Consider the following 115,343-nt stretch of genomic DNA (forward strand, 5'->3'; position numbering starts at 1 on the left):
CGTCGTCCTCGGCGGTAAGCAGCAGTTCCACCGGCGCGAACAGCCCGGCGGTCACGTCGTGGCGCAGCAGGGTGATCGCGATCAGCGGGTTGCCGATCACCACCCGCAGCACCTGCCGGTCGATGCCGGCCTTGCGGATCCAGCCGCCGTGATTGAACACCGCGAACAGCATGAATCCGCTTGGGCCAACATGGGATTGAATCTCACGCTCGTAGGAGTCCCAGTCGCCGAATCGGACCGCGATGTCGTCGATCGGCACCGGAGCCGAGCCGACCGCGTCATACAACGCCGCGACCAGCGCGTCGAAACCCTGTGTGCTGCCGTACCGCAACCGCAGTCCTTCAAACGGGATCTCGCGCCGCTCAGCCATGGTGCACCACATTCGCGGCGGGCGTGCGGTCGATGACCAGGCTGAGCAGCTCTGGGCGGCTGTAGTGGCCGCGCGCATCCATCTTTGCTTTGCGTTGGTCGATCAGCGCGAAGTCCAGGTCGGCGATCACCTCGCCCTCGCCGGAACGCACCGGCTCGCCGAGCAATTCGCCCTGCGGTGAGACGATCGTGGTGAACGAGCCCGCCGTCAGGGGCCCGATCGGCCCGCCGGTGTCGGCGCCGATCTGCGCGCGCTGATCGGCGTCGAGCCAGCCGGTGGCATTCACCACGAAGCTGCCCGATTCCAGCGCGTGATTGCGGATGCTGAGTTCGGTCTGCTCGGCGAACAGCGGCCCGCCGAACGAGCCGGGGAACATCGCCGAGTGGATCTGCTCGCCGTCGGCGATCAGCGCGTACCGGAACAGCGGATGGTAGTGCTCCCAACACGCCAGCTGCCCGATCCGCCCGACCGCGCTGTCTACGGCGCGCAGCCCGGAGGCGTCGCCCTGACCCCAGATGATCCGTTCGTGGTAGGTCGGGGTGAGCTTGCGCCGCCGCTGCAGCAGCGTGCCGTCGGCGTCGAACAGCAGTTGTGTGTTGAACAGGCTGCCGCCGTCGCGCTCGTTGACCCCGATCGATACCACCACGCCGGCCTCGCGGGCGGCGTCGGCCAGGGCGCGCGTCGCCGCCGACGGGATGGTCACCGCCTGCTCCATCAGGCGCAGTTGCTCGGCGGCCATCTCAGCCGGTCGCTGCAGGAAGGAAAAGTAGGGGTAGTAGGGAACGATGGTCTCCGGGAAGGTGGCGAATTGCACGCCGCGGCGGCCGAGTTCGGTGATCTTGGCGACCACTTTGTCCACAGTGCCGTCCCGGCTGTAGAGGACCGGACTGATCTGTACGGCTGCGGCTTTCACGGTGGTCATGAGCGGCGTCCCTTCACTCGGTGATGTGTTCAGCAGAGCGGCAAGGCCCCCCGACTTATTCCTAAGTATCGATCGCTGAACTCAGCTAAGGGGCGCGGCGTGCCGGCATCGATGCAGGTCGAGGGAGGCGGCACGGGCTCCGGGGCGAGAATTGGCCCATAAAAGTGGCCCTGAATTGACCATAAATCTAGGCCACTGCGGGCGTAGCGTCGATCGCATGACCACCACCACGAACCCCCGTCGCATCTTCTTCGCGGGCGCCTCCGGGGTCATCGGCAGCCGAGTGCTCCCGCTGCTGATCGGCGCCGGTCACACCGTCGGCGCGCTGACCCGCTCGCCCGGCAAGGCCGACCATTTGGCTGCCGTGGGTGCCAAACCGCTTGTCTGCGATGTCTTCGATCGCCCCGCGCTGACCGCGGCGGTGCACGCCTTCGACCCCGACGTGCTGCTGCACGAACTCACCGACCTGCCCGACGCGCTGGCGGACCTGCCGGCCGACTCGTTGTTGAATGCGCGGATCCGCCGAGAGGGCACCCGCAATCTGCTCGACGCGATCGAGGACCTGAGTCGGACGAAGGTGGTCGCGCAGAGTGTCGCCTGGACCATGGCGCCCGGCGCGGAGGCCGAGGCGGTCGCCGCGCTCGAAGCGGCGGTCCTGGGCGCCCACGGCGTGGTGCTGCGCTACGGCTTCCTGTACGGGACCGGCACCTACTTCGAGAACGAGTCGGCGCCGAGGCCGCGGGTGCACATCGACGCCGCCGCCGCCCAGACGGTGGCGGCTCTGGATGCCCCGTCGGGAATCCTGACGGTGGTCGATCCGGCGTGAAAGACGCTGCGCCGATGAACATCTCCGTGTTTTTGTCGGCGGCCGACCTCGACGAGCGCTACACCGGCCCAGCCCGCGAGTTCGCCGAGCTGCTGGGCAAGGCCGGCCATACCCTGGTCTGGGGCGGATCGGACACCGGGCTGATGAAGGTCGTCGCCGACGGCGTGCGGGAATCCGGCGGCCGGCTGGTGGGGGTCTCGGTCGCCCTGCTGCGGAGCCTGGCCCGCGCCGACGCCGACGAGATGGTGTTCGCCGAGGATCTCGCTGAGCGAAAGGCGTTGCTGCTGGCGCGATCCGATGCGGTGGTGATCATGGCCGGCGGGCTGGGGACCCTCGACGAGGCGACCGACATCCTGGAGTTGCGCAAGCACCGCATCCACGACAAGCCGGTGGTGCTGCTGAATACCGCCGGCTTCTACGACGGGTTGATGATCCAGCTGCGCCGGATGGACGACGAGGGGTTTCTTCCGGTGCCGCTGGACACGCTGGTCTACGTCGCCGACGAGGGCGCCGACGCACTGGCCTACCTGGAGAACCTTAGCTCTCCGCGGCCACCAGGCTCCGCAGCTTGATGTCGGGGTTGTCCCGCTGAAACCCTTGCAGCCGCCACGGCGTGGAGAACAACACCAGCATCACGCCGTCGGAGCGGGTCATGACCTCCGCGGACACCTGCCGGTTCATGAACTCGGCGTCCTCGGGTTCCACGATCCGCGCCACCTGATACGGCAGCGACTCCAGCGCGATCGGCGCGCTCATCTCGGTGGCCATCCGGTGCGCGGCCACCTCGAACTGCATCGGCCCGACCGCGGCGAACACCGGGGCCTGATCGCCGCGGCGATCCGAGCGCAGCACCTGCACCACGCCCTCCTGGTCGAGCTGCTCGATGCCGCGGCGGAACTGCTTGTGCTTGCTGGGATCGGTGCCGCGGGCCACAGCGAAGTGTTCGGGGGAGAAGCTCGGAATCGGCGGATACTGCACGGGCACATCGCGATACAGTGTGTCGCCCGGACGCAGCACCGCCGCGTTCGCCAGCCCGATCACGTCACCCGGCCACGCGGTGTCCAACGTGGAGCGCTGCTGACCGAACACCGATTGCGCGTACTTGGTGACGAACGGCTTGCCGGTGCTGGCGTGGGTGAGCACCTCGCCGCGCTCGAAGGTCCCCGAATACACCCGCGCATAGGCGATGCGGTCGCGGTGCGACGAATCCATCCCGGCCTGCACCTTGAACACGAACGCGCTGAACGGGGAGTCGGGGGCGCGGTGGCCGCCGTCGATCCCCTGGGCGGCACTGGGGGCCGGCGCGAGGCCGACGAGCACGTCGAGCAGCTGGTTCACGCCGAAGTTCAGCGCCGCGGAGGTGAACAGCACCGGGGTCGACTCGCCGCCGAGGTAGGTCTCGCGGTCGAAGTCGGAGCCGTCGGCGGACAGCAGCTCGGATTCCTCGACGGCGGTCTCCCAGTCGACGCCGGCGGTGGCGGCGGCGTCGGCCGCGGCGATGTGTTCCTCGGGGGCGGCGGTGGCACCGCCCGCGGTGCGGGTGAACCGAATGAAGTTGCCGGAGCGGCGATCCAGCACCCCCTTGAACTCGCCGGCGATGCCCACCGGCCAGGTCAAGGGGGTGGGGCGCAGCCCGATCCGGGAGTGGATCTCGTCCATCAACTCCAGGGCGTAGCGGCCGGGGCGGTCCCACTTGTTGATCACGGTGATGATCGGGATGCCGCGGTGCTTGCACACCTGGAACAGCTTCAAGGTCTGCGGCTCAAGGCCCTTGGCGGCATCGATGAGCATGACCGCGGAGTCGACGGCCGTGAGCACCCGGTAGGTGTCCTCGGAGAAGTCGGCGTGGCCGGGGGTGTCGAGCAGGTTGATGACGCAGTCGCGGTACGGGAACTGCAGCGCGGTCGAGGTGATCGAGATGCCGCGGGCCTTCTCCATCTCCATCCAGTCCGACACGGTGGCGCGCCGACCTGACTTGCCGTGGACCGCCCCGGCCTCGGTGATCGCCCGGGCGTGCAGGGCCAGCGCCTCGGTGAGCGTCGACTTGCCGGCGTCGGGGTGGCTGATGACCGCGAAGGTCCGGCGGCGCTGTGCTTGGGCGGAGATACGGGAGTCGGCGGCGGGGGCCGCCAAGGCATTGTCGGTCATTTCGTTGTCCATGGTATGGCGCGACCGGGCACATCGATAAATCGGCCGCCGGGCACCGGCACCGGCGGGGGGTTTGCCAACGGCGAGTTTTGTCAGACCAGAGGACTAAAATGGAGTTGCTAGCGCACTCCGAGGGGGGACTTTGGGGCTATTGATTCCGGACTGGCCGGTCTGTGGCAACTGCCGCGAGGTGGCGTACTTCCGATGGATGGGCGGCGCGCACGCCTGCGACGGACCCAACACCACGCAGGTCCTGACGGTGGGACTGGAGGAACAACCGCGCCGCCTGGGCTGCGGGACGAGCTATCGCGTCCGGACCGTCAAGAACATCGTCATCGAGGGTGCCGAACTGCGGCACCTGGTGCGCTACATGGAACGAATCCACGACGACGACGAGGTCGACGAAGTAACGGTGCGGATCTGCGCCGACGGCACCCTGCAGTTCTTCGCCGCCGGCTTCATCCTCAGCGCGGTCATCGGCGCCGACGATCCCGACGGGTGCGAGCCGTGGTGAGGTCGGCCGGTGTTGGATCGGCTCACCAGGGTCCGTACTCGGCGCTGTTGGCACGCCGTAGCGCGTTGACATAATCAGTTCGCTCGTGGGCGACCTCGTCGGTGCCGAACGGTACCGCGAGCAGGCCGCGAAACTCGTTTATCGAGGCAAATCCCTTGGCGATCATCCACTCCCGCAGCCCGTCCAGCAGGACGGTGGTGTAGGCGGGGCCGTGGCGCAGCAGTGCGGAGGCGGTCATCACCACATCTGCACCGGCCAGCAGGAACTTGATGACCTCCGTCGCGTCCTCGACGCCCGTCGTCGCCGCCAGCGATGCCGCAATCCGACCGCGGAGGACCGTGATCCAGGTCAGCGGCAGCCGGGCCTCGTCCGCCCGCGACAGCGCGGTCCCTGGCGCTACTGCCAGCGTCTCGATGTCGACGTCGGGCTGCAGGAATCGGTTGAACAGCACCAGGCCATCCGCGCCGCCCAGGTCGAGGCTGCGGGCCATGTCGGCAGTCGCGCTGAAGTACGGGTTGAGTTTCACGGCCACCGGCACAGTCACCGCAGCCTTGACCCCCGCCAGGATGTCCAGATGCCGCTGTTCGACGTCGCGGCCCGAGACGTGCGAATCACCCGGCAGCACATTGATGTTCAGTTCGATCGCGGCCGCCCCGCTATCCTGCATCGACCGCGCGTATCCGGCCCAACTGCCGGGCGCGGTGGCGTTGAGGCTGCCGATCACCGGCACCGGGACGGCCTCGGCCGCGCGTTCGAGCAGGCTCAGATACTGACTCGGCCCGCCATCCTGTTCATCCTGGCGCAGCTCTTCTTCGAACAGCGAATACAGCACCACCGCACCGACTCCGGCGTCGACCAGCTGCCGGACACCGTCGACGGTTCTCGACAGCGGCGACGCGGAGGCCACCACCGGAGTCGGTAACTCCAGACCCAGGTAGCGAGTTTTCAATTCCATCAGCGGTCCCTGCCAACGTCGGGGTGGATGCCGTGGGCGACGCTCGCCTTCCACCGGATCGGTCGCAGCCAGCCTACGGTGCGCATACGTTCGAATCGGGAGACGTACGGTGAGGGTCAAACTAGCGTCGTCAGAGACGAAGGGGTCTGCCATGTCCGTCTCGGCCGAGCACGCTGTTCTCGTGGGTGTCGACGGTTCGCCGTCATCGAACGCGGCGGTCGATTGGGCCGCCCGGACCGCCGCGTTGCGGGGCCTTCCATTGGTCGTGGTCCACGTGACACCGGAGCCCAGGGCCGCGCTGGGGGTGAGCGTGATCCGGTCTCCGGAGGTGTGGCAGTCGCTGGAGAAGGAGACCAAGCGGGTGCTGGCGGACAGTCGCGCGCTCGCCGAGCAGGTCACCGCCGAGTCCGGTGCGCTCCACATCGAGGTCGCCGCGATCTCCGACGCAGTGGTGCCGGCATTGGTGAACCTGTCCAAGGACGCCGAGCTGGTGGTGGTCGGCTGCCGCGGCCTCGGCCGGATACCGCGGCGGTTGTTGGGCTCGGTGAGCACCGGTCTTGCCCACCACTCCGAATGCCCGGTGGCGATCGTCCACGACGAGAAACGGGGATCGCCGGCGGACCTGGCGAGATTGCCGGTGGTGGTGGGTATCGACGGATCACCCGCCTCGGAGGCGGCCACAGCCGTCGCGTTCGACGAGGCGTCGCGGCGCGGCCTCGAACTGATCGCGCTGCATGCGTGGTCCGACAACCTGAGCATCGAAGTACCCGGCAAGGAGTGGGAGTCGTCGCACCCCAAGGCGGCCGAAGCGTTGGCCGAGCGGCTCGCGGGGTGGCAGGAGCGTTATCCGGATGTGTCGGTGCGCCGAGTGGTGGTCCCGGACCGGCCGGCCCGCCGCCTCATCAAGCATTCCCAGGACGCGCAACTGGTGGTGGTGGGCAGTCGCGGTCGCGGCGGCTTCAGCGGGCTGCTGCTGGGGTCGGTCAGCGCCGCCGTTGCCGAAGCCGCGCACTCTCCGGTGATCGTGGCGCGGCCGTCCTGACTGCCGCGGCTAGCGCCCCAAGCGTCCGAGCACCCGGCGCACCAGTCCGTCGTCGGAACCCGTCGGCGGCTGCCGCTCGACATAGGGCCAGGGCCGATTGCGTTCCGGCACCGACGCGGCGCGAACCTGCTTGAGCTGCATCCGCAGCTGTTGGCGCAGCTCGTGCAGATCAGGGTCGGGCCACCGGTTGTCGGCCTCGATGGGGTCGGCGGTCAGGTCGTAGAGCTCCCACTGGTCATCGAGCGGATCGCTGCGATAGACCTCGCCGCCGATGCCGTCGCCGGCCAGGTGACGCACGCCGGGCTCGGTCCAGGTGCTCGGATCGTCGAACGTGCGTACCAGCTTCCACAGATGCCCCGCACCACCGCGGGCCTCGGCGTCCTCGACGCGGACCACCAGGCCTTCGAAGTTGGCCGCGACGTGCGCGGGCACCTTGATGCGTAGCGGCGCAGGCGGTTTCACGGTGGTGCCCAGTGAGCGTGCCGCACCGGATGCCCCGGTGTCGCCCTCGAGCACATTGTCGCGGGTCATCAGATAGATCGGCCGACCCTCGTCGGCGGGTGCCCCGGCCACCACCGGCATCAGATCGCGGCCGGGCAGCGGATGCACCTCGCTGAACGACTCGGCAAGGTCCTCGGCTGTCGCCTCGACATCGATTCCGGCGGCCCCCAACAGCGTGGGAACCAGATCGACGTGCGACGTCGGCGCCTCGACCGTGCGCGGCGTCGTCGCCTCGGTACCGATCCGGGCAACCACGAACGGCACCCGGGTGGCCTCGTCGTAGAGGTTGAACCACTTCTGATGCAGGCCGCCGTGCGCGCCGAGCAGGTCGCCGTGATCGGATGTGCGTACCAGCACCGCATTTTCGGATCCGCCGTCGGTGACCGCGCGCCGCACCCGGTCCAGCGGCTCGTCGACCTCGGCGTGCAGCCGGTAGTACAGGTCGCGGTACTGCTGCGCCTTGCGTCGGTAGGTCCGGGCGACCGCCGCCGTCGGGCCATAACCGGAGAAGTACGTCTCGCGGTAGGCGATCTGGGCGGCCGGCTTGCTGCGCAGGTCCTCCTCGGCGGTCGGCGCCGCCGGGACCTGCGGCGGATCCAGCACGGGGGAGGGGGCCAGCGGCATGCGGCGCGCCCACGCCGGAAACAGCACGATGTCATGGGGATTGACGAAGCTGGCCACCAGCAGGAACGGCCGCAGCGCCGCTTCATCACCGGCCCGCCGCCGCGCGTAACGGTCGTTGAGCCAGGCGACCACGCGGTCGGCGAACAGCGGATCCCGCCGAAACCCGCTGTTGGACATCGCGGCACCGTGCGGCTCCGGACCCACCCAGCCGGAGAAGCCGAACGGCCCCAGTGGATCGGCATCCAGGTAGGCCCGCACCGCGGCCGGATCGACGACGCCGTCGTCGTCGTTGGTGGCCAGGATCTCGCCGGTCTCCGGATCCTCGAGGTCGGCGTGCGAGATGTGCCACTTGCCGTCGTAATGGGTGTCGTAGCCGGCGGCGCGGAACCAGTTGCCCAGCGTCGGCACCTCGCCGCGGCGCAGCCACCGCAACCGGGAATCGTCATAGCGCTTGCCCAGCCCGTCGGTCTGGGTGACACCGTGCAGATCCGGGTACTGACCGGTGAACAGCGTCGGGCGGCTCGGCACGCACGCCAGCGATCCGGTGTAGTGCCGGGCGAAGCGGACGCCGTGCTCGTCGAACCAGCGTCGCCCGCCCAGCGTCCGGTGCCGCCACGCGAGCACCTCTTTCGACTCATACGGCGGGATCGCCCGTTCCTCATCGGTCATGAGGATGACGATGTCCGGTCGATCAGTCATGGGTGTCCTCCACTCGACGAGCCAGACCCGCGAGCATGGCATCGGATTGTTTGGCCAGCACGCGGGCGATGACACCGTCTGTCAGCCTCGCCGGCGGGCCGGAACCCCGCACGTTGCTCGTGATCGTCACCTCGGTGCCGGGGCCGGCGGGCCGCAGCGACCACCGGTTGCTGAGCGCACCCATGCGGCGTGGCAGGCCGACGATGTCGTAGGCCAGGGCGGCGTGCGGATCGAACTCGATGATGCGTTCGACCAGCGTGTTGCGGCCCACCTGCACGCGTCGGGTGGTGCCCAGCACCTCGGGTTGCGCGTTCAAAATGCAGGAATGATCCGCGCCGTCGAGCCAACTGCTGATTGCTCCAAAGTCCGCCAGAACGTCCCAGATTGCCTGCGGCGGGGCGGATATCACCCGGCTACGGCTCGCATGTGCCACACCGCCATCCAACACGATCGGCGAGGAATTTGCGCCGGATCGGCGCGGTGTGGGCGAGGTTTTGCGGTGCTGCCCCCTAGTCCAGCGCGACGATCGTCATGATCGTCACGCTGCCGCTGGCTGCGTCGGTGAGGGCCAGTCGTCCACCGGACAGGGCCGAGATGTGTCCGGGGCCGGTGTGGATGGTTTCGATGACGTCCATCCCGTAGTAATACTCCTGGATTTCGATGATCGACACGGTGCCGGCCGCGCTGTCCGCGACGTAGGCGTAGCGCCCGTCCTCGCTGATCGCCAAGCCGCTCACGGTCCCGGTGAGTTCGACCGAGCTTTGTTCCTCGAACCCGTAGTAATTGACGTCGTATTTGATCAGGCGGGTGATGTCGCCTTCGGTGACCGTCACATAGACCGACTCGCCGCGGGTCGCGAGCTTGCCAACGACGCCGTCGCCGAACTCGACGGTCCCGACCACCTCAGCGGTGAGGTTCGATTGCGCGGCGTCGCCACTCATCGCTCGTGCGCCGAGGTTGAAGCCGACCATCAGCAAGGACATGGCATGCGGACTTGTCGCGGCCACAGTCGTGGTGTTTGTTACGACCGCAACCTCTTTGAAGGTGGTGTCTGTCCCGAACGCCTCCATGCCGGTGACCGTGAGCGGTTCTTGTCCGGCGCCGTACAGGCCCAGGGAGGAGCCGGAATTGATGACCAATCCTCCGCCTAGCGACAGCCCTCCGCCCACCACCGTCACGCTGATCGGCGTGTCCGGGAGAACGATCCCGGTGTCGCTGATCACGAGTCCCGAGTCGCCGATGGTCGCCGTTTTGATCGCGTGGTCCGAGTTGGCCAGGATCCACGCATCGGAGTCCCGGTCGAAGCCGACGACGTTGGTGTCCTGCTCCCACTCCAACGTCTCGGTGATGGTGCCCTGCTCGTCGGCGATCACGAGGACGTGCGGCGCGAGTATCACCACATTGTTCCCCGGCCAGTCGACGACGGTGTAGGTCGCGGTCTCTGAGGGCTCGGCGGGAGTCCCGATGTAGACGGTGCTGGATTCCACGATGAAGGCAGTCGGCACCTGGATGTTCACCTCGACCGGCAGCACGGTGGTGCGTGCACCATCGCTGGCGGTGAGGGTGAACGCTGCCGTCGTCACGGCTGGCGGGCGCGCCGGATCGGGGGAGAATGTCCACTGCCAGGTGTGGGTGTCGGTTTGCGTGACGTGGACGTTGCCCAAGCCCGCCGCCGGTTGCGTCCACGTCAGGTGCACGGGGTCGGCGCTGTCGTCGGTGACTCGGATGGTGCCGGTGACCACCCCCCAGCTGTTGGTCACGGTGGTGACCCGCTCGATGACCGGCGCGGCATTGGTCGCGGCGAGGTTCACCGCGACGTCGACGACGGCGCCGTGTCCGCGGCCCGGCTTGAGGAAACCGAGCAGGCCGTGGAAGTGGAAGCCCTTGTCGACGACGGAGATTCGGAAGGTGTCGGTGACCCCGGCCGCGACTGCGGCCGCCGTCGCGTGGTAGGTGAAGGTCCCGTCCGCGTTCAGCTGCACTGCTCCGTGGGTGGGCTGCTCAACCAACCGGTACTCCAGCGGGTCGCCGTCGGGGTCGTATCCGACCACCCGTCCGGTGATGACGCTGGAACTCGTCGTTGGGTCGAGCGTGACCGTGGCGGTGGGGGTGGAGTTGAAGAAGAAGCTGTTGACCCGGCGCAGCGCCACCCAGGCCAGTTCGAGCAGCTTGGTCACCGGCGCGACGGGCGCGCCGGGCACCGTGGCCCCCGGGGCCAGCCCCACCAACCCCAACAGACCCGTCACGATCCGTAGCGGCACCGCCAACAGCTCGACGATCGGGTGGAACGACGGCGTGCCGGTGAGCGTCACCGGATCCGTCTGCGATGACACCTGCACGGCCAGCAGCGGATTGCTAACCGCCTCAGGCGCAACGACATCCAGCGATATGGTGGTCCCCGTCGGCTCCGCTGTCGCGTCGCCGGGGTCGGAGCCGGTGTCGAGCCCCAGCGCCGCCTCGTCGCGGTGGGTGGCGCTTCGGGACCCGTCGACGGCGGGGTCCTCGGCGGGCGGGTCCTCGGGTGCCGAGCCGGTTTCGGGTTCGGGCGCCGCTGCGGGGAGCTCCTCCGACGGTGCCGGGGGCACCGCCGGGTCGACGGGTTCGACCGGTTCGAGGGCCTCGGTTACCTCGACGAGTTCGACCTCGGCAACGGTTTCCTCGGCCACCGGTGCGGTCACACCGACCGTCGCAGACAGATCGGCCTCGGACAGATCGGCCACGGAATCCACGGCGGCGGTGGGTTTGTCGGCGGCGACGCTGCTGAGGGAGTCCTCGGCGACCGCACGCTCCGTTGCCGCGTCCGAGAGCTTGCCGACAGTTTCACCGGTGCTTGATTCCGCGGCCTCGTCCGCCGAGCGCAGCGCCTCGCGGATCTTCAGGCGGCGCGGCGACAGCTCACGTCGCGGCGCGTCACCGGCGGCGGCGGACTCGGCGTCGCGGCCAGGGGAGCGGATCGTGCCGCGCCGGGTCGGCTGCACGCGCTGTTCGGAGTCCGACGGTGCCGCCGAATCGGTGTCGGAGGAACCGGCGGACACCGACGATCCCGCGGAGCCCGAATCGGAGGAGTCGGTGTCGGCATAGGCCACGCCCTGCCCGCTCGAGACCGCGATGCCCAACCCGACCGCCACCGTCAAGCCACCCAGCCGGGACGCGTTCTTCGAACCATCCATGAGCTCATCTCCAGGTGGAGTAGGGGGACACTCCGCAGTCCGGGGCGGTCGGGGCCTTGCGCCGGAATATGTCATATCCGTCAATTAAAAGTGATGCGTTTGCTGGAAAAGGTGGACACTTTTTCACCGGTGTTGAGCGAAGCGAATAGTTCAGGTAACTAACGACTTGGCCCGTGGCGCGGTGATGAAACGTTTCGCACAGGAACAATCGTCAGTACAGGGCCGTAACGGCGACGGCGTAGAAGATAGCTGAACCCGGAGTCCTGAACGGCTGCTGCTAGACGGTGGGCGGCGCAACAGTTTGCCGACTTAACCGTGCCGGCCGCTCGGCCGACTAGATAGGCGGCGGCGGAGGCGGCGGCGGCATCGGCGCCGGGGGTGGCGGCGGTGGTGCCGGAGCCGGCGGGGGCGGGGGCGGTGGCGGTGGTGCCAAGGTGATCGGCGGCAGCCCCGGGATGTTGATGATGTTCGGCGGCGGAACCGGGGCCGGCGCCTCGGGCGGCGGTGGCGGATCCGACGGCCGGTCGTAGCGGGGCTGATACACCGGCGCGGGCGCGACCCCGGTGCTGGTGTTGATCGTGATGATCGACCCCGGGATGGTCTTACCCTTCGGCGTCGTCCCGACCACGGTGCCGCGGGCGGCCGAACTATTGATCGGCGTGGGCTGATCGGCGACCCGGAAACCCGCGTCGATCAACCGCTTCCGTGCGGCATCGAGCTTCAACCCGGTCACCGACGGCACCTCGCTGCCGGGACCGCCGTCGACGTAGCGGGGATCGGTGGGTGGCAGTTGCAGTGGGCCGAGGTCCTCGGCGATCGGCTTCATCGCCGTGTACCAGGTGCGCGCGGGCTCGTTGCCGCCATACAGGCTGCCGCTGCTGCACTTTCGCAGCGGATATGAGCAGATCCCCGACGGGTTGGGGGTGTCGTCGAAAATGTAGGTCGCGGCGGCGTACTGGTTGGTGAAACCCAGGAAGCCCGACGACCGGTGCGACTCGGTGGTGCCGGTCTTGCCCGACATCGGCAGGGTCCACCCCACCGAACCCGCTGCGGCGGTGGCGGTACCAATGGTGTGGTCCTCGCTCAAAGCGACCGCCAACGTGTTTGCCAGGCCCTCGGGGACCGCCTGCTCGCACGCCGGGGTCTCCAGTGCCACCTCGCGGCCGTTGCGGTCGAAGATCTTGTCGATGGGCGTCGGGGGACACCACACCCCACCCGAGGCCAGCGTCGCCCCCACATTCGACAGTTCCAGGGCGTTGACCTCGACCGGGCCCAGCGTGAACGAGCCCAGGTTCTGCCGCTTGAGGTAGTCCGCGAGGCTCTCGTTGCTGTCGGGGTTGTAGGCGCGGGCGGTGCCGGGCTCGGCGTAGGACCGCAACCCCAGCCGCACGGCCATGTCCACGGCCGGTGAAACCCCCACCTGCGCAATCAACTTGGCGAAGGCGGTGTTCGGGGACTTGGCCAGCGCGTCGGTGAGGTTCATCGGGCTTTGGAAGCTCGCACCGCCGGCGTTGCGGACACACCAGGTCATCGGCGGGCAGCCCGGCGACTCGCTGCTGCCCAGCCCCTTGCCCTGAAAGTTCTGCGGCACATCGAGCGGCGCGTTGATCCCCATCCCCAGGTCCATGGCCGCCGCCGCGGTGAACACCTTGAAAATGGATCCGGCGCCGTCGCCGAGCAACGAGTACGGCTGCGGTTGCATGGTCTCGCCGGCCTTGAGATCCAGCCCGAAGGTGCGGTTGTCGGCCATGGCCAGCACCCGATGGGAATCCTTGCCGGGCTTGATCACGCTCATCACGCTCGCGACGCCCTTGAGGTTGGGCGAGGCCACCGCGTCGACGCCGCGCTTCACGCTGTCCTGCACCTTGGGGTCCAGCGTGGTGCGGATCAGATAGCCGTTGCGCGCCACATCCTCCTTGCGCAGTCCGGCCCGCGCCAGGTACTGCAGCGCATACTCGCAGAAGAACGCGCGGTCGCCGGCGGCGATGCAACCCTGCGGCAGCGGCCGCGGATTGGGCAGCACCCCCAGCGGTTGCTCCTTGGCGGCGCGCAACTCCGCGGCCCGCTGCGGCAGGTTCTCGATCAACGTGTCGAGCACGACGTTGCGCCGGGCCAACGCGCCGTCGGGGTTGGAGTAGGGATCCAGCGCACTCGTCGACTGCACCATCCCGGCCAGCAGCGCCGCCTGCTGCCAATTCAGATCCGCGGCGTTGACCCCGAAATAGGTGCGGGCGGCTTCCTGCACGCCGTAGGCGCCCTGACCGAACGACACCAGGTTCAGGTACCGCGTCAGGATCTCGGCCTTGGGCAGCACCCGGTTCAGCGCCATCGCCATGCGCATCTCGCGCAGCTTGCGTGCCGGGGTGACCTCCACCGCGGCGCGTCGCTCGGCGTCGGTCTGCGCGGCGACCAGCAGGTTGTAGTTCTTGACGTACTGCTGCTCGATGGTCGAGCCGCCGCGGGTGTCGTCGTCGGCGCGCAGGTAACCGATCAACCCCGTCAGCGTGCCCGGCACGTCGACGCCATTGTGGTCGGCGAAACGCCGGTCCTCGATCGAGACGATCGCCAACTTCATGGTGTCGGCGATCCGCGCCGTCGGCACCGGCCAGCGGCGCTGGGCATACAGCCAGGCGATCGGTTTGCCGGTGACGTCGACCATGGTCGTGATCACCGGCACCTCGCCGGCGGCCATCTGGGTGGAGTCCGTGCGCACCGAGTCCGAGACCCGCATGGCGACCAGCCCGGCGCCACCGGCGAGCGGAAACACCAACGCGGTCACCAGCACCGCCGCCAGCACACAGTGCAGCGCCAATCTGGCGATGATCGCTCGCCTCGCTGACGGCTGGTCGGACATGGCGCTCAGCCTAGTCTCGCCGGGGATGGCCCGACCCACGCGAACGGCCAAGGTGCGGCGCCGAAGCGGTACCGCGTGCCACCCTGGGTTCATGCCGGGCAAGCGTTCGACCACGCGCCGGCCGCTGCGCGCCGATCTGGTCCTTTCCGGGGGCGGGGTCAAGGGCATCGCTCTGGTGGGGGCGGCGGTCGGGTTGAAGGACGCCGGCTACGCGATCCAGCGGGTGTCGGGCACCTCGGCGGGGTCGCTGGTGGGCGCCATCCTGGCCGCCGCGTCGCAGGGCGATCAACTGAGCAGCGCCCAGTTGCGTGACCTTGCGCTGAGCGTGCCGTACCGGAAGTTCCGCGACGCCGGTCCCATCGAACGGCTCCCGGTCCTCGGCCCGGCGTGGGGACTGGCGCGCGGCACCGGCGCCTACCGCGGCGACTTCGCGCACGACTGGGTGCGTGGTGAGCTGACGAACCTCGGCGTGCAGACCTTCGGCGACCTCGCCGTCGACGACCACGAGTTGCTCCCGGAGCGTCGTTACCGATTGGTGGTCACCGTCGCCGACCTGACGACCGGGCAACTGGTGCGGCTGCCGTGGGACTACCGGCGGGTCTACGGGCTGGACCCCGATGAACAGTCGGTGGCCGACGCGGTCCGGGCCTCGATGGCCATCCCGTTCTTCTACCGTCCGGTGACGCTGACCAGTGCTGCCGGCCAAGAGTCCACGCTGGTCGACGGCGGCGTGCTGTCGAACTTCCCGATCGACTCCTTCGACCGCCCCGACGGTGCGGCCCCGCGGTGGCCCACCTTCGGCGTCGCGGTGGTTCCGTATCTGCCCGCCCCGCGGATCGACGAGCTCATCCCCGGACTGCGGCTGCCGCTGGGCTGCACCGGACCGACCATGCTGGAAAGCCTGATCACCACCATGCTGGTCGGCCACGACCAGGCCCACCTGTCCTTGCCGTGGGTCAGGGTGCGGGCGATCCAGGTCGATTCCACCGACGTCGGCGTGTTGGATTTCGGCATCTCACCCGCTGAGACGAGAGTCTTGTACGACAAGGGGTACGCGGCCGTGACGCAGTTCCTGTCCACCTGGGACTGGCCGGCATATCTGCGGCGCTTCCGGCAGGCCCACGATGTAGACGCCGCGCGTTAGCGGCTCCGAAGTGCGGTCGGCAACAATGAGTGCGGTCGGGCCACCGCGCCTGCCAACACATGAGGAGGTGTTTGCACAGTGAGCAGCGCCGCATCGGGTCGCCCGCCGGGTAGACACACCGTGCTGGCGGACATCGACAGCAGCGCGTATCACTCCCTGCGGCAGCGGCCGGTCACCCGCGCCGAGCGGTACGCACTCGGCAAGAGCCTGCGCGACCGGGTGCATCGCGGCGAGCTGGCCGGCTGGGATCCGCCGCCCGACCGGCCGGACCCGATCCGCCTCATCGAGATCAACCACCATGGCCGCCAACCACATCTGATTCCGGTTCGGGTGGGGCGAATGGCCCACTCGCCGTACGGCTTTCTGCGCGGCAGCGCCGTGGTCATGGCCGAGGACGTGGCGCGGCTGCCCTCGACCGGCATCACGCCGGTGGTCTGCGGCGACTCGCACCTGGGCAACTTCGGGTTCTTCGCGTCCCCCGAACGCGATCTGGTGATCGACCTGAACGACTTCGACGAGGCCCATCCCGGTGGCTGGGAATGGGACCTGCGCCGCCTGGTGGCCAGCATCTGGGTGGCGGGGCGGCAGAACGGTGCCTCCGAGCAAGAATGCGGCGAAGCGGTCCGCTCCTGCGTCACCTCCTACCGGCTGGAGTTGCGCCGCCTGGCCGACGAGCCGCTGTTCTCCCGCTCCTTCACCCGCCTCGACGTCGACCGACTCGCCGGCGAGACCGCCCAACCGTTGGCCGATGAGGTGCGCCGCTCGGCGCGCCGGGCCCGCAACCGCACCAGTGACCGCGCCCTGCCCCGGTTCACCCAGGAGGTCGACGGCGTCCGTCGCATCGTCGAGGAGCCACCGCTGATCACCCGGGTGCCCGACCGGGAGGCCGAAGCGGTGGCCGTGGCGCTCGACGAGTACCTGTTGACGTTGTCCACGCACTGGCGTCGCGTGCTGGGCGGCTACACCCTGCTCGACGTCGCGCACAAGGTGGTCGGGGTGGGCAGCGTCGGGCTGCGTGCCTACGTGGCGTTGCTGGAGGGGTCGTCGCCGGAGGACGTGGTGTTCCTCCAGCTCAAGCAGGCCCGCCGCTCGGTGCTGGCGCGGTACGTGCACGGCGAGTCGGCCTGGCACGCCCATCAGGGCCAACGCGTCGTCGAATACCAGCAGGCGCTGCAAACCGTCAGCGACCCGCTGCTGGGCTGGACGACCGTGGACGGGTTGCAGTACTACGTGCGGCAGTTCCGCAACATGAAGGGCAGCATCGCGCTGGACGCGATGGATCCCCGGGCGCTCATCGACTACGCCGGCGTCGTCGGGCAGCTACTCGCCAAGGGGCACGCCCGCACCAGCGGCGCGTCGATGATCGCCGGTTACATGGGTCGCTCGGAGAAGGTGGACGACGCGTTGTGCGAATTCGCGCGCCGCTACGCCGACCAGACCGAGGCCGACCACGCGGCGCTGTTGGCCGCCGTCGACTCCGGTCGACTACCGATCGAGCGCGGGGTATAGCGCCGTCGGGTCAGCGTCGACCGACCTTGTCCAACAGCAGGTCGGCCATGCTGCGCGCACCCGAGACCGGGTGAAACGCCCGCGCCGCGTTGGTCAACGCCGTCTGGGCCTCGGCGCTGAGCTCGATTTCGGCTGCGGCGACGTTGAATTCGAGTTGTTCGACGCTGGACGCGCCCGGGATGGCGACCACATTCGGCAGGCTCAGCAGCCAGGCCAGCGCCACCTGCGCCGGCTTGGCGTCCACGTCGGCGGCGACCTGACGCAACACGTCGAGCAGCGGTTCGACGCGGCTGAGGTTCTCGGTGCCGAACAGCGGGTTGATCGCCCGCACCCCGCCGGGCCGATTGTGCAGACCGTACTTGCCGCCGAGCAGGCCCTGCGCCAGCGGACTGTAGGCGATCACCATCCGGTTCTCCCGTTCGGCGAACGGCACCAGGTCGTCCAGCGGCTGGGGGTTGGCCAGCGAGAAGTGCACCTGATTGCTGATCACCGGCCGGCCCAGCGCGGCGTCGGCCTTGCGCCACCGCTGCAGCGAGTAGGTCGACACCCCGGCCGCCCCGATCTCGCCGCGGTCCAACAACTCCCGCAGGCCGGGCATGATCACCGAATCCGGCACCACCGGATTGGGTTTGTGAATCTGATAGAGCGGAATCGTCGTCAGCTGTAACCGGCGGGCGCTGGCGCGGGCGCGCTGTTTGACCACGGCCGGGAACGGCGCGACGGGAAACACCTTGCTGGCGACCACGACTTCGGCGCGCTCGTCGCCGAGCGCCTCGCCCAGGATCCGTTCACTCTTGCCCATGCCGTAGACCTCGGCGGTGTCGAACAGCGTCACGCCGAGGGCGCGGGCCCGGCTGACGATCTCGCGGGCCGCCCCGGCGGCGTAGCTGTCGCCGTAGCCCCACTCGCGGGAACCGAACTGCCAGGTCCCGAGCCCGATCCGGCTGACCGGGCCCAGGCCGTCCACGTCAAGGTATTTCATCTGTCCCACCGTACTGATCTGCGCGGTCAGCGCGGCGGTGCAGCCTGGGTCAGTTGGAGTCCGTGGTCACCAATCGGGTCAGCGCACCCTGCGACGGGCGCTGCCGCACCCGCTGCGGCCACCAGAACCACTTGCCCATCAATGCCGCGATGGCTGGCGTCATGAACGCCCGGATCACCAGGGTGTCGAACATCAGGCCCATCCCGATGGTGGTGCCGATCTGGGCCACCACGATCATCTCGGAGGCCATCATCGACATCATCGTGAACGCGAACACCAGTCCGGCCGCGGTCACCACCGAACCGGTTCCGCCCATCGCGCGGATGATCCCGGTGTTGATGCCGGCGTGGACCTCCTCCTTCAACCGGGCCACCAACAACAGGTTGTAGTCCGCGCCGACGGCCAACAGGATGATCACCGCCATGGCCATCACCATGAAGTGCAGTTCGATGCCAATGAGGTGCTGCCACACCAACACTGATACGCCGAACGAAGCGCCCAGCGACACCAGCACGGTGCCCACGATGACCCCGGCTGCCACCAGGCTCTTGGTGATCAACAGCATGATGATGAAGATCAAACAGATCGCGGAGATGCCGGCGATCAGCAGGTCGTAGTTGTTGCCCTCTTGCATGTCCTTGAACGCCGCCGCGGTGCCGGCCACCTGGATCTTCGAGCCCTCTAGCGGAGTGCCCTTGATGGCCTCCTTGGCGGCCAGCTTGATGCCGTCGATGATCTTGATACCGTCGGGCGTCAGCGGGTCACCATCGTGAGAGATGATGAACCGCACGGACTTTCCGTCGGGGGAGATGAAGCTCTCCATCCCGCGCTTGAAGTCCTTGTTGTCGAAGATGTCCGGCGGCAGGTAGAACGTGTCGTCGTTCTTGGCGTCGTTGAACGCCTTGGTCATGGCCGTCTGATTCTCCTGCGAGGCGGCCATCTGATCCTGCAGACCCTTCTGGGTCTGGTACATCGTCAGCATCGTGTTGCGCATCTTGCGCATGGTCTCGATCTGCGTCGGCAGCAGCCGGACCATCTCCGGCATCAACGCACTGAGCCGGTCCATGTCGGGCAGCATGGCGACCATCTGCTGGGTCATGGTGTCGGTGCCGTCGAGCGCATCCATCATCGAGCGCATGGTGTGACACACCGGAATGTTGAAGCAGTGCGGTTCCCAATACAGGTAGTTGCGCAGCGGGCGGATGAAGTCGTCGAAATCGGCGAGGTGATCCCGTAGCTCGACCAGGTTGTCGGCCATGACGTGGGTCTTGCCGACCATGCTCTGGGTGGTCGCGGCCATCTGCGTCATCAACTCGACCATGCGGTCCATGGTGTGGATGGTGTTCTGCATGTCGTCGGCCTGCACCAGCATGTCGTCGATGCGGTCCATCTGGTACTTGCGGTTCATGTCCATCAACAGACCGCTCTGCCCCATCTGCGCGGGGATCGTGCTGTACTCCAGCGGTTCGCCCTCGGGGCGGGTGATCGACTGCACCTCGCCGATGCCCGGCACCCGGAACACCTCCTTGGCGATCTTCTCGATCACCAGGAAGTCGGCGGGGTTGCGCAAATCGCGGTCGGTCTCGATCAGCAGCAACTCCGGGTTCATCCGGGCCGCCGAGAAGTGCCGTTCGGCCGCGGCGAAGCCCTCCTGCGCGGGCAGGTCCGTCGGCAGGTAATTGCGGTCGTTGTAGTTGGTCTGATAGCCGGGCAGGGTCAGCAGCCCGACCAGCGACAGCGCGATCGTCGCCAGCAGCACCGGGCCGGGCCACCGCACCACGACCGTGCCGATCCGCCGCCACATCCGGATGCGCATGGCGCGGCGGGGCTCGAGGATCTTGCCGAACCGGGTGGCCACGGCGACCATGGCCGGCCCCAGCGTCAACGCGGTGGCCACGACCATGACCATGCCGACGAACATCGGGATGCCCAGGGTCTGGAAATAGGGGAGCCGGGTGAAACTCAGGCACAGCATGGCCCCGGCGATGGTCATACCGGAGGCCAGCACCACGTGTGCGGTGCCGTGGAACATGTCGTAATAGGCCGCCTCGCGGTCCATGCCGACGGTGCGGGCCTCCTGATATCGCCCAAACAGGAAGATCGCGTAGTCGGTGGCGGCCGCGACCGCCAGCGTCACCAACAGCTGGGTCGCGAACGTCGATAGGCCGATCAGGTCGTGATAGCCCAGGAACGCCACCACGCCCCGGGCCGAGGACAGGCTCAGCACCACCACGACCAGGGCCAGCACCGTCGTGATGATCGACCGGTACACCAGCATCAACATCGTGATGATGACGACGAAGATGACCGCCTCGATGACCCGCACGGAGCGGTCCCCGGAGACCTGCTGATCGTTGGCCAGCGCCGAGCCGCCGGTGACGTAGACCGTGAGGCCCGGCGGCGGCTCGAGACCCTCGACGAGTTCGGTGACCGCCTGCACCGACTCGTTGGCCAGCGCCTCGCCCATGTTGCCGGCCAGATACACCTGGACGTAGGTGGCCTTGCCGTCGGGGCTCTGCGCGCCGGCCTCGGTCAGGGGGTCGCCCCAGAAGTCCTGGACGTGCTCGACGTGCTCGGTGTCGGCCTCGAGCTTGTCGATCATGTCGTTGTAGAAGTGGTGCGACGCGTCGTCGAGCTGATCGTCGTGCTCGAGCACGATCATCGCCGAGCTGTCGGACTTGAACTCCTCGAAAACCTCGCCGACCCGCTTCATCGCGACCACCGACGGCGCGTCGTCCGGGCTCATCGACACCGAGCGCATCTGCCCGACGACCTCGAGCTGGGGCACCGTCATGTTCAGCAGCGCGACGAAGCCGATCCAGCCGATGATGACCGGGACGGCGAAGACGCGGAGCCACTTGGCGAGCCCGCGGCGCTTTTCGTGCTCGGGCGGGGGCGGGGCGCCCGGGGGCCGCTGGCCGAGCCGGGGATCAGTGTGCTCATGCGGGCATCACTGCGTCACAAAGCTCGCGCTAGTGCCGGTATCGGCCATCAGAAAAAACCACCCGTGGTCGGTCGGGGAATCGCATACGCGAGTCCGGCACTTCCGGATCTGTTAGTGCGACTAGTAAACCAGACGGCAGCCCGGTTTGGTCACCTCGGTATGCCGAGGGTCGGCAGGTCCGGCGCGGCGGGCATCCACCGGATTGCCGTCGGCAGCGGGGTCAGCTTACTCGTGACCCGCGGTCAATCGGCTTCGACGTCGGCGTCCGGTGGGGCGTCGCGACCCCGCCGCCAGGAGCGGTAGCCGCTGCGGGCCGCGAAGACTCCGACGACGGCCATCACGCACCACACCGCGATGGCCGTGTACGCCAGCGGTGCGGACAGGTCGCCGATGGAGGCGCCCAGGGCGGTGTAGACGAATGCCCGCGGCGCCGATCCGATGAACGCCCCGACCGCCATCTGCCACACCGGCACGCCGAAGGCGCCGAACCCGTAGGAGGCCAGCGCATCGGAGACGCCGGGAATGAAGCGCTGCCCGACCACCGCCCACAGGCCGCGCCGCTCGATCTGGGCGTCGAGCCGGTCGGCGCGCTCGTCGCCCAGCAGCACTCGGGCGCTGTCCCGGCCGGCCCGGCGCCCGCCGAGGCTGGCGGCGATCGCGGTGCCCACCGTCGCGCCCAGCGTGACGAACGTGCCCAGCACCGGCCCGAAGAGGAAGCCGCTGCCGGCGGCCAGGATGGGTCCCGGCACGAGGATCGCCCCGAGCAACGCGGAGATCACGACGTAGACCAGGGGCGCGGCCGGCCCGGTGGCGGCGATGAACCCGCGCACCGCCTCGACGTCGATCACCCGCTGTACCGCGACCAGATAGAACAGGGTCAGCAGGAAGGCCGCGAACGCCAGCAGGCGCAGCGCGTGGCGGCGGCGTGCGCCAGGGTGTGGTTCGGCGGGGTCGGCGATCATTGCGCCGACGGGCGTGCCGTCGCGTTGAACTCGATCGTCACTTCGTCGGCGACCTTCATCGCGCCCAGGGCCATCGAGTAGGGGCGGATACCGAAGTTCTTGTGCGACACCGTGGTTACGGAGCTCAGTTGTGATTGTCCGGTCACTTCGAGTGCGACGTCGGTGGGGCGGGAGACACCGTGCAGGGTGAGCGGACCGCTCAATAGGTAACCGGTGTCGGTGCCGGTGATGGTGGCGGCGTCGAACTCGATCGTGGGAAAGCGGTTGGCATTCAACGTCTTCAGTGCGTTGCCGCGCACGATGGCCTTTTCCGGCGCGGTGAGTGGGGTGAGGCCACCCGAACCGTCGACCACTCGCAACGAGTCGACATCGATGGTCAGGTGCGCGGCGGTCGGGATCTTTCCGGCCCAATCGATCGTGATGCGCCACGAGTCCATCGCGATGCTCAGGCGGTGCCCGATCCGCGCCGCGCGACCGGTGACGCCGGTGCTCAGGGTAAGGGTGCCGTCGTTCTGGCCGAGGCTGCGGGTTGGCGTGGTCACCGGATCAACATAGGGCAGGACGGGATTGGCGACCGCCTGAGGAGGTGCCGGTTCTTGTTGTCCCACCTCACAGCGACAAACAGCGACAATTCCGGGGGAGCGGGCCCGGCGGCTGGGTCAGGGCTGGGCGACCGGGGTTCCGACGGCCAGCGTCAGCGCGCGCAGTGCCGGGATGGCGGCTTGCAGTGTCGCGACCTGGGCCGCCGGGATTTCGGCGAGCGCGGTGGACACCGTGGTCGCGACGGCATCCTCGATGGCCTCTCGGTCTGCCAGTGCGCGCGCGGTGGGGCGCAGCAGTGACACCCGCCGGTCGTGGTCGTCGGTGCGCTTGTCGACCAGGCCGCGCGCCGTCAGTGACCGCACGGCGGCGCTGACATTGCTGGTCTGCATCGACAGCGTCGCGGCGATATCGGACACGCTGCGCCCGGGCTGGTCCATCACGGTGCGCAGCACTGCCAACTCGGATGCCGGCAGTGGTTCCAGCCCAACCTGAGCGGGGCCGAACCGGCCGATCCGCCAGGACAGGTCGTGCAGCGCCACCGCGAGTTCCCGGGTCGCAGCCAGCGACGCCGTCGAGGGCCCGTCGAGAGTGTCAGCCATCTCACGATCATATAGTTATGAATCGATAGGTATGATGAGATAACTAAATCCGATGAGAAGAGACTGCATGAATTTGCGCGGGGCGACCCCGGCGACATCCTCGCCGGCCGTTTCGTTGATTTTGGTATTGGCCCTGCTCAGCGCGGTGACGCCGTTCTCGATCGACATGTACCTGTCGGCCTTTCCGCGGATGGCCGTCGATCTCGAGACGTCGGCCTCGATGGTGCAGCTGACCCTGACGACATTCCTGATCGGCCTCGCGCTCGGTCAGCTCTTCGTCGGCCAACTCTCCGATCGCCTGGGCCGGCGGCGCCCGCTGCTGGTGGGCATCGTGGTCTGCCTGGTGGCCAGCGTGCTGTGCGCCTTCAGTCCGTCCATCGAGATCCTGATCGCATTGCGCTTCGTGCAGGGCTTCGCGGGCGCCGCCGGCGTCGTCATCGCGCGGGCCGTCATCGCCGACCGCTCTCACGGCAGCCAGGCGGCCCGGCTGCTGACCGTGATGATGGTGATCGGGATTCTGGCTCCCGTCATCGCGCCGATCCTCGGCGGTCAGGTGGTCGCCGAGTTCGGCTGGCGGGCGGTCTTCCTCGCGTTGGCGGGACTCAACCTGCTGATGCTCATCGGCGCAGTGTGGCTGGTCGGCGAATCGCTGCCGCCGGAGCTGCGTCGCCCGGCCGGCGTGAAAGCCTTTGCCCGCAGCGCCGTCTCGGTGTTGAGCAACCGGTTCTTCCTCGGCTACGCGCTGTGCCTGGGCTTCGCCTCGGCGGCGGTGTTCTCCTACATTTCCGGCTCGCCCTTTGTGCTGCAGAACATCCTGGGTTTCTCGCCGCGCGCCTATTCGCTGACCTTCGGCGCCTGCGCGCTGGCCGTGGCGTTCTCCGGTGTGCTCTCGGCACGGCTGGCCACGAGCATCTCGCCGCGTCGGCTGCTGCAGTGCGGGGTCTCGGCCATGGTGGTGGTGGGGGCGCTGATGCTGCTGAACGTGACCGTCGGCGGCGTGCTGCCGTGGGCCACCATCGCGCTGATGGCCGGCTTCATGGCGACCATCGGTTTCACCTTTGCCAACGCCACCGCGCTGGCGCTCAGCGAGGTCCGCTATGCCGCCGGAACGGGTTCGGCGGTCCTGGGCTTCGTCCAGTACAGCCTCGGCGCCACGGTCTCACCGCTGATCGGCCTGGCCGGCGACGCCAACGCGCTACCGATGGGTGCGATGATGCTGACCGCGGCGGCGCTGTCGGCGACGGCCCTGTTCGTGCTCACCCGCGGACATCGGCCATTCCGTGAAACCTCCTCGGCCGCAGCCGAAACCCCTACTCCTGCAGCAGCAGCGCTTGCCACGAGTCGGTGAGCGTCGCCAGGCTGATGCCGCGGTCGGCCTCCCAGCCGCGCTCGAGCCAGCGCTAGGGCGGGCTAGCGGATGGACAGCCCGGTCACCGCACGCGCGATCACCAGGCGTTGAATCTCGCTGGTGCCCTCGAAGATCGTGAAGATCTTGGCGTCGCGGTGCATCCGCTCCACCGGGTAGTCCCGGGTGTAGCCGTTGCCGCCGAGGATCTGGATCGCCTCGTCGGTGACGTACACCGCGGTCTCGCTCGCCACCAGCTTGGCCATCGAACCCTCGGCGGCCTCGAACGCCACGTTGTTGCGGGCCATCCAGCCGGCCCGCCAGACCAGCAGTCGTGCGGCGTCGACCCGGGTCTTCATGTCGGCCAGCTTGAAGGCCACCGCCTGGAATTCACCGATCTTGCGGCCGAACTGTTCACGTTGGCACGCATAGTCCAGCGCGTACTCGTAGGCGGCGCGCGCGACACCGACCGCCATGGCGCCGACCGAGGGCCGGGTGCGTTCGAACGTCTGCATCGCCGCCTGCCCGCGGGTCGAGGCGCCCGATCGGACCCGGGCGATGCGCTCTTCGAACTTCTCCCGGCCGCCGAGGATCATCTCCTCGGGCAGCCGCACGTTGTCGAGGACCACCTCGGCGGTGTGCGACGCGCGGATGCCGTGCTTCTTGAACTTCTGCCCCTGGGAAAAGCCGTGGGTGTCGGGACCGATGACGAAGGTCGCCTGCCCGCGGGTCCCGAGTTCGGGGTAGACGGAGGCCACCACGATGTGCACATTGGCGATGCCGCCGTTGGTGGCCCAGGTCTTGGTGCCGTTGAGCACCCACTCGCGGGTGGCCTCGTCGAATCGGGCCCGGGTCCGGATGCTGCCGACGTCGGAGCCGGCGTCGGGTTCTGACGAGCAGAACGCGCCCAGCTTCGGGTCACCCGGAGTGCCGAACATCTCCGGCAGCCACTGGCCGATCTGTTCGGGAGTTCCGCTGCCGGCCAGCGCCGCGGCGGCCAAACCGGTGCCCAGGATCGACAACGCAATGCCGGCGTCACCCCAGAACAGCTCCTCGAACACCGTCAGCATGCCCAGCCCGCTGGGTTCGACGGACTGCTGGGCGAACAATTCGGGGGAGTACAAGCCGATCTTGGCGGCCTCCTGGATGATCGGCCACGGAGTTTCCTCCCGCTCGTCCCACTCCGCGGCCGCGGGCCGCACCACCTCGGCCGCGAACTGGTGCACCCAGTCGCGCACCTCTATCACGTCGTCGCTCAGCTGCAATGAGAAGGTCATCTGGTTCTCCTGGACCCTGGTGCGGTGCTTGGCAGTCGCATGGCAATGTTCGGCAAAGTGGAGCAGCCCAGCATGGCATGCCCGCCCAACGAGCGACCGCCGGCATGCGGTGCGAACCTACTGACTCACCGCGGACCGGAGCAAGGCGGCCTCCGGCGAGTCGACCCAATCCGGCTTGCGCCCACAGCTTCGACTCCGGCCCCGTGGTCGGCGGGCAAACGCGGTCCCGATCGGCGGGCGGGCCCGGCGACCACGATCGACGGTGGTTGCTGCACGGGAGAGTCCGGCCGACGCGGGTTTTGGCCGATTGCCGACGGCGCCAGTCGTGGCTGCGACGGCCGCACCCGTCCCGGCACTCATCGGTTTTCCGCGCGGCTGGGGCAGATCTTTAGCGGCGATATGTTATCGGGGATTCGGGACGGCCGCAGCGGGACGGGGCGCGCCACCACGGGACTGCGCGCACGCCCGTCAGGTTCGATGGGCTTCGCTGGGGCCGGTGCGCACCCGAAGCCCGGTCGGATACCACGGCCGTCCCGCGCCGAGTCGAAAGACCCTGTGAAAGACGATGTTTCGGTAGTATCCGCCAATGTTACTGCGGCGGTGAATAACTGGGTGAACGCCCGGTTCCGATAGCCACCGTTCGACCCCGGCGGCATAGGTCGACGGCGGTACGGCGGCGTCCCGCCCCCGGCGGGCGAGCGGGTCAGCTGATGGTGAATCCGCATCGTCGACGCCGCGCGGCGTACTTGCAGCGTCGGCGGCAGCTGGACCTGCGGTGGGCGGCGCGGCATTGCTGAGAGCCGGTGTGCGGCGGGGGGGCCGGGAGGCCAAACCCGGTGAACTGGGCGATAACTGACTTCTTTGCCACGGATGCGCTATCGGCGCCGTTGCTCGGCGGGTGGTGACCCCATCCAGCGAATGATTCAAATCGCAATCAATCGGCGTGCCGGCGCTTTCCTGGGCGACCGCATGCGGAATTCGGCGACACCATTCCGGTGCTGCGAAATGGCAGGCAGGGCGGGCCCTGCTCAGGTCAAACCCCGAGGTGACGGCTGGTCCAGGCGACGGTGCAGCGTGACGGATTGAATGGCCAGGTCCGTGACGGATGGGCGCACAACCCGAGTTTTCGGATCGGGTCCACCGAAATTTTGCTAACCCGACTAATAGTCGCTGGTAATGCATTACGATCCGAAATCGCATGGGGAACGTGCCGATTCAGGCCAAGCCAGTGTGCGACGTCGGTCGCGTTCTCCGAAGCGCCGCATGTTTGCGGTGATCGCCGCGGGCTAATCCGCGGCGCGCACCGATGTGGGGCGGCACGGGTCGGGCGTGTCGAGGTCGGGCGTTGTCGCATGTGTGGCGACGCCGGCGAGGCACCCATGGGGCATCAGAGGAAGAGGGGCTCTGAGATTTTCAGGATTCTCAAGCAGGTGTGGATTCCACTGGTCATCGGGGTGGTGATAACTGCAGGAGGCTTTACCGTTTCGCGGTTGCACGGGGTCTTCGGCACCGATAACCGCCCCAGCTATACCGGCACCGAACGCGAGGAACGACGACCCCACGACCCTAAACACTTGGTGTACGAGGTGTTCGGCCCACCGGGGGCGGTCGCGGACATCAGCTACTTCGATGCCGATGCCGATCCGCAACACATCAAGGACGCGGCCCTGCCGTGGACGCTGGACTTTCCGATCACGGAGGCGACCGCCATGGGGAACGTCACCGCGCAGGGCGACAGTGACACGATCGGATGCCGTATCAGCGTGGGCGACGAAATCAGGGACGAAAAGGTCCGGCACGGGGTAAGCGCGTTCACCTTTTGCGTGCTGAAGGCCGCATGAGTCAGGTCAGCGAACCCGTCACAGAGCCGTTGCCAGTCACCCACCGTCCGTCCTGGATGGCGCGGCTGATCCGGCGGCTGGCCGTGCCGATCATCCTGGGCTGGTTGGCGATCGCCGTGATCTTGAGTGTCAGCGTTCCCTCGCTCGAACAGGTCGAGAAAGAGAATGCGGTCGCGATGGACCTCTCTGCCGCACCGTCGTTCCGGGCCATGCAACGCATGGGTGAGCTGTTCGCCGAAACCAACTCGAACGCGGTGGCGATGATCGTGTTGGAGGGCGACCAGCCCCTCGGCGACGAAGCACACGCCTATTACGACGAGATCGTTCGGCAGCTGCAAACCGATGAACACGTGCAACACGTCCAGGACTTCTGGGGCGATCCGATTACCCAGGCCGCCGCCCAGAGCGTCGACGGCAAGGCCGCGTATGTGCAGCTGACCCTGACCGGAAACGACGAGATCTCGGCGATCGAATCCGTGCGTGCGGTACGCGAACTCGTCGACGCGACGCCGCCGATACCGGGAGTCCAGGCCCACGTCACCGGCCCCGCCGCGTTCGCCGCGGATCTGGGACCCGCCGGCAACAGGACGGTCATGCTCGTCACGTCGCTGAGCTTCACGGTGATATTCGTGATGCTCCTGCTGGTCTACCGATCGGTCATCGCGGTCGTTCTGATGCTGGTGATCGTCGCGATCGAACTGATCGTGGCCCGCGGATTCGTCGCGTTACTCGGCGATCTGGGATTCATCGGGGTCACCACGTTCGTCGTCAATCTGCTGGTGGCGCTGGCCATCGCGGCCGGAACGGATTACGGAATATTCTTCACCGGGCGCTATCAGGAGGCGCGTCAGGCCGGCGAAGACAAGCAGACGGCGTTCTACACCAGCTTCCGCAGCGTCGCGAAGGTGGTGGTGGGTTCCGGTTTGACCATCGCCGGGGCGGTGCTCTGTCTGCACTTCACCCGGCTTCCGGTCTATCAAACGCTGGGTGTTGCGACGGCGATCGGCATGGTCGTCGCGGTGGTGGTGGCGGTGACGCTGGTGCCGGCGGTGATCGCCGTCGGCAGTCGCATGGGGTTGTTCGAGCCCAAGCGGAAGATCATGGCCCGGCGGTGGCGGCGAGTGGGCACTGCCGTGGTGCGTTGGCCCGCGCCCATTCTCGCCGCGACTTGCGCGGTCACCTTGGTCGGACTCTTGGCGCTGCCGGCATACCAGGCCAGTTACAACGATCAGAAGTTCATTCCGCAGGACATCCCGGCCAACGTGGGTTATGCCGCCGCGGCGCGCCACTTTCCGCAGTCGCTGATGATGGCACCGGACATTCTGCTGATCGAAGCCGATCACGACATGCGGAACCCGGCGGACTTCCTGGTGCTGAACAAACTGGCCAAGGCCGTACAGGCGGTTCCGGGAGTCTCTCGGGTGCAGGCCGTCACGCGTCCCGGCGGGGAACCGCTGAAGCACACCACGATTCCGTTCATTCTGAGTATGAGCAACGCCTCCCAGTCCGTGCTGATGCCGTTCCAGAAGAATCGAATGGACGACCTGCTGGTGCAAGCCGACGACATCACCAAGACCATCGAAACCATGAAGCGCATGCAGTCGGTGACCGAGCAGATGGTCAGCACCACTTCCGAGATGGTCGACAGAACGCACGAACTGCAAGACATCACCAACGATCTCCGAGACCATGTTTCGCATTTTGACGACTTCATTCGGCCCATCCGCAATTACCTGTACTGGGAGCCGCACTGCTACAACATTCCGGTCTGCTTCGCGATCAGGTCGGTGTTCGACACCCTCGACGGAGTGGACGAGATCACGGTGAAAATGCGCGGTCTCATCGAGAACCTGGATCGCCTGGACGCGATCATGCCGCAGATGCTCGAACAGTTTCCGGTGATGATCGAGACCATGTACTCGACCCGGGCGATGCTGCTGACCATGCACAGCACCATGGCCGGAATCATGGACCAGATGGACGAGGCGACCAATAACGCCAGCGCGATGGGCCGGGCGTTCAACGCTGCCCAGAACGACGATTCCTTCTATCTGCCACCGGAGGTCTTCGAGAACGAGGACTTCAAACGGGTCATGGACATCTTCCTGTCGCCGGACGGGAAGGCCGCGCGGATGCTCATCGCGCAGCGCGGTGATCCCGCGACGCCCGAGGGAATGGCGTTGGTTGACCCGATAGAGACCGCGGCGGAGGAGGCGTTGAAGGGAACTCCGCTGCAGAACGCCCAGATCTACCTCACCGGAACCGCGGCATCGGTGAAAGACATCGTGGACGGATCCACCTACGACTTGTTGATCGCCGCCACCGCGGCGCTGTGTCTCATCTTCTGCATCATGCTGATTGTCACCCGGAGTTTCATTGCCGCCCTGGTGATCGTGGGCACGGTGGCACTGTCGCTGGGCGCGGCTTTCGGTCTGTCCGTGCTCATTTGGCAACACATTCTCGGCATCCCCTTGAACTGGGTGGTCCTGGCGATGTCCGTCATCGTCCTGTTGGCCGTGGGTTCTGACTACAACCTGTTGTTGGTGTCCCGGATGAAAGAGGAGATCGGCGCCGGCATCAACACCGGCATCATCCGGGCCATGGGGGGCAGCGGCAAGGTCGTGACGGCCGCGGGCCTGGTGTTCGCGTTCACCATGCTGGCGATGGTGGTCAGCGACCTCGTCACCATCGGACAACTGGGCGCGACGATCGGTGTGGGCCTGCTGTTCGACACCCTGGTGGTGCGGGCATTCATGACGCCGTCGATCGCCGCCCTGCTGGGGCGGTGGTTCTGGTGGCCGCAACGGGTCCATCCCCGCCCCGTCAGTGCGGCCCGACGGACCGGCGCCCGCCCGCTGGTGCGCTCCCTCCTGCAGAAGGAAGAGCGCTGATCATATTGAACGCGTTGACCTTCCGCACGTTGACGGCCACATGAGCAATCGGCCGTCCTACATAGCTCGGACAATCCACCGGCTGGCGGTGCCGATCATCCTCGGCTGGCTGGTGGTCGTCGCCATTGCGACCTTCGCCGTACCGTCGTTGGAACGCGTCGGTGCGGAGAACTCGGTCTCGCTGAGTCCCCAAGGCGCACCGGCGTTCCAGGCGATGAAGCGCATGGGTGAGGTGTTCGAGGAGTCCGACTCCGACAGCGTGGCGATGATCGTGCTCGAAGGTGAGCAACCCCTGGGCGACGAGGCGCACCGCTATTACGACGATCTGATTCGTCAGTTGCGTGCCGACACCGTCCACGTCCAGCACGTCCAGGATTACTGGGGGGATCTGCTCACGGCGTCGGGGGTGGCCAGCGCCGACGGGTTGGGCGCCTATGTGCAGCTGAATCTCGCCGGCAACCAAGGCGAGGCGCTGGCCAACAAGTCTGTGGCGGCCGTCCGAGGCATCGTGGACCGGACGCCGCCGCCACCGGGTGTCAGCGTCTATGTCACCGGTCCGGCGCCGTTGGTGACGGACATGAACCACGCCGGCGACAACTCGATCATCAAGATCACCGCCGTCACCCTGGTCGTGATCTTCGCGATGCTGTTCTTCTTCTACCGCTCGATCGTCACGGTCGTTCTCCTGCTCGCCATGATGGGGATCCAGGTACAGGCCGCCCGGGGTGTGGTGGCATTCCTCGGTGATGAAGGCCTCATCGGACTTTCGACATTTGCGGTGAACCTGCTGGTTTCGTTGACCATCGCGGTCGGCACCGACTACTGCATATTCTTCACCGGGCGCTATCAGGAGGCCCGTCAGGCCGGTGCGGATCCGGAGACGGCCTACCACACCACCTACCGCAGTGTTGCGAAGGTGGTTGTCGGTTCCGGTCTGACGATCGCCGGGGCGATCTTCTGCCTGAGCTTCGCCCGGTTGCCCTACTTCCAGACCATGGGTGTGCCCACCGCGGTGGGGATGGTCGTGGCGATCGTGGTGGCCGTCACGCTGATCCCGGCGGCCCTTGCCGTGGGCGGTCGGTTCGGGCTCTTCGAACCCAAGCGGACGCTGATGTTCCGCCGGTGGCGGCGAATAGGAACGGTGGTCACTCGGTGGCCCGTGCCAGTTCTGGTCGCGGCGTGCGCCATTGCGTTCATCGGGATATTGGCGCTGCCCGGATATCAGACCAGCTACGACGACCGGCTGTATGTGCCACAGGACATCCCGGCCAACGTGGGGTACGCGGCGTCGGAGCGGCACTTTCCGGAGTCTCGAATGATGCCGGACATTCTGATGATCGAAGCCGACCACGACATGCGCAACCCGACTGATTTCCTGGTGCTCCACAAACTGGCCAGGAATGTCTTCGCGGTTCCGGGCATCGCCACCGTGCAGAGCATCACCCGACCCGAGGGCACCCCCATCGAACGCACGTCGATACCCTTTCAGATCAGCCTGCAAAGCGCCGGCCTGATGCAAGTGCTCCCGTTCGGCAAGGAGCGCATCAACGACATGCTCAAGCAGGCCGAAGGCCTGTCAACGATGATCGGCCAGATGGAGCGCACCTATCGGCTGATGAGTCAGATGTCCGAGATCACCGCCGAGACTGTCGTCATCAACCGGGAGATCGCAGAGGTCACCGACACCCTGCGGGACCACATCGCGGATTTCGACGACTTCTTCCGGCCCATTCGCAATTACTTGTACTGGGAGTCGCACTGCGAGAACATTCCGATCTGCCACGGCGTCCGGTCCATCTTTCATGCGCTCGACGTGGCCGATGAGATCAGCGATTCGATGCGCGAGATTCTCTGGCGGGTGGAGCGGATGTCGGCCTACCAGCAGCAGTTGGTGACCCTCTTCCCGCCGATGATCGAGACCATGAAGTCGATGCGCTTCATGATGCTGACCATGTACAGCACGATGTCGGGAATGTTCGCGATCATCGACGACTCGACCGCGAACGCCAGCGCGATGGGTCAGGTTTATGACGACGCCCAAAACGACGACTCCTTTTATCTGCCACCGGAGGTCTTCGACAACGAGGACTTCAAACGCGCCATGGGCCTGTTCTTCTCGCCGGACGGTAAGGCGGTGCGGCTGATCCTCACGCACCGAGGAGATCCCGGGACTCCGGAGGGCATCTCGCGCGTCGATGCCGTGCGGACCGCGGCCGAGGAGGCGTTGAAGGTGACACCGCTGGAGAACGCCACGATCTACCTCGCCGGCACCGCAGCGACTTTCAAGGATCTGCAGGAGGGCTCCACCTACGATCTGTTGATCGCCGGGGTGGCCGCGCTGTGCCTCATCTTGAGCATCATGTTGATCATGACGCGCAGTTTCATTGCCGCCCTGGTGATCGTGGGCACGGTGGCACTGTCGCTGGGCGCGGCTTTCGGTCTGTCCGTGCTCATTTGGCAGCACATTCTCGGCATCGAACTGCACTGGCTGGTGCTGGCGATGTCGTTGATCGTGCTGTTGGCGGTGGGTGCTGATTACAACCTGTTGTTGGTGTCCCGGATGAAGGAGGAGATCGGCGCCGGGTTGAACACGGGCATCATCCGGGCCATGGGGGGCAGCGGCAAGGTCGTGACGGCCGCGGGCCTGGTGTTCGCGTTCACCATGTTGTCAATGGTGGCCAGCGATTTGCGCATCATTGGACAGGTGGGTTCCACGATCGGGTTGGGGCTGTTGTTCGACACGTTGGTGGTGCGCGCGTTCATGACCCCCTCGATTGCCGCGCTGCTGGGGCGGTGGTTCTGGTGGCCGCTGCGAGTGCACCCGCGGCCTGCCAGCGTGCGCCCGGCCGACCGACGCCCGTTGGTCACCCAAGGAGGGTGAGTAGTGCTTCGCCGGTTGCAGATTCAGCAAAGCCCAGGTGCGATCGGAAACGCCCGTTTAGAGTCGCTACGTCGGGATCGGTTGTTAGGGAGGAGTCTGTCCATGATCCAACTGTCATTGACCCGAGTGGCCGCCGCCGTCGGCGGACTCGTGTTGTCGTTGGCCGCCGGCGCCGGGGTCGCGTCCGCAGCGCCGGATTTGGGCCCCGCGATCGACACCACCTGTAGCTACCCGCAGCTGGTTTCGGCGCTCAATGCGCAGGACCCGCAAGTGGGCAAGGCATTCAGTCAAATGCCGATGCTGCAGAACGGTTTGCGCAACTTCATCGCGGCGGGACCGCAGAAGCGCGCGGAGGTGGCCCAGCACGTGGCGGCGGCCCCCGCATTTCAGCCCTACCTGGGCACGATCGAGCAGGCCTTCGTCACCTGCCACAACTTCTGAGCGGGCCGTCCTCTCGCCGCCGGGACGAGGATTAGTCGACCACGCCGGTCAGGCCGAAATCGTCCAGGGTGTGCGCGGCCACCGCACGCAACGCGGCCTTGGTGTTCGTCGCGCCCGGTTGGTAGGCGCCGACGCTGAGGAAGATCTTGCCGTTGATGCGCCCCGACAGCACCATCATCCGGCCGCCGATCCGGTCGAGGAGCTGTCGCGACTCGCGTTGCCCTGTCCCCCTTGCATTGCCGTACTCGACGATGGTCCCGTCGGGGCAGCCGATCGCCGTGTGGAGATCGCCGAGGTAAGAACAAAACACGGACTGATCGGGATCGGCGGGCATCTTGGCGACCATCCGTTTCATCGCGCGCTCCGGCATGAATGACGACAGCCACAGGAGTTGCTTGGACTCGTCGGGCGTCTCCTTCATGGTCCGCAACGTTTTCTTGATGGCTGCCCGGATGTCGGCGAGCTCCTTGGTCAGCGGCGCCGGGTCGACGCTGACCCGGGTATACGACAGGGCCATCGCACGGGTGTCGTCCTCGGTACGGTCGCTGATGGGGATCTGTAGGGTTACGGCGCCGTCCTCGGCCCGTAGCCGCCCGATGCGCTCGCCGAGTTTCGCGGCGAAGGCCGCGGCCAGCGTGTGACTGCCGCCGCCAAGGGCTTCCGCGCGGGCGTCCCACTGATCCAGGTAGACGTAAATCGTGATCATCGGCACGAGGACGGTGTCGTCGCCGCCCACCGTGGCGACCGGTGCGGCGCTGCGTGACGCCGGTGCACGGCCCTTCGTCCGCTGCTCCCGGGCCTGTTTCCGGGCCAGCTTCGCCGCCGTGGCCACCGCCCGGATCGCCTCGGGCACGTCCCGGACCGTCTGCCGGGCATCCGCACCGAGGGCGCGCAGCTTGGTGCGCGACAACGGCGGCGGGTAGCCGAGATCGCGCGACTTGCCCAGGGCCGCTTCGGCAATCACCAGGGCGAGGCCGAGTCCGTCGATCAGGTTGTGCGAAAGTACCAGGCTGATTGCGGTCGACCCGTCGTCCAGCGGTTGGAGGCCGAGGTGCCACCCCGGTCCCGCTTGCGGGTCGATCGGTAGTTGCGAGCGTTCATCGACCCAGTCGCTGAACTCGGCCCGCGGACGGGGCCCCGCAGCGATGTCGAATTCCGTCGGCCGTCGATCGGCGACCCAGCGATGGCGGGCGATCGGCAACGCCGGGCGCTCGATGCGTCGGCCCAACAAGCCCTGACTGAGGTGTTGGTGAAAGCGGTGCACCCCATCGAGATCCACGCGATGCTCATAGCGCCACGTCACCTGGATGACCACCGCCATGCCCGCGGCGCGATGCTCGGCCAACAGGGCTTCATCGGCCGGCGCGAGATAGTTGTCCAGTCGCGCAACTGGTTCGGAACCGCGACGCCTACTCAGGGATTCGCGCGCACGACTCATCCGCCCAGGCACCACTAGCCTCCTTCATCGCCGAACAGTTCGATAGCCTAATCACTGCATCGCGAGGTTTTGGCGAAATCTGGGTCCTTTGCCTGGATCTGCCGAATCCGATCCGTCGCTCGATGCCAACCAGGGCCGGGCCCAACCGCTTTGACTTTGCGACTTTCGACCGGATCACCGTGGGGATGCTCCATGATGTCTACGTGGACAGCAGCACCGGCGACATTGCGAACATGCCCCGCGGCGGGCCGGACGCGTCCTGGCTGGACCGGCGGTTGCAAACCAACCGGCTGGAGTACCTGGACCGCGACGACGTCGACGTGCTGAAGCGCAAGGTCATGGCTGCGCTCGACCGCGCTGGGCGGCGACGGTGGATCGGAATTCATGAGAAGTGTGCCCGGATGGTGCTCCGCGAGGTCGCCGAGGTACCCGCGCCGAAGATCCTCGAACTCGGTGCGGGTCTCGGTGGGCTGTCACACAAGCTGCTGCAGATGCACCCTACGGCGCAGGTGACGGTCACCGACATCGACCCCACGTTTGTCGCCGGAATGGCCGACGGTGACCTCGGCCGTCATCCGCGAGCGACCGTGCGAGAGCTGGACGCGACCGAGATCGATTTCCCGGCGGGCCATTTCGATCTTGCGGTGTTTGCCCTGTCGCTGCACCACCTGCCGCCGGGACTTGCCGCCCGCGTGTTCGACGCGGGAACCCGGGCCGCCGAGAAGCTGCTGATCGTCGATCTCCCTAGGCCACCGGCGCCGATCCACCTGGGGTTGTTGGCGGTGGTGCTGCCGCTGACCAAGCTCTCGCCGCTGCAACACGACGGCTTCATCAGCTCGCTGCGCGCCTACAGCCCGTCGGCGCTGCGCGCGCTCGCGCGGCATGCCGACCCGGCCATCACCGTCGAGTTCCGCAGCCGACGAGGCTTGGGGCCGACGGTGGCGGTGGCCACCCGCGGCGCACCCGCATCCTGATCAGGCGATGTGAAAGATGGTTTCGACCGCCACCGCGATGCCGCCGGCCGCGGTGACGATCGCGAGGGTCACCCAGTCGGCGAGTTTCGGGCGCGCCGGCGCCGCGGACAGCTGACCGGTGCCGCCGCGGGCGGTGATGGCGTCACCGATCTCATCGGCGCGCCGCAGGGTCATGGCCAGGGCCGCGGCGACCAAGTCGATCAGATCTTGGGCCTGGGCTCGGCGCGCCGTTCGCTCCGGCGGTATCGACTTGGACCGCAGTCGATACGCCGCGTAGAGCACCTGGAATTCCTCGATCAACATGGGGAATGCGCGCAGCCCGAGCGCCAGCGCCACCGCCCACTCGTCGACCGGCATCCGCACCAGCCTGAGCGGTCGGGCCAAGGTCGTCAACGCGGGAACGACCTCGGCGACATTGGTGGTCCAGGACACCAGCGCCGCGAGCCCGAACAGCGCGAAAACCAGTGCGATGGCCTGCACAAAGCGCAGCGCACCACCGAATCCGACACTGACGGCGCCGAACTCGATCACCGGCTGGCCGCCGGCCAGCGCCGTGAACACGAACGCCACGGCGAACAACATCCACACCCGAGGGGGCCGGGACGGCACGGCGCCGCGCGGAATGTGGGCGATGCGGACCGCCACCAGCACCAGGGCCCAGCCCAGCGCGATGGTCACCCACCCGGGGTAGAACCACAGCAGCACCGAAAAACCGAAGACCACCAGGAGTTTGGTGCCCGCCCACAGCTCGTGGATGGGCGAGCTGCCCGGCACCGGGACCAGTAACAGTCCCCGACGGGGAGCGCGGCGGGCGGGCGCGGGGGCGGGCGTCGGCGCGGTGGTCATGGTGTGCTCTCCGCCGGGGTCGAAATCGGTTCCAGCAGTCCATCGCGCAGCCGCACGGTCCGCGGACAAACGTCCCGGAGCCCGGCGGCGTCCTGCGACAGCGCCACCACCGTCAGAGCCCGGTCGCGGCGCAGCGCGGCCAGCAACTGCACCAGGTCGCGTTGGGCGCCGCTGTCCAGGTTCGCCAGCGGTTCGTCGAGGATCAGCGCACGCGGCGAACGCGCCAGCAATCCGGCCAACACCACGCGCCGCATCTGACCCCCGCTGAGCTCGTCGATGCGCCGATCCGCCAGCTCGGGGTCCAGTCCGACCGACTCCAACGCCGCGGCCACCCGGGCCTCGTCGTGCTGCGAGAAGCGCGCTGCGGAGGCCACTTCAAGGCCGACGTGGCTGCGCATCAGCTGCAACCGCGCGGCCTGGAAGGACAGGCCCACGGCGCCGACGTTCTGGTCGGCGGGCTTGCCGTCGATGAGGCAGACACCGCTGGTGGGGCTCGTCAGGCCGGCCATGATCCACGCCAGGGTGGACTTACCCGAGCCGTTGCCGCCGTGGATCAGGACCCCGTCGCCGTGTGCCACGACGAAGTCGATGCCGCGCAGGACGGTCTTGGCCCACGGGGTGCGACTGCTGTACTCGTGGCCCACACCCGCGAGTTCGAGCACCGGAGTGCGACTGCTGTCAACGGGCGTGCGAGGCGAATTCGGCGCCGGCGCTCGGACCGGGTAGTCGGAGTCGATGGTCCTCGGCGCAGCGCCGAGGTCGATCGTGCGGTCCGCGGAGGCCGCGGCCTCGGCGTCGTGGGTGATGTGCACGAGCGCGGTGCGGTACCGCTTGGTCACCCCGGCGAGCACGCGCAGCAGGGCATCGCGACCCGATTGGTCGACCATCGCGGTGACTTCGTCCGCGATCAGCAGGGCCGGTTTCCGAGCCAGTGCCGCGGCCAGCGCCAGGCGCTGCAGTTCCGAGCCGGACAGGCTGTTGGTCTCGTGTTCCGCGAGGTCCGCCAGGCCGACATCGCCGAGCAACCGGCCGATGTCGACATCGGCTCCCGGCGGTAGCCCCCACACGACATCGTCGATGACCCGGGTGCCCAGCACCTGACTCTTCGCATGCTGCAGCACAACTGCGGTGCCGCCCAACTGGCCCAGGCCGACCGCGCCGGGGCGGCGCACCGCTCCCGAGGTCGGCTCTCTGCCGGCCAGAATCAACATCAACGTCGACTTGCCGGAACCGTTGGCGCCGGTGATGGCGACATGTTCGCCGGCCTCGATGCCCAAGCTGATCTCGTCGAGGGCGTCGCTTTCGGCACCCGGATACCGAAAACTCACCTTGTCGAACCGCACCGGTACCGGCGCGATTACAGATTCGCGGGCCCCGGTGGCGGCGGCAGTCAGCTTGTGCACCGCGGGGGTGCCGTCGCGCACGCGCTCCAACACCCGGGACAGCACCGACCAAGCGACGACGCACGCGAACACGAACGACACGGTGAGATAGCCGAGAAACAGCAGTGCCCAGTGCTGCAGTCCCTCGGCGACGTAGAGCTGCAACGCGGCGGCGGGGCCCGGCAGGTGCACCCATGTCAGCACGGTGGCGATCCCGTTCGCCGTCGCGGTCACCACGCCGAACATCAAGTGCCGCAACTGAGTCGACACCGCGAAGATCCCCACCCAGCACGCGGCGACGACGACCCCGGTGAGTAGGGACAGCACAAGCAGCGTGGGTATGCCCCGGCCCTGGCGTTTGACGTACCCGGTCAATCCGCCGACGCAGGCACAGTTCACAATCGCCAGCAAACCCCCGACGCCGGCGATCAGAAAGGTGATCACCCCGGCGGCAACCGTCGCGGCGACCACCGCGCGCAGGCGGTACCGGCTGGCGAGAAGCGCGGGCAGCGCCACACCCAGAATCCCCAACGACTGGGTGAGCGGGATTATCACGGCGATGATCACGATGACCGCGGAGAGTGCTCCGATGACCGCAGCATGTGCCAGTTCGTTCGGTCGAAGCGGGCCTCCCTCGTGAAGTCGATGGGAGGCAGCAGTCATTTCGGCAATTCTGCCAGACCACCCACCGTATGTTCATGGAACGGTTCGCACCGAATCCCGCCTGAGATGTGCGTGAATGGTGTGACGAGAAGCTGTGTTGCAGAAGATGATGAAGGGCGACGCGATGTCATCAACTCCCGAACCGCCGGGGCCGGTCGGCGTCCGGATCGGCGTGCGATGACCGGGGGTACGCAGCTATACGAACAGTCCGAGTTCCCGATCTTCCAGAACCGGATGTACGAGTCGGCTCTCGCGGCGCGCGCGTGTCCCCGTGGCGATATTCGTCTGGTCCAGGACGGCACCAGCGGCCTCGTGCGCAACACGGCGTTCCGCCCCGAATTGATGACGTATGACGCGACATATCAGAACGAACAGGCTCATAGCTCGGTGTTCAAGACGCACCTCGACCGCGTCGCCACCATCGTCATGCGGTACCTGGGTACCGACCGGCTGGTCGAAGTCGGTTGCGGTAAGGCGTATTTCCTCGAGCTGCTGCAGTCGCACGGGTGCTCCGTCACGGGCTTCGACCCGACCTATGAGGGTGCCAATCCCGCTGTCCATCGGCACCATTTCGGCGCCGGCGCGACCGTCGCGGCCGACGGGATCGTCCTGCGGCACGTGCTCGAGCACATCGAGGACCCGTTTGGTTTCCTCCAGAGTTTGCGGGACGCCAACGGGGGTGGACTGATCTACATCGAGGTCCCGTGCTTCGACTGGATCCTGCGTGCCAGAGCGTGGTTCGACATCTTCTATGAGCATGTCAACTATTTCCGGCTCCGGGACTTCGCGAGGATGTTCGGCCGGGTGGTGGACGGTGGACGTCTGTTCGCGGATCAATACCTATACGTCGTCGCCGACCTCGCCACCTTGCGAGCGCCGGTCGCCGATCCCGGGGACCGGGTGGACTTTCCGGCGGACTTCCTTGCTACCGCAACCAGTTCGCCCGCGGCCGCGCTGAACGGTTCGACAACGGTGTGGGGCGCGGCCTCCAAGGGTGTCATCTATTCGCTGCTGCGGGAACGCAGCGGCCATCCGGTGCATGGCCTCGTCGACATCAATCCCGCCAAACACGGCAAGTTTGTGTCCGCCACCGGCCTGCGCGTGATGTCTCCCGGGGAGGCGATGGCGACGCTCGCGCCGGGGTCGGACATCTGCGTGATGAACTCCAATTACCTGGCGGAGGTTCGCACCATCACGCGCGATCGGTTCAATTTGATCGGAGTGGACCATGAGTGACTTCGACGACGAAGTCCAGCACCGCATCGACGCGATGGCGCACGACGACCGGCTGCACGCCGATGCCGCTGAATTCATGCGGAGCTCGCTGTTGGCGAAGTATTCCTACAATTTCTCCTGGCTGTCGCGGCCGATCATCCAGTACCCCCAGGACATGGTCGCCATGCAGGAGTTGATTTGGCGCGTGCGGCCCGACCTGATCATCGAGACCGGCATCGCCCACGGCGGGTCACTGATCTTCAGCGCCTCCATGCTGGCCCTGCTGGACCTGGCCGACGCCGTCGAGGCGGGCGCGATGCTCGACCCAGCCCAGTCCCAGCGCACTGTGTTGGGAATTGACATCGATATCCGCGCGCACAATCGGGCGGCCATCGAGGCGCACCCGTTGGCGTCGCGCATTCAGATGATCGAGGGCTCGAGCCTCTCGCCCGCGGTGGTGACGGAGGTCCACGCCATCGCGGCCCGCCACGAACGGGTGCTGGTGTGTTTGGACAGCAACCACACCCACGGACACGTGCTGGCGGAGCTGCAGGCGTACGCGCCGCTGACCTCGATCGGCAGCTATTGCGTGGTGTTCGACACCATCGTCGAGGACATGCCGGCCGACATGTTTGCCGACCGTCCGTGGGCCCCCGGCGACAACCCGAAGACCGCGGTGTGCGAGTTCCTCGCGGGCCATGCCGAATTCGCCATCGACCGGAGTGTCGAGGACAAGCTGCAGATCACGGTAGCGCCGGCCGGTTATCTGAGAAGGGTCGAGTGAGCGCGAGACTGCTTCCGGCGCTGCATCTCACGACTCGAGTCCGGCGAAGTCGGCACCCAGCAACGGGTGGGTCAGATCGCGAGGCGAAACGTTCTGTGGCGGCAACGGCCAGGGCAGGGCCAGCCGTGGGTCGTCGTGACGGAGCCCGCCCTCGGCGGACGGGTGATAGCAGGCGGTGACGAGGTAAAGCAGTTCGCTTTCCGGCTCCAAGGCCTGGAATCCGTGCGCGAAACCCTCCGGGACGACCAGCATCTGCCCGTCGTCCGGCGACAATTCCTGGGCGTGCCACCGTAGGAAAGTGGGGGACCCCGCCCGCAGGTCCACCGCGACGTCCCAGATCCGGCCGCGCACACACCGGACCATCTTGGTTTCGGCGTGCGGTGCCCGTTGGAAGTGCAGGCCGCGCACCGTGCCGGCCTGTCCGGTCCGGGAATGGTTGATCTGCACGATCTCGCGACGTCCCAGCACGGGCTGTAGTTCCCGCGCGCAGAACAGGCGGGCAAAAGCGCCGCGGGCATCCCGATGCGGCACGGACTGCACGATCTTCACGTCGGCGATGGACGTATCGAGGATGTTCATCCGGTCGCCCACGCCAAACCCGAGTGGGCGGCATCGGCGACGTAAGCGCTCAGTTGATCGGCGCTCGGCACTTCACCGACTTCGATGAACCGGCGGTACCACTGGGCCGTGTGCTGGAGCGTGTGTTCAAAGCCCCAGACCGGGTGCCAACCCAGCCGCATCTTGGCGCGGGCAATGTCGAGCTGCAACAATCCCGCCTCGTGCGGTTCCGGGCCGGTTGCCAGCTGCCAGCGAAGCTGCGGCCACGTCAGCGCCAGCTCCCGCAGCACCTCCTCGACCGTATGGTTGCCCTCCCCATCGGGGCCGAAGTTCCAGGCATCCGCGCAGGCGGCGTCGCCGTCGAGCAACCGCCGGCCCAACAGCAGGTACCCGCTGAGGCAATCCAGCACGTGTTGCCAGGGACGGGTGGCCCGCGGGGCGCGAATGACCAGTGGCCGGCCGGCAAGAATCGACCGGGCCAGGTCGGGAATCAGTCGGTCCTCGGACCAGTCGCCACCGCCGACCACGTTGCCGGCCCGAGCTGTGGCGAGCAGCGGAGCCGACGGGTGCTGTAGAAACGCTGCTCGATAGCTCGCGGCCACGAACTCGACGCCGGCCTTGGAGGCACTGTAGGGATCGTGTCCGCCCAAGGGGTCACGTTCTCGGTAGGGCCACCACCATTCGCGATTCTCATAACACTTGTCGCTCGTCACGACCACCACGGCACGCACCTGTGGGGTATGGCGAACGGACTCGATCACATGCGCCGCCCCCATCACATTGGTGGCCCACGTGGTCACCGGCTCCCGATAGGACCGGCGAACCAAAGGCTGGGCGGCCAAATGAAATACCACCTCCGGCTGTTCGGTGGTGACGAGGTCGCGAACCGCCGCCTCATCGCGAACGTCGATGCGATGATCCCTGATGGGCAGCTGCAACTGTGTCCAGTGGCTCGACTCCGACGGCGGGTCCAAACCCAGCCCGATGACGTCGGCGCCGAGCATGTGCAGCCACAGGCACAACCAGCTACCTTTGAAGCCGGTGTGGCCGGTGACCAAGACCCGGCGGCCACGATAAGCGCCCCCGAATGCGTTCAACACCAGCACTTCCAGGGTGCGTCGCCGCTGTTCCACAGATCTTCGAGCAGGTTCTTGTCTCGAAGCGTGTCCATGGCTTGCCAGAATCCGGAGTGTTGGAAGGCCATCATCTCGCCGTCGGCGGCGAGCTGATTCAGGGGCCGGCCCTCCCACGGGGTGTGGTCGCCGTCGATGTAATCGAGTACCGCCGGGGACAGGACGAAGAACCCGCCGTTGATGAATCCACCGTCGCCGGGCGGCTTCTCGACGAAACGGGTCACCCGGTTGGCCGCGCATTCCATGGCCCCGTACCGTCCCGGCGGAAGTACCGCGGTGACCGTGGCATGTCGCCCGTGCCGACGGTGGAATTCGATGCTGGCGCCGATGTCCACGTCGCTGAGTCCATCACCGTAGGTGAAGCAGAAGGCGTCATCGTCCTGGATGTAGCCGGCCACGCGTTTGAGACGCCCACCGGTCAGGGTCTCGTCGCCGGTGTCCACGAGCGTGACCCGCCACGGTTCCGCATGGTGTCGATGCACTTCCATCTTGTTGTTGGACATGTCGAAGGTGACGTCCGACATGTGCAGAAAATAGTTGGCGAAATATTCTTTGATGGCGTAACCCTTATATCCACAGCACACGACGAAGTCATCGATGCCGTGATGCGAATACAGTTTCATGATGTGCCAGAGGATCGGCCGTCCGCCGATCTCCACCATGGGCTTGGGGCGGATCGTCGTCTCCTCCCGGAGGCGGCTACCCAGACCACCCGCCAGTAAGACGGCTTTCATTCGACCCGCCCCGACCGGGATCCGGGTGACCCCGACCTACCCTTGGGCCGATCCGCCAGGCCGGCGGTGTATTTCGAATCGCCACCGACCATGACGGTCGCATGCCCGAAAACCTCGACCGGAATATTGCGGGAGAACGTCTGGTCGAGGTGGCGCAGCAGCAGGAATGAACCGAGCCGTTCGCCCAGGAAACCCACCGCCCGGATCTGGAATCTGTTGTATTTCTCGAGGCGCCGGCCGAACCGGGTCAGAAAATGCCGGCCGACGATCTCGACCTTGGACAAATTCTCCACCAGCCAGGATTTCGGATAGATCCCGAGCTCGATACCGCCCGGGATGAAATGCTTGGCGGCCAGGAAATCGGCCGCGGACCGCGAGTTCAACACACCGATCTCGGCGGCAAGCGACGCGTAGTCGAGAATGTCTTGGCGGTGATGAACGGTCGCGTAGTTACCGAGGATGGTGTTTCTGATGTAAAGCGGTTGCGCAAGCAAGAATTCGAGGCCGGGTGCGGGGGCAACCTGTGCGAGTTCGCCCACCTTGTCGAAGTCCTCGAGGCACAACTCCCGCATGGTCGGATAGACGTGGGACTCCCGTCCCTCCGGTGCGGGCAGGGTCCTTTTCCGGTACGAGGATATTTCGACGAGTTCGACGTCGCCGGCCAACCGCTGGATCGCGAGGGGCACGACGTACGACCCCGCGGCGCCATACGCCAGCGGGCGGGCCTGGTGCCAGAACTGATCCAGTTGTCTCACATGAAGTGCGGAATCAGGCCGATAGTCGCCGAGTGCGATGCAGTCGTCATACCAATGCTCGGGCAGCAAGGGCTTCGTGTGACTGATGCAGAATCGGTGAATCATCGGTCGTGGGCAATGGTGGATATTCGGAGATGTTGGGATCTCCGGCCGGCTGTCCTACCGGCGTTAGCGGGTGCCACGACGATGATTTCTCCCCGAGTCGTCCAGCTGCGTCAGAAGTCGAGCGTATCAAGGCAATTCGCGAACGAGCCCGAATCGCGGGGAATTGAATGGGTCGTGAAACCACCAGTGCCCCTGCGGCACCATGAATCACTTGGGCAACATCGTTGGTGCCGAACAGGACTCGAATTCGGGGGCCGGCCTCGGCCGGTCAAACCTGAGCTTCTCGACGCACCACCACAATGTGGCCAGAGTGAAAATTAGCCACACTGGTGGCGACGCGGTAGTGGCCGTGCAATAAATCGACCAGGCCGCTGCCGAGGTCTGCCGGAGAAAAGCTGCTGTACAGCGTCCACCGATCGAAGTACACGTCTTGGATGAGGTAGGCACCGTGGTCGTTCAATGCGCCGTCGAAGAGCCGGCGGAAGGAGTTCACGATGTGTGAACTCGCGTGGCTGCGAGCATCGACGATGACGTCGAACGGCCCGAACTCAGCGGCCACGTCACTCAGCAGGGAATCGCCCTGCTCGCCGCAGATGCGGACATGCCGGCGCCGGGAATCGGCGATCGACACGAACTTCGAGTCGATGTCGATGCCGACGACCAGCGAGTCCGGGTGGAGGAAATCCCGCCACCTCGTCACCGAGTCGCCATAGAAACTTCCCATCTCGAGCATCCGCACCGGGCGGGTCCGATCGATCACGGACTCGTAGATCGCCGAGCAGGACGGCAACGGGTGCACTCGCGGAGTGCGGTCGGCGACCTCGGGTGGCTGCGCGTCGAGTTCGGTGTTCACGACCGACCACGTCATATTCGAAGCGGGACCCGGTCCCAAGGCCTTCGCGATGCCGCCTCGGACACGACGACGATGCCGCCGAGCGACGGGGGAGAACTTGAGGACGATGTTCACAGTGAGCAGGATGTGGTCTGCGTGAGCCGCGGCGGAGTGCAGCGGCGGGTCATACCTTGGATTGTCCCGAGCATCGCGTCAGTATGAACCGAGACCGGCGTCGGCGGGCGCACTTTCATCGATGGGCACCAGGCCGCGAGCGCGGAATGGGAGCCGTGTCGACTCAGAGCAAACCGTTTGCCAACTGGATGACCCCCACCACGCCGAAGATCGCTATCAAAATCCGTCGACGATAAGCGGACGCCCAGTTGTGCAGAGGTTGCAGTACGGCAAGGGTTTTCGCGGGCGCCAGCAGATAGCTGACGAGGGTGAGTTCGACCACCGCGAACATCGCGATGACGAAAACGATGATCGCGAGGATCTGCGTGCCGATCGGGGCCCCCGACGCCACGATGGGAGTAACTACGAACAGCACCAGCACGGGCGGTGGAAGGCCGCCTAGTCCGAATACGAACGAGACCCACAGGGCCCCGTCCTCCCATGCGGTTTGGAGGCGATGCAGCATTCTGCGGAATATCGACCCGCCGTCGGCGCCCGGTTCTTTCGGGTTGCCGAACGGCGATGTGATGGGGGGCTCGGGCTCTTGCACCAGGACCGAGCCATCGCCGGCCGCCACCGACAGGCGCACCCGTTGGCGTACCGCTCGATAGGTCATCAGGGCAGCGACGGAGACCATGAGCGCGCCCATGACGAGTTGAACGATGCGACCGGTGGTGCTGTTGCCCGGCGCCGCAATACTTTGCGCAACATCGCGAAAGCCCGGTGTCACGTGCAGCAGCATCAGCGGAATCAGCAGGCCCGCCAGGCTGATGATCGTGCTGCCGAGCCAGTAGGCCGCCAGGTTTTGCACCGGGCGCGGGCGCGAGATCATCAGGACGATGATGGCGAGTAGTACCGGATTGACCGCGAACATGAACGCCAGCCCCAGCACGACACCCCACACGGGCCCGAACACTACCTCCGTTGCTGCTCGCGCGTTGGCAGTTTCGGCGCCTGGCTGGGGGAGTCCGAGCGTCCAGGGCCGCACGGCAGGCCCGAAATCGGTGACAAGAAGGTGATTACCGCGCGGCGCCGGCACGCCTATGCCGGAGCTCGGGTTCGCTTGCGGCCGTGCAGCAACGGGCCGCAGACGGTTGCGGGAATGGGGACCGCGGCGCGGCGATGTGGGCTGATGGCGGTTGGCGGGATAGCTAGGCCCAGGTCCCGCGGCGCCGGTTAACCATAGCCAGGACTTCATAGTTCAGCTTGATGAGAGACGGTGGAAAGAACCGGTTGAGCTTGCGAATGCGTCGGAAGTCCTCGAACACCGGTTGGAATCCCTGCGTGCTGGTCCGGTATGCCTCGAACACCTGATCCAGCGCATCCTGGTCCCACGGTTCATCCCGGGCGGCGGCACACAGGATTTCGTAGACCACCGTCATCCAGTCGGTGCCGAACGGCTCCGTCACCGGACCGCTGTGGCGCTGGCGGCGCAGATCCGGGGTGAGGAAGTCGTCGACCGCCGCGGCACCGCGGGTGTCGAGATCGATCTCGAGCGCTCCCGTTATCCGTCCCACTTCTCGGCGCCAGTCGGTGAGCAGTTGGGTGTAATCGACGAAGACGCGGGGGATGGCGCGGGTGTTGACCTCGGCCAGCAGATTGGCTTTGAGCCACAACGCGCTGGTGAGTTCGGCCGAGGCGGGACTGTTCTGCGCCACCGACGCGATGACCTCCTGGGGGTGCCGCACGGTGATCGCGGTCCTGATGTCGAAGCCCGCCAGGCGCGCGGCCTCAAACCACAGGCCGGACAGCACCGTGATCCGCGGGTCCTTGATGACCACGACCGGTGCGGCCGGCAACGTGCGCAGAAACGATTGGATCTCGGCGATCCAATCGGCCTTCTCGTCGGCCGCGAACGCTCCCTCTTCCTGTAGGCGCAGGGTCGGATCGAAGGTGGTGCTGCGGTGGCGCTGCAGGATCGCTTCGTTGATGTAGTTCGCTGCGCGCGGTTCCCAATGCCCGAGCGGGTTGGCCGTCATGGCGCCCACCAGCCCGGTCGGGAGGGCGGCACCGCACAGTGCGAGGACCCGGGTGAGCGCCGATGTCCCAGACCGGTTGAAGCCCAATACGAACAGCGCGATGGGCCGAGTTGCGGTGCCGGGCTGCCCGTCCGGGCGCGATCCCTCGGCGGACCTCGCGACCGTGTGGCGACTCCGGATCATGTCGGCAGAATAGGCGGTAACCGGTCGCCGTCGTCGAGAATCGCGTATTGCCGCCGCGCCGGCCACGATTGCGCGGACCCGCAACACCGATGCGAGCCGCCCCGTCGTGGGTTGCACGGTGCGCGCAACTCGCAGTACTGCGCCGCGTCGTAGGTTAGCCTTTGTCTCGTTCTAGACCAGAGGGTTTGTGCTGCGGCGTGGTCGCCGCAGACCGGGGAGGGCATGTTCGTGCCGAGGGATCCGCGATGAGAGTGGTGCTGGCCAGCTATGGAACGCGTGGCGACGTAGAGCCTTGCGTCGCTACGGCCCTGGAGCTGCGGCGCCGCGGACATGAAGTGCGGGTGGCTGTTTCACCCGATCTGGTTGGCTTCGCCGAGTCCGCGGGCCTCGCGGCTGTGCCCTTCGGCCCCGAAACCCAGGCGTGGTCGGGGGCGCATCGGGACTTCTGGACGCGCGTGTTCGGCAACTTCTGGAAACCCCGAGAACTGATCGAGCTACGGCGTGAGATGCGCGAAGTGGGCGAGTCGATCATCGGGTTCTGGGATGAGATCACCAACACCCTGATGGCACTGGCCGAGGACGCCGATCTGCTGGTCACCTTCTTGAACTTCGAGCAGCCGGCCGCCAATGTCGCCGAGCACTACGACATTCCGTTGGCCACGCTGCATGTCTCACCGGTTCGCCCCAACGGTCACACGGTGCCGTTCCTGTCGCCGTCGTTGGGTCGGGTGGCGCTGGCGCTGTTCGAGTGGGCGAACTGGCGTGGGGTGAAGAGGTTCGACACCGCACAACGCCGTCGGCTCGGACTGCCGAAGGCCGATCGCTCGGCGCCCCGGCGAATCACCGAACGCGGATCATTGGAAGTTCAGGCCTATGACGAGGTCTGCTTTCCGGGGCTGGCGGCGGAATGGGCGGATTGCGCGGCGCAACGCCCGTTGGTCGGCGCGTTGGCGATGGAGTTGGCCACCGACACCGACGACGAGGTCGCCTCGTGGATCGCCGCGGGAACGCCGCCGATCTTCTTCGGGTTCGGCAGTACGCCAATCAAATCGGCCGACGAGACCCTGGCCATGATCAGTACGGCGTGCGCGCGGGTGGGCGCACGGGCCTTGGTTTGCTCGGCGTGGAGCGAATTCGACCACCTACGCGCCGACGACCACGTGAAGGTGATGCCGACGATGAACTTCGCGGCGGTCTTCCCGGCGTGCCGCGCCCTGGTGCACCATGGCGGAATCGGGACCATATCCGCCGGTCTGCGCGCCGGGATTCCGATGCTGGTCTACTGGACGGCGCTCGATCAGGGGATCTGGGCGTCGCGGGTCAAACGACTGAAAGTCGGCTTTGGTCGCCGCATCTCGGCAGTGACCGAGGGTTCGCTGGTCGCCGACCTACGCCGGATCCTTGAACCGCAGTATCTTGCGAGCGCTCGCGAGATCGCCACCGCGGTAACCGGACCCGCCGACAACATCGCCCGCACCGTCGATCTGCTGGAGGACTTTGCTGGGGTGGTCCACGTCGATTGACGGCCTCGATGACTGCTGCGATATCCGCTGGATGCGCCGAAAAATCATGATTCAATCGCACCGGCAGAGCTCTGACCACTCTCCCTAGGAGCAATCGTGACCACGCTCGATCGTGACCTCCGCTCGCGGTACTTGGACCTGATGCGGCGCAATCTCACCAGGGCAGGACTGCAGCAACGACTGCCCGAATCGTGGTCGTTGCGACGCCGGATGCTGTTCAGACTCATCATGAAAACCACCCCCGCACGCTGGCCGCCCGAGGCCGAGACGATGATCGGAATGGAGCGGCTCCGCAGTCTGCAGGACTGTGTCGAGACGGTGCTGGCCGAAGAAGTCCCCGGGGACCTGATCGAATGCGGTGTGTGGCGCGGCGGTGCCTGCATCATGATGCGCGCGGTGTTGGCCGCCTATGGGGACGACACGCGATCGGTCTGGTTGGCCGACTCGTTCGCTGGTCTGCCCCGACCGGATCCCGAGAAGTACAAGGCGGACAAGGGACTCAGGCTGGACCTCTTCACGCCGATACTGGGCGTGTCGGAGGAGGAGGTCAGGGCGAACTTTCAGCGTTACGACCTGCTCGACGACCGAGTCCGATTTCTTCCCGGCTGGTTCAAGGACACCTTGGAGCACGCGCCCATCGATCAGATCGCGGTCTTGCGGCTCGACGGCGACCTGTACGAGTCGACCATTCAGGCGCTCGACGCGCTGTACCCGCGGCTGTCACCCGGCGGGTTCTGCGTGGTTGACGACTACTACGCGATCGAGGCTTGTCGGCAAGCCGTCACCGACTATCGCGCGAAAAACGGAATATCCGAGGACATCGTGGACATCGACTGGAGCGGTGTGCTGTGGCGCAAACAGAGCTGAGGACGGTCGGCACGGTCTGTCGACTGTGCGCATCCGCCGGACCCCATCGGACGTTGAATGTTCGCGAAATGATGTTCGGGGTCCGAGAGCATTTCGAGTATTTCGTGTGCGCCGGCTGCGATACGTTACAGATCCTGGATGCGCTCGAGGGCGACGAGCTCCTGCGGCATTACCCGGAAAACTACTACTCCTATACCGCGGCGGATCAACCCCGGGTGTCCCGCTGGCTGGTGACCCAGCACGACAGTTTCAAATTACGTTCCGGCGGACGGCTATTCGGGCGCCTGCTGGCGACGCCGTTGCTGGACGGAGTTGTCCGGGCCCTGCTGGGCGGTGACGTGCCCGCCATGCTGGCTCGACTCGCGATCGACCGCGACGCGCGAATCCTGGATGTGGGTTGTGGCGGCGGGGAACTGCTGGACCGGTTGCGTCGGGTCGGGTTCACCCAGTTGACCGGGGCCGATCCGTACCTCCCGGCCGATGGCGCGACGCCGGGCGGCACCCCGCTGCTGAAGCGGGAGTTGGCCGAGGTCACCGGTGAATTCGACGTCATCATGTTCAACCATTCGCTCGAGCACATGCTCGACCCCATCGCGGCGCTCCAACTGGCGCGCGAACGGCTGGCCGCCGGTGGCCGCTGCTTGGCGCGGGTCCCGACCACCTCGTCCGAAGCCTGGGAGGTCTATGGCGCGGATTGGGTACAGATCGACGCGCCCCGGCACGTCTTCGTACCGTCGCGGCACGGGATGTCCGTGGCCGCGGAGCAGGCCGGGTTGCGGGTCGAGACGACGTTGGACGACTCGAGTCTGGGCCAGTTCCTCGGAAGCGAGGCTTATCGTCGCGATGTGCCGGTGACCGACCCCAAGATTCTGCGGCTGTTCGGCCCACGACAACTCTGGCAATGGGAGCAGCGTGCGGTGGACCTGAATCGAGCCGGTCGAGGCGACCAGACCGGCTTTGTACTGCGCGCCAACTAAGAAGTGACGACCTGCGGCAGGTGGCACCGGGTGCCCTTGCGAAGGGCGTCCCGGTGGCTTCTTTCGGAAACCGGCTCTACGTCCCGCTTTTCGGGGATATGCTGCCCAGCGGCTGGGCGGGGGTCAAGCTCCCGCTGTGATCCGCGTCTGCACGGGGAAGCGAAGGGCTGAGATCCGCGATGAAATTCGTCCTGTCATTCTATGGAACGCGCGGCGACGTCGAGCCGGGTATCGCTGTCGGTCGTGAGTTGCTGCGCCGCGGCCACGAGGTGCGGATGGCCGTCCCGCCCGATCTCGTCGGATTCGCCGAGGCGACTGGGCTTTCCGCGGTCGCATGCGGTCCCGACGTGCGGGTCTGGCAGGACGTGCACCGCGACTTTTGGGCCCGTTTCCTGCGGAACTTCTGGAAGAACTTCTGGCGGATCAGGGATCTGAAGGAGTTGCTGAGCGAGGATTGGCAGCTGTTCAGCCAATGCTGGGAGGACGTCAGCAACACGCTCAAGTCGATGGTTGAGGATGCCGACCTGTTGTTCACCGGGGTGCTCGGTGAGGAATCCGCCGGCAACGTCGCGGAGTATTACGGCCTGCCGTTGGCGACCCTGCACGTGTTTCCGATCCGTGCCAACGGCCAGCTGTTTCCGGGCATGCCGGCCCGGTTTGCGCGCACCATGATGCGGGTCTCGGAATACCTGGGTTGGCCCATGATGAAACGACTCGAGGACCGTCAGCGATCCGAACTGGGTCTGCCGAAGGCCACCGGTCCCTCGCCGTGGCGGATCGCCGAGCGTGGAGCGCTGGAAATCCAAGCGTACGACGAGGTTTCCTTCCCCGGGCTGGCCGAGGAATGGGCAAAGTGGGATGGCCGGCGCCCGTTCGTCGGTGCCCTCACGTTGGAGTTGCCGACCGATTCCGATGGCGAGGTCGCAGCCTGGATTGCCGCCGGCGCACCGCCGATCTGCTTCGGGTTCGGCAGCATGCCGGTGGACTCGGCTGGCGACACCCTCACGATGATCAGCGCCGCGTGCGAGCAGTTGGGTGAGCGGGCTCTGGTATGCGCCGGGGCGAGTGACTTCAGTGGCGTACCCCATTTCGAACACGTCAAGGTGGTCGAAGCGATGAACTACACCGCCGCGTTCCCGGCCTGCCGCGCGGTGGTGCATCACGGCGGCGCCGGCACCACCGCCGCGAGCCTGCGGGCCGGGATCCCCACACTCGTGCTGTCGACGGATCTCGACCAGACGATGTGGGGCGCCCGGGTGAAACGCCTGAAAGTGGGCACCGCCCGCCGATTCTCGGCCACCACCGAACAATCGCTGGTCACAGACCTGCGGACGATCCTCGAACCGGCTTGCGTCGCGCGCGCCCGCGAGGTGGCGAGCCGGATGACCCCGCCCGCCCAAAGTGTGGCAGCCGCCGCCGATCTGCTGGAGAACTTCGTCCGCGTCCGGCGTGTTGCCTGAGCGGCCACGGTGGGCGCCGCGATGAAGATCGTGTTGGCGAGCTACGGAACGCGCGGCGACATCGAACCGTGTGTCGCAATCGGTCGGGAACTACAGCGCCGCGGGCATGACGTGCGGATGGCGGTGCCGCCCGACCTCATCGACTTCACGGCGGCCGCCGGTCTTTCGGCGGTTGCCTACGGCCCGGACCTGCAGGGCGTCCTGGACGCGCACCGCAACTTCTGGACGCACTTCTTCCGCAACTTCTGGAAGGTCCGGGAACTGATCAGGCTGCGGCGCGAAGTCGTGGGGCCGTTCCTGCAGTGTTGGAAGGAGATCATCGCGACGCTGACCGAATTGGCCGAGGGCGCCGACGTGCTGTTCACCGGGGTCAACTTCGAGGATGCGGCCGGTAACGTCGCCGAGTACTACGACATCCCGTTGGCGACGCTGCACCTGTTTCCGTTGCGTGCCAACGGCCAGTTCATCGCGTTTCTCCCGGCCCGGTTGGGGCGAGTGGTGATGACGGTGTCGGAGTGGACCGCGTGGCGTTACGCGAGGCGGGTGGAGGGCGTCCAGCGCGGGGAGTTGGGCCTGCCGAAGGCCACCCGACCGTCGCCGTGGCGGATCACCGAGCGGGGCTGGCTGGAACTCCAGGGCTACGACCACGTGTGCTTCGCGGGGCTGGCAGACGAATGGTCCGAGTGGGCCGACCAAAGACCGTTCGTCGGGGCGTTGACGATGAATTTGGCGGCGGCAGCCGATGACGAGGTGGCGGCCTGGATCGCGGCCGGCCCGCCGCCGATCTTCTTCGGCTTCGGCAGTCTGCCGGTGGGGGCGGCCGCCGATACGTTCACGATGATCGTCTCCGCCTGCGCACAATTGGGGCAACGGGCGTTGATCTGCTCGGCCGGAACCGATGTGCAGGTGCGGGAGTCCGACCAGGTCAAGGTCGTCAGCGCAATGAACTACGCGGCGGCCTTTCCGGCGTGCCGCGCGGTGGTGCACCACGGTGGCACGGGCACCACCGCGGCCGGCCTGCGCGCCGGGGTGCCGGCGTTGATCCTGTCCACGGACATCGACCAAACGCTCTGGGGTGCCCGGATCAAGCGGTTGAAAGTGGGGACCGCCCGCCGACTTTCGGCCACCACCGAGCAATCGTTGCTTGCGGACCTGCGCACCATTCTCGAGCCCCACTATGCGGTGCGGGCCAGAGAGCTTGCCGCCCACATGACCACACCGGCCGAAAGCGTCACGACGGCCGCCGATCTCGTGGAGCAACTCGGCGGCCGACGCCGGTGATCAGGCAGGCGCGCCCGACACGGTTACCGCGGAGCCGAATCGTTCGACTCGGCGGCGCCGTGGGTACCGGCGGGGCACCCCGAGGCCGGCGCTGCCGGTGCCACCTCCCGGAACGCCCGGACTTCGAGACGCGCACCGAGGTGCGGGACGAAAGTGAGATGCTTCAACTTCCGCTTCTCATCGGGGGCCGACGTGGTGCACAACTCGACCCGCCGCAGGATTTCCCGTAACACCACGTGCATCTCGCTCATGGCAAAGGTGGCGCCCAGGCAACGGCGATTGCCGCCGCCGAACGGAATGTAGGTGTTGGGGGCCAAGGTGGTGCCGATCATCCGCTCCGGGTCGAACCGACCTGGCTCCGGAAACAGGGCGCCGTCGTGGTGTACCAATCCAATTGCCAGGTTTACTGTGACGCCGGCCGGCAGTCGGTAGCCCCCCACCTCGACGGGCTCGGTCAGGAACCGGGCCGCACTGAAGATCACCGGCCGGACCCGCAGCGTCTCCCTGGCCACCGCGTCGAGGTACTCATCACCGGCGGAGTCACCCTGTGCGCTGGCGTTCGCGGCGCGCACGGCCTTGGCCAGTACTTCCGGATGCCGGATCAGCCGCTCCAGCGCCCAGGACAGCGACGACGCGGTGGTCTCGTGGCCCGCCGCAATCAGCGTCATGAGCTGATCGCGCAATTCGCGGTCGTTCATCGTGCGTCCGTCGTCGTGGGCGGCGCGAATCAACATCGCCAATGCGTCGGTGCGGTCGGCGAGTTCAGGATCGGCGCGGCGCTCGGCGATCTCCGCGTTGAGCACGGCATCGGCTTCGGCGAAGCGGCGGTCCAGCGCCCGCCACGGTCGGTGGCGCCGCAGGTCGGGTTTGGCGATCGCGGGCGTCTCCCACGGCTTCAGGTACAGCAGCCGGGGTATGACATCGCGCAGCGCGGCCAGCCGCGCTGGATCGGTGGCGCCGATGACGGTCCGCAGGATCACCTCGAGGGTGATCTCGGTCATCTTGGCCTCTGCCGGGAAGCTCTGGCCCACCGGCCAACCGGCGATGTTCGCGGCGACGATCTCGGTCATCTGATCGATCTTGCGTGCCACGGCGTCGCGATGAAACGCCGGTACCATCAGCCGACGTCGATCGCGGTGTTCGTCCTCGTCGAGGACAAACAACGAGTTGCTGCCGAGGAGTCCGCCCAACATCGAATTCGCCTCGCCGGCATGGAAGACGCGCGGATCGCCGGCGAACACCGTCTTGATGTCGGCGGGCGCTGCGACGTACACGACGGTGCCCTTCAGCGGTTCACGGACCGTGAACACGTTGCCGTAGCGTCGCTGGCATCCCGTCAAAAAGCCCAAGCCGTAGCGCAACATCAAAGCCGACTGCGCAATCAGGGGCAAGGGAGGCCCGGGTGGCAGTGCGGAAGGCGCGGTATCGCTCACGGTGCGGAGTTCCTAGCTACTAGACGGTGTGCAAACTTCCCGACGTCCTCGGGCTGCGTCTGAAGCGGGTGTGCGCCGGTCGCGGGTCGACACTCGCCTCAGCGGCCTCCGGTGAATCCAACCGTACGAGGGTCGGCCTGGACGTGCACGCACTTTCGGCGGTTGCGCGTGCTCAGGTGCGAAGACCGCGGGATGCGGGTATGCCGCGGCCGCGGTGTAGTCAGCGGCCGCCCGCCAGAATCGCCAGTATCCCAGCGTCTTTGGGCCTCCGCACGGGTACCGCGCCGGAGCGAACGGCGGGGCGGCAGAGAGCAAAGTCAACGACGCGGCGGGTGGCACGGTGTGGGCTCGTCCGGTTCGATCTCGACGCGGCCATGAATAACCAAGTGGTACAAGGCAGCTCGAATGGCCTGGGCGCTGCGCGGCGGCGGGATCGGCCGCGTCGCCTATCGCATTGCCTGCTAACCCGCACGCGCCGCGGCGCAAAGTCGGGGCTGCGGCGCCGAGATCGCGCGCCCCGCAGTCGTTACTGGGCGCATCGTGGTTAACATTTGGGAATTCTCTGAAATCACGGGGCGGCGCGGCTAGCCTTTGGTGAGATTAGAACGTGTTCCACTTTTTCTGACCAGGTGATCGGTAATAATGTCGGCCAGCCATCCCCGGCGACGAGACGGGCAGCTATTGGTGCAGGTAGAAGGTGAAGGCGGGTGTGCTGTGCGGCCGCCTTCGGCAATGCTCCAACGTGTTACGAGTGTTATCGAACGAACACATCTGCCGCGTGGGAGCTGTTACTGACCGCATGACAGCTAACAATGATGGAGTTTCTGGAATCGCCGAACGACGCGGCTGGGTTCGGTTAAGTTAGAACGTGTTCCAATTTCGCCAACGAGATGGTCTGGAGATGCGTTGAGTATCAATCCCTTCGATGACGACAAGGGCAACTTCCTGGTTTTGGTGAACGAAGAGGAGCAGCACAGCCTGTGGCCTGCCTTCTCCGATGTCCCAGCCGGCTGGCGGGTGGTTTACGGCGAGGCCGACCGCGCCGCTTGTTTGGAATTCATAGAACAGAATTGGCCCGATATCCGACCAAAGAGTCTGCGCGAGAAGTTGGCACAGCCTCGGACTTGACAAGTCAACGGCTCGGGGGAGTCCGATGGACAGTAGTGACAGGATGTTCCCGCTGACGCGGGGCCAATTGGATATATGGCTTTCTGAGGAAACCGGTCAGTGCGGTGCCAAATGGAACAATGGCATGCTGGCACGGATCGACGGGCCGCTCGACGTCGGCTTGCTCGAGCAAGCCATCAGGCATGGAGTGGACGAGGCCGAACCGCTCAGGGCCGTCTTTTTCGAAGTCGACGGTCAGGTCTTTCAAAAGGTGGTCGAGCACCCTGAGATAGCGCTGACGATTTACGACCTGACCGGCACGCAAGACCCGGTGCAGGACGTTTACCGCCGTATCTCGGCGATCCACAGCGTGCCGATGCCGCTCGATGGTCCGCTGTTCAAATTTGTGCTGCTGCGGACGCGGCCGGACGAGCTGTATTGGTTTGTCTGCTGCCATCACATTGCGATAGACGGCATCGGCATGGCCACCCTGTGCCATCGGATCGCCGGCATCTATTCGGCGATCGCCACCGGTGCCGAGATTCCCCCGCCCATTTTCGGATCGTTGCGTAGCCTGATCGACTGCGAGTTGGAATACGAGGCGTCCGACGAATATCTCGACGATCAAGCCTATTGGGCTGAGAACGTGCCCCTCGACACCGACAGCCGCTATGGATTCCCGTCGGGAATTGCGGGTCGGCAGCGCGAGTACGTGCCGTCCCCGCCCGTTGAATTGGATCAGTCAATCGTCGCCAAGGCACGCGAGTTGTCGCACGAGTTGGGGGTGCGGCGAGCCGCGGTGATCACAGCGGCGTGCGCGCTATTGGTGCGCGGACAAGACGCCGGTGCCGGCGAGATTGTGTTCGATTTTCCGGTGAATAGGCGGGTGAGTCCACAGGCGGCGATGGTGCCCGGGATGGTCTCCGGGGTAGTGCCATTAGTGTTGAAAGCATCGCCGCGGGCGACGGTGGCCGCCTTCTGCGAGCAGGTGGACCGGCGGATCCAAGAAGCGCTGCGTCATCAACGTTTCCCGGCGCGCGCTATTGAGAACCGGGCGCGTGTCCAGGATTCCGGGCGGCCGTCCAAGCGGGCGGTCATCAATTTCATTCCGACCGCACGCCTGGCCGATTTCGCCGGTGCGTCCGGCTCGGGGACCGTGACCCATACCGGCATGTTGGATCAATTCGGTGTGGCCATCATCAGAAACGACGAACAGCTCTTCCTCAGCACCACCGGGGTGGGGCAAATGTTTGCCGGCTGCGATGCCCGCGACATCGCACACCGGCTGGAACGGGTGCTCGAGGCGATGACCGCCGATCCGGCGCGCTTGCTCTCGGAGATCGATGTACTCGACGGGAGCGCGCATACCCAACTGGCTGGTTGGGGTAATCGGGAAGCATTGACCCGGCGCGCGACCGCGGACTCGATCCCAAGTGTGTTCGCCGAGCAGGTGTCTCATTTCTCGGGGGCCGTCGCGGTCAGCTGTGCCGGTGCGCACGTGTCGTACCGGCAGCTGGACGAGGATTCGGATCGGTTGGCGCACAGGCTGGTCGAGCTGGGTGTGGGCCCGGGCGACCGGGTGGCTTTGCTGCTGCCTCGATCCGTCGGGGCGATCGTCGCGATACTGGGCGTGCTGAAATCGGGCGCGGCGTACGTGCCGATCGACCCGGCCGTGCCCGATGCACGGGTGGAGTTCGTGCTCGGTGATGCCCGACCGGTAGCGGCGGTGAGCACCGCGGCCCTGGCCGACCGGTTGAGCGCGCACGGGTTTGCGGTCCTCGATATCGATGATCCGGCGCCCGCGGTCGACACCGGTCCCGATTCGGTATTGCCGGATCCGGAACCCGATGACGTGGCGTATCTGATCTACACCTCGGGGACCACCGGCGCGCCGAAAGGGGTGGCGATTCCGCATCGCAACGTCACCAGGTTGCTGGAGGCGATAGACACCCGCCTGGACATGTCGGCGAATCAGGTGTGGACGCAGAGCCATTCGTTGGCGTTCGACTTCTCGGTGTGGGAGATCTTCGGCGCGCTGCTGCACGGCGGGCGGTTGGTGGTGGTGCCGGAGGCGGTGGTGCGCTCGCCCGAGGAATTCCACGATTTGCTGGTCGCCGAACGGGTCAGCGTCCTGAGCCAGACCCCATCGGCGTTCGATGCGCTGCAGGCCATCGACGAAGCCCAGTTCGAAAGGGGGCGCCAACTCGCCCTTGAGGTGGTGGTGTTCGGTGGGGAGGCGCTGGAACCGGTTCGGCTGCGAGGGTGGCTGGACCGGCACCCGCATTCGCCGCGCCTGATCAACATGTACGGGATCACCGAGACCACGGTGCATGCCTCGTTCCGTGAGATCGGCGCGGCCGACGTCGGGGACATCACCAGCCCGATCGGGGTGCCGCTGGCCGATCTGGCGTTCTTCGTGCTCGATGACTGGTTGCGGCCGGTGTCGCCCGGGGTGGTCGGCGAGTTGTATGTCGCCGGCCCGGGTCTGGGCGCCGGATATGTGGACCGCGGGGGGTTGACCGCCTCGCGCTTTGTGGCGTGCCCGTTCGTCGTTGGGGGAGCAGCCGGGCAACGGATGTATCGCACCGGGGATCTGGCGTGGTGGGACCCGGACGGTCAGCTCCGGTATCTGGGCCGGGCTGACGAGCAGGTCAAGATCCGCGGGTACCGCATCGAGCTCGGCGAGATCCAGTCGGTGCTGGCCGATTTGGCCGGCGTCGAGCAGGCGGTGGTGATCGTGCGGGAGGACCGTGCCGGCGACAAGCGTCTGGTCGGTTACATCACCGGTGCCGCGGACCCGGCCCAGCTGCGCGCCGCCCTGGCCCAGCGCTTGCCCTCATACATGGTCCCCGTCGCCGTGGTGGTAATGGAGGCGTTGCCGTTGACGGTCAACGGCAAGCTCGACACGCGTGCGCTGCCGGCTCCGGAATACCGTGACACCCAGCGCTATCGGGCGCCGGGCAACGCGGTCGAGGAGATCCTGGCCGGTATCTACGCCCACGTGCTGGGCGTGGAACGGGTCGGCATCGACGACTCGTTCTTCAACCTCGGCGGCGACAGCATTCTGGCCATGCAGGTGGCGTCGCGGGCCCGGGCAGCGGGCCTGGTCTGCCGACCTCGCGACATCTTCGTGCAGCAGACGGTCGCCCGCCTGGCCGATGTGGTCGGGGTGGCCGGCGACGCCACCGTCGTGATCGACGAGGGCGTGGGTCCGGTCGTGGCGACCCCGATCATGCGGTGGCTGAGGGGGTTTGAACGTCCCGACTGCGGCGTCGACGAGTACAACCAGACCGTGTTGCTGCAGGCTCCCACGGGGGTGACCGAGACAGACGTGCACGTGCTTGTGCAGGCCCTGCTGGATCGGCACGGGATGCTGCGCCTGCGCGCCGTGGCCGACGGCCCCGACGGCTGGGCCCTGACCGTGCCCGAACCGGGGGCGGCGGATGCGTTGGGCTGTGTGCGCACCGCGCCCGTGCTCACCGCGGAGGCGTTGGCGGCGGCGCGATCCCGGTTGGACCCGGCCAATGGGGTGATGGTGAGTGCGCTGTGGGTGGTCGGCGCCGGCCAGCTGGTGTTGATGATCCACCATCTGGCCATTGACGGAGTGTCGTGGCGGATCCTGTTGGAGGACCTCAACACCGGGTGGACCCAACTTCGCCGGGGCGAGCCCGTGGCCCTGCCGGCCGGCGGGACGTCGTTCGCGCGCTGGTCCGGATTGCTGGCCGAACACGCCCGTCAACCCGACGTCCTGCGCCTGGCGCAGGCATGGACGACGGTGTCGGCGACCCCGGCCGCCCTGCCGCCGACCCGGCCCGACCTGGACACCTATGCCAACGCCGGACGATTCAGCGCGGACCTCGACGCCGAGACGACGCGGCTGGTGCTCGGCGAAGTCCCCGCGGCGTTCCACCTCGGTGTGCACGACATCCTGTTGATCGCGTTCGCACTGGCGGTGGGGGAGTTGTCCGATGACCCCACCGCGCCGATCGGTATCGACGTCGAGGGCCACGGCCGGCACGAGGAACTTGCCGAGGTGGATCTGTCCCGCACCGTGGGCTGGTTCACCGCCAAGTACCCGGTCGCGCTGCGGATCGGCGGGGTGCGCTGGTCCCAGGTGCTGACCGGTGACTCGGCACTCGGTGCCGTGGTCAAGGACGCCAAGGAACAACTTCGAGGGTTACCCGACGGCCTCACCTACGGCCTGCTGCGCTATCTGAATCCCGACGTGGACCTGGCCGGAGCCGACCCGTCGATCGGTTTCAACTATCTGGGCCGCTGGGGTGGGCCACCGGCCGAGCACTCCGAGGATGCGTGGCGGCTACCCGCAGATGGCCTGTCGGTGAGCGGTATCGGGGCGGCGGTGCCGATACCGTTGGCGCACGCGGTCGAACTCAACGCGGCCACGGTCGATACGGACACCGGCCCCCGGCTGCGCGCCGACTGGACTTGGGCGCCGTCGGTACTCGACGCCGCGCGCATCGACCGGCTCGCTCGGTTGTGGTTCGAGGCGCTGGCCGGGATCTGCGCGCACGTGCAGGGCGGCGGAGGCGGATTGACACCCTCCGATATCGCACCGGCCCGGCTGCGTCAACGGCAACTCGACGAGGTGCAGGCCCAGTTTTCGGTCGCCGATGTGCTGCCGCTGACCCCGCTGCAGCAGGGCCTGTTGTATCACGCCGGCACCGCCCAGGGGCCCGCCGACGATGTGTACGCGATGCAATTGGACATCGCGTTGCGGGGTCCGCTCGACCGCGGCCGACTGCGTGACGCCGTGGGGGCCGTCCTTCGCCGCCATCCCCAGCTCGCGGCCCGCTTCTGCACACAGTTCGATGAGCCGGTCCAGGTGATCCTCACCGATCCCGTTGCGGCGTGGCGCGATATCACCGTTGGTGCCGAGGGGTCGGAGGCTCGCCTTCAGCAGGTGAGCGCCGCCGAACGCGCCGCGGTCTGCGCTCTCAGCGACCACGCGCCGTTCCGGGTCGCGCTGCTGCGCACCGGACCGGACCAGCACCGCTTCCTGCTCACCGCTCATCACATCGTGCTCGATGGCTGGTCGATGCCGATCCTGGTGCACGAGATCTTCGCCCACTATGCCGGGCGGCGACTGCCCGCCGCCGGGTCGTACCGCAGCTTCGTCAGCTGGCTTGCCGAGCGTGACCGGACCGCCGCCGAGGATGCCTGGCGTGCGATGCTGGCCGGATTCGACACGCCCACCCTGGTGGGCCCCGCGGACCGGACCACGCCGGGACGACGCGGCGTGGAATCCTTCCGGCTTCCCACCGAAATCACGCAATCCCTCGGCGAATTGGCGCGCGCTCGTCGCACCACCGTCAACATCGTGCTGCAGGCCGCCTTCGCGCGGCTGTTGTGTTGGCTTACCGGTCAGCACGACGTCGCGTTCGGCACCACGGTCTCCGGCCGACCGGCCGAACTGATCGGCGCGGACGCCATGGTCGGGCTGCTGATCAACACGGTGCCGGTGCGGGCCGCCCTGACGCCGACGACCACCACCGCGGACCTGTTGGACCAGTTGCAAGGTGCCCACAACGAGACGCTGGAACATCAGCACCTGGCGCTCAGCGACATTCACCGCATCACCGGTCAACAACGGTTGTTCGACACCCTGCTCGTGTTCGAGAACTACCCGATCGACACCACCGCACCGCTCGGCGTCGACGGTCTGCGAATCGCCGAGTTCGCCTTCCGCGAATCCAACCACTATCCGCTCGCCGTCCAGGTGCTGCCCGAGGATCAACTGGGCCTGCGCGTCGAATACGACAGTGCGATCTTCGATCAGGCCGGGGTGGCGGCGCTCATCGAGCGACTCAAGCGGCTGCTGGTGGTCATGACCTCCGACCCCGAGCGACCGCTGTCGGAGGTGGACCTGCTCGACGCCGGGGAACGCGTACGCCTGGATGGGTGGGCCAACCGGGCGGCGCTGGCATCGCCGGAGTCCGTCCCGGCACCGATCCCGGAATTGTTCACCGCGCAGGTGGCCCGCACGCCCGACGCCGTGGCGCTGACCTTCGAGGGACGGTCGATGACGTTCCGCGAACTCGATGCGGCCGCGAATCGGGTCGCACACCGGTTGGTCGGTGCGGGCGTGGGCCCCGGACAGGTGGCGGCCCTGATGTTCTCCCGGTCCGCCGACGCGATCGTGGCCATGCTCGCGGTGTTGAAGACCGGGGCCGCGTACCTGCCGATCGACCCGGCGCTGCCGCTCGCGCGCATCGAGTTCATGGTCGCCGACGCCGCGCCCGTCGTCGCGATCGTCCAGCCCGGCGCGGCCGGGCGCTTCGACGGAATGGCGGTGCGGGTCGTCGAGTTCGACGAGATCGCGACCGACGGCGGCGATTTCGCGCCCGGGACGGCCCTGCCGGGGCCGACGCCCGACGACATCGCTTACATCATCTACACCTCGGGCACCACCGGTGTGCCGAAAGGTGTTGCCATCCCGCATCGCAACGTGCCCGGGTTGTTCGGTGCGCTCGGCGCCGGGCTGCCGGCGGGACCGGGGCAGGTATGGACCCAGTGGCATTCCTATAGCTTCGACGTCTCGGTGTGGGAGATCTTCGGGGCGCTGTTGCACGGGGCGCGGCTGCTGGTGGTCCCCGAGGAGGTGGCGGCCTCGCCCGCGGATTTCCACGCGCTGCTGGTGGCCGAACAGGTCAGCGTGCTGAGCCAGACCCCGTCGGCGCTAGCGCTGCTGTCCCCGGACGGACTGGAGTCGACGGCATTGGTGGTGGCCGGCGAAGCCTGCCCCGCCGAACTGGTGCAGCGGTGGGCGCCCGGACGGGTGCTGATCAATGCGTATGGACCCACCGAAGCCACGGTGTACGCCTCGATCACCGCACCGCTGACGCCGGCGTCGGCGGTGCCGATCGGCGCTCCGGTCACCGGGAACGCGTTGTTCGTCTTGGACGCCTGGCTGCGGCCGGTGCCGCCGGGGGTGGTCGGCGAATTGTACGTGGCCGGACGCGGTGTGGGGTACGGGTATTGGCGCCGGTCGGGTCTGACCTCGGCACGATTCGTCGCCTGCCCATTCGGTGCACCCGGGACCCGCATGTACCGCACCGGCGATCTGGTGCGGTGGGATGCCGATGGGCAGCTGCAGTATCTGGGCCGCGCCGACGAGCAGGTCAAGATCCGTGGTTACCGCATCGAGTTGGGCGAGATCCAGTCGGCGCTGGCCGATTTGGAGGGCATCGAGCGGGCCGTGGTGATCGCGCGCGACGACGGTCCCGGCGGCACTCAGCTGATTGGCTACTTCACCGGCGACGCTGATCCGGCCCGGATCCGCGCTCAGCTGGCCGAGCGGCTCCCGGCCTATATGGTGCCGGCCGCGGTGCTGGCGATCGACGCGGTGCCGTTGACGGTCAACGGCAAACTCGACGCCCGTGCCCTGCCGGCACCGGACTTCGCCGCCACCGATCGGTACCGGGCCCCGTCGAGCCCGGTCGAGGAGATCCTCGCGGCCGGCTTCGCCGCGGTGTTGGGCCTGGAGCGGGTCGGCGTCGATGATTCGTTCTTCGACCTGGGTGGGGATTCGCTGTCGGCGATGCGGTTGGTCGCGGCCGTCAACGCGGGGCTGGATGCCGCTCTGGTGGTGCGCACGTTGTTCGAGGCGCCCACGGTGGCGCAGCTGGCACCGCGGCTCGGCGGACAACGCGCGGCGCGAACGCCGTTGGTGGCCGGCGAGCGGCCGGCGGTGGTGCCGTTGTCGTTCGCGCAGTCCCGGTTGTGGTTCCTGGATCAGCTGCACGGCCCGTCACCGGTGTACAACCTGACCGCCGCGTTCCGGATCGACGGGATGCTCGACGCCGGGGCGCTGAGGGCGGCGTTCGCCGATGTGGTGGCTCGCCACGAATCCCTGCGCACGCGGTTCGGCGCCCCCGACGGCATTCCCCGTCAGCTCGTTATCCCCTCGGATCAGGCCGAATTCGGCTGGGACGTGGTCGAGGCCACCGGCTGGAGCGAGGACCAGCTGCACCGGGAGATCGCGCACGTGACGCGGCATGCGTTCGATCTGGCCGCGGAAATACCGTTGCGGGCCCGGCTGTTTCGGGTCGCCGACGACGAGCATGTGTTGGCCGCGGTGGTGCATCACATTGCCGCCGACGGTTGGTCGGTCGCGCCGCTGATCACCGATTTGGGTCTCGCGTATGCGAGTCGATGTGCCGGGCGGGCCCCGAACTGGGCACCGTTGCCGGTGCAGTACGTCGACTACACACTGTGGCAGCGCGCGCAGCTGGGCGAGCTCGACGACAGCACCAGTCCGATCGCCGCGCAGCTGTCCTACTGGGAGCAGGCGCTGGCTGGGCTGCCGGAGCGGATCGCGTTGCCGACTGACCGGCCCTATCCGCCGGTGGCCGATCAGCGCGGCGCGACCCTGGATCTGGATTGGCCGGGCGAACTGCAGCAGCGGGTGGGCGAGGTGGCCCGCGAGCACAATGCGACCAGCTTCATGGTGGTGCAGGCCGCGCTGCTGACCGTGCTGGCCAAGCTCAGCGGCAACTCCGATGTGGCCGTGGGTTTTCCGATCGCGGGCCGGCGCGATCCGGCGTTGGACGAGTTGATCGGGTTCTTCGTCAACACCCTGGTGTTGCGGGCCGACCTGGCCGGGGATCCCACCGTGGCGGAGGTGTTGGCTCAGGTGCGCGAGCGCAGCCTGGCCGCCTACGAACACCAGGATGTGCCCTTCGAGGTGCTCGTCGAGCGGCTCAACCCGACCCGGTCGTTGACCCATCACCCGCTGGTGCAGGTGTCACTGGCCTGGCAGAACGCGCCCGGACTCGACAGCAACGGCCCCGCGGCCGCGCTGGCATTGGCCGACCTGCAGATCACCGGGTTGCCGGTAGCGAGCCACACCGCCCGGATGGACCTGCATTTCGCATTGTCGGAGCGGTGGACCGAATCCGGTGCCCCGGCCGGCATCGGCGGGACGGTGGAGTTCCGCACCGACGTGTTCGACCCCGCCACCGTCGAGACCCTGATCGGCCGGCTGCAGCGGGTGCTGACGGCCATGACGTCGGACCCGACGACGCCGGTGTCGTCGGTGGACCTGCTCGATGACGCCGAGCATGCCCGACTCGACCTGATCGGCAACCGCGCGGCCCTGACCGCACCGACCCCGGCCGCGTCCGGGGTGTCGGTCCCGGAGCTGTTCGCCGAGCACGTGGTGCGCACGCCGGAGACCGTCGCGGTCACCTACGGAGATCGATCGCTGACCTACCGGGAGCTTGACGAGGCCGCAAACCGGGTGGCCCACAGACTGATCGAACAGGGTGCCGGCCCCGGGCGGTGTGTCGCGTTGCTGCTGCACCGCTCCGCGGACGCGATTGTCGCGATCCTCGGGATCCTCAAGACCGGCGCCGCCTACCTGCCGATCGACCCGACCGTGCCCGACGCACGGCTGGAGTTCGTCCTCGCCGACGCCGCGCCCCGGTGTGCGATCACCGCCGCCGACCTCGTCGAGCGGTTCGACGGGCGGGGACTGGCGGTGATCGACATCGGCGCCGAATCCGAATCCCGCGAGGTCCACAGCGGTCCACCGCTCGCCGCAAGCCCCGCCGACATCGCGTATCTCATCTACACCTCGGGCACCACCGGGGTGCCCAAAGGTGTTGCGATCAGCCACCACAACGTCACCCAGCTGTTGGCGTCCCTCGATGCTGGGCTGCCGCGCCCCGGGGTGTGGCCGCAGTGCCATTCGCTGGCCTTCGACGTCTCGGTGTGGGAGATCTTCGGCGCCCTGCTGCGGGGCGGACGGGTCGTGGTCGTGCCCGAGGAGGTGACGGTCGCACCGGAAGACTTCCACGCGTTGCTGGTTCGCGAAGGCGTCGACGTCCTGACCCAGACGCCGTCGGCGGTCCGGGCCCTGCCGCGGACGGGGCTGGAATCGGCGGCGCTGGTCGTGGTGGGCGAGGCGTGCCCGCCGGAGGTGGTGGAGCATTGGGCACCGGGGCGGGTGATGATCAACGCTTACGGTCCCACCGAAACGACGATGTGTGTGGCGATCAGTGCGCCGCTGACACCCGGGGCGGGGGTGCCGATCGGGGCGCCGGTGGCGACCGCGGCGCTGTTCGTGCTCGACGAGTGGTTGCGGCCGGTGCCCGCCGGGGTGGTCGGTGAGCTGTACGTGGCCGGCGACGGCGTGGCGTGCGGGTATCTGGGCCGCCCGGACCTGACCGCCGCGCGGTTTGTGGCGTGCCCGTTCGGGGCGGCGGGTCTGCGGATGTATCGGACCGGGGATCTGGTGAGTTGGCGTCCCGATGGGCAGTTGCAGTATCTGGGCCGCGCCGATGATCAGGTCAAGATCCGTGGTTACCGCATCGAACTCGGTGAGGTCCAGGCCGCGCTCGCCGCGATCGAGGGCGTCGCGCAGGCGGTGGTGATCGCCCGTGAAGACCCGCCGGGCACCCAACGCTTGGTGGGCTATGTCACGGGTGCTGTCGATCCGGTCGAGGTGCGTGCGGCGTTGGCCGATCGGTTGCCGCCGTACATGGTGCCCGCCGCGGTGGTGGTGTTGGACGGGTTGCCGTTGACGGTCAACGGCAAGCTCGACACCCGCGCGTTGCCGGCCCCGGATTATCAGGACACCGAGCGGTACCGCGCCCCGGCCGATGCGGTGGAGGAGATCCTGGCCGGCATCTACGCCGAGGTCCTCGGGTTGGAGCGGGTCGGTGTCGATGATTCGTTCTTCGATCTGGGCGGCGACAGCATCCTGTCGATGCAGGTGGTGGCCCGGGCCCGGGCCTCGGGTGTGGTGTGTCGGCCCCGCGACATCTTCGTCGAGCAGACCGTGGCCCGGCTGGCGCAGGTGGTTGGGGTGACCGACGACGACGGCGGCCCGGTCGACGAAGGGGTCGGCGCGGTCCCGGTGACCCCGATCATCGAATGGCTGCGCGGGATCGAACATGCCGGCGGCGCGGTCGACCAGTTCAACCAGACGATGGTGGTCCAGGCTCCGGCCGGGACGGCCCAGGCCGACGCGGTGGCGATGTTGCAGGCCCTGCTGGATCGGCACGGCATGCTGCGGCTGCGCGTCGACGCCGACAGCGAGACCGGCCGATGGTCGCTGACGGTGCCCGACCCGGGCAGCGTCGACGCCGCCGCGTGCATCGAGGCGGTGGATGCGCTCACCGACGCCGCCCTGGTGCGGGCCCGGTCCCGGCTGAGCCCGGCCGCCGGGCGGATGATCAGCGCGCTGTGGGTGGCCTCCGAAGCACTGCTGGCGGTCAGCATCCACCACTTGGCGGTCGACGCGGTGTCGTGGCGGATTCTGCTCGATGACCTCAACACCGTGTGGTCCCGGCGGCGTCGCGGGCAGCCGGGCGCACTGCCACCGGCGGGGACGTCGTTCCAGCGGTGGGCGACGCTGCTGACCGAGTACGCCGGTCGGTCCGAGTTGCTGGGCCTGGCGGACACCTGGAACCGGGTGGCCTCGGCGCCGCCCGCGTTACCGGCCCCCCAACCCCAGGTGGACACCTTTGCCACGGCCGGGCACCTTTCGGTGTCGCTGGATGCCGACCTCACCCGAATGCTGCTCGATGAGGTGCCGACCGCGTTCCACGCCCGGACACCGGACATCTTGTTGATCGCCTTCGGGTTGGCGGTCGCCGAATTCGCCGGCGGCGTCGGCGGGCCGATCGGCATCGACGTGGAGGGCCACGGCCGCGATGAGGCCTTGAGCCCCGAGGTGGACCTGTCCCGCACGGTGGGGTGGTTCACCGCGAAACACCCGGTGTTGCTGGACTTCAGCGGGCTGCCCTGGCCCCAGGTGGTCGCCGGTGACGAGGCGCTCGGCGCGGTGTTCAAGACGGCCAAGGAACAGCTCCGGGCCCTGCCCGACGGGTTGACCTACGGCCTGTTGCGCCACCTGAACCCCGACGTCGAGCTGACCGGACCGGACCCGAGCATCGGCTTCAACTACCTGGGCCGGGTGGGCAACCAGGCCGGCGCCGACAGCGACGATCAGTGGCGCATCTGGCCGGCCGGACTCGAGTCGACCCGAGCGAGCGCAGCGGTACCGATGCCGTTGCCGCACACCGTGGAACTCAACGTCGTGGCCGTCGACGCCGGCGCCGAACCGCGGCTGCGCGCGGACTGGACCTGGGCGCTGACCGCGCTCGACCACGCCCAGGCCCGCCGCCTGAGCCAACTGTGGTTCGAGGCCCTGGCCGGCGTGTGCGCACACGTGCGAAGCGGCGGTGGCGGTCTGACACCGTCGGATATCGTTCCCGCCCGCCTGACCCAGCAACAGATCGACGAGCTCAAGCGGCAATACCGGATTGCCGACGTGTTGCCGTTGACCGCGCTGCAGCAGGGATTGGTGTTCCACAGCAGCACGGCCCACGACGCCCACGACGATCTGTACGTGGTGCAACTGGACATCGCCGTGACCGGCGCGCTCGATGAGCACCGGCTACGCGAAGCCGTGCACACCGTGGTCGGGCGCCATCCGCACCTCGCGGCCCGGTTCTGCACCGAGTTCGACGAACCCGTGCAGGTCATTCCCGCCGACCCGGAAATCGGGTGGCGGTACGTCGAATTGGATTCCGGCGGCTCGCAATCGGACGTCGAGGAGCAGATCCGCCGGGTCTGCGCCGACGAGCGCGCCGCGGTCTGCGATCTGAGCCGACCGCCGGCGGTTCGCGTGACGCTGATCCGCAGCGCACCCGACCGGCACCGGTTTGTGCTCACCAATCACCACATCGTGCTGGACGGCTGGTCGCTGCCGATCCTGTTGCAGGAGATCTTCGCCGGCTACCACGGCCACCGGCTGCCCGCGGCCGCGCCCTATCGCAGCTTCATCACCTGGCTGACCGCCCGCGACCAGGACGCCGCCCGGACCGCCTGGCGCGAGGTACTCGCGGATTTCGACGTCCCCACTCTGGTAGGGCCACCGCAGAATCCGGCGCCGGGATCGCGCGGTGTGCTGTCGCATCGGGTGGCCGAGTCGACCACGCGGGCGCTGCACGAACTGGCCCGCTCCCGACACACCACCGTCAACACCGTGTTGCAGGCCGCCTGGGCGGTACTGCTGACCGCGCTCACGGGCCAACCCGATGTCGCCTTCGGTGCCGTGGTCTCGGGACGGCCGGCCGAGGTGCCCGGAGCCGAGTCGATGGTGGGACTGCTGATCAACACGGTGCCGGTCCGCGCCGCGACCACGGCCGCGACCAGCACCGTCGACCTGCTCGAGCAACTGCAACGCGCGCACGCCAAAACCCTTGAGCACCAACATCTGGCTCTCAGCGAGATTCACCGCAGCACCGACCACGACCGCTTGTTCGACACCCTGTTCGTGTTCGAGAACTACCCGGTGGACCCCGGCATGCTGGCGGGTTCCGACGGCCTGCGGATCACCGAGATCAGCAGCCACGAGTCCACCGACTATCCGCTGACCATGCAGGCCATCCCCGAGGATGCGCTGCGCCTGCGCGTCGAATACGACACCGAGATCTTCGACCCCGCCGAAATCGACGCGGTGGCCCGGCGGTTCGAGACGGTGTTGGCCGCGATGACCACCGATCCCACGTCGCCGTTGTCGGCGATCGACCTGCTCGACGATACCGAACGCGACCGGCTCGCCGAGGTCGGCAACCGGGCGGTGTTGGCCGCCCTGCCCGCCACACCATCGGTGCCGGACTTGTTCCGGGCGCAGGTGTCTCGCGCCCCGGGCGCGGTGGCGCTGGTCTGTGGTGAGCGATCGCTGACGTACCGCGAACTGGAGGAGTCCTCGAACCGGTTGGCGTGGCTGCTGATTGCCCGCGGAGTGGTTCCGGGCGATCGGGTGGCGGTGATGTTTCCGCGGTCGGCCGAGGCGATCGTGGCGATCCTGGCGGTGCTCAAGACCGGTGCGGCATATCTGCCCATCGATCCGGCGCTGCCGGCCGCCCGCGTCGACTTCATGCTGACCGACGCCGTGCCGGTGGCGGCGGTGACCACCGCCGCATTGGCGCCCCGCTTCGACGGGTTCGACTTGCTGGTCCTGACGATCGAGGACCCCGCCGTGGCCGGGTACGCCCACACGTCGCCGCCGGCCCCGCACCCGGACGACATCGCCCACATCATCTACACCTCGGGCACCACCGGAACGCCCAAGGGCGTCGCGGTCACGCAGCGCAACGTGACGCAGCTGTTCGATTCGCTGCAGATCGGCGTGCCGCTGGAGCCAGGGCAGGTGTGGACGCAGTTCCATTCGTATTCCTTCGATTTCTCGGTGTGGGAGATCTGGGGTGCCCTGCTCTACGGCGGGCGGCTGGTGGTGGTGCCCGACGCGGTGCTCCGCTCCCCGGAGGACTTCCACGCGCTGCTGGTGCGCGAACGGGTCACGGTGTTGACGCAGACCCCGTCGGCGGCATCGGTGCTGGCGGTGCCGGGCCTGGAGGCGGCCGCGCTGGTGATCGGGGCCGAGCCCTGCCCGCCGGAGTTGGTGGACCGCTGGGCGCCGGGGCGGGTCATGGTCAACGTCTACGGTCCCACCGAGACGACGATGTGGTTGTGCGCCAGCGCGCCACTGGCGGCGGGCACGGGATCGCCGCCGATCGGGTCGCCGACGGCCTGGGCGGCGTTCTTCGTGCTCGATCCGTGGCTGCGCCCGGTGCCGCCGGGCGTGGTCGGCGAGTTGTACCTCGCCGGGGCCGGTGTCGGCGTGGGCTATTGGCGCCGTGCGGGTTTGACCGCGGCCCGATTCGTGGCGTGCCCGTTCGGGGAGCCCGGCGCCCGGATGTATCGCACCGGGGACCTGGTGCGGTGGCGCGCCGACGGACAACTGGACTACCTCGGCCGCGCCGACGAGCAGGTCAAGATCCGCGGCTATCGAATCGAGCTCGGCGAGATCCAGTCCGCATTGACCGCCGTCGACGGCGTCGAGCAGGCCGCGGTGATCGCCCGCGAGGACCAACCGGGGGACAAGCGCCTCGTGGGCTATGTCACCGGACGCGCCGACCCGGTCGACGTGCGCGCCGCACTGGCCGAACGGCTGCCGGGTTACATGGTTCCCGCCTCGGTCGTGGTCCTGGCCGAGTTGCCGGTGACGGTCAACGGCAAGCTCGACACCCGTGCGCTGCCGGCCCCGGACCACCACGTCGGAGCCGAGTACCGCGCCCCGTCGGGTGGGGTCGAGGAGATCCTCGCCGGGATCTTCGCCCGCATCCTGGGCGTGGAACGGGTCGGCGTCGATGACTCGTTCTTCGATCTGGGTGGGGATTCGGTCTCGACGATGCGCCTGGTCTCGGCGATCAACGCCGCCTTGGGCACCGACCTCGCGGCCCGCGCGGTATTCGAGGCGCCCACGATCGCCGAGTTGGCACCGCGTCTCGGCGACGGTGCGGGTCGGCTGGAGCCACTGGTGGCCCACGAGCGACCCGCGGTGGTGCCGCTGTCGTTCGCCCAGACCCGGCTGTGGTTTGTCGACCAATTGCAGGGCCCCTCACCCGTTTACAACATGCCGGTGGGTCTGCGGCTGCACGGGCGGCTCGATGCCGAGGCGCTCGGCGCCGCGCTGGCCGATGTGATCGCCCGACACGAGAGCCTCCGCACAACGTTCGATGCACCCGACGGAACACCCCGGCAGGTGGTGGGTCCGGTCGACCACGTCGACTTCGGTTGGGACGTCATCGACGCGGCCGGCTGGTCGGCGAGTCGACTCGAGGAGGCCCTCGCCGCCACGGCGCGGTACAGCTTCGACCTGTCCGTCGAAATACCGCTGCAGGCAACGTTGTTCCGCGTCACCGAGACCGAACACGTCCTGGTCGCCGTGGTGCATCACATTGCCGCCGATGGCTGGTCGCTCACCCCGCTGGTGCGCGACCTCAGCGTCGCCTATGCCAGCCGGTCTCGGGGCCGGGCCCCGGACTGGGCGCCGCTGGCCGTGCAATACGTCGATTACACGCTGTGGCAGCGCGCGCAACTCGGTGACCTCGACGACAGCGACAGCCCCATCGCCGCGCAGCTGTCCTACTGGGAAGACGCGCTGGCCGGACTGCCCGAGCGGTTGGCGCTGCCCACCGACCGGCCCTATCCGCCGGTGGCCGATCAGCGGGGTTCCACCGTGGCGGTGCAGTGGCCGGCCGAACTGCAGCAACAGGTGCGGGCGGTGGCCGGTGAACACAACGCAACGAGCTTCATGGTCATGCAGGCCGCACTCGCGGTGCTGCTGGGCAAGCTCGGCGCCAGTTCCGATGTGGCCGTGGGATTCCCGATCGCGGGTCGCCGCGATCACGCGCTCGATGAACTGGTGGGCTTCTTCGTCAACAATCTGGTGCTGCGCGTCGACCTGAGCGGTGACCCCACCGTGGCGGAGGTGTTGGCGCAGGTGCGCACCCGCAGCCTGGCCGCCTACGAACACCAGGATGTGCCCTTCGAGGTGCTCGTCGAGCGGCTCAACCCGACCCGCAGCCTGACCCACCACCCCCTCGTGCAGGTGGCGCTGGCCTGGCAGAACCTGCCCTGGCAGGACACCGGCCCGACCGACGGCCTGCGGCTGGGCGACGTCGAGGTCACCCCGCTGCCGATGCAGACCCAGACCTCCCGGATGGACCTGACGTTCTCCCTCGGGGAGCGGTGGAGTCCGACCGGTGAGCCGGCCGGGATCGCGGGGGCGGTGGAATTTCGCACCGACGTGTTCGACCCGGCCAGCGTCGAGACGTTGATCGAGCGGTGGCGCCGGGTGCTGACCGCGCTGACTTCCGATCCCGGCCAGCGGCTTTCGGCCCTCGATCTGCTCGACGAGACCGAGCGCGCCCGGGTGGACCGGTGGGGTAACCGGGCGGTATTGACCGCGCCCGTCCCGGCCGCGATGTCGGTGCCGGCCCTGTTCGCCCGACAGGCAGCGCGCGCGCCGGAGGCGGTCGCGATCAGCTTCGCCGGCCGGCAACTGACGTACCGGGAACTCGACGACGCCGCGAATCGGCTGGCGTACAGGCTGTCCTCCCAGGGGGTGGGGCCCGGCACCTGCGTGGCGCTGTTGTCGGAACGCTGCGCGAATGCGGTGGTCGCCATGCTGGCGGTGCTCAAGAGCGGGGCCGCATACCTGCCCATGGACCTCGCCCTGCCCGATGCGCGAATCGAGTTCATGCTCACGGATGCGGGCGCGACCGCGGCGATCACGGGCACCGGTCTGGCCGACCGGGTACGCGGATACGACCTGCTGGTGATCGACGCCGACGAGGTCGCGGCGTCGGCCACGGACGGGTGGGCCGGCGCCGGCACCACACTGCACGCACCGACTCCCGACGATATCGCCTACATCACCTACACCTCGGGCACCACCGGCGTCCCCAAGGGGGTGGCGATCACCCACCGCAACGTGACCCAGCTGTTGGGCTCGCACGACACCTTCCTGGCGGGGCAGGCCTGGACACAATGGCATTCGTATTCGTTCGACGCCTCGATCGAAGAGATCTGGGGCGCGCTGCTGCACGGCGGGCGGTTGGTGATCGTGCCGGAGTCGGTGGCGCGGTCACCCGAGGACCTCACCGCGCTGCTGGTGGCCGAACGGGTCACGGTGTTGAGCCAGACCCCGTCGGCGGTGGCGATGCTGTCGCCGGAGCGCCTGGGGTCACTCGCGTTGCTGGTGGCCGGCGAGCGCTGCTCCGCCGAGGTGGTGGAGCGTTGGGCGCCCGGCCGGCTGATGGTCAACGCGTACGGTCCGACCGAAACCACGGTGTGCGCGTCCAGGACTGCGCCCCTGACCGCCGGCTCGGGTGCACCGCCGATCGGCGCACCGGTGCCGGGGGCCGCGCTGTTCGTGTTGGACACCGCGCTGCGCCCGGTGCCGCCGGGCGTGGTCGGTGAGTTGTATGTGGCGGGCCGCGGCGTCGGCGTCGGCTATGTGAGTCGGGCCGGGCTGACGTCGACGCGGTTCCTGGCGTGCCCGTTCGGCGCCCCCGGCCAGCGGATGTACCGGACCGGGGACCTGGTGCGCTGGGACGCCGATGGGCAGCTGCGGTATGTGGGCCGCGCCGACGAGCAGGTCAAGCTTCGCGGTTACCGCATCGAGTTGGGCGAGATCCAGTCGGCGCTGGCCGATTTGGAGGGTGTCGAGCAGGCGGCTGTGATCGCCCGCGAGGACCGGCCCGGCGACTCCCGCCTGGTGGGCTATGTGACCGGCACCGCAGACCCGGCCAAGATGCGGACCCAGCTGGCCGAGCGGCTGCCGGCCTATATGGTGCCGGCCGCGGTGGTGAAGCTGGCGACGTTGCCGTTGACCGCCAACGGCAAACTCAACACGCGCGCCCTGCCGCCGCCCGAGTATTCCGACATCGACCACTACCGGGCCCCGGCCACCCTCACCGAGGAGATTCTCGCCGGCATCTACGCTCGCGTGCTGGGGGTGGAGCGGGTCGGCGTCGATGATTCGTTCTTCGATCTGGGTGGGGATTCGCTGTCGGCGATGCGGTTGGTCGCGACCGTCAACGCGGGGCTGGATGCCGCTCTGGTGGTGCGCACGTTGTTCGAGGCGCCCACGGTGGCGCAGCTGGCACCGCGGCTCGGCGGGGACGGAGACCGACTGGACCCGTTGGTGGCCGGCGAGCGGCCGGCGGTGGTGCCGTTGTCGTTCGCGCAGTCCCGGTTGTGGTTCCTGGATCAGCTGCAGGGCCCGTCGCCGGTGTACAACATGCCCACGGCGCTTCGGCTCCGCGGCGCGCTGGATGCCGAGGCGCTGGGGGCGGCGCTGGCCGATGTGGTGGCCCGCCACGAGACGCTGCGCACGCTGTTCCCGGCCGTCGAGGGCGTGCCGCGCCAACTCGTCGTGCCGCCCGCGGCCGCGCAGTTCGGCTGGGAGGTCGTCGAGGCCGCCGGTTGGTCGGCGGACCAGCTGGACCAGGGGATCAGGCAGGCGGCGCGGCATGCGTTCGACTTGGCCGCCGAAATACCGTTGCGGGCCCGGCTGTTTCGGGTCGCCGACGACGAGCATGTGTTGGCCGCGGTGGTGCATCACATTGCCGCCGACGGTTGGTCGGTCGCGCCGCTGATCACCGATTTGGGTCTCGCGTATGCGAGTCGGTGTGCCGGGCGGGCCCCGAACTGGGCACCGTTGCCGGTGCAGTACGTCGACTACACACTGTGGCAGCGCGCGCAATTCGGCGAGGTGGACGACAGCGGCAGTCGCGTCGCCGCCCAAGTCGCCTACTGGCAGGACGCGCTGGCCGGGCTGCCGGAGCGGATCGCGTTGCCGACCGACCGGCCCTATCCGCCGGTGGCCGATCAGCGCGGCGCGACCCTGGATCTGGATTGGCCGGGCGAGCTGCAGCAGCGGGTGGGCGAGGTGGCCCGCGAGCACAATGCGACCAGCTTCATGGTGGTGCAGGCCGCGCTGCTGACCGTGCTGGCCAAGCTCAGCGGCAACTCCGATGTGGCCGTGGGTTTTCCGATCGCGGGCCGGCGCGATCCGGCGTTGGACGAGTTGATCGGGTTCTTCGTCAATACCCTGGTGTTGCGGGCCGACCTGGCCGGGGATCCCACCGTGGCGGAGCTGTTGGCTCAGGTGCGCGAGCGCAGCCTGGCCGCCTACGAACACCAGGATGTGCCCTTCGAGGTGCTCGTCGAGCGACTCAACCCGACCCGCTCGCTGACCCATCACCCGCTGGTGCAGGTGTCACTGGCCTGGCAGAACGCGCCCGGACTCGACAACGCCGCCGGCGGGCCGGCATTGGGGGATCTCGAGGTCACGCAGCTGGCGGCGGATACCCACACCGCCCGGATGGACCTCAGCTTCTCCCTGGCCGAGCGGCGGAGCGGTGCCGGTGCCCCGGCGGGGATAGCCGGGACGGTGGAGTTCCGCACCGACGTGTTCGACCCCGCGAGCATCGAAACCCTGATCGAGCGCTTCGAACAGGTGTTGACGGCGATGACCGCCGATCCGCAGCTGCGGTTGTCCTCGATCGACGTGCTCGGTGCCGAGGAGCACGCGCGCCTCGCCGAACTCGGCAATCGGGCGGCGGTGACCGGGCCCACCGGTCCGCCGGTCTCGGTTCCGACGCTGTTCGCCGCGCAGGTGGCGCGCGCCCCGCACGCCGTCGCGGTCACCGATCAGGGGCGTTCGCTGACGTATCGCGAACTGGACCAGGCCGCAAACAGGTTGGCGCACAGGATCATCGCGCAGGATGCCGGCCCCGGAGGGTGCGTCGCGCTGCTGCTGGAACGCTCCGCGGAGGCGATTGTCGCGATGTTGGCGGTACTGAAGACCGGGGCGGCGTATCTGGCCGTCGACCCGGCGGTACCCGCGGCCCGAATCGACTTCATGCTGTCCGATGCCGCGCCGGCGGTCGCGATCACCGTCGCCGGTTTGGCCGACCGGCTGGCCGGGCGCGGCCTCCCGGTCATCGACATCAACGACGCCAACGACGCCGCGCTCGCGGACCCGCCCGCACCGGCGGAGCCAGCACCCGAGGACATCGCGTATCTCATCTACACCTCGGGTACCACCGGGGTGCCCAAGGGCGTGGCCGTCACCCACCACAACCTGACGCACCTGGCGCGTTCCACCCCGCACGACCTGCCGCCCGAACAGGTGTGGACGCAATGCCATTCCTACGCGTTCGACTTCTCGGTGTGGGAGATCTGGGCGGCCCTGTTGGGCGGGGCCCGGCTGGTGGTGGTGCCCGAGTCCGTCGCGGCGTCCCCCGACGACTTCCATGCACTGCTGCAACGCGAGCGGGTCAACGTCCTGACCCAGACGCCGTCGGCCGTGGCGGCGCTGTCCCCGGCGGGGCTGGACTCGGTGGCGCTGCTGCTCGGGGGTGAGGCCTGCCCGGCCGATGTCGTGGACCGGTGGGCGCCGGGCCGAGTGGCGATCAACGCCTACGGTCCCACCGAGATCACGGTGTACGCGTCGATGAGCGCGCCGCTGCTGCCCGGGTCGGGGGTGCCGATCGGGGCGCCGGTGGCGACCGCGGCGCTGTTCGTGCTCGACGAGTGGTTGCGGCCGGTGCCCGCCGGGGTGGTCGGTGAGCTGTACGTGGCCGGCGACGGCGTGGCGTGCGGGTATCTGGGCCGCCCGGACCTGACCGCCGCGCGGTTTGTGGCGTGCCCGTTCGGGGCGGCGGGTCTGCGGATGTATCGGACCGGGGATCTGGTGAGTTGGCGTCCCGATGGGCAGTTGCAGTATCTGGGCCGCGCCGATGATCAGGTCAAGATCCGTGGTTACCGCATCGAACTCGGTGAGGTCCAGGCCGCGCTCGCCGCGATCGAGGGCGTCGCGCAGGCGGTGGTGATCGCCCGTGAAGACCCGCCGGGCACCCAACGCTTGGTGGGCTATGTCACCGAAGCAAGCACCGGTACGGTGGATTCGGCGGCACTGCGTGCGGCGTTGGCCGATCGGTTGCCGCCGTACATGGTGCCCGCCGCGGTGGTGGTGTTGGACGGGTTGCCGTTGACGGTCAACGGCAAGCTCGACACCCGCGCGTTGCCGGCCCCGGATTATCAGGACACCGAGCGGTACCGCGCCCCGGCCGATGCGGTGGAGGAGATCCTGGCCGGCATCTACGCCGAGGTCCTCGGGTTGGAGCGGGTCGGTGTCGATGATTCGTTCTTCGATCTGGGCGGCGACAGCATCCTGTCGATGCAGGTGGTGGCCCGGGCCCGGGCCTCGGGTGTGGTGTGTCGGCCCCGCGACATCTTCGTCGAGCAGACCGTGGCCCGGCTGGCGCAGGTGGTCGGCGTGACCGACGACGACGGCGGCCCGGTCGACGAGCATGTCGGACCGGTGCCGCCGACGCCGATCATCCGGTGGCTGCGCACCGTGACCGGACCGGTCGACCAGTTCAACCAGACGGTGGTCGTGCAAGCGCCCGCGGGGGTCACCACGGCCGAGGTGGCGGCCGTTCTGCAGGCTCTGCTGGATCGGCATGCCATGTTGCGACTGCGCGCCGAGGCGGCCGGGGCCGAGGACTGGTCCCTGCAGGTGCCGGAGCCCGGCACCGTCCGGGTGCGGCTGGAAACGGTCGAGGCGTTGTCGGCCGAAGCGTTGACCGCGGCCCGGTCGAGGCTCGATCCGTCCGCCGGGACGATGGTCAGCGCGGTGTGGGTCCCGAAAACCGGCCAACTGGCCCTGATCGTTCACCACCTGGCCGTCGACGCGGTGTCGTGGCGAATTCTGCTGGAAGACCTCAACATTGCCTGGGCACAGCATCGCCGAGGCGAACCGGTGGCGTTGCCGGCCACCGGAACCTCGTTCGCGCGGTGGGCCGCGCTGCTGACCGAACACGCGCAATCCGCGGCGGTGGTGGCGCAGGTCGACGCGTGGCGCTCAGTGCTGGCGAGCCCGTCGGCGCTGCCGGCCGCGCAACCGGATTCGGACACCTACGCCACCGCCGGGCAGCTGACCGCGGCCCTGGACGTCGAGACCAGCCGCGCCCTGCTCGGCGAAGCCCCCGCGGCGTTCCACGCCGGGGTGCAAGACCTCCTGCTGATCGCGTTCGGATTGGCGCTGACGCACTTCCTGGACACCACCTCGGCGGTGGCCATCGAGGTCGAGGGGCACGGCCGCGACGATGACCTCGCACCCGGCGTCGACCTGTCTCGGACCGTGGGCTGGTTCACCACCAAATACCCGGTGGCGCTGAGAACCCGCGGCGTGCACTGGCCCCAGGTGGTCGCCGGTGACCCGGCACTGGGCACCGTGCTCAAGGACGCCAAGGAACAACTGCGCACCCAACCGGACGGGCTGACCTACGGTCTGTTGCGTTACCTGAACCCGGGCGTCGAGCTGACCGGACCGGAACCGAACGTCGGCTTCAACTACCTGGGCCGGCTGGGCGGGGCCGGTGCGCCCGACGCGCAGCTGTGGCAGGTCAGCCCCGACGCCGCGGCGTTCACGGCGGCGGCCGCGGCCACCCCGATGCCGCTGGGCCACACCGTGGAACTCAATGCCAGCACCGTCGAGACCGCGGACGGGCCGCAGCTGCACGCGGCCTGGACCTGGGCGCCCTCCGCGCTGGACGCCGCGCGGGTCGGCCGGCTCAGCGAGCTCTGGTTTGAGGCACTGCGCGGCATCTGCCGTCACATCCGCCAGGGTGGCGGCGGTCTGACCCCGTCCGACCTGGTCCCGGCCCGGCTCACCCAACCTCAGATCGACGAACTGAGCCAGCATCATTCGGTTGCCGACGTGTTGCCGTTGACGCCCCTGCAGCAGGGGCTGCTGTTCCACGCCAACGCCGCCCGCGGCGCCGAGGACGACGTGTACGCAATGCAACTCGACGTCACCGTCACCGGACCCCTGGATCCGGACCGGCTGCGCGGCGCCGTGCAGACCGTGATCGCCCGGCATCCCAACCTCGCCGCGCGGTTTTACCAGGAGTTCGACGAACCGGTGCAGATCATCAGTGCCGAGCCGACCGTTCCGTGGCAGTACCACGAGGTGACCTCCCACCCCGATCACGACGAGCAGATCCAGCGGCTGTGCGCTGCCGACCGCGCCGCGGTGTGCGATCTGGTCCATCAGTCGGCGTTCCGGGCGTCGTTGATCCGCACCGCCGACAGCGAGTACCGATTCGTGTTGACCTATCACCACATCGTGCTCGACGGCTGGTCGCTGCCGATCCTGCTGCGGGAGATCTTCGCCGGCTACCACGGGCAGCGGCTGCCGACCCCGGGTTCCTATCGCAGATTCGTCACCTGGCTGGCCGACCGGGACGTCGCGGCCGCCCACGAGGCCTGGCGTGACGTGCTGGCCGAGTTCGACGTTCCCAGCCTGGTCGCGCCGGGCCGGTCGCAGCCGGGACGGCGCGGCACCGAATCATTCCGACTCTCCGCCGAAATAACCGGTGCCGTAACCGAATTGGCGCGCAGTCAGCACACCACCGTCAACACCGTGCTGCAGGGGGCCTGGGCGCAGCTGCTGATGTGGCTCACCGGCCAGCACGACATCGCGTTCGGCGTCGCGGTGTCCGGCCGCTCGGCCGAGGTGGCGGGTGCCGACGCCATGGTCGGCCTGCTGATCAACACCGTGCCGGTGCGCGCCCACATCACGCCGTACACCACGGTCGCCGACCTGCTCGACGCCCTGCAGCGCTGCCACAGCGACACCCTGGACCATCAGCATCTGGCGCTGAGCGAGATCCACCGTGCCACCGGTCACGACCAGCTCTTCGACACCCTGTTCGTGTACCAGAACTACCCGGTGGACAGCGCGGCCCTGCACGCCACGGGCGAGTTGGCCATCACCGACGTGACCGGGCGCGAGTACAACCACTATCCGCTGACCATGCAGGCGATGGCCGGCACCGAACTGCTGCTCCGAGTCGAATTCGACACCGAGGTGTTCGACGCCGAGGGCATCCACAAAATCCTCGACCGGTTCCAGCGGGCGCTGGCGGCGATGACCGCAGATGTCACCCGGCGCCTGTCCGCCATCAACCTGGACGACGCCGAGGAACGGGCGGCACTGGAGGGATGGGGTAACCGGGCGGCCTTGAAGGGGGGAACCGATGTCGATTCTGGAGTCGTTCGCTGAGCAGGTCGCCAGCCGCTCGGGAGCGGTCGCGATCAGTTGCGGTGACCGGCACATGTCGTATCGGGAACTCGACGCCGCCTCGGATGAACTGGCGTACCGGCTGGCCACGCACGGCGTGGGCCCGGGATCGCGGGTGGCACTGTTGCTGCCGCGGTCGGTGGAGACGGTCGTGGCGATGCTGGGCGTGCTGAAATCCGGCGCGGCGTATGTGCCGATCGATCCGGCGGTGCCGGATGCACGGGTGCAGTTCGTCCTCGACGACGCGTCCCCGGCGGTTGCGGTGACCACCGCGGACCTGGCGGCCCGGTTGAGTGGAGCCGCACCGGCGGTCCTGGCCATCGACGATCCCGACGCGCGTGCGGCCGTCGCGAATGTGGTGTTGCCGCAGCCGTGTTCCGATGATGTGGCGTACGTGATCTACACCTCGGGCACGACGGGGGTGCCCAAGGGGGTCGCGGTCGCCCATCGCAACGTGACCGCGCTGCTGGCGGCGATCGACGACTGCATGGAGTTCTCGGTCGGTCAGGTGTGGTCGCAGTGTCATTCGTCGGCGTTCGACTTCTCGGTGTGGGAGGTCTTCGGGGCGCTGTTGCATGGTGGGCGGCTGGTGGTGGTGCCCGATGCGGTGGTGCGCTCCCCGGCGGACTTCCATGCGCTGCTGGTCGCCGAGCAGGTCAACGTCCTGAGCCAGACGCCGTCGGCGTTCTACGGTTTGCAGACCATCGACGACGCGCGCGCCGGGTTGGCGTTGGAGGCGGTGATCTTCGGTGGGGAAGCGCTGGACCCGCAGCGTCTTTCGGCCTGGCTGGACGATCAACCGGGGTCGCCGCGGTTGATCAACATGTACGGGATCACCGAGACGACCGTGCATGCCTCGTTCCGCGAGATCTCGGCCGCGGATGCCGAGAACGCGGTGAGCCCGATCGGGGTGCCGTTGCCGCATCTGGCCTTCTTCGTCCTCGACGACTGGCTGCGGCCGGTGTCGCCGGGCGTGGTGGGGGAGTTGTACGTCGCCGGGGCCGGGCTGGGCCTGGGTTATGTCGGCCGGGCGGGGTTGACGGCCGGGCGGTTCGTGGCGTGCCCGTTCGGTGGACCGGAGGCACCGGGAATGCGGATGTATCGGACCGGTGATCGGGTGTGCTGGGGCCCGGACGGTCAGCTCGAGTACCAGGGTCGCGCGGATGAGCAGGTCAAGATCCGCGGGTACCGTATCGAACTCGGCGAGATCCAGTCCGTGCTGGCGGATTTGGACGGTGTCGAGCACGCGGTGGTGGTCGTGCGGGAGGACCATCCTGGCGACAAACGACTGGTCGGTTACATCACCGGCAGCGCCGATCCGGCCGGGTTGCGGGCCGCCCTGGCCGAGCGGTTGCCGTCATACCTGGTGCCGGCGGCGGTGGCCGTGTTGGACGCACTGCCGTTGACGGTCAACGGCAAGCTCGACAAGCGGGCGCTGCCGGCCCCGGAATACCAAGACACCCCACGTTATCGGGCTCCGAGCAACGCCGTCGAGGAGATCCTGGCCGGCATCTACGCCACCGTCCTGGGCGTGCCGCGGGTGGGCGTCGACGACTCGTTCTTCAACCTCGGCGGCGACTCGCTGCTCGCGATGCGCCTGATCGGCGCGATCAACCGGGCTCTGGAAGCCGGACTGGCGGTGCACACGGTGTTCGACGCACCCACAGTGGCCCAGCTGGCGCGCCAGGTCGGCGGGGAGCACGATCGCCTGGAACCGCTGCAGGCGCGGGAGCGACCCGCGGTGGTGCCGCTGTCGTTCGCCCAGAGCCGGCTGTGGTTCGTCGACCAACTGCACGGCCCCTCCCCGGTTTACAACCTGGCGGTGGGGCTGCGGCTGGAGGGCCGGCTGGATGCCGAGGCGCTGGGTGTTGCCTTCGCGGACGTGGTGGCCCGGCACGAGAGCCTGCGCACGCTCTTTCCGGCCGTAGACGGGCTGCCCCAGCAGCTCGTGGTCGCCGCCGAGCGCGCCGACATCGGCTGGGCGGTGCGCGATGCGACCGACTGGCCGGAAAGCCGGCTGCGCGAAGCGGTCGACGAGACGGCCCGGCACAGCTTCGACCTGGCGGCCGAGATCCCGTTGCGGGTGCGGCTTTTCCGCATCTCCGAACAGGAACATCTGCTGGTGGCCGCGGTGCATCACATCGCCGCCGACGGCTGGTCCGTCGCGCCGCTGGTGGCCGATCTCGGGATGGCCTATGCCGGCCGCTGCGCCGGTCGACCGCCCGAGTGGGAGCCGTTGCCCGTCCAGTACGTCGACTACACGCTGTGGCAGCGCGCGCAGCTCGGCGAGCTCGACGACGACGACAGCCGCATCGCCACCCAGTTGCGGTATTGGGAGCACGCGTTGGCGGGGATGCCCGACCGGGTGGCGCTGCCGACCGATCGGCCCTACCCGCTGGTGGCCGATCAGCGTGGCGCGCGCGTTGCGGTGGAATGGCCGGCGCGGCTGCAGGAGCAGGTTTCCCGGCTGGCACGAGAACACAACGCCACCAGTTTCATGGTGTTGCAGGCCGCGCTGCTGACGTTGCTGTCGAAGCTCAGTGCCAGTGCCGATGTCGCGGTGGGCTTTCCGATCGCCGGGCGCCGAGACCCCGCCCTCGACCCGTTGGTCGGGTTCTTCGTCAACACGTTGGTGCTGCGGGTCGATCTGGCCGAGGATCCGAGCGTCGCCGAGATGCTGGCGCAGGTCCGCGAGCGCAGCCTGGCCGCCTTCGAGCATCAAGACGTGCCCTTCGAGGTGCTGGTCGAACGGCTCAATCCGGCGCGGTCCCTGACCCACCACCCGCTGGTCCAGGTGATGTTGGCCTGGCAGAACGTGCCCGGGCGGACCGGCGGCCCCGACGACCGGGTGGCGCTGGGGGAGCTGCAGGTCACCCAGCTTCCGTTGGACACCCAGACCGCCCGCATGGATCTGTCGCTGTCGCTGGCCGAGCGTCACACCGAAGACGGTGCGGCCGCGGGGATCTCCGGCACCGTGGAATTCCGGACCGACGTCTTCGACGCCGACAGCATCCAAACCCTGATCGGCCGACTGCGGCGGGTGATCGAGGCCATGGCGGCCGACACCACCCGTCGACTGTCCCGCATCGATGTGCTCGATGCCGAGGAACACGCCTGCCTCGACGCCTTCGGCAACCGGTCGGGATTGGCCGCACCGGTGACGGGGGAGTCGATCCCGGCCCGGTTCGCCGCGCAGGTGGTCCGTGCTCCCGAAGCGGTGGCGGTCAGCTGCGCGGGCCGTCACGTGACGTATCGCGAGCTGGACGAGGCCTCGAACCGGTTGGTGCACAGGTTGATCGAGGGCGGTGTCGGCCCGGGGCAGCGGGTGGCGTTGTTGCTGCCCCGGTCGCCCGAGGCGGTCGCGGCGATGCTGGCGGTACTGAAGATCGGCGCGGCCTATGTGCCGATCGACCCGGGGGTGCCCGATGCCCGCGTGCATTTCGTGCTCGCCGACGCCGCCCCAGCGGCCGCACTCACCACCGCGGACCTGGCCCACCGGGTCGCGGGGCGCGGTCCGGCGGTCCTCGATATCGACGATCCCGATATCGACCCGCGGCCCGTGCGCCCGCCGGCGCCGGCCGGCCCCGACGATGTCGCGTACCTGATCTACACCTCCGGGACCACCGGCGTGCCCAAGGGCGTGGCGATCCCGCATCGCAATGTGACCGTGCTGCTGGACGCGATCGACACCCGACTCCACTTGTCGGCCAATCAGACCTGGGCGCAGAGTCATTCATTGGCCTTCGACTTTTCGGTGTGGGAGATCTTCGGCTCGCTGCTGCACGGCGGACGGCTGGTGATCGTGCCCGACACCGTGGTCCGGTCGCCGGAGGACTTCCACGACCTGCTGGTCACCGAGCGGGTCAACGTGTTGAGCCAGACCCCGTCGGCGTTCTACGCGCTGCAAACCGTCGAGGAACTGGCCCCCGGGTTGAAATCCGATCTCGCGCTCGAAGCGGTGGTGTTCGGCGGCGAGGCCCTGGACCCGCAGCGCCTGTCGAACTGGGTGGATGACCACCCCGACTCGCCGCGGCTGATCAACATGTACGGGATCACCGAGACCACCGTGCACGCCACCTTCCGCGAGATCGTCGCGGCCGACGTCGACAGCACCATCAGCCCGATCGGGGTACCGCTTGGGCATCTGGCGTTCTTTGTGCTCGACGGGCGGTTGCAGCCGGTGCCGATCGGCGTGGTCGGGGAGTTGTACGTCGCCGGTGCGGGCCTCGGTCAGGGCTATGTGGGGCGTTCGGGGTTGACGGCCACCAGGTTTGTCGCGTGCCCGTTCGGGCCTGCGGGAGCAGCGGGCATGCGGATGTATCGGACCGGGGATCTGGTGTGCTGGGGCAGCGACGGGCATCTGCGCTATCTGGGGCGGGCCGATGAGCAGGTGAAGATCCGCGGCCACCGCATCGAACTCGGTGAGATCCAGTCGGTGCTGGCGGATTTGGACGGTGTCGAGCAGGCGGTCGTGATCGCCCGGGAGGACCGGCCCGCCGCCGTGCGCCTGGTCGGCTACGTCACCGGCGGCGCCGATCCGGTCGCGCTGCGCGCGGCGCTGGCGGAGCGGCTGCCGTCCTACATGGTCCCGGCCGCGGTGGTGGCGATCGAGGCGCTGCCGTTGACGGTGAACGGAAAGCTCGACACTCGGGCGCTGCCGGCGCCGGAATACTCCGACGTCGATCACTACCGCGCCCCGGCCACCCCCGTCGAGGAGACCCTGGCGGGCATCTTCGCCGAGGTGCTGGGGCTCGAACAGGTAGGGGTCGACGACTCTTTCTTCGACCTGGGCGGCGACAGCATCTCGGCGATCCAAGTGGTGTGGCGGGCCCGCGCCGCCGGCCTGATGGGCCGCCCCCGCGACATCTTCGTGCAGCAGACCGTGGCGCGACTGGCCCGCGTCGTGCGGTTCGCCGACGCCACCGGCGGTGCGGTCGACGAGGGCCTGGGACCGGTGATCGCCACTCCGATCATGCGGTGGCTCAAGGGTTTGGAAAGCCCCGACGGTCCGATCGACGAGTTCAACCAGACGGTGTTGTTGCAGGCTCCGGCGGGAGCGACCGAGGCCGACGTGGTCGTCGTGCTGCAGGCGCTGCTGGATCGGCACGCCATGCTGCGGCTGTACGCCGAGGACGACCGGGCCGGCGGGTGGGTGCTGACGGTCCCGGAGGCGGGCACCGTTTCCGCCGCCGACCGGCTGCACTCGGTGGAGGCGCTGACCGATGCGGCGCTGGTGGCGGCGCGGTCGCGTCTGGACCCGGCCACCGGCGCGATGCTCAGCGCGCTGTGGGTGTCCGCCTCCGGGCAGCTGGCGCTGATCATCCACCACCTGGCCGTCGACGGCGTGTCGTGGCGAATCCTGTTGGAGGATTTGGACATTGCCTGGACCCAGCACCGCGGTGGGCAGCCCGTGCTGGTGCCGCAGTCCGGGACGTCGTTCCGGCGGTGGGCGGAGCTGCTGCCCGAGCATGCCCGTGCCGCGGACGTCGTCGCGCAGGCGGCGGCGTGGCGGCAGGTGGCGGCGGTTCCGGCCGCGTTGCCCGCCCCGCAGCCCGGTGTCGACACGTTCGCCACGGCCGGTCACCTGACGGAGTTACTGGACGCCGAGACCACGCACATGCTGCTCGGCGAGGTGCCCGCCGCGTTCCACGCCGGGGTGCACGAAATCCTGCTGATCGCCTTCGCGTTGGCGTGGACGCAATACCTGGGGACCGGCGGCGCGCCGATGGTCATCGACGTGGAGGGGCATGGCCGACACGAGGAACTCGGCGATGTCGACCTGTCGCGGACGGTGGGCTGGTTCACCACCAAGTACCCCGTGGCCTTGAGTGTCGGGCAATCCCACGGCGGCCTGCGTTGGACGCAGGTGGTCGCCGGCGACGCCGCGCTCGGTGCGGTGATCAAGGACGCCAAAGAGCAGCTTCGGGCGCTGCCCGACGGCCTGACCTATGGGCTGTTGCGGTATCTGAATCCCGAGGTGGATCTGGCCGGGGCGGACCCGGTGATCGGATTCAATTACCTGGGGCGGCTGGGTGCGCCGACGGCCTATGCCACCGGCGACCTGTGGCGGTTCAGCCAGGAGGGTTTGTCGCTGGCCGGGGCCGGCGCGATGCCCACACCGCTCGCGCATGCGGTCGAACTCAACGCGGTCACCATCGACACCGACACCGGCCCGCATCTCAACGCCACCTGGACCTGGGCGCCCACGGCGCTGGACCGCATCGCGGTCACCCGGGTCAGCCGGCTGTGGTTCGACGCCCTGGCGGGCATCTGCGCGCATGTGCGTCGCGGCGGGGGCGGGCTGACGCCGTCGGACATCATGCCGGCCCGATTGAGTCAGCAGCAGATCGATGAACTCCACCAACAGTTTCCGGTTGCCGATGTCCTGCCGCTGACGCCGCTGCAGCAGGGGCTGCTCTACCACGCCAACATCGCCAAGTGCTCCGATGACGATGTGTACGCGGTGCAACTGGACATCGAGTTGACCGGTCCGCTCGATCAGCATCGGCTGCGAGAGGCCGTGCAGGCCGTGGTCGGCCGCCATCCCCACCTGGCGGCCCGCTTCTGCCCGCAGTATGAACAGCCGGTGCAGGTGATCCCGCGTGCGCCCGTCGCACCCTGGCGTTATGTCGACGCGCTGGCCGACGGCAGCGCCGCTGCGGTCGACGAGCGGGTCGACCAGGTCCGCGGGGCGGAACGCGCCGCGGTCTGCGACCTGTCGGCGCAACCCGCGTTCCGGGCCGCGCTGATTCGGGTGGGCGACCACCGGCACCGGTTCGTGCTCACCAATCACCACATCGTGCTAGACGGCTGGTCGATGCCGATCCTGATGCAGGAGATCTTCGCCGGCTACCACGGGTTGCGCCTGCCCGCGGCCTCGCCGTACCGCGGTTTCACGACGTGGTTGGCGGAGCGGGACCACGCCGCGGCACATGCGGCCTGGCGTGCGGTGCTGGCGGGTTTCGACACCCCGATCCTGATCGGCCCGCCCCGGAAGTTGGGATTCGGGCCGCGCCGGGTGGACACTTTCCGGATATCCGCGAAAACGACTCGGGCCCTTGGCAAGCTGGCGCGTTCGCTGCACACGACGGTCAACGTCGTGCTGCAGGGCGCCTGGGCCCAGTTGCTCAGCTCGCTGACCGGTCGGCACGACGTCGCGTTCGGCACCGTCGTCTCGGGACGCCAGGCCGAGGTCGCCGGCGCGGAATCGATGGTGGGACTGCTGATCAACACCGTGCCGGTGCGCGCCACGATGACCCCGCAGACCACCACGACCGACCTGCTCGAGCAGCTGCAAAGCGCCCAGAACGACACGCTCGAACACCAGCACCTCGCGCTCAGCGACATCCATCGGATCACCGGCCAGGAAACGTTGTTCGACACGGTCTTCGTCTACGAGAACTATCCGACCGACACCGGCACCCCGCCGGGCTTCGATGGCCTGGCCATCACCGACGTCACCAGCCGCGACTTCTATCACTACCCGTTGACGGTGCAGGCCGGGCCGGGCCGGGAGATGGAGCTTCGGGTGCAGTACGACACCGACGTGTTCGACGCTGCCGACATCGGGGCGTTGATCGAGCGATTCGAACACGTGTTGGCGGCGATGACCGCGCACCCGGGGCGGCGGTTGGCGTCGATGGATCTGCCCGACGCCCGCCACTACCCACGGCTGCGCGCCCTGAGCGAACCGGTCGGGGAAGCGGTCACCGAGGACCGTGGAACCGTCGGCACCTACCAGGCGCCGACGACGCTGATCGAGCAGATTCTGGCCAGCATCTACGCCGAGGTGCTGGGTGTGCACCGCGTCGGGGTGGACGAGTCGTTCTTCGACCTGGGCGGCGATTCGCTGTCCGTGCTGCGGGCGGTCGCGGCGATCAACGCGGCGCTGGATCTGGAGCTTGGAGTGCCTGATCTTCTTGCGGCGCCGTCGGTCCGGGGCTTGAGCGAGCAGCTGGATCGGCCCAGCAGCGCGGTGCCGGACGGGCCGGGGCCCAGCGGCCCCTGACCGCGCGGCTCACCACATGTGCGGCACCAGGCGATAGCGCGACTGCTGCGCATATTCGCGGTAGCCGTCGAGTTCTGCGGAGAGCAACTTCTCTTCGTCACGGATGCGAACGATCAGCACGATCAGGCCGGGAATGACGGCGAGCAATCCCCAATAGGATCCGAGGGCCAGCGGGATGCCGACGATGGTGATCACATTGCCGGTGTACATGGGGTGGCGCACCAACCCGTAAAGGCCGGTCGAGACCAACATTTGGCCCGTCTCCACTTGGACGGTGGAGGCCGCGAAGCTGTTCTGGATGATCACCAGGCTCGTCACGCCCAGTCCGATGATCACGAGGACGCTGCCCAGCACGCAGATCGCGGTGGGCACCGACGACCAGCCGAAGCGGTGATCCAGGGCGCTGACCACGATCAATGCCGCCAGGGACAGGTACCAGCAGCCGATGAGGACCTTTTGCACCAGGCGGGTTTCGGCAACCGGTCCCGCGCGCTTACGACGTTGGTGCGCGGCGGGATCCTTGCGGAGCAGATAAAGGCTGGGAAGCCACGTCGACAGCGCGAATACCGCGAGGAAAATCCAGGCCTGCCAGTAGTCGACCGTGCCGGCGAGCAGCGCCAGTACCGCACCCAGGGCGGCGAGTTCGACGATCCCGAAAACCAACATTCGCAGAATAGCTGTCACGGATTTCGACCTTCCCCCGACGCCGCGCCCACGGCTGAAACTCTAATCGAAGGTTGTTTCATCCGAACGGAATTGGCGGATGCCTCGACATCGACTACTTCGGGGCACCTCGGGCACGCTCAGATGCCCAGCAGCGCATCGATCCAGCCGCGCGCGAAGTAGAGCAGGAACCCGAACGCCACGATCCATAACAACGGGCTGATCTCGCGGGCCTTGCCGGACGCCGACCGCACCACCACCCACGCGATGAACCCGACGCCGATGCCGTTGGCGATCGAATAGCTCAGCGGCATCACCGCGACCGTGAGCACCACCGGCAGCGCCACCGAGAAGTCCGAGAAGTCGATCTCGCGCAGATGCGAGGCCATCATCGCCCCGACGATCACCAGGGCGGCGGTGGCGACCTCGGACGGCACGATCGCGGCCAGTGGGGTCAAAAACATTGCCGCCAAAAACAATCCGCCGGTCACCAGGCTGGACAGGCCCGTCCGGGCGCCCTCGCCGATCCCCGCGCCGGACTCGACGAACACCGTATTCGACGACGACGACGTCGCACCGCCGACCACCGCACCGGCACCCTCGACGACCAGCGCCGCGCGCAGTCGCGGGAAGTTGCCCTGCTCATCGGCGAGGTCGGCCTGCCGGGACAACCCGGTGAACGTCCCCATCGCGTCGAAGAAATTGGTGAACACCAGCGTGAACACCAGCATCACCGCGGCCAGGACCCCGACCCGCCCGACACTGTCGAGGCTGAATTCGCCCATCAACGACAGGTCCGGCATCGAGAACGGCGAACCGGACAGCGTCGGCACCGACAGGCCCCAGCCGCCGGGGTTCTCGGTCGCCGACCCCAAGTGCCAGATCGCCTCGATCGCCACCGCCACCACGGTGCCGCCGACCAACCCGATCAGGATGGCGCCGCGCACTTTTCGCGCCACCAGAATCCCGGTGACCAACAACGTCAGGATGAACACCGCGGTCGGCACGCTGTCGATCGAACCGGCGCCGTCGCGGCCCAGCCCGACCGGCGGGGACGGGCGGCCGGTGGACCCGACGAAGCCCGCGTCGATGAGCCCGATGAACAGGATGAACAACCCGATGCCCGCGGTGATCGCGAGCTTGAGCTGCATGGGGACCGCTTCGAAGATCATCTTGCGCAGCCCGGTGACCGCCAGCGCCACGATGATCAGGCCGTTGATGACCACCAGGCCCATCGCCTCGGGCCAGGTCACCAGGCCGACCACCGAGGAGGCCAAGAACGAGTTGATGCCCAGACCGGCCGCGAACGCGAACGGCAGCCGGGCCACCAGGCCGAACACGATCGTCATCGCGCCGGCGGCCAGCGAGGTCACCGCCGAGACCTGAGTGAAGCCCAGCTCATTGCCCGCGACGTCGGGGGTGCCGGACAGGATGATCGGGTTCAGCACGATGATGTAGGCCATCGCGATGAACGTGACGACGCCGCCACGCAGTTCGGTCGCGACGGTCGAACCGCGCGCGCTGATCTCGAAGAAGCTGTCGAGGCGGGTCACGGGGTCGACCTTAAGGGCTGCGGCCCGGACCCGCGCGGCGCCCCGGGTCCCTCGCCTAGGTCGACTCGACCGAACTCGACGCGGCGGCCAGGTCGAGCGCCGGCCGCACGGCCTCCAACCGCACCGCGACGCCGTTGAGGACCGACATCCCGGCCAGCACCTCCAGGTCCTCGACCCGGTTCGAGGTCAGCTCGTTGACGTTGACCCCCGGGTTGGCGTTGGCCAGTTGCCACCCACCGCCGCGGTGCCCCCAACCCTGCGGGATCGCGATGGTGCCGGGACCCACCTCGTCGGTGATCATCACCTCGGTCTCGACGGCGCCGTCGGCCGAGATCACCCGGACCCGGCCGCCGTCCGCCAGGCCGGCGGCCCGGGCGTCGTGGGCGTTGATGCGGGCGCGGTGCCGCCGGTTGCCCTTCATCAGCGTGGGGCTGTTGTGCATCCAGCTGTTCTGCGACTTCAGCTCGCGGATGCCGATGGCCAGCAGCGGAAATTCCGTGCTGGTGGTCGGTGCGTGGCCGAGCCGGCCGATCTCGGCGACGATCTGGTCGGGATCCAGCAGCACCTTGCCGCCGTTGTGCCGGACCACCTTGGCCAGCACGCCGTGCGGGGTGTGTTCGGCGAGCATGATGCCGTGCGGGCGCTGTTTCAATTTCTTGAGATTGAGGCCGCGGCGCCGCAATCCGAAGCGATCGCCGTAGGGGCCGGTCCGTAACAGCAGATCCATCATGCGCCGCGGCGTGAACCGCAGACCGCGCCGCTCGAGCCAGTGCAGCACCGGGTTGAGTCGTTCCATCGAACCGGTGGCCAGCATCGATATCCCCATCCGGTCGGCCAGATCGGTGAACACCTCCCACTCCTGACGGGCCTGTCCGTAGGGCTTGACGACGGCCTCGGTGGACTGGATGTAGACCGAGGGGCAGCACGCCGCGAACGCCATCGGCAGGTCGTCGCGTTCGAGCATCGTGGTGCTGGGCAGGATGTAGTGCGCGTGGCGGTTGGTCTCGTTGACGTAAAAGTCCAGGGAGACAAACAGATCCAGGTCCCGCAGCGCCTGGTCGAGGGCCGCGCTGTTGGGCACCGACAGCACCGGGTTGCCGGCGAGCACGAACAGCGCGCGCAGTTGGCCGGGGCCGGGGGTGGTGATCTCGTCGGCCATCACCGCGGCCGGGAAGGTGTTGTGGACGGCGGGGAAGTTGCCGATCCGGGAGCGCTTGGTGTCGTAGTCGAACGCGCCGGTCTTCTCGCCGGCGTCCTCCAGGGGGATGACCGCGTGCGACATCAGGCTGCCGCCGGGGGAGTCCAGGTTGCCGCTGACGACGTTGAGCACGTCGATCAGGAAGCTCACCAGGGTGCCGTGATGTCCCAGACAGGCACCGGTGCGGGCGTAGGCGACCGCGGTGGGCGCGGCGGTGAAGTCCCGGGCCAGGTCGCGCAGCACGTCGGCCGGCACACCGGTGCGCGCCGCGGTGTCCTCGGGCGGGAAGTCCGCGCACAGCGCCCGCAGCGTGTCGACACCGGTGGACTGGGCGGCGATGGCCCGGCGGTCCTCGAGGTGCTCGGCGAAGATGACGTGCAGCATCGACAACAGCAACCAGGCGTCGGAGTCCGGCCGCACCGCGACGTGCTCGTAGGCCGCGGCGGTCTCGGTGCGACGGGGATCGACGACCACGACGCGGCCGCCGCGCTTGACGATGCCCGCCAGGTCGTCGCGGATTCGTGGCGCCCGCAGCGCGCTGCCGTGGGAGATCAGCGGGTTGGCGCCGAGCATGAACAGGAAGTCGGTGCGCGGCAGGTCGGGAAACGGCAACTGGGTCGCGGCGCCGTAGAGCAGGCGGCTGGCGACGTAGCGGCTGTTGATGTCCTGTGAGCCCGCCGAATACAGGTGGTTGGCTCCGATGCGTTTCATGAAGAACCCCGACCAGATGCTGGCGGCATAGCCGAAAGCCGCCGGGTTGCCGAAGTATTGACCCACCGCGTCGCCGCCGAACTCGGTCAGGACGCGCTGCAACCGCGCGGCGATGTCGTCGAGCGCCGCATCCCAGGACACCGGGGTGAAGCTGCCGTCGGGTTGCCGGCGCAGCGGCGTCAGCACCCGGTCCGGGTCGTTCTGTACCTCGGTGAACGCGATGCCCTTCGGGCAGGCCCGGCCCTGCGACAGCGGATGGTCCTGGTCCGGCCGCAGCGAAACCAGGCGGTCGTTGTCGACCGTGGCGATCAGGCCGCACATCGGCTCACAGATCCGGCAGTAGGTGACCTTCTGTTCGACGGACAATGCCGCCCCAATCTCTCGGTGTCCGCGGGCCGGCGAACGGGCTTACAGTAATCATCACGATAACTGGCGGCGGGGCGTTCGGGCCGGCGTTTGGGCTAAGAGACCGGCAGCGCCGGCGGCAGCGCGACGGGCCGCGCCGCGACCGGCTGCGCGGCCGGTGGGCCCGCCGCCGGGAGCGCCGCGGGTAGCCCCGCCTGGCCCGGCAGCGGCGCCGGCGCGGGTGCGGGTGCCGGCAGGGGCGCCGGGGTCGGCGTGGTCAGGATGCGCACCAGGTCGGGCTTCATCGCCTGCAACTGCGAACCCCAGTAACCCCAGCTGTGGGTGCCGTTGGTGGGGAAGTTGAACACCGCGTTGCGGCCACCGGCGGCCAGATACCGCTGCTGGAAGTCCTTGTTGGTGCTCGCGGTGATGTTCTCCAGGTACTGCGCGCTGAAGTTGGTGCCGAAGTCCCCGCCGTTGTCCAGGTCCGAGGGGGTGCCGTTGCCGCAGTAGATCCACAGCGCGGTCCGGTTGGCCACCAACCGATTGATGTTGACCATCGGGTCGTTGCGCTTCCAGGCGACGTCACTGGCCGGGCCCCACATGTCCACCGAGTTGAAGCCGCCGGCGTCCTTCATGGCCAGGCCGATCAGCGTGGGCCACAGGCCGTGCGACGGGTTCAGGAACCCCGACAGCGAGCTGGCGAAGATGAACTGGCGCGGATGCCAGATCGCCAGCGTCAGCGCCGCGCCGCCGGCCATCGACAGCCCCACCACCGCGTTGCCGGTGGGGTCCTGGCCCTTGTTGGCGGCCAGCCACGCCGGAAGCTCCTGGGTCAGAAAGGTTTCCCACTTGTAGGTGGTGGTGCCGGCCGAGCCGGCCGCCGGCCGGTACCAGTCGGTGTAGAAGCTGGACTCACCGCCGACGGGCATCACCACCGAGATCCCGGACCCGTTGAACCAGTCGAACGCCGCGGTGTTGATGTTCCAGCCGTTGGAGTCCTCCTGGGCGCGCAGGCCGTCGAGCAGATACACCGAGTGCGGTCCGCCGCCGAGGAATTCGATGCGGATGTTTCGCCCCATCGACGGCGACGGCACGTCGAGGTATTCGATGGGCACTTGGGAGACCGCCTTGGCCTGCGGCGATGGCCCCACGATCAGGAACATCGCGGTCAACATCGCCGCCAGCAGGGTGGCGGTGGCCATCCGGGTCGAGGTTCTCAGTGCGTCCGTCACATCGGCAAGCTAGCCGGGCGCCGGTGCCGAACCCGGCACGCGCGGCCGCCCGTGATCGCGTTGTTACCAAGCCCTTTGGCGACCGTGACCTTGCGTTACTGCACGCCGGGCAGGTCCAGCACCAGCCGGGCGCCGCCCAGCGGACTCTTCTCCAGCCGCGCGGTCCCGCCGTGTACCTCGGCTTGCTGTGCGACCAGCGCCAGCCCCAGGCCCGACCCCGAACGCGAGGCCGTCGAGCCGCGGGAGAACCGTTCGAACACCTCGGTGCGTTCGGCCTCGGGCACGCCGGAACCGTTGTCGTCGACCGTGATCTGCACGCCGGTGGCCGAGCTGATCGCGTCGAGCCGGACCTCGGTGGCGCCGCCGTGCTTGACCGCGTTGGCGATGGCGTTGTCGATCACCAGCCGCAGACCCGCGGGCAGACCCACCATCAGCACCGTGGTGGAGGCGGCGAGGGAGACCTTCAGGTCGGGGTAGCTGCGCTCGGCGTCGTGGGCGGCGCGGTCGAGGATCTCGGTGATGTCGACGGGCACAAAGTCGTCGGCGGTGGTGAGTTGGCCCTGCGCCAGCCGCTCCAACGCCCACAGCGTGGTCTCGATGCGGCTCTGGGTGCGGATCACGTCGCCGATGAGCTCCTGGCGCTGGTCGGGGGGCATGTCGAGGGTGGACAAGACCTCGAGGTTGGTGCGCATCGCGGTCAACGGGGTGCGCAGTTCGTGCGAGGCGGCCGCCGCGAAATCGCGGGCCGATTCCAGCGCGGCCTTGGTGCGTTCCTGCTCCTTGCCGATCCGGGCGAGCATGCCCTCGACGGCCTCGCCGATCTCGACCGCCTCCCATACGCCGCGCACCTGCACCTCGTCCGGGGTGGACTGGGCGTTGATCGCGCGGGCCTGCTGGGCCAGCCGCCGGAACGGGGTGATCATCACCAGCGAGATCACCCAACCCACGACCAACGTGGTGAGGATCAGGCTGATGCAGATGATCAGCACCCGCATGTGCAGGGCGTCGATGCGGTCCTGCGTCTCCTCCAGCGGCGAGCCGAGCGCAATCGAGGCCGGGCCGACCTGGAAGGTGCGGACCCGATAATCGACGCCGTCGATCGTGGTGTTGGTGTAGCCGTCGTCGAACTCGGGCAGCACCACGTCGCTGGGGGTCGAGACCGTGACCTGCCCGATCCGGGCCGTTCGGACCAGGCTGCCCTCCTCGTGCTGCAGGTCGCCGCCGGCCGGCGGCGGCGCGGTGAGGATGTTGCTGAAGTCGCCGAGGCTGCTCACCGAGTCCAATCGGCGATCGAGCTGGCTGTACTGGTCGTTGATGATGCCGAACCACACCCAGCCGCCGATGACCAGGATGGTGCCGATGACGCCGGCCATCCCGGCGATGACGATGGTGCGCAGCGACAGGATTCGCTTGGGCAGCCGGAACAGCCAGGCCAGGAGGCCCGTGGAGGTGTCCGGAGTCGTCGCTGCGTTCATGCTGTCCCATCTTGCCCGACCCCGGTGGTCACCGGCGGTAGGCGTGGACGCTCACCGGTGGACGTTGCGCAGGCCGACGGCGTTGCGCAGCCCCGAGCAGTTGACGCAGCCCACACACCCGACACAGTTGGTGCAGTCGGCGCAGCCCACGCAGCCGATGCACAGGTGGCAGGCGAAACACCCGAGGCAGCCCAGGCAGCCACTGAGCATGAAAGACAATGCGGTCAGGAAGCTTCCGGCGATCCCGGCGCTGCCGGCAGTGGCGATCGAGCCGGCCACGCCCGCGCTGGTGACGGTGGCGATCGAGCCGGCCACGCCGGCGCTGCGGGCGGTGGCGATCGAACCGGCGACCCCGGCGCTGGCCTCGGTGGCCACGGATCGGACCACTCCCCGCGACGCTGTCATGGACCCGAGATTACTCAGCCGGCACCCTTGCCGTTGTCCACTCGGTACACCGAGCCGTGGATGGCCGCCGCGTCGTCGCTGGCCAGAAACGCGATCGCCTTGGCGACGTCGACCGGGTCCATCATTCCGCGGGGCGCGGCGATGCGCATGATCAGGTTCCAGTCCGCATTCTCGGGCGCGGCGAAGTCGGTGACCTGCGGCGTGGTCATCCCGCCGGGGCAGACCACGTTGACCCGGAGCCGTTCGGCGCTGTACTCAACCGCCAGCGCCCGGGTCAGGCCGACGATGCCGTGCTTGGCGGCGCAGTATCCGGACGAATACACCTCGCCCTCCAGCCCCGCCACCGACGACACGTTGACGATGTTGCCGCCGGCGGTCAGCAGATGCGGCAGCGCGGCCCGGCACAGGTGGAACGGCCCGGTCAGGTTCACTGCCAGGTCGTGGTCCCAGTCCTCATCGGTCATCGTCTGGGTGTGGCGCATCTGGTGGAATCCGGCGGCGTTGACCAAGACGTCGAGCCGACCGAACTCCTGCACACAGCGCTGCACGGCGTCGCGGCAGGCCTGCGGGCTCGCGATGTCGAACGACGCGTATTGGCCGCCGGGGATCTCGGCGAACACCGCCGCCATCCGCTCGGTGTCGCGGGCGATGCCGAACACCGTGGCGCCGCGCTCGGCGAACAGTTGCGCCGTGGCCGCCCCCAACCCGGAGGAGGCGCCGGTCACCAGGGCCACTTTGCCGTTCAACGAAGTCATCGGTGCACCCTTTCACGCCGGCGCTACGCGTGGCCGCGAGGGCGCGCCGGCGGCACCGCGGCCAGCAGCGCGCGGGTGTAGTCGTCGTCGGGGTGCTCGAACAACTCGGCGGCGGGCCGATACTCCACGGCCCGGCCGTCCCGCAGCACCAGGATGTCGTGGCTCATCCGCGCGATCACCGCGAGGTCATGCGCGATGAACAGATAGGTCAGGCCCAGGTCGCGTTGCAGGTCGGTGAGCAGATCCAGCACCCGATCCTGCACCGACACATCCAGCGAGGCCGTCGACTCGTCCAGGATCAACAGATCGGGTTCGACGGCGACGGCCCGGGCGATGCTGACCCGCTGCCGCTGCCCGCCGGAGAGCTCGTGCGGATAACGCGCTGCGAATTCGGGTGTCAGGCCCACGAGTTCGAGCAACTCACCGACCCGCGCGGCACGCCCGCGCGCACCGGCGGCCAGCCCGTGCACCCGCAGCGGTTCGGCGATCGCCGCACCGATGCGCTGCCGTGGGTTCAGCGACGAAAACGGATCCTGGAACACCAGGCTGATCCGGCGGCGCATGGAGCGGTCGGCGACATCGACGCCGTCGAGCCTCGCGGAGCCGGCATCCGGGCGAACCAGCGTGGTCAGCGCGGCGGCCACCGTCGACTTGCCGGACCCGGATTCGCCGACCAGTCCCAGCGTGGTGCCGCGGCGAATCTGGAACGACAGACCCTGCACGGCAGCGACCTTGGTCTTTCCCCGGGGGGTGTCGACGGTGAAGCCGACCGACAGATCGGCGACGTCGAGCAGCACCGGCGCCGCGGGGGCCGCGACGGGCCCGGCACCGCCGATCATCGGCCGGGCCGCGAGCAACTCCCGGGTGTAGGGCTGCTGCGGGTTGTCGAATACGTCGAGCACCGGCGCCTGCTCGACGGCGCTGCCGTCGTGGAGCACGGTGACCTCGTCGGCGACCTGGCCGATCACCCCCAGGTCGTGGCTGATCCACACCACGGCGGTGCCGAAGTCGCGCTGCAGGTCGCGCACCAACTCGATGATCTGGGCCTGGGTGGTGACGTCCAGCGCCGTGGTGGGCTCGTCGGCGATCAGCAACTCGGGGTCGCAGGCCAGCGCGATCGCGATCATCACCCGCTGCCGCTGCCCGCCGGAGAGCTGATGCGGATAGGAGTGCAGCCGCGCCGGGGCGGCCGGCAGCCCCACCGCCTCGAGCAGCTCCAACGCCCGGGCCCGCGCCGCGCGCCGCGTCGAGCCACGGTGCGCCTCAAGGGATTCGGTGATCTGGCGCTCCAAGGTCAGCAGCGGATTCAGCGATGTTCCCGGATCCTGGAACACGAAACCGATGCGGGATCCGTGCACGCCGCGCAGCACCCGGGGCGACGCCCCGACGAGTTGGGTCGCGGGCACCCCGGCCGTGCCGCCGAGCACGCTGGTGCCGCCGACCGTCGCGCCGGGCGCGTCGAGCAGGCCGGTCGCGGCGAGCACCGTCATGGACTTCCCGGAGCCGGACTCGCCGACGATGCCGACGGTCTGTTCGCGGGACACCGCGAACGAGACGCCGCGGACAATGTCCTGCGCGCCGATGCGCACCCGCAGGTCGGCGACGTCCAGCACGGCCGCGGTCATCGGGTCTGCCCCGCCCGGCGCGCCTCGATCATGGTGCGCTGCTTGGGGTCCAGGACATCGCGCAGGCCGTCGCCGAGCAGGTTGAACGCCAAGACGATGACGAAGATCGCGGCCCCGGGGAACACCGCCATCCACCAGGCCATGGTGACGAACCCCTGCGAATCGAAGATCATCCGGCCCAACGACGGCTGGGGCGGCTGGATGCCGAGTCCCAGGAAGGACAGCGCGGCCTCCGACAGGGTCGCGAACGCCAGCGACAGCGACGTCTGCACAATCAGCGGACCCGAGATGTTGGGCAGCACATGCCGGCTCAGGATGTAGCCGGCACCGGTGCCCATGGTGCGAGACACCGCGACGTAGGGTTCGGTGCGCACGCTGAGCGTGCTCGCCCGCGTCACCCGCGCGAAGATCGGGGTGAAGACGATGCCGATCGCCAGGGTCGTCGTGGTGACCCCGGGACCCAGGACCGCCACCACGGCCAGCGCCAGCAGCAGCACCGGGAACGCGAACATCACGTCCACGATCCGCATCAGCACCGAGTCCAGCCAGCCGCCGCGGTAGCCGGCCACCAGCCCGATCGCGATGCCGACGATCGCGGCGAACGCGACGCTGATCACCGCGATCCGCATCGAGGCCTGCACGGCCACCAGGACGCGGGAGAACACGTCGCGGCCCAACTCGTCGGTCCCGAACCAGTGCGCGGTGCTCGGTGCCTGTAGGGCATTCGGCACGTCGACCGCGTTGATCCCGTAGGGCACCAGCCAATTGGCGCCCAGCACGATCACCGCGACGACCAGCAGCACGACCGTGCCCAGGGCGGTGATCGGGTTGGTCAGCAGCAGTCGCCAGGACGAGACGCGGGTGGTCATGACAGCCTGATCCTCGGATCCACCACCGCGTACAGCGCATCGACGATCAGGTTGATCAGCAGGAACAGCACCGCGATCAGCAGCACCGCGCCCTGGATCAGCGGGTAGTCGCGCGCCGCGACCGCGTTGAACACGAGGCGGCCCAACCCTGGCCAGGCGAAGACCACCTCGACGACGATCACCCCGCCGAGGATCGTGGCGAGCTGAATGCCGGTGATCGTCAACACCGGCACCATCGCGTTGCGCATGATGTGCCGCGTCGTCACGACCCGCGGGGACAAGCCCTTCGAGCGGGCGGTGCGGACGTACCCCATCGAGGCCACCTCCAGGACCGCCGACCGCACGTAGCGCGTCATGATGGCACCGGCGACCAGCCCGACCGTCAACCCGGGCAGCACGATGTGCCGCAACCAGCCGGCCGGATCGTCGAGCAGCGACCGGTAGCCCGAGGTCGGAAACCATCCCAAGGTGGTCGAGAACAGCCCGATCAGCAGGATGCCCATCCAGAAGTCGGGCACCGAGACCCCGAATTGGCTTGTCACCCGGATGATCCCGTCGGCGATGCGGCCCTCCCGCAGCGCGGCCCACACCCCCAGCGGGACCGCGATGAGCAACGCGATGACGATGCCCACCAGTCCCAGCGACACCGTCGCCGGCAGTCGCTCGAGCAGCGTCACCGTGACCGGGTCGCCGTTGCGGAAGCTGACGCCGAGGTCGCCGCGCAGCGCCGACCCGAGATAGCCGAAGAACTGCTCGATCAGCGGACGGTCCAGCCCGCCGGCCGAGCGCAGCGCGGCGTAGGCCTCCGGGGTGTAGCGCGTGCCGAGCGCGATGCGGACCGGATCGCCGGGCACCAGATGTACCAGCGCGAACACCAGGATCAGCACGCCGAACAGGACGACCAGCGAGTACAGCAGGCGCCGCGCCAGGAACGTCACCAACGGGCTCATGAGTCCCCGGCGGCCGGGTCGAAGTACGCCCCGCGGAACCGGATTGCGCCGTCGCGGCGGGCCGCATAGCCGTGCAGTGCCGGATGCCAGGCCTGGATGACAGCCGGGTTGTACAGGAAGATGTAGCTGACTTCGTCGGCGATGCGGGTGGCCGCCCGCGCATAGTCCTGCGCGCGGGCCTGCTGATCGGTCTCGACGCGGCCGGCGTCCAGGAGGCGATCCACCTGCGGGTCGGAGAACTTTTGCGCGTTGCTGGTGCCGTCGGTGTGGTGCTGGGCGTAGTAGAAGTCGTCGGGGTCGATGTTGCCGAGCCAGCCCATCATCAGCATGTCGAAGTTGCCCTGGTTCTGTTCATCGAGCCAGGTGGCGAAGTCCACGGTGCGGATCTGGACGCGGAAGCCGAGCGGGGCCAGGTTGTCGGCGATGATCTGGGCCGCGGTGACCGTCTCCGGATACTCGTTGGTGACCAGCATGTCCAGCGTGCCCGGCTCGATACCCGCCTCCTGCAACAGCTTTCGGGACTGTTCCGGGTCGTGGCGGTACCGGTCATACGGCGTGTGCCAGGGATTGCCCCGCGGGATCGCGAGCTGATTGGCCGCCGCGGTGCCGTAGCTGGTGGCGGTCACGATCGACTCGCGGTCAATCCCGTAGGCGATGGCGCGCCGGACGCGGACATCGTCCCACGGGGCGCGGGCGCCGTTGAGCGCGAGATACCAGTAGTCGTTGCTGGGGGTGACGGCCAACTCGATCGAGTCGTCGTCGCCGAGTTGGGCCACGCGCTGCGCGGGAACCGAATCGGTCCAGTCGATTTCGCCGGCCTGCAGCGCCGACAGCGCGGTCGAGGGCTCCGAGATGAACCGGTAGGTCACCCCCGGGATCCGCGGTGGGCCGGCCCAATGGCGGGGATTGGCGCGCAGCGTGATCGAATCGCCGCTGCGGGCGCCGCTGAAGGCGAACGGGCCGGTGCCGACGGGATGAGTGGCGAGCGCCCCGCTTTCGACGTTGGCGCGCTGGACGATCGCCATGCCCTTGAAGCCGCCCAGGTTGGTCAGCAGATTGGGGGTCGGCCGGCTCAGGGTGATCACCACGGTGCGCGGGTCGGGGGCCGTGACGGCGGTGACGGCGCTGAACTTGTCGACGTTGGCCAGCTTCTCGTCGATGATTCGGCGGTACGAATACACCACGTCGGCGGCGGTCAGCGGGCTGCCGTCATGGAACGTGACACCGTCGCGCAGCCGAAACGTCCACGTGAGTTGATCCGGCGAGGTCTCCCAGGATTGCGCGAGCGCGGGCCGCATCCGCAGGTCCGCGTCGGGTTCGACGAGCGTGTCGAAGACGTTCTCGAGGACTTCGAACGAGAAGTAGGCGGTGGTCTTGTGCGGGTCGAGTTGATCGGGTTCGCCGGCGATCCCGGCGATCAGGTTGCCCGATGCGCCCGCACCGAGGTCGACGCGGGTCCCGGTGGCGCACGCGGCGAGCAGCAGCACCAGCGCAGCGGCGAGCGCGACCACTCGTCGCGTCATGCTCATCACCCGGCCTCATCGGGTCACTGTCTCGGCGTGCCCGACAAGCCTGTACCCAAAGCGGGCCCGGAATCAACCCGGGATCAGTCCGGCGCGCTCGACTCGTCGTTGTCCGGCTTGTCGTCGGACGCGGTTTCGGCCTTGGGCGCCGCGGTGCTCTCGGTCTTCCGTTTGGTCTTGGGGACGACGGCCTTGAGTGCCTTCTTCAGCGCAGCGCCGGGACGGTGCGCGGTGCCGGCGGTGTCGGGGCGGTTCCCGGCGACGAACTGGGACAGCGCGGCCCGGCGCGACTGCCGCCGGTCGTCCCGCGTCGACTCGGGCGCCTCCGAGTCGGCGGCGGTCAGGCGCTGGCGCAGTTCGATCTTCGATTCCGCCGCGGTGGTGGGGGAGGTCTGCGCCGGCGCCTCGTTTGATGCCGAAACTCCAGCCGAGTCAAGGCCTTTCGCGATGCCCGCGGCGGTCGCGTCGGCCAGATCCCTGGTCAGCTCGATCGGGTTGAGCTTCGGAATCAACTTCGCGCGGGTGGGCGCGCTGTAATCGGTGCGGTCATAACCGGCTTCGACCAGCACCCGCAGCGGCTCGTTGGCCGCGACCAGGATGGGCTCCGGCACGATTCCGTTGAAGGGCATCAGCAACGGCAGCCGCTCGGTACGGATCAGGTAGTAGGTCGTGTTGCCGTGCTGCTGGTGGTAATCCGGGTCATAGCCGGGCTCGCCCTCCTTGGGGATGGCGGCGAGCTGAGCCTCGAGATCCGCCACCCGCTGGGTCGGACCGTGCAGGTACGCGATGCCCAGCACCGCATTCGCGGTCGCGAGCAGGTTCAGCGGATAGGTGGGGAAGTCCGACCAGCCGCTGTATTGCCGGGCGATGTCGATGGTCTCGTCGCCGTTGTCGGGCGTGGCGCCGCTGAACGTGACGTCCAGGATCGGGATCTTGAGCCCCGCGAAGCGGGACAGGACGCCCCCGTTGGGGCGGTTCGGGTTCTCGACGAGGATGAACGTCGCCCCGGTGCCCTCCGGATGCGCACCCTTGTACTTCGAGGCCGCGACGGCGCCCTGGGAGAACGCGAAAACCACATCGCCGGAACCGATTTGCTCCTGGTCGAGCAGCGCGGCGCCCTGCGCGACGGACGCATCCCACTTCAGGTCGTCGAGCCCGCCGCGGGACACCGGCCAGAAGCCGGCGTTGTACTCGATCTTCTGCAGGCCGTCGCCCGGCGCCGGGGTGCCCGTACCGGAAAACACCCGGTCCATGAAGGTTTCGTACTCGGCGTCGGTGGGCTCGTCGCCGATGTCGGTGCCGCGCAGGTAGTACGCCTTGGCCAACAATTCCGGACTCGTCGCCAACGTGGGTGCCAGGCCGACGACCGCGGCGCCGACCGCCGCCACTCCGGCGACCCCGACCGCCGAGGCGCTCGCACCGGCCGACCATCGTCGGGTGCGCTGCGCGCGATGCCGACCTTGTGCTTTTCCCACCCCGGGACCCCCACGAACTCGTCGATAGTGAACGAGAGAAGCCTACGGCACGGATTTGCTGTGTGGGTGCCGGATCAGGCGATCGCGGGCACCTCGCCGGTCACCGGCAACACCACCGACGAGCCCTGATCGCAATCGAGATACTCGGTCGAGCAATCGCTCGGGGAGCAGCCCTGACTGCTGTGCCGGCAGTCATCGGGGGCGGCGGGGGCGGGGGCGGCCAGCAACAGGCCGAGCGGGAGCAGCAGGCCACCGATTCCGGCAAGTGCGGTACGAACTGCGGATCTCTGCATGGCTGACTCCTCAGGTTCATTCAGGCTACTCTCGTCAACCTGCACAAACGGGGAATTATTCGATTTCGATCGGCGCCGCGCACCCGCCTTTAAGGTGTGGGCAGCCCCCCCGCGAGGAAAGGACCCCTGTGCAGCGAGCACCGAAGCGGATCGTCATCTGGGGCACCGGTTTCGTGGGGAAGATGGTGATCGCCGAACTGGTCGGGCACCCGGAGTTCGAACTCGTCGGGGTGGGTGTCCACGATCCGGGCAAGCGCGGCCGCGATGTCGGGGATATCTGCGGGCTCGACACCCCGCTGGGCGTCAGCGCCACCGACGACGTCGACGCGCTGATCGCGCTGCGCCCCGACGCGCTGGTGCACTACGGCCCGACCGCCGCGCGCGCCGAGGACAACATCCGCCTACTCACCCAGTTCCTGCGCGCCGGCATCGACGTCTGCTCCACCGCGATGACCCCGCTGGTGTGGCCGGCGATGAAGCTCAATCCGCCGAGCTGGCTCCGCCCCATCGAGGAGGCCTGTGTCGCGGGTGCCGCGTCCTGCTTCACCACCGGTATCGACCCGGGCTTTGCCAACGACCTGTTCCCGATGACCCTGATGGGGCTCTGCTCGAAGGTGCGCCTCGTGCGCGCATCCGAGTTGCTCGACTACACCAACTACGAGGGTGATTACGAGTTCGAGATGGGCATTGGTCGCGAGCCCGAATTCCGTCCGCTGCTGGAGAACCCGGACATCCTGACACTCGCCTGGGGAGCCACCGTGCCGATGATCGCCCACGCCGCGGGCATCGAACTCGACGAGATCACCACCACGTGGGACAAGTGGGTCACGCCCACCGAACGCGCATCGGCCAAGGGCATCATCCCCGCCGGCCACGTCGCGGCGGTGCGCTTCACCATCAACGGCGTCTACCAGGGCCACACCCGCATCCAGCTCGAGCACGTCAACCGCATCGGCCGCGACGCCGCCCCCGATTGGCCCGCCGGCAGCGCCGACGACGTCTACCGGGTCGACATCGAGGGCACGCCCAGCATCTCCCAGGAGACCGCGTTCCGGTTCACCGATGGTTCGGGTCGCGACGCCGCCGCGGCGGGCTGCCTGGCCACCGGGCTGCGCGCGCTCAACGCCGTCGCGGCCGTCAACGACCTGCCGGCCGGCTGGGTGACGCCGCTGGATCTGCCGCTGATCCCGGGCCGGGGCACGATCCGCTGAACCCCCCGGGGTTCAGCCGCTGCACACGACCTTGGGGATGGGGTCGTAGACGACGGTGTGGGACTCGGTGCGAGTCTCTCCGGTGACGATGTCGCGCAGGGTGCGGGTGTCGGTGATGGTGAAGCCCGACCCGCCGCCACTGGCGATGCAGGATTCGCCGGCGGGGATCGTGACGGTGCGCGGACTCGTCGGGCGGCTGCGCGCGCTCTGCGCAGAGGTCACCTCGTAGCGTTTGATGCCGACCAACCGCACGGTGATGGAACTCGACGTCCACTCGGTTTGGAGCTGCACCGACGTCGGCCCGTCGTTGCGGAACTTCACATCCAGCACGTCACCGAACACCGTGGCTTCCCGGCCGGCCGGGTAGCGACTGATGTAGTAGCTGTGCTCGTGATGCTCGACGTCCTCCATGCCCGCGAAGTACCCGGCGTTGAACAGCGTGGTGGCCAGCTGGGAGACCCCGCCGCCGACGTCGCGCGCCGGCCTGCCGTTCTTGATGATCCCGGCCTCGACGTAGCCGGCCGCCGCGTTGCGCGGATTGGTTGCCGCGTTGAGGCTGAACGTCTCGCCCGGCCCGATCACGATGCCGTCGATCTGCTGGGCGGCGCGCCGGATGTTCCGGCCGGAGTCACCGGAGAAGCCGGTGGTCTGGAATTCGCCGATGACCTCGACGGGGCCCAGTTCGGTGATCTCCTCGAACGTGAACGTCGCCTCCTCGTCGACGTAGTCGGCGGTGATCTCGCGGTCGTCGGTGCTGCCGAGGACCGAGAGTAGATCGGACAGGGTCGCGTGGTAGTCGACCCGGCGGCCGGCCTGCTCGCGCGTCTTGACCGGTCCGGTGGCGGCGAAGTCGATGTCGGCATTGCGGCGCGCGGTCTCCGACGGCGCCAGTTGCGGGCGCAGCGCGTCAACGATCAGGTCCCGGTCGATCTCCGGTCGCAGCTGCCCGTCCTCGGTGCGGAAGGTCAGTGCCGCGGCGATGACGTCGGTGGCGATGACGGCCCGGGTGTCCTTGTCGCCCGTGACGGTGATCGGCCCGGACACGGCGGGGGTGGCGATGTCCCGCATCGCGGCTTCGACGGCGGCGGCGGTGGTGCTCGGCGGCAGTTCCACCATCGGGAGGTCGACGGTCGCGCCCGTGGCCCAGTCCCGCCTGAACACCTCGGCGGCGGCCGCGACGTCGAGTTGTCGGCCGGGCGCCGGATCGGCCGACACGGGTTTGCCGTCGACGAAAACGACGGAGCCCTCGACGGGTTCGGTCGCCACCCGGGCGGCGAGTTTCTCGAGCGTGGCGGTCAGGGCTTGCTCGTCCACCGACGAGACCACGTCGATCGGGGTTTGCACGAAGACCGACGTGAGCCGGGTGATCGGGTTCAGCGGCGGCGCGCCCGCCTGTTCGACGGTGGCGCGCGGCAGCAGGGTCAACTCGATCGAGCTCGGGTCCACCTCGGCCTCGACCGCCGCCAGCGTCACCGGGACCGGCCGGTCGACCCGCGGGCCGAGGACCTCGCGCAGCCGCTGCTCGGCAGCCTCGGGCGTCAGCCCCCCGAGCGGCACCCCGGCCGCGGCGACTCCCCGGGGCACCTTCCCGGAACTGATCGCCAGGTCAACGGCGTAGAGCGTGCCCAGCAGGAGGAGCGGGACACTTACGGTCAGATAGAGGCGGCGGCGCCGACGCAGACTGGCACCTGGCCCCCGCAGGGCGCCTATGACCGGCTTCCTGGCCCGCATGCTGGACACCTCAAACATCGTCAGGCTCGGTACGTCCGCAGCCGGCTTTTGCTCTGACCGGCTGTTCGCGCGGCGAGACCCATCCTATCGACAGGCCAACGGTCGCCGACCGCTGTGAATTCCCGCCAGGTAACACTCGAGCATCCGCAACCGAGATCCCAAGTAGGAATCTCGGGATGGAGCTATGAGGGACGGAACAAGGCTCGCGATCGGATTGTCGGTCGGGACCACGACCCTGGCCGCCGTCACATCGGACAACGCGGTGCGCAGGGCGCCGACGTTGGCGGCAGGTGGTGGGACCATCACCGACTTCGTCGATCGCGTCGGCGACCCCGTCGGCATCCTGGCCGCCGACGGATCCAGCCACCGCGCCGAGCGGGTGCTCGCCGAGGCGCTGCGGCAGACCGCGCACGAGGCCACCCGGGGCGGGCCGCTACCGGAACTGTCGGCCGTGACCGTCCCCGCGCATTGGCGCCCGTCCGCCGTCGCGGCCCTGACCGGTGCGCTGGCGCGGGTGCCCGAGTGGACGGGGCGGCCCCCGACGGTGCTCTCGGACGTCGCGGCCGCCACCACCGCACTGCAGCACGATCCGGGCCTGCCGACCCGCGGCGTCATCGCGGTGTGCGATTTCGGCGGCAGCGGCACCAGCATCACGCTCGTCGACGCGGCGGACGGCTACCGGCCGATCGGGGCGACGGTGCGCCACCCCGACTTCTCCGGCGACATGGTCGATCAGGCGCTGCTCACCCACGTCATCGACGGATTGGCCGGTGCCGGGTCGGTGGACCTCACCAGCACCTCGGCCATCGGGTCGCTGTGGCGGCTGCGCACGCAGTGCCGCATCGCCAAGGAGCGGCTGTCGGCAGCGGCGGTCACCGCGCTGCCGGTGGAACTACCCGAGTTCCGCGGCGATGTCCGCCTGACCCGAATCGAACTGGATGCGCTGCTACGGGCGCCGCTGGCCGAACTCATCGATGTCCTACACGACACACTGTCCCGCAACGGAATCCATCCCGTCGACCTCGCGGCCGTGGCCTCGGTGGGCGGCGCCGCCGCAATGGCCGCGGTCACCACCACCCTCTCCGAACATCTGCGGGTGCCCGTCATCACCTCGCCGCGCCCCGGTTTGATCGCCGCGACGGGATCCGCGCTGCGAGCGCTGCGCGGACCCGCCGACGACACCGCGACGAAAATGTCTGCGGCAATGCCGAATCCGGGCCCGGTGCCCGCCGCGCCGCCGGTGCCGTCCGCCGAGCCCACCGTGCTGGGCGCGCTCGCGTGGTCGCAGGCCCCCGAGGCCGAACCCGAGGCCCTCGACGGTCTCGAACTCAGCGAGGACGCCCCGCTCACCGGGCTCTCGAGCGCGCGTCCGGCGGTGCAGTTCGAGGCCGACGACAGCGCCGTCGATCCGCCGGTGCGGTGGTATCGCCGGCCGTTGGCCACCATGGCCGCCTCGATCGTGGTGTTGGTCGGCGCGGTCAGCGCGGTGGGGGTGGTGCTGGTCAATGATTCTGGCACCGTGCAGGTTTCGGACCCCACCCCGAGCATCAGCACCACGCCGCAGCCGCAGCTCGAGCCCGTGGCGCAGCCGCCCGCGGCGGCACCGGCTCCGGTCCAGCAGCAGCCCGCGGCCCGGCACCGTCCGGTGGTCGCCACCCCGGCCCCGGTCACGCGCACCCAGGTGGTGCAGCGGCAGGCGCCGCAAGCACCCGCGCCGCCGCCGAGCGAGCCCCCCGCGCCCGTGACGTCGACCGTGACCGAGACGGTCACACCGACACCGACACCATCGCCGAGCACCCAGGAGCCGCCACCCTCGGCACCGCCGCCCCGGCCGACCCGCCCGCCGAACCCGCGCCGGAACCCGAACCCGCGCCGGAGCCCGCGCCGCCCGTACCAGACCCGCCCGCCGAGGACCCCGCACCCGCGGCGCCGGCCCCGACGCGCCCGGATTGGCTGCCCACCATTCCGCCGATCCCGACCGTTCCCGGTCTGCCGCCGCTGATCCCGCAACCGCCGGCACCGGGCGGTTAGTCGCGCGAGCGCGGATGCTTGCGCAGCACCACCTTGGCCAGCGGGATGTGCATCCGGGCGGGGGCGGCCGCGATCTGGGCGGCGACGCGGCGCTCGAGCTGGGCGCTGAACTCGTCGGCGCGCGGATCGGTGCTGCCGCCACTGAGGGCGGCCACCAGGCAGCCGAACACCGACACCCGCATGAACGAACCCCATTTGGCGCCAAGGGCATTGGCGTCCTGATCCACCAGGAACTGCTGGTAGTACCGGTCCTCGGCGTCGGAGATCTCGACCGTTTCGATGGACAACCCCTCGTACCGGTCCTTGGGGGCGAACGGGGCCGCGAAGTCCTTCTCGCCGCGGCCGACGATCGGGATCGACATTGCGCGTAGTTCGTCGGCGGTGATCAGACCGGTGCCGACCATCTGCTTGAGCCCGGTGTAGATGCTCTCGACCAACGGCAGCAGCCCGGGTGCGCGGTCCTTGTCCACGCCCATCGTCAGCACCACGAGTCGGCCGTCGCCGACCAGCTCGCGGCCACGGTAGGCCACGAAGTTCTGCCAGTCCTGCGCGGCCTGCCGTTCGCAGGCGGCGCGCGCCCGCTCGTCGCTGCTCAGCGCGGGCAGGATGTGGTCGGGGATGGGCTGCGGTGTCTGCGACAGCCAGTGGATCGCCCACGACGACCAGCCCAGCGACACGCTCTGCGACGGCAATAGCTGTTGGTAGAACGAGCGTCCGATCGCCGAGCAGTACACCGCGGCATCCTTGCGCAGATAGCTGTCCGGATCCTCGGTCAACGTCTCGAACAGCGCGGTGAAGTCATTGTCCGGAATGTCGGTGTGCGCCACCAGGATCGCGTGCTCCTGGCGGGTCCGCCCGCGCAGCGTCCGGATGGCGGCCGACACCGGGAGCAGCGCGTTGTGGCCGGACGCCGCGCCGTAGTCGGCGATCACGATCGGGTGCGGCGGCTCGGGCACCGGCACGGCGTTGGCGGCGTCGACGAAAAGGTCGATCGCCGACTGTAATCCGGCCGCCTGCAGCCGCGCGGCGAAGGTGTAGTTGGGGCTGTCCGGCGACTCGGGCCGGACGACGATGCTCGACTCGCGCACGGTCAACTCCGTCGACGACGACGCAGCAACAGCCCGATCAGGACCCCCACCGCCAGCAACCCGGCGAAGAAGAACCAGATCGGCGCCGCGAAGCTGATCCACAGCACGTGGATGTCGACGCGGTCCCGGTTCTGGGCGATGAAGATCGCCGCCAGACCGGCCAGGATCAATGCCACCCAGTGGCGCAGCGCGAACCGGCGTACCCGCCCCGACGGTGCGGTGACGGTGTCCTCGGACGACATGGCTACCTCCAGCCTTGCGATGCGGCCCCTGCCGGGAACGGTAGTCCCCGGCGCGGCGCCGTGACACACTTCGGCCCGTGAAACCTCAGACACCGGACACTCTGTTGAAGGTCGGCATCGGGATGGTCGTGGCCGCGGCGATCGTGTTCGTCCTGGCGTTGCTGTTCGAGCCCGGTTGGTTGCCGTGGCTGTCGGCGGTGCTGTTCGTCAACGGCCTGATCGACATCTCGGTCGCCGGGTGGCTCAAGCGCCGCTAGTGTCCGCGCGCCACCCACTCGTCGTAGTTCACCATCTCGTCGCCGATCTTGGTGGTGTCCCCGTGTCCGGTGTAGACGACGGTGTCGGCGGGTAGCTTGCCCAGCCTCTCCTTGATGGAATCGAGGATGGTGGGGAAGTCCGAGAACGACCGCCCGGTGGCACCCGGCCCGCCCTGGAACAGGGTGTCGCCGGAGAACACCGCGCCCAGGTCCGGGGCATACCAGCACACCGAACCGGGGGAGTGTCCAGGCGTGTGGATCGCGTGCAGTTCGATGCCGCCGACCTTGATCTTCTGATCGTCGTCGACGGTGCGGAAATCGCTGTCCGGGTGCGTCATTCGCCACAGCATGTCGTCAGCGGGATGCATCAGGATGGGCGCGTCGAGCGCCTCGGACAGCTGCGGGGCCACGGTGATGTGGTCGTTGTGGCCGTGCGTGCAGACCACCGCCACCACGTTGCGGCCGCCGACGGCGTCGATGATCGGTTCGGCGGTGTGCGCGGCGTCGAAGACGATGACGTCCTTGTCGTCGCCGACGACCCAGATGTTGTTGTCGACGTCCCAGGTGCCGCCGTCGAGGCTGAACGTCCCGCTGGTGACCACCCGGGTGATGTTGGCAGCCGCACTCATAGTTTTCTCCTCTTCGGGTAGGCGTTCATCGGTCGAGTTCCACCACCGAGCGCAGCACCTGACCGTCGTGCATCTTGTGGAAGGCGGCCTCGACCGCGTCGAGGCCGATGCGTTCGGTCACGAACTTCTCCAGCGGCAGTCGGCCCTGCAGGTACAGGCTGATCAGGGTGGGGAAGTCGCGCTCGGGCAGGCAGTCGCCGTACCAGGATGATTTGAGCGATCCGCCGCGGGAGAAGAAGTCCACCAGCGGCATCTCCAGCGTCATGTCCGGGGTGGGCACGCCGACCAACACGACGGTGCCCGCCAGGTCGCGGGCGTAGAACGCCTGCTTCCAGGTTTCCGGGCGGCCCACCGCGTCGATGACGACGTCGGCGCCGAACCCGTCGGTCAGATCCTGAATGGTCTTCACCGGGTCGAGTTCGCGCGCGTTGATGGTGTGGGTGGCGCCGAATTCGCGCGCCCATTCCAGCTTCTTGTCATCGGTGTCGACGGCGATGATGGTGCGGGCGCCGACGAGCGCGGCACCGGCGATCGCGGCGTCACCGACGCCGCCGCACCCGATCACCGCGACGGTGTCGTCCCGGTTGACCGCGCCGGTGTTGATCGCCGCGCCGATGCCGGCCATCAGGCCGCAGCCCAGCAGCCCGGCCACCGCCGGGTCGGCCTGCGCATCGACCTTGGTGCACTGACCCTCGTGGACGAGGGTCTTGTCCGCGAACGCCCCGATGCCCAGCGCGGGGGTCAACTCGGTGCCGTCGGTCAGCGTCATCTTCTGCGCCGCGTTGTGGGTGTCGAAGCACAGGTGCGGGCGGCCCCGCTTGCACGCGCGGCACTGTCCGCAGACCGCGCGCCAGTTCAGCACGACGAAGTCGCCGGGTTTGACATTGGTCACGCCCGCGCCGACCGCCTCGACGGTGCCGGCGGCCTCATGCCCGAGCAGGAAGGGATATTCGTCGTTGATGCCGCCGTCGCGGTAGGTCAGGTCGGTGTGGCACACGCCGCACGCGATGACGTCCACCACCACCTCGCCGGGTCCGGGATCGGGGATGACGATGTCGACGAGCTCAACGGGCTCGCCCTTCCTTCGGGAGACCACACCACGCACTGTCTGACTCATGCCTACCAACCCTAGTGCTCCCGGATCGGTGCCGAACTTTCTGTGGAACGGCCGTCCATGGGTTGGGTCCGGTTTCGGAAGCAGGCTCGCTGTATCGCTGCTGGACGATTACGGTGGAATCTGGTGTTGGCCGAGCCCGTGACCGATCTGTTGGCCGCCGCGCGTGCAGCTCATCAGCGGCGGGAATGGCCGCTGAGCTATGAGGCCTATACGCGTGCCGCGACCCTGGCGCCGCTGGCGACCGAGGACCTGGACGCGTTCGCCTTTGCCTCGTGGCGGCTGGGCCACATCAAGGAATCCATTCGGGCGGCCGAACGCGTCTACGCCGACCTCGCCCGGATCGATCCGACCGCCGCCGCGATGAAGGCCAACGAGTTGGCGTTGGCCTGGCTGATTCGCGGTGACGTCAACATCGGCAGCGGCTGGATGAATCGGTCCCGCCGGTTGCTGGTCGACGTCGACGAGTGCCCCGTACACGGCTATCTGAACTATCTGGACGCCATCGTGGCCGCGATGACCCAGGACCTCGACGCGCTTGCGGTCCAGGTCGATTCCCTGCAGCAGCTGAGTCGGCGCCTCGAGGCGCCCGTGGTCGGCGCACTCGGCCTGGTGGCCGCCGGCCTCGAGGCGATCCTGCATGCGCGCACCGCGGAGGGCTACGCGCTGATCGACGAGGCGATCCTGCCGCTGCTGGCCGATCAGGTGCCGATCGAATGGGCCGGCGACATCTACTGCGTGGTGCTGCACCACTGTCACAAACTGGCCGACATGCCGCGGATGCGGGCGTGGACGGACTCGATGGAACGCTGGTGCGGACTGTCCGGGTCGGCGCCCTACGGCGGCGTCTGCGATGTGCATCGGCTGCAGGTGCGCGCCGGCACCGACGACTACCGGGGCCTGGAACAGGAGCTGGAGCGGGCCAGCCGGGCGTTGACCGAGGTCAACTCGTGGGCGGCGGCCGAGGGCTACTACCAACTCGGCGAGGTCCGCAGGCTGCTCGGCGAGCTTGACGACGCCGCGGCGGCGTTCGACCGCGCCCGATCGTTGGGCATGGACCCCCAGCCCGGTGCGGCCCTGCTGCTGTGCCGGCGCGGGGACACCCAGGGTGCATGGACCGCGATCCGGCTGGCGTTGGCCGGCGGGGATCGACTGGCCCGGGTCCGGCTCTTGCGCGCCGCGGTCGAGATCGCCCTGCGCCGCGACGACCTCGATCAGGCCGAAAGATGCTGCCAGGAACTCGAATCCGATGCGACGGCCTTCGCAACACCGGGCTTCATGGCATGGGCCGCGCATGCGCGCGGCGCGCTCAATGTGCGCAGCGGGGCGTTCGAGCCGGCCTTGGTGTCGCTGCAGGAAGCCCTGCGGGAATACCGGACCCAGCAGTCGCGCTATGAGACCGCGGAGGTATACGAGTGGCTGGCCCTGGCGCACCGCGGACTGGGCGATGAGGCGGCCGCGGCCGCCGATGCCGCGACCGCCGAAGCCATCTACGCCGAACTCGGCGTCGACCCGAGCGGCAGCTGCGGCTCCGGCTCGACTGCGGCGGGTGGATTGACTCCCCGCGAACTCGACGTGCTGGGCCACATCGCCCGCGGCGCAACGAATAAGCAGGTGGCGGCCGCGCTGTACCTCAGTGAGAAGACCGTCAGCCGGCACCTGGCCAACATCTACGCCAAACTCGGCGTATCCACCCGTACGGCCGCGGCCAATTGGGCCTTCCAACACGGCGCGGCGCAGCCGCAGACGCACTGACCTACACCATTTGCCCCACGGGTTTGCCTGGGCAAACGCACGATTCGCCCGATGCCCGGCGCCGCCACGGCGGCCTAAATTGGCTAGCCATGACAACGGTAGAAACTCAGTCCAGCACCGACCCCACCGAGGCCTTCGGCCAGCGGATGATCGGCATCGTCAACAATGCGGCGACCGCACTGCTGTGCAGCATCGGACACCAAACCGGGCTGTTCGACACGCTGGCCGGGTTGCCGCCGGCCACCAGCACCCAGATCGCCGATGCCGCCAACCTCGATGAGCGCTACGTACGAGAATGGCTCGGTGGCATCGTCAGCGCCGGCATCGTCGACTACCACCCGGCAGCTGGCACCTACGCGCTTCCGGCCCACCACGTGCCGGCGCTGGCGCGCTCCGGCGGGCCCGACAACATCGCCAAACTGGCCCAGTACATCGGAATCTTCGGCGAGGTCGAACAGCAGATCGTTGGATGCTTCCGGCACGGCGGCGGACTGCCCTACACCGAGTTTCCGCGCTTCCACGCGATCATGGCCGAGGAGAGTGGGGGAGTCTTCGATGCGGCCTTGATCAATGGCATCCTGCCGTTGGCCGAGGGTCTGCCCGAGCGGTTGCGGGCGGGCGCTGAGGTCGCCGACATCGGTTGCGGCAGTGGGCATGCGATCAACCTGATGGCGCAGGCGTTCCCGGCCAGCCGGTTCACCGGGTTCGACTTCTCCGCGCAGGCGTTGGCCACCGCGACCGCGGAAGCGGCCGCCATGGGGCTGGCCAACGCGACGTTCGTCGCCGAGGACGCGGCCCGCCTCGACGTCGAAAACCGGTTCGATGTGATCACGGCGTTCGACGCGATTCACGATCAGGTCGACCCGGCCGCGGTGCTGGCCAACATCTTCCGGGCGCTGCGGCACGGCGGCATCTTCTTGATGGTCGACATCAAGGCCTCCAGCAACCTGCAGGACAACATCGAGGTGCCGTGGGCGAGCCTGTTCTACACGGTCTCGACGATGCATTGCATGACCGTTTCGCTGTCGGCCGGCGGCGCTGGCCTCGGCACCATGTGGGGCGAACAATTGGCGCTGACGATGCTGGCCGACGCCGGCTTTGCCGATGTGACGGTGTGCGATGTCGACACCGATCCGTTCAACAACTACTACGTCGCCCGGAAGTAGCACGCACTAGGCTCGCGGCCCATGGGCGCACTCGAGGTTCTCGAAGACTGGCCGGTGACGGCCGCTGCCGCCGCGGTGGTCGGGCCGGCCGGGGTATTGGCCAGCCACGGCGATACCGCTGCGCCGTTCGCGCTGGCCTCGGTGACCAAGCCGCTGGCCGCGCGCGCG

At 68.2% G+C, this 115,343-nt stretch carries 70 protein-coding genes and 1 pseudogene (2 of these 71 running past the window's edge); 28 read left to right on the forward strand and 43 right to left on the reverse strand.

Annotated elements, in window-relative coordinates; translation table 11 throughout:
- Both RCP80_RS09560 and RCP80_RS09565 read right to left on the reverse strand, forming a co-directional pair.
- Positions 1-370, reverse strand: partial view of a DUF302 domain-containing protein gene (locus RCP80_RS09560; RefSeq protein WP_308482100.1) — the 5' portion only. 125 nt of this gene lie to the left of the window's left edge; the window shows 370 of its 495 coding nt (coding positions 1-370); it begins with the start codon at positions 368-370; its stop codon lies off the left edge, out of view.
- The gene (locus RCP80_RS09565) at positions 363-1,292 is read right to left on the reverse strand and encodes a nitrilase-related carbon-nitrogen hydrolase (RefSeq protein ID WP_308482101.1); all 930 of its coding nucleotides are present in this window, start codon (positions 1,290-1,292) and stop codon (positions 363-365) included. Before RCP80_RS09565 ends, RCP80_RS09560 begins: the two co-directional genes overlap by 8 nt.
- 217 nt (positions 1,293-1,509) lie before the next feature.
- On the opposite strand from RCP80_RS09565, the gene RCP80_RS09570 reads away from it, so the two are divergent.
- Entirely contained in the window at positions 1,510-2,118 is a 609-nt protein-coding gene (locus RCP80_RS09570; RefSeq protein ID WP_308482102.1) for an NAD-dependent epimerase/dehydratase family protein, read from the forward strand.
- 14 nt (positions 2,119-2,132) lie between these two features.
- Positions 2,133-2,690 (forward strand): LOG family protein, encoded by a 558-nt coding sequence (locus RCP80_RS09575; RefSeq protein ID WP_308482103.1) that lies wholly within the window; start codon positions 2,133-2,135, stop codon positions 2,688-2,690.
- Here the strand turns inward: RCP80_RS09575 and RCP80_RS09580 are convergent.
- On the reverse strand, positions 2,656-4,266 hold the full coding sequence (locus RCP80_RS09580) for a peptide chain release factor 3 (protein WP_308482104.1): 1,611 nt from the start codon (positions 4,264-4,266) through the stop codon (positions 2,656-2,658). The genes RCP80_RS09575 and RCP80_RS09580 overlap by 35 nt on opposite strands.
- Positions 4,267-4,408: 142 nt before the next feature.
- Between RCP80_RS09580 and RCP80_RS09585 the strand changes: the two genes are divergently transcribed.
- On the forward strand, positions 4,409-4,780 hold the full coding sequence (locus RCP80_RS09585) for a hypothetical protein (RefSeq protein WP_308482105.1): 372 nt from the start codon (positions 4,409-4,411) through the stop codon (positions 4,778-4,780).
- A 22-nt stretch (positions 4,781-4,802) separates the two neighbouring features.
- Here RCP80_RS09585 and RCP80_RS09590 read toward each other — a convergent pair whose 3' ends face one another.
- Positions 4,803-5,735: a dihydroorotate dehydrogenase-like protein gene (locus tag RCP80_RS09590; protein ID WP_308482106.1), complete on the reverse strand. Its 933-nt coding sequence runs from the start codon at positions 5,733-5,735 to the stop codon at positions 4,803-4,805.
- Positions 5,736-5,886: 151 nt separating this feature from the next.
- Here RCP80_RS09590 and RCP80_RS09595 point away from each other — a divergent pair, with 151 nt between their 5' ends.
- The gene (locus RCP80_RS09595; RefSeq protein WP_308482107.1) at positions 5,887-6,777 is read left to right on the forward strand and encodes a universal stress protein; all 891 of its coding nucleotides are present in this window, start codon (positions 5,887-5,889) and stop codon (positions 6,775-6,777) included.
- A gap of 9 nt (positions 6,778-6,786) precedes the next feature.
- On the opposite strand, the gene RCP80_RS09600 is transcribed toward RCP80_RS09595, so the two are convergent.
- From RCP80_RS09600 to ponA2, 4 genes are all read right to left on the reverse strand, one after another.
- A complete protein-coding gene (locus tag RCP80_RS09600; protein ID WP_308482108.1) occupies positions 6,787-8,601 on the reverse strand; it encodes a sulfatase-like hydrolase/transferase in 1,815 nt (604 codons plus the stop codon).
- Positions 8,594-9,052 carry an SRPBCC family protein gene (locus RCP80_RS09605; RefSeq protein WP_308482771.1) on the reverse strand — a complete coding sequence of 153 codons (459 nt, stop codon included), beginning with the start codon at positions 9,050-9,052 and terminating at the stop codon, positions 8,594-8,596. Before RCP80_RS09605 ends, RCP80_RS09600 begins: the two co-directional genes overlap by 8 nt.
- 58 nt (positions 9,053-9,110) lie before the next feature.
- Positions 9,111-11,771, reverse strand: a complete 2,661-nt coding sequence (locus RCP80_RS09610; protein WP_308482109.1) for an Ig-like domain-containing protein — start codon at positions 11,769-11,771, stop codon at positions 9,111-9,113.
- A 334-nt stretch (positions 11,772-12,105) separates the two neighbouring features.
- Positions 12,106-14,625 (reverse strand): transglycosylase/D,D-transpeptidase PonA2, encoded by a 2,520-nt coding sequence (ponA2, locus tag RCP80_RS09615; RefSeq protein WP_308482110.1) that lies wholly within the window; start codon positions 14,623-14,625, stop codon positions 12,106-12,108.
- 91 nt (positions 14,626-14,716) lie between these two features.
- Here ponA2 and RCP80_RS09620 point away from each other — a divergent pair, with 91 nt between their 5' ends.
- Both RCP80_RS09620 and RCP80_RS09625 read left to right on the forward strand, forming a co-directional pair.
- Positions 14,717-15,769: a patatin-like phospholipase family protein gene (locus RCP80_RS09620; protein WP_308482111.1), complete on the forward strand. Its 1,053-nt coding sequence runs from the start codon at positions 14,717-14,719 to the stop codon at positions 15,767-15,769.
- A 78-nt stretch (positions 15,770-15,847) separates the two neighbouring features.
- Positions 15,848-17,278 (forward strand): DUF2252 domain-containing protein, encoded by a 1,431-nt coding sequence (locus RCP80_RS09625; protein ID WP_373693479.1) that lies wholly within the window; start codon positions 15,848-15,850, stop codon positions 17,276-17,278.
- A gap of 10 nt (positions 17,279-17,288) precedes the next feature.
- Here RCP80_RS09625 and RCP80_RS09630 read toward each other — a convergent pair whose 3' ends face one another.
- From RCP80_RS09630 to RCP80_RS09650, 5 genes and pseudogenes are all read right to left on the reverse strand, one after another.
- Positions 17,289-18,260 (reverse strand): aldo/keto reductase, encoded by a 972-nt coding sequence (locus RCP80_RS09630; RefSeq protein WP_308482112.1) that lies wholly within the window; start codon positions 18,258-18,260, stop codon positions 17,289-17,291.
- Between the two features lie 49 nt (positions 18,261-18,309).
- A pseudogene (locus tag RCP80_RS09635) lies at positions 18,310-21,141 on the reverse strand (MMPL/RND family transporter); the annotation flags it as partial.
- Positions 21,142-21,446: 305 nt separating this feature from the next.
- Positions 21,447-22,166: a TVP38/TMEM64 family protein gene (locus RCP80_RS09640; protein ID WP_308482113.1), complete on the reverse strand. Its 720-nt coding sequence runs from the start codon at positions 22,164-22,166 to the stop codon at positions 21,447-21,449.
- Positions 22,163-22,708, reverse strand: coding sequence for a YceI family protein (locus tag RCP80_RS09645; RefSeq protein ID WP_308482114.1), 546 nt, complete (start codon positions 22,706-22,708; stop codon positions 22,163-22,165). Before RCP80_RS09645 ends, RCP80_RS09640 begins: the two co-directional genes overlap by 4 nt.
- Positions 22,709-22,825: 117 nt before the next feature.
- Complete coding sequence (locus tag RCP80_RS09650; RefSeq protein WP_308482115.1) at positions 22,826-23,308, reverse strand: MarR family winged helix-turn-helix transcriptional regulator; 483 nt, start codon at positions 23,306-23,308, stop codon at positions 22,826-22,828.
- Between the two features lie 67 nt (positions 23,309-23,375).
- Between RCP80_RS09650 and RCP80_RS09655 the strand changes: the two genes are divergently transcribed.
- On the forward strand, positions 23,376-24,656 hold the full coding sequence (locus tag RCP80_RS09655; protein WP_308482116.1) for a multidrug effflux MFS transporter: 1,281 nt from the start codon (positions 23,376-23,378) through the stop codon (positions 24,654-24,656).
- A gap of 62 nt (positions 24,657-24,718) precedes the next feature.
- On the opposite strand, the gene RCP80_RS09660 is transcribed toward RCP80_RS09655, so the two are convergent.
- A complete protein-coding gene (locus RCP80_RS09660; protein ID WP_308482117.1) occupies positions 24,719-25,930 on the reverse strand; it encodes an acyl-CoA dehydrogenase family protein in 1,212 nt (403 codons plus the stop codon).
- Positions 25,931-27,360: 1,430 nt separating this feature from the next.
- Here RCP80_RS09660 and RCP80_RS09665 point away from each other — a divergent pair.
- The 4 genes from RCP80_RS09665 to RCP80_RS09680 all read left to right on the forward strand — a co-directional run bounded on the left by RCP80_RS09665 (position 27,361) and on the right by RCP80_RS09680 (position 33,984).
- Positions 27,361-27,771, forward strand: a complete 411-nt coding sequence (locus RCP80_RS09665) for an MmpS family transport accessory protein (protein WP_308482118.1) — start codon at positions 27,361-27,363, stop codon at positions 27,769-27,771.
- Entirely contained in the window at positions 27,768-30,662 is a 2,895-nt protein-coding gene (locus RCP80_RS09670; protein WP_308482119.1) for an MMPL/RND family transporter, read from the forward strand. The genes RCP80_RS09665 and RCP80_RS09670 overlap by 4 nt, the downstream gene beginning before the upstream one ends.
- 40 nt (positions 30,663-30,702) lie before the next feature.
- Positions 30,703-33,543: an MMPL/RND family transporter gene (locus tag RCP80_RS09675; protein WP_308482120.1), complete on the forward strand. Its 2,841-nt coding sequence runs from the start codon at positions 30,703-30,705 to the stop codon at positions 33,541-33,543.
- 102 nt (positions 33,544-33,645) lie between these two features.
- The gene (locus RCP80_RS09680) at positions 33,646-33,984 is read left to right on the forward strand and encodes a hemophore-related protein (protein WP_308482121.1); all 339 of its coding nucleotides are present in this window, start codon (positions 33,646-33,648) and stop codon (positions 33,982-33,984) included.
- A 31-nt stretch (positions 33,985-34,015) separates the two neighbouring features.
- Here the strand turns inward: RCP80_RS09680 and RCP80_RS09685 are convergent, their stop codons facing one another.
- A complete protein-coding gene (locus RCP80_RS09685; protein ID WP_308482122.1) occupies positions 34,016-35,434 on the reverse strand; it encodes a condensation domain-containing protein in 1,419 nt (472 codons plus the stop codon).
- A gap of 173 nt (positions 35,435-35,607) precedes the next feature.
- Here RCP80_RS09685 and RCP80_RS09690 point away from each other — a divergent pair, with 173 nt between their 5' ends.
- Positions 35,608-36,396: a class I SAM-dependent methyltransferase gene (locus tag RCP80_RS09690; protein ID WP_308482123.1), complete on the forward strand. Its 789-nt coding sequence runs from the start codon at positions 35,608-35,610 to the stop codon at positions 36,394-36,396.
- Here the strand turns inward: RCP80_RS09690 and RCP80_RS09695 are convergent, their stop codons facing one another.
- On the reverse strand, positions 36,397-37,242 hold the full coding sequence (locus RCP80_RS09695) for a CbiQ family ECF transporter T component (protein WP_308482124.1): 846 nt from the start codon (positions 37,240-37,242) through the stop codon (positions 36,397-36,399).
- Entirely contained in the window at positions 37,239-39,287 is a 2,049-nt protein-coding gene (locus RCP80_RS09700; RefSeq protein ID WP_308482125.1) for an ATP-binding cassette domain-containing protein, read from the reverse strand. Before RCP80_RS09700 ends, RCP80_RS09695 begins: the two co-directional genes overlap by 4 nt.
- Before the next feature lie 177 nt (positions 39,288-39,464).
- Between RCP80_RS09700 and RCP80_RS09705 the strand changes: the two genes are divergently transcribed.
- Complete coding sequence (locus RCP80_RS09705) at positions 39,465-40,523, forward strand: class I SAM-dependent methyltransferase (protein WP_308482126.1); 1,059 nt, start codon at positions 39,465-39,467, stop codon at positions 40,521-40,523.
- Positions 40,516-41,286, forward strand: coding sequence for a cephalosporin hydroxylase family protein (locus tag RCP80_RS09710; protein ID WP_308482127.1), 771 nt, complete (start codon positions 40,516-40,518; stop codon positions 41,284-41,286). Before RCP80_RS09705 ends, RCP80_RS09710 begins: the two co-directional genes overlap by 8 nt.
- A 27-nt stretch (positions 41,287-41,313) precedes the next feature.
- Here the strand turns inward: RCP80_RS09710 and rfbC are convergent, their stop codons facing one another.
- The 7 genes from rfbC to RCP80_RS09745 all read right to left on the reverse strand — a co-directional run bounded on the left by rfbC (position 41,314) and on the right by RCP80_RS09745 (position 47,739).
- Entirely contained in the window at positions 41,314-41,865 is a 552-nt protein-coding gene (rfbC, locus tag RCP80_RS09715; RefSeq protein ID WP_308482128.1) for a dTDP-4-dehydrorhamnose 3,5-epimerase, read from the reverse strand.
- Positions 41,862-42,977: a CDP-glucose 4,6-dehydratase gene (gene rfbG / locus RCP80_RS09720; RefSeq protein ID WP_308482129.1), complete on the reverse strand. Its 1,116-nt coding sequence runs from the start codon at positions 42,975-42,977 to the stop codon at positions 41,862-41,864. Before rfbG ends, rfbC begins: the two co-directional genes overlap by 4 nt.
- Entirely contained in the window at positions 42,938-43,711 is a 774-nt protein-coding gene (rfbF, locus tag RCP80_RS09725) for a glucose-1-phosphate cytidylyltransferase (protein WP_308482130.1), read from the reverse strand. The genes rfbG and rfbF overlap by 40 nt, the downstream gene beginning before the upstream one ends.
- Positions 43,708-44,466: a hypothetical protein gene (locus RCP80_RS09730; RefSeq protein ID WP_308482131.1), complete on the reverse strand. Its 759-nt coding sequence runs from the start codon at positions 44,464-44,466 to the stop codon at positions 43,708-43,710. Before RCP80_RS09730 ends, rfbF begins: the two co-directional genes overlap by 4 nt.
- A 373-nt stretch (positions 44,467-44,839) precedes the next feature.
- A complete protein-coding gene (locus RCP80_RS09735) occupies positions 44,840-45,439 on the reverse strand; it encodes a class I SAM-dependent methyltransferase (protein WP_308482132.1) in 600 nt (199 codons plus the stop codon).
- A gap of 262 nt (positions 45,440-45,701) precedes the next feature.
- Positions 45,702-46,421: a GAP family protein gene (locus RCP80_RS09740; protein WP_416223203.1), complete on the reverse strand. Its 720-nt coding sequence runs from the start codon at positions 46,419-46,421 to the stop codon at positions 45,702-45,704.
- A gap of 307 nt (positions 46,422-46,728) precedes the next feature.
- Positions 46,729-47,739 (reverse strand): sulfotransferase family protein, encoded by a 1,011-nt coding sequence (locus tag RCP80_RS09745; RefSeq protein ID WP_308482134.1) that lies wholly within the window; start codon positions 47,737-47,739, stop codon positions 46,729-46,731.
- Between the two features lie 245 nt (positions 47,740-47,984).
- On the opposite strand from RCP80_RS09745, the gene RCP80_RS09750 reads away from it, so the two are divergent.
- From RCP80_RS09750 to RCP80_RS09770, 5 genes are all read left to right on the forward strand, one after another.
- Positions 47,985-49,262: a glycosyltransferase gene (locus tag RCP80_RS09750; RefSeq protein ID WP_308482135.1), complete on the forward strand. Its 1,278-nt coding sequence runs from the start codon at positions 47,985-47,987 to the stop codon at positions 49,260-49,262.
- Between the two features lie 141 nt (positions 49,263-49,403).
- Positions 49,404-50,129, forward strand: coding sequence for a TylF/MycF/NovP-related O-methyltransferase (locus RCP80_RS09755; protein ID WP_373693517.1), 726 nt, complete (start codon positions 49,404-49,406; stop codon positions 50,127-50,129).
- Positions 50,130-50,197: 68 nt separating this feature from the next.
- Positions 50,198-51,106: a class I SAM-dependent methyltransferase gene (locus RCP80_RS09760; RefSeq protein ID WP_373693518.1), complete on the forward strand. Its 909-nt coding sequence runs from the start codon at positions 50,198-50,200 to the stop codon at positions 51,104-51,106.
- Between the two features lie 179 nt (positions 51,107-51,285).
- Positions 51,286-52,566, forward strand: coding sequence for a glycosyltransferase (locus tag RCP80_RS09765; protein ID WP_308482137.1), 1,281 nt, complete (start codon positions 51,286-51,288; stop codon positions 52,564-52,566).
- Between the two features lie 21 nt (positions 52,567-52,587).
- Positions 52,588-53,847: a glycosyltransferase gene (locus RCP80_RS09770; RefSeq protein ID WP_308482138.1), complete on the forward strand. Its 1,260-nt coding sequence runs from the start codon at positions 52,588-52,590 to the stop codon at positions 53,845-53,847.
- Positions 53,848-53,870: 23 nt separating this feature from the next.
- On the opposite strand, the gene RCP80_RS09775 is transcribed toward RCP80_RS09770, so the two are convergent.
- On the reverse strand, positions 53,871-55,280 hold the full coding sequence (locus RCP80_RS09775; RefSeq protein ID WP_308482139.1) for a cytochrome P450: 1,410 nt from the start codon (positions 55,278-55,280) through the stop codon (positions 53,871-53,873).
- A 906-nt stretch (positions 55,281-56,186) separates the two neighbouring features.
- Here RCP80_RS09775 and RCP80_RS09780 point away from each other — a divergent pair.
- Genes RCP80_RS09780 through RCP80_RS09790 form a run of 3 tightly spaced genes read left to right on the forward strand, consistent with a single transcriptional unit; the run spans position 56,187 to position 88,876 of the window.
- Positions 56,187-56,408, forward strand: a complete 222-nt coding sequence (locus tag RCP80_RS09780) for an MbtH family protein (protein ID WP_308482140.1) — start codon at positions 56,187-56,189, stop codon at positions 56,406-56,408.
- A gap of 25 nt (positions 56,409-56,433) precedes the next feature.
- Entirely contained in the window at positions 56,434-80,850 is a 24,417-nt protein-coding gene (locus RCP80_RS09785; protein WP_308482141.1) for a non-ribosomal peptide synthase/polyketide synthase, read from the forward strand.
- A gap of 31 nt (positions 80,851-80,881) precedes the next feature.
- Positions 80,882-88,876, forward strand: a complete 7,995-nt coding sequence (locus tag RCP80_RS09790) for a non-ribosomal peptide synthetase (RefSeq protein WP_465270706.1) — start codon at positions 80,882-80,884, stop codon at positions 88,874-88,876.
- 9 nt (positions 88,877-88,885) lie between these two features.
- Here RCP80_RS09790 and RCP80_RS09795 read toward each other — a convergent pair whose 3' ends face one another.
- The 13 genes from RCP80_RS09795 to RCP80_RS09855 all read right to left on the reverse strand — a co-directional run bounded on the left by RCP80_RS09795 (position 88,886) and on the right by RCP80_RS09855 (position 103,951).
- A complete protein-coding gene (locus RCP80_RS09795; RefSeq protein ID WP_308482142.1) occupies positions 88,886-89,560 on the reverse strand; it encodes a methyltransferase family protein in 675 nt (224 codons plus the stop codon).
- A gap of 119 nt (positions 89,561-89,679) precedes the next feature.
- Positions 89,680-91,092, reverse strand: a complete 1,413-nt coding sequence (locus RCP80_RS09800; RefSeq protein ID WP_308482143.1) for an NCS2 family permease — start codon at positions 91,090-91,092, stop codon at positions 89,680-89,682.
- 55 nt (positions 91,093-91,147) lie between these two features.
- Positions 91,148-93,322, reverse strand: a complete 2,175-nt coding sequence (locus RCP80_RS09805) for a molybdopterin-dependent oxidoreductase (RefSeq protein WP_373693519.1) — start codon at positions 93,320-93,322, stop codon at positions 91,148-91,150.
- A 140-nt stretch (positions 93,323-93,462) separates the two neighbouring features.
- Complete coding sequence (locus RCP80_RS09810) at positions 93,463-94,551, reverse strand: esterase family protein (RefSeq protein WP_373693520.1); 1,089 nt, start codon at positions 94,549-94,551, stop codon at positions 93,463-93,465.
- A 125-nt stretch (positions 94,552-94,676) separates the two neighbouring features.
- Positions 94,677-95,954, reverse strand: coding sequence for a sensor histidine kinase (locus RCP80_RS09815; RefSeq protein WP_308482775.1), 1,278 nt, complete (start codon positions 95,952-95,954; stop codon positions 94,677-94,679).
- A 153-nt stretch (positions 95,955-96,107) separates the two neighbouring features.
- Positions 96,108-96,461 carry a hypothetical protein gene (locus RCP80_RS09820; protein WP_308482145.1) on the reverse strand — a complete coding sequence of 118 codons (354 nt, stop codon included), beginning with the start codon at positions 96,459-96,461 and terminating at the stop codon, positions 96,108-96,110.
- A 14-nt stretch (positions 96,462-96,475) separates the two neighbouring features.
- On the reverse strand, positions 96,476-97,216 hold the full coding sequence (locus RCP80_RS09825; RefSeq protein ID WP_308482146.1) for an SDR family NAD(P)-dependent oxidoreductase: 741 nt from the start codon (positions 97,214-97,216) through the stop codon (positions 96,476-96,478).
- Positions 97,217-97,239: 23 nt separating this feature from the next.
- Positions 97,240-98,841 (reverse strand): dipeptide ABC transporter ATP-binding protein, encoded by a 1,602-nt coding sequence (locus RCP80_RS09830; protein ID WP_308482147.1) that lies wholly within the window; start codon positions 98,839-98,841, stop codon positions 97,240-97,242.
- Positions 98,838-99,710, reverse strand: a complete 873-nt coding sequence (locus RCP80_RS09835; RefSeq protein ID WP_308482148.1) for an ABC transporter permease — start codon at positions 99,708-99,710, stop codon at positions 98,838-98,840. Before RCP80_RS09835 ends, RCP80_RS09830 begins: the two co-directional genes overlap by 4 nt.
- The gene (locus RCP80_RS09840) at positions 99,707-100,660 is read right to left on the reverse strand and encodes an ABC transporter permease (protein ID WP_308482149.1); all 954 of its coding nucleotides are present in this window, start codon (positions 100,658-100,660) and stop codon (positions 99,707-99,709) included. The genes RCP80_RS09835 and RCP80_RS09840 overlap by 4 nt, the downstream gene beginning before the upstream one ends.
- Positions 100,657-102,183, reverse strand: coding sequence for an ABC transporter substrate-binding protein (locus RCP80_RS09845; protein ID WP_308482150.1), 1,527 nt, complete (start codon positions 102,181-102,183; stop codon positions 100,657-100,659). The genes RCP80_RS09840 and RCP80_RS09845 overlap by 4 nt, the downstream gene beginning before the upstream one ends.
- A gap of 83 nt (positions 102,184-102,266) precedes the next feature.
- Positions 102,267-103,658, reverse strand: coding sequence for a PE-PPE domain-containing protein (locus RCP80_RS09850; RefSeq protein ID WP_308482151.1), 1,392 nt, complete (start codon positions 103,656-103,658; stop codon positions 102,267-102,269).
- A gap of 74 nt (positions 103,659-103,732) precedes the next feature.
- A complete protein-coding gene (locus RCP80_RS09855) occupies positions 103,733-103,951 on the reverse strand; it encodes a hypothetical protein (protein WP_308482152.1) in 219 nt (72 codons plus the stop codon).
- A gap of 182 nt (positions 103,952-104,133) precedes the next feature.
- Here RCP80_RS09855 and RCP80_RS09860 point away from each other — a divergent pair, with 182 nt between their 5' ends.
- Positions 104,134-105,162: an NAD(P)H-dependent amine dehydrogenase family protein gene (locus RCP80_RS09860; protein ID WP_308482776.1), complete on the forward strand. Its 1,029-nt coding sequence runs from the start codon at positions 104,134-104,136 to the stop codon at positions 105,160-105,162.
- A 12-nt stretch (positions 105,163-105,174) separates the two neighbouring features.
- Here the strand turns inward: RCP80_RS09860 and RCP80_RS09865 are convergent, their stop codons facing one another.
- Positions 105,175-106,893, reverse strand: coding sequence for a VanW family protein (locus RCP80_RS09865; protein WP_308482153.1), 1,719 nt, complete (start codon positions 106,891-106,893; stop codon positions 105,175-105,177).
- 184 nt (positions 106,894-107,077) lie between these two features.
- Between RCP80_RS09865 and RCP80_RS09870 the strand changes: the two genes are divergently transcribed.
- Positions 107,078-108,895, forward strand: coding sequence for an Hsp70 family protein (locus RCP80_RS09870; protein ID WP_308482154.1), 1,818 nt, complete (start codon positions 107,078-107,080; stop codon positions 108,893-108,895).
- A gap of 25 nt (positions 108,896-108,920) precedes the next feature.
- On the opposite strand, the gene RCP80_RS09875 is transcribed toward RCP80_RS09870, so the two are convergent.
- Positions 108,921-110,012, reverse strand: a complete 1,092-nt coding sequence (locus RCP80_RS09875; RefSeq protein ID WP_308482155.1) for a class I SAM-dependent methyltransferase — start codon at positions 110,010-110,012, stop codon at positions 108,921-108,923.
- Between the two features lie 2 nt (positions 110,013-110,014).
- Complete coding sequence (locus RCP80_RS09880; protein ID WP_308482156.1) at positions 110,015-110,254, reverse strand: LPXTG cell wall anchor domain-containing protein; 240 nt, start codon at positions 110,252-110,254, stop codon at positions 110,015-110,017.
- Positions 110,255-110,331: 77 nt separating this feature from the next.
- Here RCP80_RS09880 and RCP80_RS09885 point away from each other — a divergent pair, with 77 nt between their 5' ends.
- Entirely contained in the window at positions 110,332-110,511 is a 180-nt protein-coding gene (locus RCP80_RS09885; RefSeq protein ID WP_308482157.1) for a hypothetical protein, read from the forward strand.
- On the opposite strand, the gene RCP80_RS09890 is transcribed toward RCP80_RS09885, so the two are convergent.
- Both RCP80_RS09890 and RCP80_RS09895 read right to left on the reverse strand, forming a co-directional pair.
- A complete protein-coding gene (locus RCP80_RS09890) occupies positions 110,508-111,140 on the reverse strand; it encodes an MBL fold metallo-hydrolase (RefSeq protein WP_308482158.1) in 633 nt (210 codons plus the stop codon). The genes RCP80_RS09885 and RCP80_RS09890 overlap by 4 nt on opposite strands.
- Positions 111,141-111,165: 25 nt before the next feature.
- Positions 111,166-112,257 carry an S-(hydroxymethyl)mycothiol dehydrogenase gene (locus tag RCP80_RS09895; protein WP_308482159.1) on the reverse strand — a complete coding sequence of 364 codons (1,092 nt, stop codon included), beginning with the start codon at positions 112,255-112,257 and terminating at the stop codon, positions 111,166-111,168.
- 123 nt (positions 112,258-112,380) lie between these two features.
- On the opposite strand from RCP80_RS09895, the gene RCP80_RS09900 reads away from it, so the two are divergent.
- The 3 genes from RCP80_RS09900 to RCP80_RS09910 form a co-directional block, all read left to right on the forward strand.
- Positions 112,381-114,009 (forward strand): response regulator transcription factor, encoded by a 1,629-nt coding sequence (locus tag RCP80_RS09900; RefSeq protein WP_308482160.1) that lies wholly within the window; start codon positions 112,381-112,383, stop codon positions 114,007-114,009.
- 89 nt (positions 114,010-114,098) lie between these two features.
- Positions 114,099-115,175: a class I SAM-dependent methyltransferase gene (locus RCP80_RS09905; RefSeq protein ID WP_308482161.1), complete on the forward strand. Its 1,077-nt coding sequence runs from the start codon at positions 114,099-114,101 to the stop codon at positions 115,173-115,175.
- A 21-nt stretch (positions 115,176-115,196) separates the two neighbouring features.
- On the forward strand, positions 115,197-115,343 hold the beginning of the coding sequence (locus RCP80_RS09910) for a serine hydrolase domain-containing protein (RefSeq protein WP_308482162.1). 678 nt of this gene lie beyond the right edge of the window; only the first 147 of its 825 coding nucleotides appear in the window; it begins with the start codon at positions 115,197-115,199; the stop codon falls past the right edge of the window.

This window comes from Mycolicibacterium sp. MU0053 (assembly GCF_963378095.1).
GTDB classification, from domain to species: Bacteria; Actinomycetota; Actinomycetes; order Mycobacteriales; family Mycobacteriaceae; genus Mycobacterium; species Mycobacterium burgundiense.

Excerpts from the sequence above, each read along its gene's own strand:
- RCP80_RS09565 (WP_308482101.1), bottom strand. The coding sequence starts at position 1,292 with ATGACCACCGTGAAAGCCGCAGCCGTACAGATCAGTCCGGTCCTCTAC.
- RCP80_RS09570 (WP_308482102.1), top strand. The coding sequence starts at position 1,510 with ATGACCACCACCACGAACCCCCGTCGCATCTTCTTCGCGGGCGCCTCC.
- RCP80_RS09575 (WP_308482103.1), top strand. The coding sequence starts at position 2,133 with ATGAACATCTCCGTGTTTTTGTCGGCGGCCGACCTCGACGAGCGCTAC.
- RCP80_RS09580 (WP_308482104.1), bottom strand. The coding sequence starts at position 4,266 with ATGACCGACAATGCCTTGGCGGCCCCCGCCGCCGACTCCCGTATCTCC.
- RCP80_RS09590 (WP_308482106.1), bottom strand. The coding sequence starts at position 5,735 with ATGGAATTGAAAACTCGCTACCTGGGTCTGGAGTTACCGACTCCGGTG.
- RCP80_RS09595 (WP_308482107.1), top strand. The coding sequence starts at position 5,887 with ATGTCCGTCTCGGCCGAGCACGCTGTTCTCGTGGGTGTCGACGGTTCG.
- RCP80_RS09600 (WP_308482108.1), bottom strand. The coding sequence starts at position 8,601 with ATGACTGATCGACCGGACATCGTCATCCTCATGACCGATGAGGAACGG.
- RCP80_RS09610 (WP_308482109.1), bottom strand. The coding sequence starts at position 11,771 with ATGGATGGTTCGAAGAACGCGTCCCGGCTGGGTGGCTTGACGGTGGCG.
- ponA2 (WP_308482110.1), bottom strand. The coding sequence starts at position 14,625 with ATGTCCGACCAGCCGTCAGCGAGGCGAGCGATCATCGCCAGATTGGCG.
- RCP80_RS09620 (WP_308482111.1), top strand. The coding sequence starts at position 14,717 with ATGCCGGGCAAGCGTTCGACCACGCGCCGGCCGCTGCGCGCCGATCTG.
- RCP80_RS09630 (WP_308482112.1), bottom strand. The coding sequence starts at position 18,260 with ATGAAATACCTTGACGTGGACGGCCTGGGCCCGGTCAGCCGGATCGGG.
- RCP80_RS09640 (WP_308482113.1), bottom strand. The coding sequence starts at position 22,166 with ATGATCGCCGACCCCGCCGAACCACACCCTGGCGCACGCCGCCGCCAC.
- RCP80_RS09650 (WP_308482115.1), bottom strand. The coding sequence starts at position 23,308 with ATGGCTGACACTCTCGACGGGCCCTCGACGGCGTCGCTGGCTGCGACC.
- RCP80_RS09655 (WP_308482116.1), top strand. The coding sequence starts at position 23,376 with ATGAATTTGCGCGGGGCGACCCCGGCGACATCCTCGCCGGCCGTTTCG.
- RCP80_RS09660 (WP_308482117.1), bottom strand. The coding sequence starts at position 25,930 with ATGACCTTCTCATTGCAGCTGAGCGACGACGTGATAGAGGTGCGCGAC.
- RCP80_RS09670 (WP_308482119.1), top strand. The coding sequence starts at position 27,768 with ATGAGTCAGGTCAGCGAACCCGTCACAGAGCCGTTGCCAGTCACCCAC.
- RCP80_RS09675 (WP_308482120.1), top strand. The coding sequence starts at position 30,703 with ATGAGCAATCGGCCGTCCTACATAGCTCGGACAATCCACCGGCTGGCG.
- RCP80_RS09680 (WP_308482121.1), top strand. The coding sequence starts at position 33,646 with ATGATCCAACTGTCATTGACCCGAGTGGCCGCCGCCGTCGGCGGACTC.
- RCP80_RS09690 (WP_308482123.1), top strand. The coding sequence starts at position 35,608 with ATGCTCCATGATGTCTACGTGGACAGCAGCACCGGCGACATTGCGAAC.
- RCP80_RS09695 (WP_308482124.1), bottom strand. The coding sequence starts at position 37,242 with ATGACCACCGCGCCGACGCCCGCCCCCGCGCCCGCCCGCCGCGCTCCC.
- RCP80_RS09700 (WP_308482125.1), bottom strand. The coding sequence starts at position 39,287 with ATGACTGCTGCCTCCCATCGACTTCACGAGGGAGGCCCGCTTCGACCG.
- RCP80_RS09705 (WP_308482126.1), top strand. The coding sequence starts at position 39,465 with ATGACCGGGGGTACGCAGCTATACGAACAGTCCGAGTTCCCGATCTTC.
- RCP80_RS09710 (WP_308482127.1), top strand. The coding sequence starts at position 40,516 with ATGAGTGACTTCGACGACGAAGTCCAGCACCGCATCGACGCGATGGCG.
- rfbC (WP_308482128.1), bottom strand. The coding sequence starts at position 41,865 with ATGAACATCCTCGATACGTCCATCGCCGACGTGAAGATCGTGCAGTCC.
- rfbF (WP_308482130.1), bottom strand. The coding sequence starts at position 43,711 with ATGAAAGCCGTCTTACTGGCGGGTGGTCTGGGTAGCCGCCTCCGGGAG.
- RCP80_RS09735 (WP_308482132.1), bottom strand. The coding sequence starts at position 45,439 with ATGACGTGGTCGGTCGTGAACACCGAACTCGACGCGCAGCCACCCGAG.
- RCP80_RS09745 (WP_308482134.1), bottom strand. The coding sequence starts at position 47,739 with ATGATCCGGAGTCGCCACACGGTCGCGAGGTCCGCCGAGGGATCGCGC.
- RCP80_RS09750 (WP_308482135.1), top strand. The coding sequence starts at position 47,985 with ATGAGAGTGGTGCTGGCCAGCTATGGAACGCGTGGCGACGTAGAGCCT.
- RCP80_RS09755 (WP_373693517.1), top strand. The coding sequence starts at position 49,404 with ATGCGGCGCAATCTCACCAGGGCAGGACTGCAGCAACGACTGCCCGAA.
- RCP80_RS09760 (WP_373693518.1), top strand. The coding sequence starts at position 50,198 with ATGATGTTCGGGGTCCGAGAGCATTTCGAGTATTTCGTGTGCGCCGGC.
- RCP80_RS09765 (WP_308482137.1), top strand. The coding sequence starts at position 51,286 with ATGAAATTCGTCCTGTCATTCTATGGAACGCGCGGCGACGTCGAGCCG.
- RCP80_RS09770 (WP_308482138.1), top strand. The coding sequence starts at position 52,588 with ATGAAGATCGTGTTGGCGAGCTACGGAACGCGCGGCGACATCGAACCG.
- RCP80_RS09785 (WP_308482141.1), top strand. The coding sequence starts at position 56,434 with ATGGACAGTAGTGACAGGATGTTCCCGCTGACGCGGGGCCAATTGGAT.
- RCP80_RS09805 (WP_373693519.1), bottom strand. The coding sequence starts at position 93,322 with ATGTGCGGCCTGATCGCCACGGTCGACAACGACCGCCTGGTTTCGCTG.
- RCP80_RS09810 (WP_373693520.1), bottom strand. The coding sequence starts at position 94,551 with ATGGCCACCGCCACCCTGCTGGCGGCGATGTTGACCGCGATGTTCCTG.
- RCP80_RS09815 (WP_308482775.1), bottom strand. The coding sequence starts at position 95,954 with ATGGCCGGCGTCATCGGCACCATCCTGGTCATCGGCGGCTGGGTGTGG.
- RCP80_RS09820 (WP_308482145.1), bottom strand. The coding sequence starts at position 96,461 with ATGACAGCGTCGCGGGGAGTGGTCCGATCCGTGGCCACCGAGGCCAGC.
- RCP80_RS09825 (WP_308482146.1), bottom strand. The coding sequence starts at position 97,216 with ATGACTTCGTTGAACGGCAAAGTGGCCCTGGTGACCGGCGCCTCCTCC.
- RCP80_RS09830 (WP_308482147.1), bottom strand. The coding sequence starts at position 98,841 with ATGACCGCGGCCGTGCTGGACGTCGCCGACCTGCGGGTGCGCATCGGC.
- RCP80_RS09835 (WP_308482148.1), bottom strand. The coding sequence starts at position 99,710 with ATGACCACCCGCGTCTCGTCCTGGCGACTGCTGCTGACCAACCCGATC.
- RCP80_RS09840 (WP_308482149.1), bottom strand. The coding sequence starts at position 100,660 with ATGAGCCCGTTGGTGACGTTCCTGGCGCGGCGCCTGCTGTACTCGCTG.
- RCP80_RS09845 (WP_308482150.1), bottom strand. The coding sequence starts at position 102,183 with ATGACGCGACGAGTGGTCGCGCTCGCCGCTGCGCTGGTGCTGCTGCTC.
- RCP80_RS09855 (WP_308482152.1), bottom strand. The coding sequence starts at position 103,951 with ATGCAGAGATCCGCAGTTCGTACCGCACTTGCCGGAATCGGTGGCCTG.
- RCP80_RS09860 (WP_308482776.1), top strand. The coding sequence starts at position 104,134 with ATGGTGATCGCCGAACTGGTCGGGCACCCGGAGTTCGAACTCGTCGGG.
- RCP80_RS09865 (WP_308482153.1), bottom strand. The coding sequence starts at position 106,893 with ATGCGGGCCAGGAAGCCGGTCATAGGCGCCCTGCGGGGGCCAGGTGCC.
- RCP80_RS09870 (WP_308482154.1), top strand. The coding sequence starts at position 107,078 with ATGAGGGACGGAACAAGGCTCGCGATCGGATTGTCGGTCGGGACCACG.
- RCP80_RS09880 (WP_308482156.1), bottom strand. The coding sequence starts at position 110,254 with ATGTCGTCCGAGGACACCGTCACCGCACCGTCGGGGCGGGTACGCCGG.
- RCP80_RS09890 (WP_308482158.1), bottom strand. The coding sequence starts at position 111,140 with ATGAGTGCGGCTGCCAACATCACCCGGGTGGTCACCAGCGGGACGTTC.
- RCP80_RS09895 (WP_308482159.1), bottom strand. The coding sequence starts at position 112,257 with ATGAGTCAGACAGTGCGTGGTGTGGTCTCCCGAAGGAAGGGCGAGCCC.
- RCP80_RS09905 (WP_308482161.1), top strand. The coding sequence starts at position 114,099 with ATGACAACGGTAGAAACTCAGTCCAGCACCGACCCCACCGAGGCCTTC.